The organism is Streptococcus sp. 4094 (assembly GCF_013277125.1).
In the GTDB taxonomy this organism is placed as follows: Bacteria; Bacillota; Bacilli; order Lactobacillales; family Streptococcaceae; genus Streptococcus.
In genome coordinates this window covers 1-82,102 of sequence record NZ_VMMI01000010.1, presented here as the reverse complement: position 1 = coordinate 82,102, position 82,102 = coordinate 1, and the positions used below count along the sequence as shown (strand labels likewise).

91 protein-coding genes, 1 pseudogene and 1 riboswitch are annotated in these 82,102 nt (G+C 40.4%); of the genes and pseudogenes, 16 read left to right on the top strand and 76 right to left on the bottom strand.

The annotated features are described in order from the left end of the window. Positions 1–170: 170 nt before the first annotated feature. Together HT721_RS03300 and ruvB are read right to left on the bottom strand one after the other, a co-directional pair. Positions 171–743 carry a nucleotidyltransferase family protein gene (locus HT721_RS03300; RefSeq protein WP_173213335.1) on the bottom strand — a complete coding sequence of 191 codons (573 nt, stop codon included), beginning with the start codon at positions 741–743 and terminating at the stop codon, positions 171–173. After that, positions 724–1,722: a Holliday junction branch migration DNA helicase RuvB gene (gene ruvB / locus HT721_RS03295; RefSeq protein WP_319946277.1), complete on the bottom strand. Its 999-nt coding sequence runs from the start codon at positions 1,720–1,722 to the stop codon at positions 724–726. The genes HT721_RS03300 and ruvB overlap by 20 nt, the downstream gene beginning before the upstream one ends. Positions 1,723–1,855: 133 nt before the next feature. Between ruvB and HT721_RS03290 the strand changes: the two genes are divergently transcribed. Both HT721_RS03290 and HT721_RS03285 read left to right on the top strand, forming a co-directional pair. Then, the gene (locus HT721_RS03290; RefSeq protein WP_000969509.1) at positions 1,856–1,948 is read left to right on the top strand and encodes a type I toxin-antitoxin system Fst family toxin; all 93 of its coding nucleotides are present in this window, start codon (positions 1,856–1,858) and stop codon (positions 1,946–1,948) included. A gap of 318 nt (positions 1,949–2,266) precedes the next feature. Then, positions 2,267–2,359, top strand: a complete 93-nt coding sequence (locus HT721_RS03285) for a type I toxin-antitoxin system Fst family toxin (protein ID WP_000970382.1) — start codon at positions 2,267–2,269, stop codon at positions 2,357–2,359. A gap of 825 nt (positions 2,360–3,184) precedes the next feature. Here the strand turns inward: HT721_RS03285 and HT721_RS03280 are convergent. The 11 genes from HT721_RS03280 to HT721_RS03230 all read right to left on the bottom strand — a co-directional run bounded on the left by HT721_RS03280 (position 3,185) and on the right by HT721_RS03230 (position 15,569). After that, complete coding sequence (locus tag HT721_RS03280) at positions 3,185–3,601, bottom strand: GNAT family N-acetyltransferase (RefSeq protein ID WP_173213333.1); 417 nt, start codon at positions 3,599–3,601, stop codon at positions 3,185–3,187. Between the two features lie 11 nt (positions 3,602–3,612). Further along, positions 3,613–4,308: a GNAT family protein gene (locus HT721_RS03275; RefSeq protein ID WP_173228906.1), complete on the bottom strand. Its 696-nt coding sequence runs from the start codon at positions 4,306–4,308 to the stop codon at positions 3,613–3,615. Positions 4,309–4,411: 103 nt separating this feature from the next. Next, the gene (gene leuS / locus HT721_RS03270; protein WP_173228904.1) at positions 4,412–6,913 is read right to left on the bottom strand and encodes a leucine--tRNA ligase; all 2,502 of its coding nucleotides are present in this window, start codon (positions 6,911–6,913) and stop codon (positions 4,412–4,414) included. A 350-nt stretch (positions 6,914–7,263) separates the two neighbouring features. Then, the gene (locus HT721_RS03265) at positions 7,264–8,352 is read right to left on the bottom strand and encodes a glycerol dehydrogenase (protein WP_164226681.1); all 1,089 of its coding nucleotides are present in this window, start codon (positions 8,350–8,352) and stop codon (positions 7,264–7,266) included. Positions 8,353–8,369: 17 nt separating this feature from the next. Next, the gene (locus tag HT721_RS03260; RefSeq protein ID WP_173228902.1) at positions 8,370–9,038 is read right to left on the bottom strand and encodes a fructose-6-phosphate aldolase; all 669 of its coding nucleotides are present in this window, start codon (positions 9,036–9,038) and stop codon (positions 8,370–8,372) included. Between the two features lie 18 nt (positions 9,039–9,056). Beyond that, the gene (locus tag HT721_RS03255; protein WP_173228900.1) at positions 9,057–11,495 is read right to left on the bottom strand and encodes a glycyl radical protein; all 2,439 of its coding nucleotides are present in this window, start codon (positions 11,493–11,495) and stop codon (positions 9,057–9,059) included. 150 nt (positions 11,496–11,645) lie between these two features. Further along, entirely contained in the window at positions 11,646–12,944 is a 1,299-nt protein-coding gene (locus tag HT721_RS03250; protein WP_173228897.1) for a PTS sugar transporter subunit IIC, read from the bottom strand. Positions 12,945–12,960: 16 nt separating this feature from the next. After that, on the bottom strand, positions 12,961–13,269 hold the full coding sequence (locus tag HT721_RS03245) for a PTS sugar transporter subunit IIB (protein WP_000238721.1): 309 nt from the start codon (positions 13,267–13,269) through the stop codon (positions 12,961–12,963). Between the two features lie 45 nt (positions 13,270–13,314). Then, entirely contained in the window at positions 13,315–13,635 is a 321-nt protein-coding gene (locus tag HT721_RS03240) for a PTS lactose/cellobiose transporter subunit IIA (RefSeq protein ID WP_000402908.1), read from the bottom strand. A 194-nt stretch (positions 13,636–13,829) separates the two neighbouring features. Then, entirely contained in the window at positions 13,830–14,810 is a 981-nt protein-coding gene (locus HT721_RS03235; protein ID WP_001070840.1) for a sugar-binding transcriptional regulator, read from the bottom strand. A 12-nt stretch (positions 14,811–14,822) separates the two neighbouring features. Next, positions 14,823–15,569, bottom strand: a complete 747-nt coding sequence (locus tag HT721_RS03230) for a DeoR/GlpR family DNA-binding transcription regulator (protein ID WP_000824966.1) — start codon at positions 15,567–15,569, stop codon at positions 14,823–14,825. A 121-nt stretch (positions 15,570–15,690) separates the two neighbouring features. Between HT721_RS03230 and HT721_RS03225 the strand changes: the two genes are divergently transcribed. The 6 genes from HT721_RS03225 to HT721_RS03200 all read left to right on the top strand — a co-directional run bounded on the left by HT721_RS03225 (position 15,691) and on the right by HT721_RS03200 (position 22,967). Then, entirely contained in the window at positions 15,691–16,467 is a 777-nt protein-coding gene (locus HT721_RS03225; protein WP_173228895.1) for a glycyl-radical enzyme activating protein, read from the top strand. Between the two features lie 174 nt (positions 16,468–16,641). Beyond that, positions 16,642–18,291: a histidine kinase gene (locus HT721_RS03220; protein WP_173228893.1), complete on the top strand. Its 1,650-nt coding sequence runs from the start codon at positions 16,642–16,644 to the stop codon at positions 18,289–18,291. Further along, entirely contained in the window at positions 18,284–19,057 is a 774-nt protein-coding gene (locus HT721_RS03215) for a response regulator (RefSeq protein ID WP_173213314.1), read from the top strand. The genes HT721_RS03220 and HT721_RS03215 overlap by 8 nt, the downstream gene beginning before the upstream one ends. 111 nt (positions 19,058–19,168) lie before the next feature. Beyond that, positions 19,169–20,215, top strand: a complete 1,047-nt coding sequence (locus HT721_RS03210) for an ABC transporter substrate-binding protein (RefSeq protein WP_173228891.1) — start codon at positions 19,169–19,171, stop codon at positions 20,213–20,215. Between the two features lie 12 nt (positions 20,216–20,227). Continuing rightward, positions 20,228–21,319, top strand: a complete 1,092-nt coding sequence (locus tag HT721_RS03205) for an ABC transporter ATP-binding protein (RefSeq protein WP_173228889.1) — start codon at positions 20,228–20,230, stop codon at positions 21,317–21,319. After that, positions 21,309–22,967 carry an iron ABC transporter permease gene (locus HT721_RS03200; RefSeq protein WP_173228887.1) on the top strand — a complete coding sequence of 553 codons (1,659 nt, stop codon included), beginning with the start codon at positions 21,309–21,311 and terminating at the stop codon, positions 22,965–22,967. The genes HT721_RS03205 and HT721_RS03200 overlap by 11 nt, the downstream gene beginning before the upstream one ends. A gap of 102 nt (positions 22,968–23,069) precedes the next feature. Here HT721_RS03200 and HT721_RS03195 read toward each other — a convergent pair whose 3' ends face one another. The 50 genes and pseudogenes from HT721_RS03195 to uvrA all read right to left on the bottom strand — a co-directional run bounded on the left by HT721_RS03195 (position 23,070) and on the right by uvrA (position 61,709). After that, complete coding sequence (locus tag HT721_RS03195) at positions 23,070–23,762, bottom strand: histidine phosphatase family protein (protein ID WP_000241548.1); 693 nt, start codon at positions 23,760–23,762, stop codon at positions 23,070–23,072. Positions 23,763–23,994: 232 nt separating this feature from the next. Further along, positions 23,995–25,518: an N-acetylmuramoyl-L-alanine amidase family protein gene (locus HT721_RS03190; protein ID WP_173228885.1), complete on the bottom strand. Its 1,524-nt coding sequence runs from the start codon at positions 25,516–25,518 to the stop codon at positions 23,995–23,997. A 17-nt stretch (positions 25,519–25,535) separates the two neighbouring features. Continuing rightward, the gene (locus tag HT721_RS03185; protein WP_173228883.1) at positions 25,536–26,873 is read right to left on the bottom strand and encodes a PFL family protein; all 1,338 of its coding nucleotides are present in this window, start codon (positions 26,871–26,873) and stop codon (positions 25,536–25,538) included. A gap of 9 nt (positions 26,874–26,882) precedes the next feature. Continuing rightward, a complete protein-coding gene (locus HT721_RS03180) occupies positions 26,883–27,149 on the bottom strand; it encodes an ACT domain-containing protein (RefSeq protein ID WP_000644123.1) in 267 nt (88 codons plus the stop codon). A 265-nt stretch (positions 27,150–27,414) separates the two neighbouring features. Continuing rightward, positions 27,415–27,801, bottom strand: coding sequence for a 50S ribosomal protein L17 (gene rplQ / locus HT721_RS03175; protein ID WP_000331493.1), 387 nt, complete (start codon positions 27,799–27,801; stop codon positions 27,415–27,417). 11 nt (positions 27,802–27,812) lie between these two features. Then, positions 27,813–28,748, bottom strand: a complete 936-nt coding sequence (locus HT721_RS03170) for a DNA-directed RNA polymerase subunit alpha (RefSeq protein WP_000568988.1) — start codon at positions 28,746–28,748, stop codon at positions 27,813–27,815. A 42-nt stretch (positions 28,749–28,790) separates the two neighbouring features. Continuing rightward, positions 28,791–29,174, bottom strand: coding sequence for a 30S ribosomal protein S11 (gene rpsK, locus HT721_RS03165; protein WP_001118385.1), 384 nt, complete (start codon positions 29,172–29,174; stop codon positions 28,791–28,793). Between the two features lie 17 nt (positions 29,175–29,191). After that, a complete protein-coding gene (gene rpsM / locus HT721_RS03160; RefSeq protein WP_000090781.1) occupies positions 29,192–29,557 on the bottom strand; it encodes a 30S ribosomal protein S13 in 366 nt (121 codons plus the stop codon). A gap of 17 nt (positions 29,558–29,574) precedes the next feature. Further along, positions 29,575–29,691, bottom strand: a complete 117-nt coding sequence (gene rpmJ / locus HT721_RS03155; protein ID WP_001808836.1) for a 50S ribosomal protein L36 — start codon at positions 29,689–29,691, stop codon at positions 29,575–29,577. A 24-nt stretch (positions 29,692–29,715) separates the two neighbouring features. Then, positions 29,716–29,934, bottom strand: a complete 219-nt coding sequence (infA, locus tag HT721_RS03150) for a translation initiation factor IF-1 (RefSeq protein WP_001029883.1) — start codon at positions 29,932–29,934, stop codon at positions 29,716–29,718. 116 nt (positions 29,935–30,050) lie between these two features. Then, on the bottom strand, positions 30,051–30,689 hold the full coding sequence (locus HT721_RS03145; protein WP_001050436.1) for an adenylate kinase: 639 nt from the start codon (positions 30,687–30,689) through the stop codon (positions 30,051–30,053). A gap of 264 nt (positions 30,690–30,953) precedes the next feature. Further along, complete coding sequence (secY, locus tag HT721_RS03140; RefSeq protein WP_049511466.1) at positions 30,954–32,264, bottom strand: preprotein translocase subunit SecY; 1,311 nt, start codon at positions 32,262–32,264, stop codon at positions 30,954–30,956. Between the two features lie 12 nt (positions 32,265–32,276). After that, on the bottom strand, positions 32,277–32,717 hold the full coding sequence (rplO, locus tag HT721_RS03135; protein ID WP_000766087.1) for a 50S ribosomal protein L15: 441 nt from the start codon (positions 32,715–32,717) through the stop codon (positions 32,277–32,279). A 144-nt stretch (positions 32,718–32,861) separates the two neighbouring features. Next, positions 32,862–33,044, bottom strand: a complete 183-nt coding sequence (gene rpmD / locus HT721_RS03130) for a 50S ribosomal protein L30 (protein ID WP_000057241.1) — start codon at positions 33,042–33,044, stop codon at positions 32,862–32,864. A 13-nt stretch (positions 33,045–33,057) separates the two neighbouring features. Next, positions 33,058–33,552, bottom strand: a complete 495-nt coding sequence (gene rpsE / locus HT721_RS03125; RefSeq protein WP_000874202.1) for a 30S ribosomal protein S5 — start codon at positions 33,550–33,552, stop codon at positions 33,058–33,060. A 17-nt stretch (positions 33,553–33,569) separates the two neighbouring features. After that, complete coding sequence (gene rplR / locus HT721_RS03120) at positions 33,570–33,926, bottom strand: 50S ribosomal protein L18 (protein ID WP_000624044.1); 357 nt, start codon at positions 33,924–33,926, stop codon at positions 33,570–33,572. 83 nt (positions 33,927–34,009) lie between these two features. Further along, positions 34,010–34,546 (bottom strand): 50S ribosomal protein L6, encoded by a 537-nt coding sequence (gene rplF, locus HT721_RS03115; protein ID WP_000086635.1) that lies wholly within the window; start codon positions 34,544–34,546, stop codon positions 34,010–34,012. 225 nt (positions 34,547–34,771) lie between these two features. Continuing rightward, entirely contained in the window at positions 34,772–35,170 is a 399-nt protein-coding gene (gene rpsH, locus HT721_RS03110) for a 30S ribosomal protein S8 (RefSeq protein ID WP_000245504.1), read from the bottom strand. 284 nt (positions 35,171–35,454) lie between these two features. Beyond that, complete coding sequence (locus tag HT721_RS03105) at positions 35,455–35,640, bottom strand: type Z 30S ribosomal protein S14 (RefSeq protein ID WP_001085697.1); 186 nt, start codon at positions 35,638–35,640, stop codon at positions 35,455–35,457. Positions 35,641–35,657: 17 nt separating this feature from the next. Beyond that, entirely contained in the window at positions 35,658–36,200 is a 543-nt protein-coding gene (gene rplE, locus HT721_RS03100) for a 50S ribosomal protein L5 (protein WP_000013542.1), read from the bottom strand. 23 nt (positions 36,201–36,223) lie between these two features. After that, positions 36,224–36,529, bottom strand: coding sequence for a 50S ribosomal protein L24 (rplX, locus tag HT721_RS03095; RefSeq protein ID WP_000497691.1), 306 nt, complete (start codon positions 36,527–36,529; stop codon positions 36,224–36,226). A gap of 78 nt (positions 36,530–36,607) precedes the next feature. Next, a complete protein-coding gene (rplN, locus tag HT721_RS03090) occupies positions 36,608–36,976 on the bottom strand; it encodes a 50S ribosomal protein L14 (protein WP_000616545.1) in 369 nt (122 codons plus the stop codon). A gap of 25 nt (positions 36,977–37,001) precedes the next feature. Further along, the gene (rpsQ, locus tag HT721_RS03085) at positions 37,002–37,262 is read right to left on the bottom strand and encodes a 30S ribosomal protein S17 (RefSeq protein ID WP_000440801.1); all 261 of its coding nucleotides are present in this window, start codon (positions 37,260–37,262) and stop codon (positions 37,002–37,004) included. Positions 37,263–37,286: 24 nt separating this feature from the next. Then, the gene (gene rpmC, locus HT721_RS03080) at positions 37,287–37,493 is read right to left on the bottom strand and encodes a 50S ribosomal protein L29 (RefSeq protein ID WP_000772918.1); all 207 of its coding nucleotides are present in this window, start codon (positions 37,491–37,493) and stop codon (positions 37,287–37,289) included. Between the two features lie 9 nt (positions 37,494–37,502). Beyond that, entirely contained in the window at positions 37,503–37,916 is a 414-nt protein-coding gene (gene rplP, locus HT721_RS03075; protein ID WP_000960946.1) for a 50S ribosomal protein L16, read from the bottom strand. A gap of 3 nt (positions 37,917–37,919) precedes the next feature. Continuing rightward, a complete protein-coding gene (rpsC, locus tag HT721_RS03070) occupies positions 37,920–38,573 on the bottom strand; it encodes a 30S ribosomal protein S3 (RefSeq protein WP_000529936.1) in 654 nt (217 codons plus the stop codon). Positions 38,574–38,585: 12 nt separating this feature from the next. After that, complete coding sequence (gene rplV, locus HT721_RS03065) at positions 38,586–38,930, bottom strand: 50S ribosomal protein L22 (protein WP_000818137.1); 345 nt, start codon at positions 38,928–38,930, stop codon at positions 38,586–38,588. Between the two features lie 11 nt (positions 38,931–38,941). Then, complete coding sequence (rpsS, locus tag HT721_RS03060; RefSeq protein WP_000533766.1) at positions 38,942–39,223, bottom strand: 30S ribosomal protein S19; 282 nt, start codon at positions 39,221–39,223, stop codon at positions 38,942–38,944. A 103-nt stretch (positions 39,224–39,326) separates the two neighbouring features. Continuing rightward, positions 39,327–40,160, bottom strand: a complete 834-nt coding sequence (gene rplB / locus HT721_RS03055; protein ID WP_000512911.1) for a 50S ribosomal protein L2 — start codon at positions 40,158–40,160, stop codon at positions 39,327–39,329. Positions 40,161–40,177: 17 nt separating this feature from the next. After that, positions 40,178–40,474 carry a 50S ribosomal protein L23 gene (locus HT721_RS03050; RefSeq protein WP_001055347.1) on the bottom strand — a complete coding sequence of 99 codons (297 nt, stop codon included), beginning with the start codon at positions 40,472–40,474 and terminating at the stop codon, positions 40,178–40,180. Continuing rightward, positions 40,474–41,097, bottom strand: coding sequence for a 50S ribosomal protein L4 (gene rplD / locus HT721_RS03045; RefSeq protein ID WP_000024549.1), 624 nt, complete (start codon positions 41,095–41,097; stop codon positions 40,474–40,476). Before rplD ends, HT721_RS03050 begins: the two co-directional genes overlap by 1 nt. 24 nt (positions 41,098–41,121) lie before the next feature. Further along, positions 41,122–41,748, bottom strand: a complete 627-nt coding sequence (rplC, locus tag HT721_RS03040) for a 50S ribosomal protein L3 (RefSeq protein ID WP_000160197.1) — start codon at positions 41,746–41,748, stop codon at positions 41,122–41,124. Between the two features lie 215 nt (positions 41,749–41,963). Continuing rightward, positions 41,964–42,272 carry a 30S ribosomal protein S10 gene (gene rpsJ / locus HT721_RS03035; RefSeq protein ID WP_001284513.1) on the bottom strand — a complete coding sequence of 103 codons (309 nt, stop codon included), beginning with the start codon at positions 42,270–42,272 and terminating at the stop codon, positions 41,964–41,966. A 244-nt stretch (positions 42,273–42,516) separates the two neighbouring features. Beyond that, positions 42,517–43,144 (bottom strand): annotated as a pseudogene (locus HT721_RS03030) (phosphoribulokinase). Continuing rightward, on the bottom strand, positions 43,141–43,731 hold the full coding sequence (nrdG, locus tag HT721_RS03025; protein ID WP_173228881.1) for an anaerobic ribonucleoside-triphosphate reductase activating protein: 591 nt from the start codon (positions 43,729–43,731) through the stop codon (positions 43,141–43,143). Before nrdG ends, HT721_RS03030 begins: the two are co-directional and overlap by 4 nt. Beyond that, entirely contained in the window at positions 43,724–44,230 is a 507-nt protein-coding gene (locus HT721_RS03020; RefSeq protein WP_173228879.1) for a GNAT family N-acetyltransferase, read from the bottom strand. The genes nrdG and HT721_RS03020 overlap by 8 nt, the downstream gene beginning before the upstream one ends. Positions 44,231–44,273: 43 nt before the next feature. Beyond that, the gene (locus tag HT721_RS03015) at positions 44,274–44,414 is read right to left on the bottom strand and encodes a hypothetical protein (protein ID WP_000521615.1); all 141 of its coding nucleotides are present in this window, start codon (positions 44,412–44,414) and stop codon (positions 44,274–44,276) included. Positions 44,415–44,425: 11 nt separating this feature from the next. Further along, positions 44,426–46,633, bottom strand: coding sequence for an anaerobic ribonucleoside-triphosphate reductase (gene nrdD, locus HT721_RS03010; protein ID WP_173228877.1), 2,208 nt, complete (start codon positions 46,631–46,633; stop codon positions 44,426–44,428). 119 nt (positions 46,634–46,752) lie between these two features. Continuing rightward, complete coding sequence (locus HT721_RS03005) at positions 46,753–48,291, bottom strand: damage-inducible protein CinA (RefSeq protein ID WP_173228875.1); 1,539 nt, start codon at positions 48,289–48,291, stop codon at positions 46,753–46,755. 254 nt (positions 48,292–48,545) lie between these two features. Further along, positions 48,546–50,078 carry a cardiolipin synthase gene (gene cls / locus HT721_RS03000; protein ID WP_173228873.1) on the bottom strand — a complete coding sequence of 511 codons (1,533 nt, stop codon included), beginning with the start codon at positions 50,076–50,078 and terminating at the stop codon, positions 48,546–48,548. 251 nt (positions 50,079–50,329) lie between these two features. Then, positions 50,330–50,800, bottom strand: a complete 471-nt coding sequence (locus HT721_RS02995) for an SP_0198 family lipoprotein (RefSeq protein ID WP_240149953.1) — start codon at positions 50,798–50,800, stop codon at positions 50,330–50,332. Between the two features lie 87 nt (positions 50,801–50,887). Next, positions 50,888–52,138: a folylpolyglutamate synthase/dihydrofolate synthase family protein gene (locus tag HT721_RS02990; protein WP_173228869.1), complete on the bottom strand. Its 1,251-nt coding sequence runs from the start codon at positions 52,136–52,138 to the stop codon at positions 50,888–50,890. A 356-nt stretch (positions 52,139–52,494) separates the two neighbouring features. Next, positions 52,495–52,800 (bottom strand): DUF1292 domain-containing protein, encoded by a 306-nt coding sequence (locus tag HT721_RS02985; protein WP_000017620.1) that lies wholly within the window; start codon positions 52,798–52,800, stop codon positions 52,495–52,497. Between the two features lie 15 nt (positions 52,801–52,815). Beyond that, positions 52,816–53,235: a Holliday junction resolvase RuvX gene (ruvX, locus tag HT721_RS02980; protein WP_004239076.1), complete on the bottom strand. Its 420-nt coding sequence runs from the start codon at positions 53,233–53,235 to the stop codon at positions 52,816–52,818. Between the two features lie 3 nt (positions 53,236–53,238). After that, positions 53,239–53,505, bottom strand: a complete 267-nt coding sequence (locus tag HT721_RS02975; protein ID WP_000507059.1) for an IreB family regulatory phosphoprotein — start codon at positions 53,503–53,505, stop codon at positions 53,239–53,241. An 86-nt stretch (positions 53,506–53,591) separates the two neighbouring features. Next, positions 53,592–54,161, bottom strand: a complete 570-nt coding sequence (locus HT721_RS02970; RefSeq protein ID WP_173228867.1) for an SP0191 family lipoprotein — start codon at positions 54,159–54,161, stop codon at positions 53,592–53,594. A 65-nt stretch (positions 54,162–54,226) separates the two neighbouring features. Continuing rightward, complete coding sequence (spx, locus tag HT721_RS02965) at positions 54,227–54,625, bottom strand: transcriptional regulator Spx (RefSeq protein WP_000591165.1); 399 nt, start codon at positions 54,623–54,625, stop codon at positions 54,227–54,229. 135 nt (positions 54,626–54,760) lie between these two features. Next, complete coding sequence (mgtA, locus tag HT721_RS02960) at positions 54,761–57,421, bottom strand: magnesium-translocating P-type ATPase (protein WP_173228864.1); 2,661 nt, start codon at positions 57,419–57,421, stop codon at positions 54,761–54,763. A 194-nt stretch (positions 57,422–57,615) separates the two neighbouring features. Further along, positions 57,616–57,766: riboswitch (M-box (ykoK) riboswitch) on the bottom strand. A gap of 57 nt (positions 57,767–57,823) precedes the next feature. Continuing rightward, positions 57,824–58,885: a Xaa-Pro peptidase family protein gene (locus HT721_RS02955; RefSeq protein ID WP_173213285.1), complete on the bottom strand. Its 1,062-nt coding sequence runs from the start codon at positions 58,883–58,885 to the stop codon at positions 57,824–57,826. Beyond that, positions 58,878–61,709 carry an excinuclease ABC subunit UvrA gene (gene uvrA, locus HT721_RS02950; RefSeq protein ID WP_173213283.1) on the bottom strand — a complete coding sequence of 944 codons (2,832 nt, stop codon included), beginning with the start codon at positions 61,707–61,709 and terminating at the stop codon, positions 58,878–58,880. The genes HT721_RS02955 and uvrA overlap by 8 nt, the downstream gene beginning before the upstream one ends. Before the next feature lie 131 nt (positions 61,710–61,840). Here uvrA and HT721_RS02945 point away from each other — a divergent pair, with 131 nt between their 5' ends. The 4 genes from HT721_RS02945 (at position 61,841) to HT721_RS02930 (ending at position 65,133) form a co-directional block, all read left to right on the top strand. Continuing rightward, entirely contained in the window at positions 61,841–62,785 is a 945-nt protein-coding gene (locus HT721_RS02945) for a magnesium transporter CorA family protein (protein ID WP_000815623.1), read from the top strand. Positions 62,786–62,796: 11 nt separating this feature from the next. Next, entirely contained in the window at positions 62,797–63,474 is a 678-nt protein-coding gene (locus HT721_RS02940; RefSeq protein ID WP_173213281.1) for a DUF1129 domain-containing protein, read from the top strand. A 255-nt stretch (positions 63,475–63,729) separates the two neighbouring features. Next, positions 63,730–64,764, top strand: a complete 1,035-nt coding sequence (locus HT721_RS02935) for a S66 peptidase family protein (RefSeq protein ID WP_173213279.1) — start codon at positions 63,730–63,732, stop codon at positions 64,762–64,764. A gap of 105 nt (positions 64,765–64,869) precedes the next feature. Beyond that, on the top strand, positions 64,870–65,133 hold the full coding sequence (locus tag HT721_RS02930; RefSeq protein WP_000166114.1) for a SemiSWEET family transporter: 264 nt from the start codon (positions 64,870–64,872) through the stop codon (positions 65,131–65,133). A 67-nt stretch (positions 65,134–65,200) separates the two neighbouring features. Here the strand turns inward: HT721_RS02930 and HT721_RS02925 are convergent, their stop codons facing one another. Genes HT721_RS02925 through mutL form a run of 3 tightly spaced genes read right to left on the bottom strand, consistent with a single transcriptional unit; the run spans position 65,201 to position 68,332 of the window. Further along, positions 65,201–65,764: a DNA-3-methyladenine glycosylase I gene (locus HT721_RS02925; protein WP_173213277.1), complete on the bottom strand. Its 564-nt coding sequence runs from the start codon at positions 65,762–65,764 to the stop codon at positions 65,201–65,203. A gap of 9 nt (positions 65,765–65,773) precedes the next feature. After that, complete coding sequence (ruvA, locus tag HT721_RS02920; protein ID WP_173213275.1) at positions 65,774–66,367, bottom strand: Holliday junction branch migration protein RuvA; 594 nt, start codon at positions 66,365–66,367, stop codon at positions 65,774–65,776. A 15-nt stretch (positions 66,368–66,382) separates the two neighbouring features. After that, complete coding sequence (gene mutL, locus HT721_RS02915) at positions 66,383–68,332, bottom strand: DNA mismatch repair endonuclease MutL (protein WP_173213273.1); 1,950 nt, start codon at positions 68,330–68,332, stop codon at positions 66,383–66,385. A 206-nt stretch (positions 68,333–68,538) separates the two neighbouring features. On the opposite strand from mutL, the gene HT721_RS02910 reads away from it, so the two are divergent. The 3 genes from HT721_RS02910 to HT721_RS02900 all read left to right on the top strand — a co-directional run bounded on the left by HT721_RS02910 (position 68,539) and on the right by HT721_RS02900 (position 71,055). After that, positions 68,539–68,979 (top strand): LytTR family DNA-binding domain-containing protein, encoded by a 441-nt coding sequence (locus tag HT721_RS02910; protein ID WP_173213271.1) that lies wholly within the window; start codon positions 68,539–68,541, stop codon positions 68,977–68,979. Continuing rightward, positions 68,976–69,434, top strand: a complete 459-nt coding sequence (locus HT721_RS02905) for a DUF3021 domain-containing protein (RefSeq protein ID WP_050221584.1) — start codon at positions 68,976–68,978, stop codon at positions 69,432–69,434. The genes HT721_RS02910 and HT721_RS02905 overlap by 4 nt, the downstream gene beginning before the upstream one ends. A 358-nt stretch (positions 69,435–69,792) precedes the next feature. Beyond that, positions 69,793–71,055 (top strand): NRAMP family divalent metal transporter, encoded by a 1,263-nt coding sequence (locus HT721_RS02900; RefSeq protein WP_138704591.1) that lies wholly within the window; start codon positions 69,793–69,795, stop codon positions 71,053–71,055. 227 nt (positions 71,056–71,282) lie between these two features. Here the strand turns inward: HT721_RS02900 and nrdI are convergent, their stop codons facing one another. The 5 genes from nrdI to HT721_RS02875 form a co-directional block, all read right to left on the bottom strand. Next, positions 71,283–71,753 carry a class Ib ribonucleoside-diphosphate reductase assembly flavoprotein NrdI gene (gene nrdI, locus HT721_RS02895; protein ID WP_054367909.1) on the bottom strand — a complete coding sequence of 157 codons (471 nt, stop codon included), beginning with the start codon at positions 71,751–71,753 and terminating at the stop codon, positions 71,283–71,285. A 77-nt stretch (positions 71,754–71,830) separates the two neighbouring features. After that, positions 71,831–72,364 (bottom strand): ABC transporter permease, encoded by a 534-nt coding sequence (locus HT721_RS02890; protein WP_171035921.1) that lies wholly within the window; start codon positions 72,362–72,364, stop codon positions 71,831–71,833. A 60-nt stretch (positions 72,365–72,424) separates the two neighbouring features. Continuing rightward, positions 72,425–73,711 carry a response regulator transcription factor gene (locus tag HT721_RS02885; protein WP_138704589.1) on the bottom strand — a complete coding sequence of 429 codons (1,287 nt, stop codon included), beginning with the start codon at positions 73,709–73,711 and terminating at the stop codon, positions 72,425–72,427. 11 nt (positions 73,712–73,722) lie between these two features. After that, the gene (locus HT721_RS02880; protein ID WP_138704588.1) at positions 73,723–75,393 is read right to left on the bottom strand and encodes a sensor histidine kinase; all 1,671 of its coding nucleotides are present in this window, start codon (positions 75,391–75,393) and stop codon (positions 73,723–73,725) included. Beyond that, a complete protein-coding gene (locus tag HT721_RS02875) occupies positions 75,371–75,985 on the bottom strand; it encodes a DUF624 domain-containing protein (RefSeq protein WP_112444529.1) in 615 nt (204 codons plus the stop codon). The genes HT721_RS02880 and HT721_RS02875 overlap by 23 nt, the downstream gene beginning before the upstream one ends. A gap of 134 nt (positions 75,986–76,119) precedes the next feature. On the opposite strand from HT721_RS02875, the gene HT721_RS02870 reads away from it, so the two are divergent. After that, positions 76,120–76,689 carry an MptD family putative ECF transporter S component gene (locus tag HT721_RS02870; protein ID WP_173213269.1) on the top strand — a complete coding sequence of 190 codons (570 nt, stop codon included), beginning with the start codon at positions 76,120–76,122 and terminating at the stop codon, positions 76,687–76,689. A gap of 89 nt (positions 76,690–76,778) precedes the next feature. On the opposite strand, the gene HT721_RS02865 is transcribed toward HT721_RS02870, so the two are convergent. The 5 genes from HT721_RS02865 to HT721_RS02845 form a co-directional block, all read right to left on the bottom strand. After that, entirely contained in the window at positions 76,779–77,471 is a 693-nt protein-coding gene (locus HT721_RS02865) for a methionine ABC transporter permease (RefSeq protein WP_000444652.1), read from the bottom strand. A gap of 1 nt (position 77,472) precedes the next feature. Next, complete coding sequence (locus HT721_RS02860; protein ID WP_173213267.1) at positions 77,473–78,534, bottom strand: methionine ABC transporter ATP-binding protein; 1,062 nt, start codon at positions 78,532–78,534, stop codon at positions 77,473–77,475. Continuing rightward, on the bottom strand, positions 78,527–79,900 hold the full coding sequence (locus HT721_RS02855) for a M20/M25/M40 family metallo-hydrolase (protein ID WP_173213265.1): 1,374 nt from the start codon (positions 79,898–79,900) through the stop codon (positions 78,527–78,529). The genes HT721_RS02860 and HT721_RS02855 overlap by 8 nt, the downstream gene beginning before the upstream one ends. Before the next feature lie 96 nt (positions 79,901–79,996). Beyond that, positions 79,997–80,851, bottom strand: a complete 855-nt coding sequence (locus HT721_RS02850) for a MetQ/NlpA family ABC transporter substrate-binding protein (protein ID WP_050235347.1) — start codon at positions 80,849–80,851, stop codon at positions 79,997–79,999. 153 nt (positions 80,852–81,004) lie between these two features. Beyond that, positions 81,005–81,835: an amino acid ABC transporter substrate-binding protein gene (locus HT721_RS02845; RefSeq protein ID WP_173228862.1), complete on the bottom strand. Its 831-nt coding sequence runs from the start codon at positions 81,833–81,835 to the stop codon at positions 81,005–81,007. Between the last annotated feature and the right edge of the window lie 267 nt (positions 81,836–82,102).

Genomic DNA, 82,102 nt, shown 5'->3' with positions numbered 1-82,102 from the left:
TTTTCATTGAGTATTATTCTCAGGCACAAAGCCCATTTCCAAAAAAATAAGCCGCCTGATTTGGCGACTTTATTTTTTATAGGGAGATTATTATGAAAAAGTTTTAGGAGTTTAAGTTAAGGTCTTCTTAACTTATGGACTTAGTATACACTTCCTAGCTTAAAGTTTCCTTAAGTATTTTTAAAAATCAAATTTTTCCATTTCTCCTGCCAATTTTTCTTGGATAATCGTGTTTGATAGAGCTTCATTCGGTCTTGATTCTCTAAAAAATGAGGAGTTGGACGAACTTGAAAATTCAAAATATCCTCCAAACTATAAGGTGCATAGAGTTCCAAAGCGGATTCTTCATTCAAGCGTAGTCCAACAGCCGTACATCGTTCTGGATACTTACTCATAGCATCACGAGAACTGGTATAGGGAGCAGTGTGAGGACTGTGCTGATGCATATAGACCTGATTTTTCAACTCCCATTGGTACTGAGGAGAATCCTCTCGTAGCTTTTTCTCCAGTAATAAGGTTTCCTCATAAGAAATATCTGGATTAAAGAAAATCACATCTACATCTGTTTCACAGTCAAAAGGGGATTTGTCTGACAAGAGATTCCAGATGAAATTTCTGACAGAACCCGCTGCCAACCAGGAATCTGTCAACTCCAGGTTTCGGATGATAGTCAGAATAGTCATCATATCTGGATTTTTTCTAAAAGCCTCTAGAATTTCTTGCTTATTTTTCACTGTACTCATACCCCAAATGCTCATATGCCTTAGCAGTCGCCACCCGTCCAGACCGCGTACGCATGATAAAACCTTTTTGAATCAAGTAGGGCTCATACATGTCCTCCACTGTCTCACGCTCTTCTGCTATGTTAACAGAAAGAGTTCCTAGACCAACAGGGCCACCACCGTACATCTCAATCATGGTCCGAAGGATTTTTTGGTCCACATAGTCCAAACCTTCATGGTCAACATCCAGCATGGTCAAAGCCTTATCGGTAATAAGATCATCGATCACCCCATTCCCCATTATCTGGGCAAAATCACGCACGCGCTTGAGGAGACGATTGGCAATACGAGGGGTTCCACGACTACGCAAGGCCAACTCGGATGCTGCCTCATGAGTGATTTTCATCTCAAAAATATCTGCCGTCCGCTCAACAATTTCCGTCAAATCAGCATGGGCATAATACTCCATATGACCTGTAATTCCAAAACGTGCCCGTAGCGGATTTGAGAGCATACCAGCCCGAGTCGTCGCACCAATCAAGGTAAAAGGTGGCAACTCCAAATGAACACTGCGACTACCTTCACCAGCACCAATCATGATGTCAATGTAAAAGTCCTCCATGGCACTATAAAGCACCTCTTCCACCGACATGGGCAAGCGATGAATCTCATCAATAAAGAGAACATCCCCAGGCTCTAAGTCATTCAAAATCGCTACTAGATCTCCGGCTTTTTCAATGACAGGCCCAGACGTCTGCTTGAGATTGACACCCAGTTCGTTGGCAATAACAAAGGCCATGGTCGTTTTCCCCAAACCTGGAGGTCCAAATAAAAGGACATGATCCAGCGCTTCATCCCGCATTTTGGCAGCTTCGATAAAGATTTGGAGCTGATCCTTGACCTTATCCTGCCCGATATATTCACGTAAATACTGAGGACGGAGCGTGCGTTCTACTAACTCTTCATCCCCCATTATCTCATTGTCTAAAATTCTACTCATGGCTCTATTATATCAAAAAACCAAGCCACAAACAAAAAAGCCACCCGATTGGGTGACTCCCGAGTTTAGCACGTATGTGGTATAATATTATACGGCACTGCTACACCGCCTGCGAAAGGAGGTGAGATAGCCCATGATGGATACAATACTTAAAACTATCATCGGACCAATTGTGGTCGGTGTCGTTCTTCGCTTAGTCGATAAATGGCTAAACAAGGATAAATAGTGTCAAAAAGACCCCAAGCTTATTTGGACGTGAGCTTGGGGTCTTTTCTAGCCTATGATATAGACACAATACTTAATTCCCTTTTATTATCCCATAGTTCACAAAATTTGTCAAAGGTTTATATTCTCTTAAACCTCTGTACAACAAGACTTTCAAGATTGCGAAAGTTATCGGAAAATGATGTTTAGAAAACTCCCGAAAAGCCTGAAATAGAGCCAAAAAACTCCACCTGATTGGGTGACTCCCGAGTTTAACATTTATGTGGTATAATATTATACGGCACTGCTACACCGCCTACGAAAGGAGGTGAGATAGCCCATGATGGAATTAGTACTCAAAACTATCATCGGACCAATTGTGGTCGGTGTCGTTCTTCGCTTAGTAGATAAATGGCTAAACAAGGACAAATAGTGTCAAAAAAGACCTCAAGCTTATTTGGTCGTGAGCTTGGGGTCTTTTCTAGCCTATGATATAGAACTAGTACTCAATTCCCTTTTATTATCCCATAGTTCACAAAATTTGTCAAAGGTTTATATTCTCAGCTTCTCAAGCTTTAACCGCTTTACAACAAGACTTTCAAGTTTAAGAGAAAGTTAGGGATTCTATCAATTTCATAGAAATTTTGATTTAGTAAACGAATAGAAAATCTTACATGTCACTCCTCATTTAATACGCCACTACTGGACAAGCAAAATCATTATTACAGCAGTTCCAGTCCTTCAATTAACAGTCACTTACAATCAAATTGAGTTTGAAGTAGCTGAAGTAACAGCAAACCTATTTCTTAGTCATATTTCCTAAAAAGTCCCCGCCAATTCCCCAACCAAAATCCGAAAAATACCGGAAAATATCGGAAAATGATGTTTAGAAAACTCCTCAAAAGCCTGAAATAGAGCCAAAAAACTCCACCTGATTGGGTGAAGTTAAGGGAGATTATGATGAAAAAGAAAAGTTTAGGATTTTATTAAATAAAGTTAGGAGGTCTTTATTTAATAACTATATGATACAAGACGAAGCTTAAAACTAGCTTAACTTTTTTCAAATTCTACCATTTTTCAAAAAATTTCTATTACCATCACCTCACCCCACAAAAAAGCCACCTGATTGGGTGGCTTCATTAGGAGATTATGATGAAAAAAGTTTTAGGATTTCATTAAATAAAGTTAGGAGGTCTTTATTTAATAACTATATAATACTAGATCATCCTTAAACTTTGCTTAAGAAAAACAGGTTTTATTATTTTTCTCGATTCATCCAAGTCATTCCTATACAATTATAGGTGGATAAGATTTCAAAGCCCATAGAACGATAAAATCCCACGTTTTTTTCTGTCTCTTCTGTCACCAGCTGGACTTGATAGGCATCTTTGTAATCCTCTAAAGCCTCTTTCATTAGGGCACTACCAATCCCTTGGCGCTGATAGATTGGTAAAACGATTAAATCCTGAACCAATACTGATGAGAATCCATCTCCAACCAAACGAATCAAGCCCACCACAGCATCACCATCAAGTGCCACATAAATCGCTAATGAATGAGACAAGGCCTGCTCCAGCATCTGAGGTTGATTTGTATAATTTGTCCAACCGACAGCCTGATAGAGATGCAAAACATCCTCTAGCTTGACAATTTCTTGCTTTTTAATAGTAATCATGTCACCACCTCTTAAAATTCTCTCAAGCTCTTGTACTGTCGTCCATTTTTATCAAAATTTTCAGGAGTCAGCCATGATTCCAATCGAGCTTTGACTTTTGGCCAGTCCTTATCAATCATAGACAACCAATCCGTATCCCTCGTCCGTCCCTTATAAACCACTGCCTGACGGAAGGTTCCTTCATAAATAAAGCCTAAACGTTCCGCTGCTCGTCTGGATGGCAGATTTAAGGCATCGCATTTCCACTCATAACGACGATAGTTCAGCTCCTCAAAGACATAGCGAGCCAGTAAATACTGGGCTTCGGTTCCAATCCGAGTCCCCTTGAGCTCTGGAGAAAAAGTGACAGCTCCCACTTCTATTACTCGGTTATTCTGGTCAATGCGCATGAGAGAAAAAGTTCCCAAAGCCTTACCAGTTGCCTTGTCTACAATCGCATAGTAAAAACGATCCTTACGAGCCAACATCTGGTTTAAAAGGCTAACCAACTCCTCCATATCTGCTACTGGCTCCTGAAAGAAGTAAGTCCACATCTCCCGAGGCGTATCAGGGCCATAAACAGCTAGCAAATCCTCCGCATGTTTTTCTACCGAGAGAGCCTCTATCCGAGCATAACGCCCTTCTAAGAAATCAATAGAAGGCAGTGCACCGGATGTATAACCTTCCATTGACTCCCCAATCATCTGACCATATTCATTTACTGGCATAGCTTTCTCCCTAATTTCAAACTTTATAGTTGCCCATAGTATACCATACTTTCATAAGAAGATTCAAAAAATCCCCCAGATTCTACTCTGAAGGATTCCTATCTTATTTCACAACAATGTTGACAAGCTTGTTCGGTACCGCAATCACTTTCACGATTTCCTTACCGTCAATTTCTGCCTTGACTTTTTCGTCAGCCAGAGCAATTTCTTGCAATTCTTCGCGTGATAGGTCTTTGGCTACCATGAGTTTAGCACGGACTTTTCCTTTGATTTGGACAACGATTTCAATTTCGTCTTCAACTAATTTGCTTTCATCCCAAGTTGGCCAAGCTACATAAGAGATAGATTCTCCTGTTGCTGCAACTCTTTGCCAGAGCTCTTCTGCCAAGTGAGGAGCAAATGGCGCAATCAACTGGATAAAGCCTTTGGCGTAGTCTACATAAAGCTTATCTTCCTTGTTAGCCGCATTGACAAAGACCATAAGTTGGGCAATGGCTGTGTTGAATTTCAATGATTCGATTTGTTCTGTGACAGCTTTGACTGTTTCGTTGTAAACCTTGTCAAGAGCGCCATTGTTTTCCGCAACAATTTCCTTGCTTGTAATCAAACGGTAAACACGGTCAAGGAATTTACGGCTTCCTTCCAGACCTTCTTCTGACCAAGCGATTGAAGCATCAAGTGGTCCCATGAACATTTCATAGACACGAAGGGTATCGGCACCGTATTGTTCCACTACATCGTCTGGGTTGACAACGTTCTTAAGCGATTTAGACATCTTAGCTGGTGCTTGCTCCAACTCCTCTCCTGTTTCCACATGGAAGAAAGAACCGTCACGTTTTTCAACCTTATCGGTTGCCACAAGAGCGCCACGGTGGTCACGGTAGCTTGTTCCCAAAATCATTCCTTGGTTAAAGAGTTTTTGGAATGGTTCCTTAGTCGGAACAACACCGAGGTCATAGAGGAATTTGTGCCAGAAACGAGCGTAAAGCAAGTGAAGAACAGCATGCTCTGCACCACCCACGTAGATATCTACTGGCAACCATTGTTTGAGAAGATCCTCATCGGCCAATTTCTCAGTGTTGTGTGGATCGATATAGCGGAGGTAGTACCAGCTTGAACCTGCCCATTGTGGCATGGTGTTGGTTTCACGACGACCTTTGACACCATCTTCACGAGTCACTTCAAGCCAGTCTGTCAAGTTAGCTAGTGGACTTTCACCAGTCCCTGAAGGACGGATGTCCTTGGTTACTGGCAAGACGAGTGGCAATTCATTTTCAGGAACAGCTGTTGAAGTTCCATCTTCCCAATGAATGATAGGAATTGGCTCTCCCCAGTAACGTTGGCGGCTAAAGAGCCAATCGCGGAGACGGTAGGTAACCTTCTCCTGACCACAGTCGTTTTCTTCCAACCAAGCCACAATCTTAGCAATTGCGTCTTCTTTGTTGAGTCCATCTAGGAAGTCTGAATTAACGTGAAGACCATCTTCTGTGTAAGCAGCTTCTTCAACGTTTCCACCTTCAAGTACTTCGACGATTGGAAGGTCAAATTGTTTGGCAAATTCCCAGTCACGTTGGTCGTGGGCTGGCACAGCCATTACTGCACCTGTACCATAGCTAGCAAGGACGTAGTCCGCAATCCAGATTGGAATTTCTTTGCCATTGACAGGGTTGATGGCATAAGCACCAGTCCAAACCCCTGTTTTTTCTTTAGCAAGGTCTGTACGAGCCAAGTCTGACTTGAGGCTGGCTTGATGTTTGTAGTCTGCTACTGCTTCTGCTTGCTCTGGACTTGTGATAGCGTCAACCAAATCATGTTCAGGAGCCAAAACGGTGAAAGTCGCACCGAAAAGGGTATCAGGACGAGTTGTAAAGACTGTAAATTCCTTGTCTGTTCCTTTTACTTTAAAAGTTACATTAGCACCAGTTGATTTCCCAATCCAGTTGCGTTGCATGTCTTTGATAGACTCTGGCCAGTCCAGGTCATCCAAGTCACTGAGCAAGCGCTCTGCGTAAGCCGTGATTTTGAGCATCCATTGACGCATTGGTTTGCGGACAACTGGATAGCCTCCACGCTCAGAAGTTCCATCAGGAAGGACCTCTTCGTTGGCAATGGCTGTTCCCAATTCCTCAACCCAGTTTACTGGCACTTCCGCTTCATAGGCCAAGCCTTTTTCATAAAGCTTGGTGAAAATCCATTGCGTCCACTTGTAGTAGTCTGGATCTGTTGTGTTGACTTCACGATCCCAGTCGTAAGAGAATCCAAGCGCATTGATTTGGCGTTTGAAGTTAGCAATGTTTTCAGCCGTAAATTCTGCTGGGTCATTACCAGTATCCATAGCGTATTGCTCTGCAGGCAAACCAAAAGCATCCCAACCCATTGGGTGAAGGACATTGTAGCCTTGCGCACGTTTGTAACGACTGAGGATATCGGTTGCAGTATAACCTTCTGGGTGTCCTACGTGCAGACCCGCTCCAGATGGATAAGGGAACATATCAAGAGCATAAAACTTCGGTTTTGATGCATCTGTTCCTGTCTTAAATGTATGATGTTCTGCCCAGTAGCCCTGCCACTTAGGCTCAATTTCTTTATGATTGTAAAAACTCATGGTCTCTCTCCAATTTTGTGATGTTACTATTATACCATTTTTGAGGGAATTTGAAATGTGTTAAAAGAAAAAACTGTATACTGTATCTCATTAATTTTGATGACTATGGATTGCTCTATCACTCACTTTTTTATCTTATTGTCATGCGGGAAATCAAAGAGCAAAACAAGAAGCTTATCTCTTATAACATAAAATACTGATTTTAGACCGAAGATAAAACTGGAATGCTAATTAATGTATTTACAATAAATAGCCGACAACCTGTGTCGCTTTTTAATTTATGAAGAGCATCGGATTCAATACGAGGATCAATAAAAGACTACCATTTGGAAAACAGTAGTCCTTATTGTTTATTTTGAATTTACATAGGCGTCTACAGCGATGATAGCTTGAGCAACATCTGAAGGCGAAATCTTAAACGGCATCTGATGGATTGTCTCACCCTCCATAGTTGCTTGTTTACCAACTTTTATTAAATCATCATATCCAACTTGATCTAAATGCATTTCTTTTAGAGTTGTTGGCATACCAATTTTTTTGTAAAACTCAATATACTTATCAAGTTCTTCTTTAGGTCTATTTTCCAATAAAAGTTGTACCAAAGTTCCATAAGCTACTTTTTCACCATGTGTTAAATGATGAATGTCACCTGTCAATGCAGTAAAACCATTATGAATTGCATGCGCCGCAGCTAATCCTCCACTTTCAAAACCTAGGCCACTCAATAAAGTATTAGCTTCAACAATATTTTCTAATGCTGGTGTCACCACTTTAGCTTCACAAGCTGCCATAGCCTGTAAACCATCTGCAAACAGCGTTTCTTCACATTTCTTCGCAATTGCAACTCCAGCCAACGTTTGCTGTTGTCCTAACATAGTTTTTCCATTTGCCTGCATAACCGCACGCGCCTCAACCCAAGTTGCTAAACCATCTGCAATACCAGACGCTAATAAACGCTTAGGGGCTTGTGAAATAACTTTTGTATCAACCAAAACTAAATCTGGATTTTTAGAATAAAATAGATAATGATCAAATGCACCTTCATCTGTATAAATAACAGATAAAGCAGATACAGGTGCGTCGGTCGATGCAATTGTTGGAGCAATAATAACAGGCTTTTCAATCAAATCTGCAATAGCTTTTGCGCTATCAATCGTCTTTCCCCCACCAAGACCGATAATACTATCACAATTTTCTTTCTCAGCCAAGGCAACAACTCGATTGATTTCATTGTCAGAAGCTTCACCATTAAACTTGGCTAGAACAATATGGAAACCATACCTATGTAGGTAATCTTCAAATCGTTTTCCAACAATATCATAAACCAACTGATCGCATAATAGAATAGGACGATTCCCCAAATCCAATATTGATTTGGCATTTTCGAACAAGGCATTTTCCCCTTGAATATATCTCGAAGGACTAGCAAAAATTCTCATGTTTGTTTCCTTTCTACCTAAATGGAACGACTATGTTGAGTAACAAACCAGTCGTCAGAAAAATCATCAACCGCCTTTTGGATAGATGGCATGGCGAAAGCTGATTCAAAAACATCTGCTCCTGCTGTAACAGCATGCGCACCTGCAGCTAAAGCATTATTTACTTGTGCTACATTTTTAAAGGATGCAGCTAAAATCTTACTAGGAGAGTTCTGTCTATCAATAGCAAGAGCTAATTGACGAATGACAGAATTTGAATCAATGTTCAGATTTTCCATTCTATTATAATATGGAGCTAGGTAATCCGCTCCTGCTTCGATAGCTAATAATCCCTGAATAACTGTATAAATAGCTGTTGCAGTGATATGGTAGCCCTCTTTTTTTAGCACCTTTATTGCATGTAATCCAGCCGGAGTAACAGGTACTTTGATAAATATATCATCTCCTGCTTGTCTACGAATTTCATGAGCATCCTTTAAGATGCCTTCAAAATCTTGAGAAATCACCTGAACATGAATAGAGGGTGCAGAGCCAATCAATTCTCTTACATCTTTGATTCGTTCAAAAAAATTAATAGAACCCTCTCTTTTTGCAATAGTGGGATTTGAAGTTACCCCAGCTAGCGGTAAAATTTCAGACCATTTTTTAATCTCATCTAAATTTAATGTGTCAAGCATAAATTCCATAAAAAGAACCTCTTTATTTTACAATGTATGCTCAGTACGTCCTATAATATCATCTTGGGTTGCCTTAGAAAGAACATTGAAGAATGCAGAGTATCCTGCAACACGAACAATTAAATCTCTGTGTTTTTCAGGATGTTTCTGAGCGTCAATCAACGTCTCTCTGGAAACAACATTGTATTGAATATGGTACCCATGTAAACGATTAAAGAAGGTTCGTAACAAAGCAATTAGTTTTAATTTATCTTCTTCTTTGGCTAACGTTTGAGGATTTACTTTCTGATTTAAGAGAACCCCACCTACGATTTCATCTGTTGGTAATTTTGAAACAGATTTTAAAACAGATGTAGGGCCGTGTTGATCCATATTATGTGATGGTGAACAACCCTCTGCTAACGGTGTACCCGCGTTGCGTCCATCTGGCGTTGCTAATGTTCCACGTCCCTGTCCTACGTTGGCTGAGATAGAAGATGTCCCTGAATAACGAATTCCTCCAATAGGACCTCTTCCATAACGTGTATTAGGATATTTAGCAATTTCATCAACATAAATGTCATAAGCAGCAGTAACCAATTTGTCAGCATAATCATCATCATTACCGTACTTAGGTGCATCATGAATCAACATTTCTTGAATGACCTTACCTTCTTCTCCGGCATAATCTGTTTCCAGTGCATACCAAAGCTGACTTGGGCTTATACGTTCTTCCTCAAATACCAATTTTTTAATTGCAGCTAATGAATCCGACAAATTTGCAATTCCAACTTGCAAACCTGATATATAATCATATACTGCTCCACCTTCTTTAAGGTGTTTTCCACGACCAATACAATCATCAGTCAATGCTGAACATAGAATATCAGGAACTTCTCGTTCCAATGATAAATCAATAGAATTTTCAACAATAACACTCATTCGTGTCAAATATCTTAGTGTTTTATCCCAAGCATTTTCTAATTCAGAAAAGTTCTTCATATCCTTAAAATGACCAAAGCTTGGTGCAAACCGTTTACCCGAAGCCGGATCAATTCCATCATTCATCGTGATAAGTAGAACCTTAGGGAAGTTCATATAACTCATACCTGTGCAACGATAGCCCCATTTCCCTGGAACTGCCGTTTCAACACATCCAATGGCACTGTAATCATAAGCATCATCTTCCAATACTCCTTTTGCAATAAAAGAAGGAATGATAATCTCATCATTATTAAATGCAGGCATACCAAAACCAAGTTTCATCACTTCAATACACTCATTCATGAAACGAGCATCTAAACCTGCATGGTAACGTACAGTTAGATTAGGTTGCGGTAGATGGGTTTGTGCAACTGATTTTAATACCAAATAAGATAATGGGTTAACAGCATCCTTCTTATCTCGAGTCTGTCCACCAATTGTAACATTTTGATATAAAGGACTTCCTGCTGAAGAAAATGTATGTGCTTGACTGCGGACCTTATTAATTGTAATGGTTTTAATCCAAAGATTTGTCAGACGTTCAACAATGCTATCTTCTGTTTCTTTACCACTTTCTAAATCAGCCTTCATATATGGATACATATATTGATCAAAACGGCCATATGAAAGAGAGTGGCCATTAGATTCAATTTGTAAAATACATTGAATAAACCAAACTGATTGAATAGCTTCTGCAAAAGTAGTTGCCGGTTCATATGGGACTCGAGAACAAATATCTGCAATCTCAAGTAATTCTTTCTTACGTTTAGGATTTGCATTTTCGGCTAAACTTTTAGCAAGATCAACAAAGCGATTTGCATATACTTTAATAGCATCGATTACGATAAATATAGAGTCGTAAAAATGATATTTATCAATACTTGCTGGATCTGTTAAATCTAGTGCTGCTTTCGCTTTACGAGCCCGCTCTTCAAAACCTCTTAAACCAAATTGCAACAGTTTCTGATAGTTAACTGCTAAGTGAGCATCTCCAGAGTTCATCTTACCTTCCATACCGAAGAATCCTGTTTCCATATAAACAGACACTTCTTCAGGTAACAAGGCACCAGCTCTCGCACGTAAATTATTATTTTCCCAAAACGGAGCAATACTTCTAAGTTGTTCTTTTGTTTCTTCAGTAATATAGAAAACATCTCCATCACGCTTTTCAAAAAGATCCAACTCATTGAGAACAAATTCTAGCGTATATTCTGGAAAAATAGGAGCATCTTTATTGGAAGAAGCCTGATTTCCCGCAATCATAGATTCTTCTTCGATATAGATAGTCATATTTTCCAAAATTTCTTTGAGCATATAGGCGCGTTTTAGGACATTAGGTTGTTCCTTATATCGATCATAAGCGCGTGTTGCTAGAACTGCTCTTTCAGCATCAATATAAGGTTTTTTATTTAAAACATCTTCTCGATATTTGTTCATCCTTTCAGTAAGGCTGCCAAAATATTCTGTCTTGATTGTTGTTCTTGCTACTTCTTTATTTACCATCGTAAGCACCTTTCTTTCGAAAATATTTTTGTTTCTTTCGAAAATATAATACCTAATTTTTTAGAGAATTTCAAGCTTTTAACTAGAAAAACTCTAACTCCCTAATTTTTAGCACAAATGTGTGAGTTTAACAGTAACACACAAATGCCTCTAAGATTGTTTGATTTCATTTTGGTAAGCTAAACGATCTTGTATCTTAAAGAATGGAAAATAAACCACTGTAGACATCGCCAATACTAATAACTGAGTCACAACACCTTGCCATCCACCAACCATAAATCCTGATATAATAGCTGGGGTGCTCCAAGGTAAGGTAACTCCTGAAAATGGCTGCATGAAACCTGTTGCAATAGCTCCATATACTATAACAGCTGCAAGTACAGGAACAAGAATGAAAGGTACAAACATAACTGGATTCATGACAATCGGAAATCCAAATACAACTGGCTCATTTACGTTAAATATTGCTGGAAAAGCTGCTACTTTCCCTAACGCTTGGTACTGTTTAGATTTTGCTGCAAAAAGCATGGCAACTACAAGACCAAACGTAATTCCTGAACCAGATAGAATTAAAAATGAATCTAAAAACTGTTGAGTAACAATATGTGCTCCATTTTCTAATGATAGATTACCAGAGGCTAACATAGCTTTATTAGCATCAAGATTAGATAAAAGCAGAGCTGTCACTACTCCATTTACTACCGATTGCCCATGAACACCAAACCACCACAAAAATGATATAAAGAATGCAATTCCAATAGCACCATACAAAGATCCAGTTAAACCTTGCAACGGAACTTGAATAGCAGAATAAATCATTTCTATGAATGTTCCGCCATTAGTCAGTGACTTCGCTAAAATATATACAATCATAGAAAATAAGAAAATTACAAATGCTGGAATCATTGCTTCAAACTGTTTGGCAATAGCTTGTGGAACTTGTTCTGGCATCTTAATAACAATTTTTCTCTTTATAAAGAAGGTATAAATACTTCCTACTACCAAACCTATAATGATAGCACCGATAATTCCTTGACCTCCAAACCAAACTTTACTAATAGCGTCCCCAATCGCCTCACCTTGTTTAGGGATATAAGACGATCTTAGCAAAATAAAGAATGCAGATACAGAAAGAACCCCAGCTGGCAATGCCTCTACTCCGCTATTCTTAGCATAAGAATAGGCAATTGAAAAACAAGAAATTAGACCCATAATAGCAAAAGTTCCTGAATAGACTTGCATAAAAGGCTCTGTCCAATCTGCTCCAAATACACTAGCAATGCCCTTATTTAATCCTTCAAATGGCAATTGTCCCATAATCAAGAATAAACTACCAACTACTGTCAATGGCAAAATTGCTAACATACCATCTTTTAGAGCTATAATACCACGCATATTCACAAACTTCATCATAGGTGCAATGATTTTTTGAACATCCATCTTTGCCATAATAAATCTCCTTTTCTTACCCACTAATCAAAGATAGGGCCAAATCTAATACTTTTTTCCCATCTAACATACCATAGTCCATCATCGGAATAACAGCTATCGGAACATCACACTTATCACAAATTTCTTTTGATTTATCTAATGTATAAGCAACTTGTGGACCCAATAGTGCAACATCTATATTTGGCGCATAATCCGCTAATTTAGACTGAGAAAACGCCTCTATTTCTGCCTCAACTCCACTAGATTGCGCTGCAATTTTCATATTATTTACAAGCATACCAGTAGAAAAACCTGCTGCACAAAACAAACCAATCTTCACCATTATGTTTTCCTCCTCTATGTTAATAACAATGATAATACTCTAGTATTATTTTTTATGAAGTTCTTTTCTCAAACTAATAATTTCTTTGATTAAATTAATCTCCGTCATACTAGTCATGAGATGATCTTGTGAATGAACAAAGAGAGCTGTAATTTCTGTCTTTGTACCAGACGCTTCCTGTGCCAAGAATTTTGTTTGTAGATTATGAGCTTCTAATAAGGCTGCATCAGCTAACTGGATTTCTTCTTCACACCGTTCACATGTACCATTTTTTATGTAATCTAACGCTTTATAAATATGTTGTTTCGCATCACCAGCATATAAAATTAAACCCATGATAATTTGATCTGGAACAATAATTTCCATAAATTCCTCCTCATTTCACTATGTAAAAAGCTTTTTTCATTTGAAATTTTAAAATTTTCTTTTGTAACTATAGAATACAACTACATAATAAACTTGTCAATCCAAAAACAACAGATAAACTATTTTTGTTTATATAAGCACAAATGTGCAATCAACTAAAAAGAAAAACGATAAACTGAATCAGTCTATCATTTTCACTCACCTAGAATCTCTCTAAAAGTCAAATCCCCATCTTCTTCCAAAACTTTTAAAATTGTATTTTTGTCTGTAATCAAATGATTTACTAAATTAGCACGCAAGACAGAAAGAATCGAAGATACTTTCGTATCACCGTAAGCAACAGCTAAACTTTGAGGAATATTTTTTAAATCTTCCAAAGAGATTGCTATCGTTCTTTCCTGTAAGTTTTCATAGACTTCTTTACCTTTTGAATCAAAAAATCGACAACAAATTTCTCCTACAGTTTTAACTTTGGTCAATTCTTTAAAGTCATCCTCTGTAAGCATGTCTAACCATTGATGCTTTCCTTTATTGCTAAAATCACCAATTCCGACTACAGCTATATCTAAATCTTTCCAACTATTTTTCAAATTTTCAAAATATCTTGATTGCAAAATACCATCTGCTAACAATTTATTTTCTTGCACAATCGTTGCATTCATAAATGTACACTCTCCATGAAATTTTCTAGACATTTCATAAATCAGTGTATTCACATGGTATTTAGCGTGTATGTGACTAGGACCACCTGCTAGAGGATAGAAGTGAACATTTCGGACACTTTTACTGTGAATTAAATCTACTAAATTACTTAAACTTTTCCCCCAAGAAAAGCCAATTTTCATATTATCATCAATTAGATTCCTAAGGACACCTGCTGCAACTTGAGAAATTCTTTCAGATAAAATTGTTGGATTATCATCAAATTCATTTGGAATAATTTCTAAACTTTCCAGACCATATTTTTCTTTTACATAATTTTCCAACTTAAACATATTGGTATCAAAATTCTCTATTTCAATTTTAACAATTCCTGCATTCCTTGCTTCTGTTAACATTCTACTAATAGAGGTTCTATAAATTCCTAATTTTGCTGCTATTTGTGACTGATTTAAGTTTTCAATATAATACAGATAAGCAATTTTAGAGAGCAGTTTATTCCTATCTTGATTCATACATTTAACCTCTTACGAAACTACCTTAACCATTATCCCAGCATTTTCTAATGTAGCTATATTTTGTTTAGAAAGTTTTTCGTCTGTTATTACTTCATAGACTTGACTTAAAGCAAATCTTCTTACTGTACCCCTTTTATCAAATTTACTTGAGTCAGTTAGTACAATGACTTTATCCGACGCTGCTGAAATATATTGAACTACCTCACTGCGCATTAAATCTTTTCCTGTAAAGCCCATCTCTTTATCGTAACCATCTGTCCCAACAAAAGCTTGATGCACATGAAAAGTCTGTATCATTTCTTTTAATAAAGGTCCCACAGTAACCTGTGAATCCTTCTGAAACTCTCCACCAAGAACAATAATACGACATGAATCATAAGCTCTCACAAAATTTGCTATAAAAAATGAATTTGTTACAATCGTAACATTTCTTTTTTGCTTGCAAATTTCCTCAGCAAGTAAAGCACAGGTCGATCCAGATTCTATCATTATTGTTTCATTATCTGACACCAATTTTACTGCTTCCTGAACAATTTTTCTCTTAATTTCATAGTTAATTGACAAACGTACATTTAAGTCATCTCCACTATTTAATACAGCATATCCATGCTCTCTGTGTAATAAACCTTTTGACTCTAATTTATCTAAATCTTTTCTAATCGTTACTTTCGATACATTTAATTTTTCCGATAATGTATTAACGTCGATCTTTTCATATTCTGATACTAATTTAATAATTTGTTCCAATCTTTTCATTTTACACCTCCGTTTTATTCTACCAAAATAAAAAGCAAAAAACAACAAATTAAACTTTCGTTCGTAATTGTTTTTCTTTCGTTTTTGTGATAGGATAGACTTATGAAGAGGAGGAACTCTTATGGAAATATCTAAAGGAATTATTTTTAATATTCAACACTTTTCAATTCATGACGGCCCGGGTATTCGTACAACTGTTTTTTTAAAAGGATGTCCTCTGCGCTGTCCATGGTGTTCTAATCCTGAATCTCAAAGAATGAAACCTGAAAAAATGAAAGATGCTCAACGAGAGAAATTCACCTTAGTCGGTGAAGAAAAGACTGTAGAAGAAATTATTACAGAGGTATTAAAAGACAAAGAATTTTACGAAGAATCCGGTGGAGGTTTAACTTTATCAGGAGGTGAAATATTTGCTCAGTTTGAATTTGCTAAAGCCATCTTAAAATCAGCTAAAGAACATCACATACACACTGCCATTGAAACTACTGCCTTTGTTGATCATGAAAAATTTATTGATTTAATTCAATATGTGGATTTTATCTACACAGACCTAAAACATTATAATTCTATAAAACATAAAAAAGTGACTGGGGTTTTTAATCAAATGATTATTAAAAACATTCATTATGCTTTTTCTCAAAATAAAATGATTGTTTTAAGAATCCCAGTTATCCCTGATTTTAACAATAGTTTAGAGGATGCCGAAGAATTCGCTACTTTATTTAACTCATTAAATATCGACCAAGTTCAACTACTCCCTTTTCATCAATTTGGTGAAAACAAATATCGTTTATTAAATCGGAAATATGAAATGGATGGAGTCAACGCACTTCATCCCGAAGATCTTATTGATTATCAAAAGGTATTTCTGAACCATCATATTAATTGTTATTTCTAGTTCATTTCCTTGAAATGCTCTAGCTATTTGCAGATAACAAGCATCTATAATACATACTTAACTTTTCAAAAGGTTTAGCTAAAAAATTTTAGCCAAACCTTTTCTATTTTACCTTGCTCTAAAATTTTTAAACTGCTATACTTATAACAGAAAACCCTTCCAAGGAGGTAGCAGATGTCTCATTCCTTTAAAAAATCGCTCCAAAAAGAAATTCTCCATAGAAGCTCTATCGCAGCCTTTGTGACCTCTCTTTTACTACTCATTTTACTTTTTGGTTTTTCCTATTTTTTACAAAAGCAGCAACTCTCCAAAGATACGAGACAGATTGTCAAACAGGTTCAAGAAATGAAAGAAGCAAATAATGAGCTCCTGACTACTATGAACCATAAAATGATTCCTGAATTTTTGGACGGCAAACACACAGAGAGAGAAGTCTTTAGCTTATTTTACGAGACAAAAGCTAGATTGAAGCTTAGTTCTGACCTCATTATTCTAAACGATACAGGTGAATTACTATTTAGTACCAATCGAAATCATCAAGAAGGTATTTTATCACCCTACTATCTAAAACTGCTCATTCAAAATCCTTCTCAAGAAAAAGTGACAGAAAAAATTGCACTTTCTTCAGACAAGCAACACTACACACTCTTTATCAAACCACTACTTCAAAACCAACGAGTTAAGGCCTATACTATTGCTTTCGTAAATGAGAATGATTTCATCTCAAGTTTCCCAATGATAAATTCTAAATACATCATTACCGATGGCTTTGGAAATATGTTTTCCAACAACACAAATCAGTTCACTCGTTCCACTCTTGAAAAATTGGATGAAAAACTCCTACACTCTCGCACCCACTGGTATGCGAATGAACCGCTTATTATTCAAAAAGAAAAAGTCGGTGCTATTTTTTCAATCTATACTTTTCAATCCTTCTTTCCCATTCCTAGCTTACTCGGCCTAGCTTCCGTCCTCACCTTATGTATATTCTTCCTCTACTTCTGGCAAGCGAGACGAATTGCTCATAAGATTGCCACACACAATGCTGTTCCTATTGAAAGTTTGGTTTATCAACTTCAAGAAATTCCCAAACAAGCAGAAAAAAGGCTTTCTCTACAAACAGGTGATGAGTTTGAGTTTATGGCAGAAAAAATCAACAATATGTTGTACGAATTAGATCAACTTCATCAAAAAATGTTGACCATAGAAAAAGAAAAGTGGATTTTTGAAAGAAAAATGCTGGAAGCTCAGTTCAATCCTCATTTTCTCTACAATACACTTGAGACGATTAAAATCACTTCTTTAATGGATGCCGCTCTCACACAAGACCTGATTCAAAATCTCACGCGCATTCTTCGCTACAGTATCACCGATTTAGAAAAAGAAACAACCATTTGCCAAGATTTAAAGATTATAGAGGATTACCTGATGATTCATAAGATTCGTTTCGAGCACTTTTCTTATGATATTGTCTGTCCAGAAACTGTTGATAATCAACCTATTCCTAAACTTTTCTTGCTTCCTCTAGTAGAAAATGCTATAAAATATGGGATGCAATACCGTATTGATCTTCATATAGATATCCAAATTACCTTGGAAGCAGATTCTCTGACTTTTTTAGTCAAGGATAACGCCGGAGGACTCACAAAACAAGAGCGACTCGCTATTTTAGACTCTTTAGAAAGCCCTCATACCCAGCATGGCATCGTTAACAGCTATAAACGATTGAGCAATTTCTTTTCTGATGTCCAGCTAGATTTAGGAGTCAATCGCCAAGGAGAAACTTGGGTCAAATTTATAACGAAAGGACTAACTCATGTTTAAGCTCATTATCGTAGAAGACGAACACCTCATTCGAAAATGGCTAGAGATTGCCGTAGACTACTCTGCCCTAGGTATCCAAGTCGTAGGAACTGCCAGTCACGGTCAAGAGGGAATGAAACTCATCCAAGAAAAAGAACCTCATATTGTCTTAACAGACATCACAATGCCAATTATGGATGCTTTTATGATGTTTGAAGCCACTCGTACTCTCTCCTATGAAAAAGTTATCTTATCAGGTTATAACGATTTTCAAAATGCTAAAAAAGCCATGCAATATGGAGCAGTTGATTTCTTATCCAAACCAATTGATACCAAGGAGTTGACAGAATGTCTTCAAAAAATTGTTTTGCGATTACAAGGTAGCACCTATCAAGAAACTCCTTTTTTAGAAGAATATCAAACTTTACTCACCTCTATCCAACAGGTTGATACACAAAACCAAATCATTCAACAAATTATTTCCTTTGTCCACAAGCATTATGCAGAGCATTTTACGATTGCGACTATTGCTGAAGCTTTAAACTATAGCGAAAGCTATCTATATAAAGTTATCAAAGAAGACTTCCCCATGACTCTAAATGAATATATCTTACAATATCGCCTGAAACAAGCTATAGATAAGATGGCTGAATCTCCCAACTCCCCTCTAAGCGACATCTCTGACCAAGTTGGATTTTCAGACTATAAATATTTTGCTAAAGTATTTAAAAAGTATCTCCATATTTCCCCAAAGGAATTGAAATCACTCGGAAGAATAGTAAAATAAGCTATTCTTCTTTTTGTAGAGAATTTTACTCTAATAGAATAGAATTGTCGGTTTTAAAAACGCTTACACTGTTTTAAAATAAACTTAAATAACACAACGGAGGTATCCATCATGAAAAAGAAATGGATGTATTATGCTGCTTGCGGACTAGCTCTTTTTGGTCTTACTGCTTGTTCTTCTAATGAATCTGCCGATGGCGGTTCATCTGATAAAGGAGACGACGGTTCGCTAGTCGTTTATTCACCAAACTCAGAGGGCTTAATTGGAGCAACTATTCCTGCCTTTGAAGAAAAATATGGTATCAAAGTAGAACTGATTCAAGCTGGTACTGGAGAACTTTTCAAAAAACTAGAGTCAGAAAAAGAAGCTCCTGTAGCTGATGTCATCTTTGGTGGTTCTTATACACAATATGCTACCCACGGAGAACTCTTTGAAAACTATACTTCAAAAGAAAATGATAATGTTATCAAAGAATATCAAAACACAACCGGCTACTCTACTCCTTATACACTAGATGGTAGTGTTTTAATCGTCAATCCTGATTTAACGAAAGGCATGAACATCGAAGGATATAGCGACCTTCTCAAACCTGAACTAAAAGGAAAAATCGCAACTGCTGACCCAGCAAACTCTTCTAGCGCCTTTGCTCAATTAACAAATATGCTCCAAGCTCAAGGTGGTTACAAAGACGATAAAGCCTGGGCTTATGTAAAAGATCTCTTCACACTTATTGATGGTAAAATCGGTTCAAGCTCATCTGGTGTCTATAAAGCAGTCGCTGACGGAGAAATGGCTGTCGGTCTCTCTTATGAAGATCCGGCTGTTAAACTCTTAAATGACGGAGCTAACATCAAGGTAGTCTATCCAAAAGAAGGAACCGTCTTCCTACCTGCTAGTGCTGCTATCGTTAAAAAAGCCAAAAACATGGAAAATGCCAAGAAATTTATCGATTTTATTATCTCTCAAGAAGTACAAGATACACTTGGTACAACCACTACTAACCGTCCTGTTCGTAAAAATGCTAAAACAAGTGAAAATATGAAACCAATTGACAAAATCAAAACACTCACTGAAGATTATGATTATGTCATCAAGAATAAATCAGATATTGTTAAGAAATACAACGAAGTCTTTACAGATATCCAATCTAAACAGTAAAAGAGGTTCACTATGAGTGAGATCAAAATTATTAACGCCAAAAAAATCTACCACGATGTCCCTGTTATTGAGAATTTGAACATTACAATTCCAAAAGGAAGTCTCTTTACCCTTCTTGGGCCTTCAGGATGTGGGAAAACGACCCTTCTTCGTATGATTGCAGGTTTCAACAGTATCGAAGGCGGAGAATTTTACTTCGATGATACAAAAATCAATAATATGGAACCCAGCAAACGCAATATCGGCATGGTTTTCCAAAACTACGCTATTTTCCCACATTTGACTGTCCGAGACAATGTTGCTTTTGGTCTTAAGCAAAAGAAGGTTCCAAAAGAAGAATTGATTCAACAGACCAACAAGTATCTTGAACTCATGCAAATTGCTCAATATGCGGATCGAAAGCCCGATAAACTCAGTGGTGGACAACAACAACGTGTCGCCTTGGCACGTGCCTTAGCGGTTAATCCCAGTGTTCTCCTCATGGACGAGCCACTTAGTAACCTGGATGCCAAACTTCGCTTGGATATGCGTCAAGCTATTCGAGAAATCCAACACGAAGTGGGAATTACAACTGTTTATGTGACCCATGACCAAGAAGAAGCCATGGCTATTTCAGACCAAATTGCTGTTATGAAAGATGGGGTGATCCAACAAATCGGCCGACCAAAAGAACTCTATCATAAACCAGCTAATGAGTTTGTAGCCACCTTTATCGGACGCACAAATATCATCCCTGCCAATCTTGAAAAACGGAGCGACGGCGCTTATATCGTCTTTTCAGATGGCTATGCCCTTCGAATGCCAGCTCTTGATCAGGCTGAAGCACAAGCTATTCATGTAAGTATTCGTCCTGAAGAATTCATTAAAGATGAATTTGGAGATATTGAAGGAATTATTAGCGATAGCGTCTATCTTGGACTGAATACTGAATACTTCATCGAAACAGGATTTGCCTCAAAAATTCAAGTTAGCGAAGAATCAACTTTTGAAGAAGATCTACAAAAAGGCGATCGTATTCGTCTACGAATCAATACTCAAAAATTAAACGTCTTTTCTGCAGATGGTTCCCAAAACCTGATAAAAGGAGTCAACCATGGAACGTAAAAAACTAAATATTTGGACAGCCTCCTCTTTCTTCATCTTTCTTACCTATCTTGTCTTTCTCGTTTATCCTATCGTTACCGTGCTCAAGCAAGCACTCATACATGAAGGACAATTCTCACTAGCTAATTTTGTCACTTTCTTTAGTAAAGCCTACTACTCTGAGACACTTGTCAACAGTTTCAAGGTTTCCATTACCGCTACTGTCACTTCCTTAGTTGTAGGAACCCTATTAGCTTATCTCTTCTCTATGTATGACTTCAAGGGGAAGAAATTTCTACAAATATTGATTATCATTGCTTCCATGTCAGCTCCTTTCGTGGGAGCCTACTCCTGGATTCTCTTGCTGGGACGAAATGGGGTCATTACTAAATTCCTGACAAATACCCTTCATCTTCCAGCTATCGATATTTATGGATTCAAAGGAATTGTACTTGTCTTTACACTACAATTATTCCCACTAGTATTTCTATACGTTGCTGGGACAATGAAGAGTATTGATAATTCTCTACTTGAAGCCGCTGAAAGTATGGGATCCTTCGGATTTAAGCGTATCGTAACGGTTGTTTTACCTCTCCTCGTTCCAACCTTACTAGCTGCTGCCCTGCTTGTATTTATGAGAGCATTCTCAGACTTTGGAACGCCTATGTTGATTGGCGAAGGATATCGGACTTTCCCTGTCCTGATTTATACCCAATTTATTAGCGAGGTTGGAGGAAATTCTGCTTTTGCATCTGCTTTAGCAATTATGGCGATTATCATTGCCTTGGCGATTTTCCTTATCCAAAAATACATTGCAAACCGCTACAGTTTCAGCATGAATTCGCTCCATCCAATTGAGCCTAAAAAAACTACAAAAGGAAAAATGGCTGCCATTTATACAACAGTCTACGGAATTATCTTTATCTCTGTTTTACCTCAAATCTACTTGATTTATACCTCTTTCCTAAAAACATCAGGTATGGTATTTGTTAAAGGCTATTCTCTAAACAGTTACAAGGTGGCTTTCAATCGTATGGGCTCTGCTATTTTCAATACCATTCGTATCCCTTTGATTGCCTTAGTTCTAGTTGTCCTATTCGCAACATTTATCTCCTACCTAGCCGTTAGAAAACGGAATTTGTTTACAAACTTAATTGACAGCCTCAGTATGGTTCCTTATATTGTACCGGGAACCGTTCTAGGGATTGCCTTCATTTCTTCCTTCAATACCGGTCTATTTGGAAGTGGATTTCTTATGATTACAGGAACTGCTTTCATCTTGATTATGTCCCTATCTGTCAGAAGATTGCCTTATACTATTCGCTCATCTGTTGCTAGCTTGCAACAAATAGCCCCAAGTATTGAAGAAGCCGCTGAAAGCTTAGGAAGTAGTCGTCTCAATACCTTTGCCAAGATTACAACTCCAATGATGCTATCTGGTATTATTTCTGGAGCCATCCTATCTTGGGTCACAATGATTTCAGAACTCTCTACTTCTATCCTCCTCTACAATGTCAAAACAAGAACAATGACTGTAGCCATTTATACAGAGGTTCTCAGAGGAAATTACGGTGTAGCCGCAGCCTTGTCAACTATCCTAACTGTTCTAACAGTAGCTTCCTTGCTCTTGTTTATGAAAATTTCTAAAAGCAATAGCATTACACTTTAGTTTTCCCCATCAAAAACAGCCGAAAGGATTACCCTCGGCTGTTTTTTCTTATCTTGATATTCTTATCAAATCCTCAGTTCATAACAAACAAGTCTAGACTGATTAAATAGAGGCTTCCTCCATCTTCTCCCGTCCTAGTTCTCGGTAACTACGGTCGCCGACAACTTCTACGCTAAACTGGCCGTCCTCATATTCAAGGATCGTCACGCTACCATTATCTAGACCATGCGGATGCATACCATTAATCAGATAAACAATGGTTCCAATGGTCATTCCGTGGCTCACGACAAGAGCGTTGCCACCACCTTGTTCTTCCATTTCTTTGGCAATCGCTTCAAAACCTTCCTTGATTCGGCCACTGAGTTTTTCCCAGCCCTCAGCCCAACCAGCTGTATCAACCTCTACCAAGCCCTCAGCCAGCTCAGCATAAGACAACTGGTGAACGTGATCCACATTAAAGATACGAGGAATAATGCCCATGAAAAGATCGCCATCGTAGGCTCCATCAAAACTACCGAAACACCATTCTCTGATACGCTTGTCCATGCGGTAAGGGATTTTCCCCTGCAAGCCAAGTTCATCAAGGATAATTCCCATTGTCTGAATGGTGCGCCCAGAATCACTCGAATAAGCGCGCTCAAACTGTAGACCAGATTCTCGCAAACCGATTCCTAATTCTTGAATCCCTCGCTCACCTTCAGCTGTTAAGGGAGTATCGCTCCAACCTTGCGCGCGACCAATCGTGTTAAACATAGTCTTGCCATGACGTACCAAATACAATCGTACTTTTACCATTTTCCGTCCTCCGTTTGCTTCTATTATATCATGGATGATAAAACAAAAGCCACCCATACAGGCGACTTTTGCAGGAGATTATTATGAAAAAGTTTAGGAGTTCTATTAAATAAAGATATTAGATGAAAATCAAATTCAAACTAAATCAGTATTATCTGTTTCAAATAATATTAGGAGGTCTTTATTTAATGATTATAGTATACACAGCTAACCTTAAATAGAACTTAAAAAATTAAACCCATTCACCTTTTTCATTTACTTTATAACCGTTAATGGTCATATTTTTTGCTAATTTCCCATCAGCTAGCAAGTAATACCACTTATCTCCATCCTTAATCCATTGGTTACGAGCGTACTTGCCGTCTTGGTTCAGATAATACCAACTATCATACTGAGAATCAAATACCCACTCACTCTTAGCCATGTAACCACCACGTTTTAGGTAATATTCTCCCTGCCAAGCTTTCTCCACATAACTACCAGTTGAATCTACATAAAACCAGCTCTTATAATCTTCATCATAAATCCATTCACTTGCAGCCATTGAAGCATCTGATTTTAGATAATAACGGCCTACCCAACGGTTTCTTACAAGATTGCCAGAAAGGTCATTATAGTACCATTTGCCAGACTCTTTAAACCACTTACTTGCTTGATGATTTTTCTTAGTCTCTCCATTAGGAGTAACAGTAGCTTGAGATGAAGTTGAAACTGAGGATGAAGTCCCAGTAGAAACTGCTTGAATAGCCTCTTCTTTTGTCACCTTAGGCTTAGCTTTTCCTTGGTAAATATCCTCAATACGCTTAGTAAAGACAGATAACTCTTCAGGGGATAACATGTGTACTAACTCAGGTTTCTCCTCATATAAAAGACCAGCTTCTTTCTTGACTTTGTGTATTCCTTCTTCAACTATATCATCAATCTTACTAAACATAGAAATCTTTTCTGCTTTCGAAAGTGTATCATCATTACTAATAGCTGTCTTCTCCATAAAGGCAACAGCATTAATTTCTCGGATATTCTTTTCTTTAGGTACTGTAGAAATCGGATAATGATTGTTAGATAAAAATAGAGAAACTTTCTTAAGATAGGTGTTTAAATTATCTTGATTATTAAATAAAGTTAAATACTTATCATTATCTTCATAAAAACCAGATTGAAGAGAACCAGGTGCGTAGTATCTCGAAACTCTATCTAACATTTCTTTTTTCTCTAATTCTGTATAGTGAGAATCATTATTTATTTGAGAAATTACAAGATTCATTTTCTTGTATATAGCAAGTTTAGCAACAATATACTTCATTCTATGACCAAAAAAATTATCTTTTTCTCTATAACGATCAATGTAGTTTTTTTTAGATTTGTTCTTAAACTCTGATAAAATATTTGGTAACTCTTCCAAAGGAATTTTTCCTTCTAAACTATACTTCCTTATATATTCTAACTCTCCCATGAAATCTTGTAACCTATAATTAAGTTCTTCTCTTAATTTATCTCTAATAGAGCTTACATCACTCTTGGAAAAAGAAACTGTATCCCAGTCTCCTTGATCAACCTGTTCAAAGATATTTTGTTTAATCAAATCAATTAAAAATTGCTTCGTTTCCTCAATTTTTTTATTAACCTCTTCTGTACTCACACTAGCAGTAGTTTCATGGCTTTCTTCCTGCGCATAAACTACTTGATTGGCAAAAGTTGGAACTAGTAAAGTAGACAGTCCTAAAGCTACTAAAGCATGTTTCATTTCTTTTTTCATCATTTTCTCCTATTTTCTTAATTTTTAAAACTATGAATTGGTGCTGGGATTTGTCCACCGCGAGAGATGAAATCAGCAGACGAAGCCCCATTGACCTTCATAACCGGCGCAGTTCCTAATAGCCCACCAAACTCAATCATGTCGCCTTCTTTTCCTTTTGGAATGATACGAACAGCTGTTGTTTTCATGTTAATGACACCAATTGCAGCCTCATCCGCAATCATAGCCGCAATGGTTTCAGCAGGTGTATCCTCCGGAATGGCAATCATATCCAAACCAACGGAACAGATAGCCGTCATAGCTTCTAGTTTTTCCAGATTAAGAGAGCCATTTTGCACTGCAGCAATCATCCCCTCATCCTCTGAAACAGGGATAAAGGCACCAGACAAACCACCGACTTGGTTGCAGGCCATCACTCCACCCTTCTTAACTTGGTCATTCAAGAGAGCCAAGGCAGCCGTCGTTCCATGCGTACCAACTGTCTCTAGCCCCATTTCCTCAAGGACACGTGCTACAGAATCTCCAACCGCAGGAGTTGGCGCCAAACTCAAGTCCACAATACCAAACTCCACACCCAGTCTTTCACTAGCCATCTGACCAACCAATTGACCGATACGAGTGATTTTAAAGGCAGTCTTCTTGACCGTTTCGGCTACTACATCAAAGCTCTGTCCACGAACTTTTTCCAAGGCACGTTTCACCACACCAGGACCAGAAACTCCGACATTGATGATAACATCTGCCTCCCCAACACCATGGAAGGCACCCGCCATAAATGGATTATCCTCAACAGCATTAGCGAATACAACCAGCTTAGCTGCCCCCATATCAGATAGAGTTGCCGTTTCCTTGATAACTCGTCCCATATCTGCGACAGCCGTCATATTGATACCAGACTTGGTTGAGCCGATATTGACTGACGAGCAGACCTTATCCGTTTCAGCCAAAGCGCGAGGAATAGAATTGATGAGAATCTCATCTCCCTTTTGGTACCCCTTTTGTACCAAGGCAGAGAAACCACCAATAAAATCCACACCGATTTCTTTCGCAGCCTTATCAAGCGCTTTTGCCAGAACCACATAGTCCGTCGCATCTGTCGCAGCCCCAATCAGAGAAATAGGAGTCACCGATACACGCTTATTAACGATAGGAATTCCCAACTCAGCTGCAATTTCATCGCCAACAGCCACTAAATTAGCTGCCTTGGTCGTAATCTTTTGATAAATTTTCTCCGCAGCACGATTGATATCTGGATCAATACAGTCCAAAAGGGAAATCCCCATGGTAATAGTTCTGATATCGAAGTTTTGCTCCTCAATCATGGCGATGGTTTCAGTAACTTGTCTAATATCCATGATAACCTCCTAGATATTATACATAGCTTCGAAAATCGCTGCACTCTGAATATTGATTTTCACATTCAAAATTTGCCCAAAAGCTTCAAATTCATTACGAAGATAAGTAAAATCCTGCTTTTCATCGCTAGAGACGACAGCCATCATCGTGAAATATTCATCCAAAACAGTTTGAGAAATATCGTCAATATTCAAACCTAATTCTGCAATTTTGCCAGAAACACCTGCAACAATTCCAGATTTATCTTTACCAACAACAGTTATAATCGCTTTCATAAGCAAACTCCAATTCTTCTTTTAATTAGGAAACCTGAACATTAAACAGGATTCTTTTCAAATAGTATAGCATAATTCTAACTAAAATACTCAAAAACGCCTGCTTACGAAGTTGTTCTTAAGCAAAAAACAATTTCGTAAACAAGCGTCTACTATCCCAACTTATGATGAGTGTTCCCGCTAGGACCGAAATCCTAGCGGTAGACCAGAGCTAGACTAAGAGCACAAGACTCCATCATCATAACACTCAACAAAATTGATGATTTTATACTAATTCGATGATCGCCATTGGCGCTGCATCACCACGACGTGGTTCAGTTTTAAGGATACGAGTGTATCCACCGTTACGTTCAGCATAACGAGGTGCGATTTCTGAGAACAATTTTTGAAGTGCTGTAGTAGAAGTGTACTTATCAGTTGCTTCATCATAGTTTTCAGATGCGATTTCATTACGTACGAAAGCAGCTGCTTGACGACGTGCATGCAAATCACCACGTTTACCTAGAGTAATCATTTTTTCAACAGTTTTACGGATTTCTTTAGCACGAGCTTCAGTTGTCACGATTGATTCGTTGATCAAAAGGTCAGTTGTCAAATCGCGAAGCATTGCTTTACGTTGTGAGCTAGTGCGTCCTAGTTTACGGTAAGCCATGTATTCCTCCTTTATTTATCTTTTAATCCAAGACCCAAATCAATGAGTTTGAGTTTCACTTCTTCCAAACTCTTGCGTCCAAGATTTCGTACTTTCATCATCTCTGCTTCAGATTTTTCTGTCAAATCATGCACAGTATTGATACCGGCACGTTTCAAACAGTTGTATGAACGCACAGACAAGTCCAGTTCCTCAATCGTACGATCCAAAATACGGTCGTCAGATTCAGTATCAGCTTCTTTCATCACTTCAGTTGACTTAGCAATCTCAGTAAGATTTGTAAACAAATCAAGATGTTCTGTCAAAATACGTGCTGAAAGCCCTAAAGCATCTTCTGGAATAATTGTTCCATTTGTCAAGATTTCAAGGGTTAATTTGTCAAATCCATCATTGCTACCTACACGAGCAGGTTCCACTTGATAGTTGACTTTTGTAACTGGTGTATAAATAGAATCTACAGCAAGTGTTCCAACTGGTGCATTATCTTTTTTATTTTCATCAGCAGGTACATATCCACGACCACTGTTAACAGTCATAGTCGCTTTTAGAGAAGAACCTTCACCGATTGTAAAGAGATAATGATCTGGATTTACAATTTCAATATCGCTATCTGTCAAAATGTCACCAGCTGTTACTTCAGCAGGACCTTCAACATCCAGTTCGATGATTTTTTCGTCTTCAACGTACGATTTCACTGCAATTCCTTTAATGTTCAGAATGATTTGCATCACGTCTTCACGAACACCTGGAACTGTGTCAAACTCATGTAACACACCATCAATATTGATAGATGTCACAGCTGCTCCTGGTAGAGAAGCTAGAAGTACACGACGAAGAGAGTTACCAAGAGTTGTACCGTAGCCACGTTCAAGTGGTTCGATTACAAACTTGCCATAATCTTTATTTTCATCAATTTTTGTTATATTTGGTTTTTCAAACTCGATCATTTAGTTACTCCCTCTTAAACGAAAAGCAGTGTAATGCGATGATTATACACGGCGACGTTTTGGAGGACGAGCACCATTGTGTGGCACTGGAGTCACATCACGAATTGCTGTTACTTCAAGACCAGCGGCAGCAAGCGCACGAATAGCTGACTCACGACCAGAACCTGGACCTTTTACAGTAACTTCAACTGATTTAAGACCGTGTTCTTGTGCAGATTTAGCAGCAGCTTCAGAAGCCATTTGAGCAGCGAATGGTGTAGATTTACGAGAACCTTTGAAACCAAGAGCACCAGCTGATGACCAAGCAATTGCATTACCATGCACATCAGTAATCATAACAATAGTGTTATTAAATGTAGCGTGAATATGAGCAATACCAGATTCGATATTCTTTTTCACACGACGTTTACGTGTTGGTTTAGCCAAGACTTTTACCTCCTATATTATTTTTTCTTACCAGCAATCGCAACAGCTTTACCTTTACGAGTGCGAGCGTTGTTTTTAGTATTTTGTCCACGGACAGGAAGTCCACGACGGTGACGGATACCACGGTATGAACCGATTTCCATCAAACGTTTGATGTTCAAGTTTACTTCACGACGAAGGTCACCTTCAACTTTGATTGCATCCACTTCACGACGGATAGCATCTTCTTGATCTGATGTAAGATCACGTACACGAACATCTTCTGAGATTCCAGCAGCAGCCAAAATTTTCTTAGATGTTGCAAGTCCGATACCATAAACATAAGTCAATGAGATTACTACGCGTTTGTCATTTGGAATGTCAACTCCAGCAATACGAGCCATGTTTTCTCCTTTCTATCTTATCCTTGACGTTGTTTGTGTTTTGGATTTGCTGGGCAAATTACCATAACACGACCATTACGACGAATAACTTTACAGTATTCGCAAATTGGTTTGACCGATGGTCTTACTTTCATTTCTTATCCCTCCAAGTTTTTCGATTATTTAAAGCGGTAAGTGATACGTCCACGTGTCAAGTCATATGGACTCATTTCGACAGTAACACGATCTCCCGCTAAAATACGAATATAGTTTTTACGAATTTTACCAGAAACTGTTGCTAAAATCTGATGTCCATTTTCAAGTTCAACCGTAAACATTGCATTCGGCATTGTATCAACTACTTTGCCTTCAACTTCAATCACATCGTCTTTTGCCACGCAAAAGCACCTCCATAAATTTCGATTCGATGCCTCTAGACACAGAGACAACAATTATAAGTCAGACTATCTCAGTATAACATTTGTAGCGGATTTTTGCAAGTGTGAAAAACGCTTTATTTCAAATTTGTCAATACTTTTTCAATATCTGAGAAGACATCATTGATATCTTGATTACCTTCGATGTCATGAACCAAACCTTTGGCACGGTAGTGAGCAATGATTGGTTCTCCTTGAGCAATATTAACGTCCAATCGACGTTTTACTGTCTCAGGTTTATCATCTTCACGTTGGTAGTAATCTTCTTCTTTATAGTCAACTGGTGGGTTAAAGACCTTGTGGAAAGTTTCTCCAGTTACGCGGTGGATGATACGGCCACTCAAACGTTCCAAGAGGCTGTCTGGATTCACTTCGATGTTGATAACACCTTCTAGTTCGATGCCAAGTTCAGCCAATGTTTTGTCTAAGGCATGAGCTTGTTCGATCGTACGTGGGTAACCATCCAACAAGAATCCTGTTTCTTTAATATCATCTTGTGAAAGACGTTCTTTTACGATCCCATTTGTAACTTCGTCAGGAACCAATTCACCCTTGTCAATATATGACTTAGCAAGAACACCCATTTCAGTTTGATTTGCCATTGCAGCGCGGAACATATCACCTGTTGAGATATGTGCAACATGGAATTGTTCTACGATTTTTGCTGCTTGAGTTCCCTTACCTGCACCAGGTAAGCCCATAATCAAAAGATTCATGATCTGATCTCCTTATTTTATTTTTAAATAGAAGCAAAAAGTCTTTTCACCCCTATTTAAAAACAAAATAGAAGAGGGGAGACCAAACTCTCACAAATGTCAGAGTTTAAACCTCCACTCCCTCAGCATTTACTGCTTCATACTCAATGAAAATCAAAGAGCAAACTAGGAAGCTAGCCGCAGGTTGCTCAAAGCACTGCTTTGAGGTTGCAGATAAAGCTGACGTGGTTTGAAGAGATTTTCGAAGAGTATCAGTAAATACTTTTATTCTGTTCTATCCATGAAACCAACATACTTACGTTTCAATAGGTAACCTTCCAATTGCTTGATTCCTTCGATACCAGTAGAGATAATGATCAAGAGACTTGTTCCCCCAAAGGCAACAACATCAGAAAGACCAAATACATCTTTAGCTGCAATCGGCAAAATGGAAATCACACCAAGGAAGAGGGAACCAACAGTTGCAAGACGACGAAGAAGTTTAGACATATATTCTTCTGTACCTTTACCAGGACGAACTCCATGGATATAGGCACCGCTCTTTTGTAGGTTCTCTGCCGCTTTTTCAGGATTAATCTGTACAAACGTATAGAAGAATGTAAAGAGAATAATCAACAAAGCATACATGGCAATACCAGTTGGAGAAGTGGTTGCCAGCATTTCTTGTGCTACCCTTACCCAAGCCCAATCATGACCTGTAGCGCTCAAAAACTGAAGAATAGCCGCAGGCGCTGCAGTAATGGAACTTGCAAAGATAACAGGGATAACTCCAGCAGGGTTTACCTTCAATGGAAGGTAAGAGCTAGATGGAGCACCTTGTGCAACCTTAGTATATTGGATTGGAATTTTGTATTCTGCTTGTTGAACATAAGTTGTAAAGTAAATGATCAACAATACAGTAATAATCAAAATGATTACGAAAATGATAGATGAAGTGATACGGCTACTTGGGACGTTCACAAAGTAGTCCACATAGATGCCCTGAATCATCTCTGGAATTGAGGCAACAATCCCGGCAAAGATAATCATAGAGACACCATTTCCGTATCCCTTATCTGTAATTTGCTCACCCAACCAAGTGACAATCATACTACCAGCTGTTAAGATGATACCAATCGTCAGAAAAACTTGTGGAGTTAAAGCAGTTTTAATCAATTGAGCTCCAGCCAAGGTATTAAAACCAGCTGTAATCCCGATAGATTGCACAAAAGCGAGAACTAGAGCAATATAACGAGTAGCTTGATTCAATTTTCTTCGGCCTACTTCCCCTTGTTTCCCCCACTCTACAAACTTGGGTAAAATATCCATTTGCAAGAGTTGGACAACGATAGAAGCGGTGATATAGGGACTAACTCCTAGTGCAAAAATCGAAAAGTTTTTTAGAGCATTCCCCGACACCAAGCTCAACATGTTTAAGAAGGATAATCCACTTAAAGCATTCAAGCTATTGGCATTCACACCAGGAACTGTAATGCTAGTTCCGATACGAAAGACCAAAACGATAAAAATTGTAAATAAAATTTTTGATCGAACCTGCTTGACTTTAAGAGCTTCTCTTAATAATTTAAAAAACATAGGTCACCTCTCTTAGATGACTTCTACTGAACCACCTTTAGCAGTGATAGCTTCTTCAGCTGATTTAGAGAATTTAGCTGCTTTCACAGTCAATTTCTTAGTCAACTCACCGTTACCAAGAATTTTAATACCTGATTTTTCAGCTTTAACAATTCCTGCTTCGATAAGAACAACTGGAGTAACCTCAGCACCATCTTCAAAGACGTTCAATTGGTCAAGGTTCACAATTGCGTATTCTTTAGCGTTGATGTTAGTGAATCCACGTTTTGGAAGACGACGGAACAATGGAGTTTGTCCACCTTCAAAACCAAGGCGAACTCCGCCACCGCTACGAGCTTTTTGACCTTTTTGACCACGACCAGATGTTTTACCGTTACCTGATGAAGTACCACGACCAACGCGGTTACGTACTTTACGAGAACCTTCTGCAGGTTTCAATTCATGAAGTTTCATTTTTATTTTCTCCTCTTTTGTAAAATGCTAGCGCCGATAAGGGAGAAAAGGTTGTCTCCCCCATCAACTCGCCTATACGACGTCATCATAGATGACTATATCTAGTTTTAGGGGATGGTATAGTGCACATCCCCTAAAAATTCATTAGTTTACTTCTTCAACTGTTACCAAGTGAGATACTGCTGTGATCATACCACGGATAGCAGCGTTGTCTTCTTTAATAACAGAGCTGTTCAATTTGCCAAGTCCAAGTGCTACAACAGTTTTACGTTGTGATGGAATGCGTCCGATTGGAGACTTAGTCAAAGTAATTTTAATTTGAGCCATTTTATCCCCTTTCTTATGCCAAATCAGAAACTGAAATACCACGAAGGGCAGCAACTTCTTCAGCGCGTTTCAATTGTTTCAAACCTTCAACAGTTGCACGAACAATGTTGATTGGAGTGTTAGAACCAAGTGATTTAGATGTAATATCTGCCACACCTGCCAATTCCACAACGGCACGAACTGCACCACCAGCGGCAACTCCAGAACCTTCTACAGCAGGTTTCAACAATACTTTAGCTCCACCGAATTCTGAAAGAACTTCGTGTGGGATTGTTGTTCCAACCATAGGAACTTCGATCAAGTTTTTCTTAGCATCATCTACTGCTTTACGGATTGCTTCTGGAACTTCTTGAGCTTTACCAGTACCAAATCCTACGCGACCGTTGTGGTCACCAACAACAACAAGAGCTGCGAAACGAAGACGACGTCCACCTTTAACAACTTTTGTAACACGGTTGACAGCAACTACGCGTTCTTCTAATTCAACTGCATTGTCTTTAAATGCCATTTTCTAGTGTCCTCCTATTAGAATTTCAATCCGTTTTCACGAGCTGCATCAGCCAAAGCTTTCACACGTCCGTGATATAGATATCCACCGCGGTCGAACACCACTTCTGAAATACCTTTAGCGTTTGCACGTTCTGCAACGAGTTTACCGACAGCAACGGCTTGTTCAGTTTTAGTTCCTTTTGAAACTTCTTTATCAAGAGTTGAAGCACTTGCGAGCGTTACACCCGCTACGTCATCAATCACTTGAGCGTAGATGCCTGTATTAGAACGGAATACGTTCAAACGTGGGCGATCAGCAGTTCCAGAGAGTTTTCCGCGAACGCGACGGTGGCGTTTTTGGCGGAGTTTGTTTTTATCTGGTTTTGAAATCACAGTTTTCACCTCTTTAGTTTTAAATCGTGTGCTATGCACAAAGTTGGAAAATAGGTTGGTGGTTGGGAATCAACCACTCAACATTATTTACCTGTTTTACCTTCTTTACGGCGAACGAATTCACCAACGTAACGGATACCTTTACCTTTATATGGTTCTGGTGAACGAAGGCTACGTACGTAAGCAGCTGTTTGTCCAACTACTTCTTTTGAAATTCCGCTAACAACGATTGTTGTTGGGTTTGGAAGTTCAAAAGTAATTCCTTCTGGAGCTTCAACTTCGTCTGGATGAGATTTACCAACAGCCAAAACAAGTTTAGATCCTTGAAGTTGTGCACGGTAACCAACCCCGCGCATTTCAAGTTCTTTCTTGAATCCTTCTGATACACCAACAACCATGTTGTTCAAAAGGGCACGAGTAGTTCCGTGGATAGTTTTCATTTCTTTTGAATCGTTTGGACGGTGAAGAGTTACTTCAGTACCTTCCACACGGATTTCAATATCTTTTGAGAACTCACGAGTAAGTTCTCCTTTAGGTCCTTTTACAGTTACAAGGTTGTCATTGTTAGTGAGTTCAACACCAGCAGGCAACACGATAACTTTATTACCAATACGTGACATGTTTATTTTCTCCTGTTAAATTGTCAGGCCAGAACGGCCAGTTTTCACGGGGTTCAGATACTTATTTAGTTCAAGAGCTGAACTGAACACACTCTAACGAGCTTTGTATCTTGATTTGAGTTCGAGCTAAGAATTTGGTGAAAAAGATAAGTTTGTCTTGGAGCATCGCTCCTGCTACAAACTTCCTATTTTCACTGCATTCTTTTAACGCTCTCACATCATCAATTACCAAACGTAAGCGATAACTTCTCCACCAACATTCTTTTGGCGTGCTTCTTTATCAGTAAGCAAACCTTCAGAAGTTGAAAGGATAGCAATTCCAAGTCCGTTAAGAACTTTTGGAAGGTCTTCACGTTTTTTGTAGACACGAAGTCCTGGTTTAGAAACACGTTTCAAGTTAGTGATAACTTTTTCACCGTTTGGTCCGTATTTAAGGAATACACGGATGATGCCTTGTTTGTCATCTTCGATGATTTCAACGTTTTTTACAAAACCTTCGCGTTTAAGGATTTCAGCAATCCCTTTTTTGATGTTTGATGCAGGTACTTCAAGTACTTCGTGTTTCGCTTGGTTAGCGTTACGAATACGAGTTAGGAAGTCTGCGATTGGGTCAGTCATAACCATTTTGTTTTTCTCCTCTTACTAGTAGTTTGCAAGTTGCACTTGCTAGTTAATACATGATACAAAGAGCGTAACAGCAAGAGCAAAAATAGGCAATTTGATGCAGGAGCGATGCTCCAAAGAAAATTGATCTTTTTTGCCAAAGCTGTAGCGCGTGTTCAAATTGGCAAGTCCAACTGAACCCGGGCTAAACTCTGTGTGAAAAAGATAAACTTTCCTAGAAACTTCAGTTTCTTCGTCAAGTTTCCTATTTTCACTTGGAGTTTTGACGCCCTTGAGATCTTAAATTACCAAGATGCTTTTGTTACACCAGGAATTTGTCCTTTGTAAGCTAATTCACGGAAGCAAACACGGCAAAGTTTAAATTTGCGGTAAACTGAATGTGGACGACCACATTTTTCACAACGAGTATAAGCTTGAGTAGAGAACTTCGCTGGACGTTTGTTCTTAGCAATCATTGATTTTTTAGCCATTAGATTTACCTCCTATATTATTTTGCAAAAGGCATTCCAAGGCCTGTAAGCAATGCACGTGACTCTTCGTCAGTGTTAGCAGTTGTTACGATAACGATGTCAAGACCACGAGTTTTGTCAACGTCATCGAAGTTGATTTCTGGGAAGATCAATTGTTCTTTCACACCAAGTGTGTAGTTTCCGCGTCCATCAAATGATTTTGTTGGAACACCGTGGAAGTCACGTACACGTGGAAGTGAAACTGAAACCAATTTATCCAAGAATTCGTACATACGTTCACCACGAAGGGTAACTTTTGCACCGATCGCAACACCTTCACGAAGACGGAAGCCGGCGATTGATTTTTTAGCTTTAGTGATAAGTGGTTTTTGACCTGAGATAAGTGCCAATTCTTCAGCAGCTTTTTCAAGGCTTTTAGCGTTTGATACAGCTTCACCAACACCCATGTTCAAAACGATCTTATCTACTTTAGGCACAGCCATCACTGATGAGTAGTTGAATTGTTCTGTCAAAGCAGGAACTACTTCATTAAGATATTTTTCTTTTAAACGATTTGCCATTATACTTCTCCTTTCCTTCGTGATTAATCAAGCACTTCGCCTGATTTTTTGTTGTAGCGAACTTTTTTACCGTCTACAAATTTGTAACCAACACGGCCAGCCACACCATTTTTGTCTAAAACTTGAACGTTTGATACGTGGATAGCTGCTTCTTTCTCGATGATACCACCTTGAGGAAGCTCGTTAGTTGGACGTTGGTGTTTCTTAACGATGTTAACACCTTCAACGATAACTTTGTTTACTTTTGGAAGGGCAGTAAGGACAACAGCTTCTGTTCCCTTATCTTTACCAGCGATTACGCGAACTTTGTCGCCTTTTTTTACAAACATTAGGTTTCTCCTTGATTTTTCTTACGCCCATAAGGGCACCCTGGAGGTAAATCCAGGGGACTAGTTTGTTTCTAAAAATTAAAGTACTTCTGGAGCAAGTGACACGATCTTCATGAAGCCACCTTCACGCAATTCACGTGCAACTGGGCCAAAGATACGTGTTCCGCGAGGAGTTTTGTCTTCACGGATGATAACTGCTGCGTTTTCGTCAAATTTGATGTATGAACCATCAGCACGACGAGCACCTGATTTAGTACGAACGATAACTGCTTTAACAACGTCACCTTTTTTAACCGCACCACCAGGAGTAGCTTGTTTTACAGATGCCACGATAACATCACCGATGTTTGCAAATTTACGTCCTGAACCACCAAGAACTTTGATAGTCAAGATTTCGCGAGCACCGCTGTTGTCTGCGACTTTCAAACGAGTTTCTGTTTGAATCATTTCAGTTTTCTCCTTTCAGGTTTGATTAGATGATGACCGCTTCTTCAACAACTTCTACAAGACGGAAACGTTTTGTAGCTGAAAGCGGACGAGTTTCCATGATACGTACGATATCGCCTTCTTTGGCAACATTGTTTTCATCATGAGCTTTGTATTTTTTAGAGTAGTTAATACGTTTACCATAGACTGGGTGGTTACGTTTTGTTTCAACTACAACTGTGATTGTCTTGTCCATTTTGTCAGATACAACACGTCCAACAAGAACTTTACGATTATTGCGTTCCATTGAAATTTCTCCTTCCCTAGTCTATTATTTCGCTTCAGATTGAACTGTTTTGATACGAGCGATTTGTTTTTTAACTTCTTTCAAGCGAGCTGTTTGTTCCAATTGACCAGTAGCAGCTTGGAAACGAAGTTCAAACAATTCTTTTTTCAATTCGTTTTCGCGCTTCGCGAGTTCTTCTTGAGAAAGACCACGAAGTTCTTTAACAAATTCTTTTACTTCATTAAGTTTCATGCCTTCTCCTTATTCTGCTTCACGTTTTACGAATTTACATTTAACTGGCAATTTGTGGCTAGCAAGACGAAGCGCTTCACGAGCGATCTCTTCAGATACACCAGCGATTTCGAACATCACTTTACCACGTTTAACTGGTGCTACCCAACCTTCAGGCGCCCCTTTACCAGATCCCATACGCACACCAATAGCTTTAGCAGTGTATGATTTGTGTGGGAAGATTTTAATCCAAACTTTACCACCACGTTTCATGTAACGAGTCATGGCGATACGAGCAGCTTCGATTTGGCGGTTAGTGATCCAGTGGCTAGTTGTAGCTTGAAGACCGTATTCACCGAATGCTACTTCTTTTCCACCTTTTGCTTCACCGCGCATTTTTCCACGGAATTCACGACGGTGTTTAACACGTTTAGGTACTAACATTGGTTATTTACCTCCTTTAGTGTTTTTGCGAGCTGGAAGAACTTCACCACGGTAGATCCATACTTTAACACCAAGTTTACCGTATGTAGTATCTGCTTCTTCCCAAGCGTAATCGATATCTGCACGAAGTGTGTGAAGCGGAACAGTTCCTTCAGAGTATCCTTCAGCACGGGCGATATCTGCACCGTTCAAACGACCTGATACTTGAGTTTTGATTCCTTTAGCTCCAGCACGCATTGCACGTTGGATTGCTTGTTTTTGTGCACGACGGAAAGCAACACGTTGCTCCAATTGACGAGCAATACCTTCACCTACAAGGTGAGCATCCAAATCAGGTTGTTTGATTTCGATGATGTTGATGTGTACTTGTTTTCCAGTCAATTTGTTAAGTTTTGCACGGAGTGCATCAACGTTAGCACCACCTTTACCGATAACCATACCTGGTTTAGCAGTGTGAAGTGAAACGTTAACTTTGTTTACTGCGCGTTCGATTTCAATAGTTGAAACTGCTGCGTCAGCAAGTTCTTTTTGAACGAATTTACGGATTGCAAGATCTTCATGAAGGTAATCCGCGTATTCTTTTTCAGCATACCATTTGGCATCCCAATCACGGATGATGCCGACACGCATACCAATTGGATGTACTTTTTGACCCACGATTTTACCTCCTTATTTTTCTGCAACAGCCACAGTGATGTGAGCTGTACGTTTGTTGATTGGTGAAGCTGAACCTTTCGCACGTGGACGGAAACGTTTCATAGTTGGTCCTTCGTTTGCGAATGCTTCAGATACTACCAAGTTAGCTTTATCCAAACCAAAGTTGTTTTCAGCGTTAGCTACAGCTGAGTTCAAAACTTTCAAGATGATTTCAGCAGCTTTGTTTGGAGTGAATGTCAAGATTGCGATTGCATCGGCTACGCTTTTACCACGGATGTTATCAAGAACAAGACGTGATTTACGAGGTGAAACACGTACTGTACGAGCCATTGCTTTAGCTGAAGTAATTTCTGCCATTTATGTTCTCCTTATTTTCTACGTGTTTTCTTGTCGTCTGCAGCGTGACCTTTGTAAGTACGAGTTGGTGCAAATTCACCAAGTTTGTGACCTACCATGTCTTCTTGGATGTAAACAGGTACGTGTTTACGTCCGTCATAAACTGCGATAGTGTAACCAATGAAACTTGGGAAGATCGTTGAACGACGTGACCAAGTTTTAATAACTTTTTTCTTTTCGTCGTTAGCTTGAGCTTCAACTTTTTTCATCAAATGCTCATCGACGAAAGGTCCTTTTTTAAGACTGCGTCCCATTTTTATATTTTCTCCTTTAAATGTTGTACCACAGCGGCTTGCGCTCCTATGGAGCGCTACCGAGCTGGCGGATTTACTAGTTGCTTAAGCGACTAGTTTAATATTATTTCTCGTTGCGACGACGAACGATAAGTTTGTCAGATTTCGCTTTCTTGTTACGAGTTTTAAGACCAAGAGCAGGTTTGCCCCATGGAGTAGATGGTGCTTTACGACCAACTGGTGCTTTACCTTCACCACCACCGTGTGGGTGATCGTTAGGGTTCATTACAGAACCACGAACTGTTGGGCGGATACCTTTCCAACGGCTACGTCCTGCTTTACCAAGGTTTACAAGTCCATGTTGTTCGTTTCCGACAACACCAACTGTAGCACGGCAAGTTCCAAGAATCATACGAACTTCACCTGATTGAAGACGAACAAGAACGTATTTACCTTCAGAACCCAATACTTGAGCAGATGCACCAGCAGCACGTACCAATTCACCACCACGACCTGGTTTCAACTCGATGTTGTGGATCAAAGTACCAACTGGGATGTTAGCAAGTGGAAGAGCGTTTCCGACTTTGATATCTGCTTCTGGACCTGAAACGATACGTTGACCTACTTCAAGACCTTTTGGAGCGATGATGTATGCTTTCACACCGTCAGTGTAGTGTACAAGAGCGATGTTTGCAGAACGGTTTGGATCGTACTCGATTGTTTTAACAACTGCTTCAACGTTGTCTTTGTTACGTTTGAAGTCAACCAAACGGTAGAAACGTTTGTGTCCACCACCTTGGTGACGAACTGTGATACGACCGTTGTTGTTACGACCAGCCTTGCTCTTCAATGCAACAAGCAATGATTTTTCAGGAGTGCTTGTTGTGATTTCAGCGAAATCCAAAGAAGTCATATTACGGCGACCGTTTGTTGTTGGTTTATAAACACGAATTCCCACGATATTTCCTCCTTAGATTATTCAGCTTCAGCAGCAAACAACTCGATTGCTTTAGAATCAGCTGTAAGTGTGATGATAGCTTTTTTAGTTTTGTTAGTAAAACCAGTGTAACGTCCAACACGTTTAGCTTTTGGTTTTACGTTGATTGTGTTAACATTAGCAACTTTAACACCTTCGAAAGCAGCTTCAACAGCTTGCTTGATCAAAAGTTTGTGTGCACGAGTGTCAACTTCAAATACATATTTTCCTGCTTCAAGTTGAGCCATTGAGCTTTCAGTGATGACAGGTTTTTTGATAACATCATACAAATTCATTATGCAAGAACCTCCTCGATTTTAGAGATAGCTGCTTGAGTAACAAGAAGTTTGTCACTATTTGCGATGTCAAGAACACTTGCAGTTGTAGCAGTCGCAACTTTCACGTTTGGAAGGTTACGAGCTGAAAGAGCTGCGAATTCGTTTCCTTCTTCAAGAATAACAAGGACTTTAGAATCGATGCTCAAAGCTGCAAGAACTTTTGCAAATTCAGCAGTTTTTGGAGCTGTAAATTCAAGAGAATCAACGGCTACAAATTTGTTTTCAGCAACTTTTTCTGAGTAAACAGATTTAAGCGCAAGGCGACGAACTTTTTGAGGAAGTTTGTACGCATAGCTACGTGGAGTTGGTCCGAAGACGATTCCACCACCACGCCATTGTGGAGAGCGGATAGAACCTTGACGAGCACGTCCAGTTCCTTTTTGACGCCATGGTTTGCGTCCGCCACCTGAAACAGCTGAGCGGTTTTTAACTGCGTGAGTTCCTTGACGAAGGCTAGCACGTTGGCTGATAATCACATCAAACACAACAGATTGGTTTGGTTCGATACCAAAGATTGCATCGTTAAGAACAACTTCGCCCGCTTGTTTACCAGTTTGGTCGAATAATGTTACATTTGCCATTTTGACTGTATTCCCCTTTCCTTATTATTTACCAGCTTTAACTGCTGACTTGATAGTGATAAGAGATTTCTTAGCACCTGGTACGTTACCTTTAATAAGGATAACGTTCTTTTCTGGAACAACTTGTACAACTTCAAGGTTTTGAATTGTTACGCGGTCGCCACCCATACGTCCTGCAAGGTTTTTACCTTTGAATACGCGGTTAGGTGCAACAGGTCCCATAGAACCTGGACGACGGTGGTAACGAGAACCGTGAGCCATTGGTCCACGTGATTGTCCGTGGCGTTTGATAACACCTTGGAAACCTTTACCTTTAGAAGTACCAGTTACGTCAACAACGTCTCCAGCTGCGAATGTTTCAACTGTGATTTCAGCGCCAACTTCCAAGCCTTCAACGTTTTTGAATTCACGAATGAAGCGCTTAGGAGCCGTGTTAGCTTTCGCTACATGTCCTTTAGCAGGTTTGTTGCTCAATACTTCGCGTTTGTCATCGAAACCAACTTGGATAGCGTTGTATCCGTCTGTTTCAACAGTTTTAACTTGAAGGACAACGTTTGGAGTTGCTTCAATAACTGTTACAGGGATCAATTCGCCAGCTTCAGTGAAGATTTGAGTCATTCCCACTTTTTTCCCTAAGATTCCTTTTGTCATGAGAAAATAGTTCCTTTTCTATATTTTTTATTCAAAAAGTTTTTAACGAGCGTTTTTTATGCTCAAGTCTAAGATACAAAGGGCGTCAAACTCAAAGTGAAAATAGGAAACTGACGCAGTGTCTAGCAGACACGAGGAAGTTTATCTTTTTCACACCGAGTTAGCCCGTGTTCAATTAGATTGAAACACCAGCCTCTGCTCTTTTATATTTTAGATTAAAGTTTGATTTCTACGTTTACACCACTTGGAAGATCCAATTTCATCAAAGCATCAACTGTTTTTTGAGTTGGGTTAACGATATCGATCAAACGTTTGTGTGTACGCATTTCAAATTGTTCGCGAGAGTCTTTGTATTTGTGAGTCGCACGAATGATTGTGTAGAGGCTACGTTCAGTTGGAAGTGGGATTGGACCCGCAACTTGTGCACCTGTACGAGTAGCTGATTCTACGATTTTTGCAGCCGCTGTGTCAAGCGTACGGTGTTCGTAAGCTTTCAAACGGATACGGATTTTTTTGTTTGCCATCTTTTTCTCCTTTTCGTCTATTTAAGATAATAGGCTAGCTCCACAAGAAAACCGACGCGGTGTTGCGTGGCAATGCAACCGAGCGTGTCGCAACCTCTTGCATCAAAGCTAAAGCTGTAATTTACAGCACCATAATAGAATAACACAAAGCCCCTGCGATTGCAAGGGATTTGTTGCTGTTTTTTCGTTTTTTTGCGATGAAACTGTTTTCCTATTTTTTCTTTCTAAAATTGCATATTTTCTTCTATATAAATTGACTCCTCTTGACCTCAAATTTATCTTCTGATTGGTCCACTAGAATGTCCGCCCTTGACTCGGTTTCTTTATAGTAGTGTAGATATTGCTCCCGTCTCATCTGATGGCTAGCAAATATAAAGGATGCATCGCGATTTCTCACTGTCGTATCTCGAGCTAGACGCCGCTTTAATTCGGTCTCCTCATCCGTGTAGAAACAGATGGTTTGGTCAAAGAGTTCCTTGGGTAAAAAGCCTACAGACATCCCTTCGACAATCAAAATCGGTTTTGCTCCAGACAAGACCTCACTAGCTTTCCAAGGTTCTTCAATTGTTAAGATATCCATACCTGCCTGCAAGGCTAAGATATCTCTCCGCAAACTTGCCAATTCATGTGCCACCGGCAGACAGGCTGTCACCTTTTGATTTGGCTCGTCCTTGGGTACTACCAGATGGCGTTCTGAGGTGATATAGGGATCTGTTTCTAGCAAATTTACTGTAGTAGAATCTAAAGCTTGGTACAATTCCTGTGCAAAGGTTGATTTACCTGAAGCTCCATGACCGTATATTCCCAGTGTCCTGATTTTTTCCAGCTTCTATCTCTGAAACCAGTCCTTCTATTAAGTCGTTTTTCTTCACTCTCTCTTTACCTGTTCATAACTTTCTTTTCCGTCATTGAGCTTGTCCCAAATCACCACTTGCACACTTTTGAGCGATTTTTGCACATCGATGATTCTTTGGTTGGACGAGCCTCGAAACTGAAGCATAAGATTTCTCTTAGTTCGATCGTATCGTCCATCTACAAGGATGTCAATTAGCGATAAGAGTTCCAGTTTGTCTGGAGTCTCCAGCATCATTTCTTCCCAAGTGTAGCCCGTCCAGGACCAGATGTCCTTGTCTGGCAATTCCTTCCGAATGCGCTTAACGAGTGGCAAGAGAATCCCAGTATTGAGAAAGGGCTCCCCTCCCAGCAAGGTCAATCCTTGAACATAGGGCTGGGCAAGATCTGCCATGATTTGCTCTTCTAATTCTGCTGTGTAGGGAATTCCTGCATTGAAAGACCAAGTCGCAACATTATAACATCCCTCGCAGTGAAACATGCAACCTGATACATAGAGAGAGTTACGCACACCTTCTCCATCTACAAAGTTAAAGGCCTTGTAGTCGATGATACGCCCTTGACTGAGTTCCTCGCTTTTCCATTCTTGTGGTTTTGGATTATTCATTCGCTACCTCTATCCAATAACGCTCCACACCATTGCGAACATCCTCAATGAGACCTCCATTTGATAGAATAACTACTCTGCTAGCAGGATTATTCACGCTACAGGTCACTAGAGCTTTCTTAATGTTCTTTTCCTTAGCAACTTGCAAGCCCTGACGGAGAGTCTCTTTTGCATAACCCTTGCCTCTTTCAGATGGACGAATGGAGTAGCCAATGTGGCCAGCATAATTCAGTAAACCCTCATCCAGTCTCAATCGCAGATTCAAAAATCCTAGAGCACGACCTACATCATCAAATGATACAAATTGAATAGAAGGAACACGATTTTCAGGCAAGTTCATTCCCATCTCTTTTTGCATATTTGTTTCCAACCACTCTTCGTACACAAAGTTCTCTGTATCCCAAAATCCTCCATCATGGGCTGATTGGCTCTTTTCAAACTCTGCCATCATCTCTAAAACTGTTTCTTTATCTGCTAATCTTGGTCTGCGTAGTTCCATCCTTACCTCCCACTATGAGAAAAGCGAGAGCTGACTCTCACTTTTATTTTTTCTTGTTCTTGTTTAAAAATTGTTCTTTGAGGTTGAGCAAGCGTTCTTTCTTACCAGCTCCACCTTTAGAGTGTTTCTCGTGATAACGGGTCACTTGTGCGCGACCCTTATCGTCTAATTGATATTTTCCCATTTCATTTCTTTCTAATTTGTTACTTGATGCCCAGCTATTTTAATCGTTGAGCCATTCATATGTTTGACACGCGCTGCGATTTCCTTGTGACGGCCGTTGACCATGGGTCTCGCTTGAGGATTACCTAAATAGCCACAAGTCCGTTTAACAACGTCTACTGTTTTAGGGTCGCTATTGCCACAGTTTGGACAAGCAAATCCTCTCTCAGTTGGTTCAAAATCCCCTTCAAAGTCACACTTGTAGCAACGGTCTATTGGAGTATTGGTTCCAAGATAACCCACACGGTCATAAGCATAATCCCAGACAGCTTCCAAGGCTTTAGGATTTTGCTGGAGGACTGGATACTCACAATAATGGATGAAACCACCTGACGCACCCGCTTCTGGATAGACTTTCTCAAAGTCCAATTTTTCAAACGGTGTTGGATTTTTACGAACATCGTAGTGGAAAGAGTTGGTGTAGTATTCCTTGTCTGTGATATCAGGAATAGAGCCAAACTTCTCTGTATCTAATCGACAGAAACGGTCTGTCAAGCTTTCGGACGGTGTTGAGTAGATAGAGAAATGATAACCATATTGGTCTGACCACTCTTCTACACGGCGTTTCATATCTCGAATGATGTCTAGCGTGAATTCCTTGGCTTCTGGATTGTGTTCCCAGCTATTTCCAAAGAAAACTGTCGCTACTTCATACAAGCCGATATAGCCCAGCGAAACTGTCGCACGACGATTCTTAAAGAGCTGGTCAACACTCTCTTCTTTACCTAGACGATGGCCAAAAGCACCGTACTGATAAAGAATAGGAGCATTTGCCGGTGTCGCTTCCTTGGTTCGTTCGACACGGTAAACCAGAGCATCCTCAGCAATATTCATCCGCTCGTTGAAGATTTCCCAGAACTTATTCATGTCGCCCTCAGACTCAAGAGCAATACGAGGCAGGTTAACTGTCACAACGCCTAGATTCATCCGACCCGAATTGACTTCTACACCATTCTCATCTTTCCATCCTTGAAGGAAAGAACGGCAGCCCATAGGAACTTTGAAAGAACCTGTCAAGTCAACAATCTTATCATAGGATAAGACATCCGGATACATCCGTTTAGTTGCACACTCGAGGGCCAACTGTTTGATGTCGTAGTTAGGCGAACCTTCCTCTAAATTGAGGCCTCTTTTAAGCGTAAAGATGAGTTTAGGGAAGATAGCTGTGCGGTGTTCCGAACCAAGTCCCTTGATACGAATGTTTAAAATTGCCGTTTGAATTTCACGCTCAAAACGATTGGTTCCTAGACCAAAACCTAGCGAGGTAAAAGGTGTTTGTCCATTTGAAGTGAAGAGGGTGTTGATTTCATACTCGAGAGATTGCATGGCATCATAGATGTCCTTTTGCGTTTTCTTCCAGGCATAATCTTCTCGTTTTTCAGGCAATACCCACTCTTCTGCATCTTTGAGATGTTTTTGATAGTTCTTCTCTGCATAAGGCGCCAAAACTTCATCGATACGGTCAGCTGAACAGCCACCATACTGGCTAGAAGCAACGTTGGCGATGATTTGCGAAATCTGTGCTGTCGCAGTCTGGATAGACTTGGGACTTTCTACCTCTGCATTTCCAATCTTAAAACCATTATCCAACATCCCCTTGAAATCAATCAAACAGCAGTTGGTCATAGGTGTATAGGGACTGTAGTCCAAATCGTGATAGTGGATATCCCCTTTTTGGTGGGCATTGGCTACATGCTTAGGAAGCATTTGCAATCCGATTGACTTTCCAACAATCCCTGCTGTCAAATCACGTTGGGTGTTGAAGACATCGCTGTCTTTATTGGCATTTTCATTGACAACTGCCTGGTCTTTGTTGAGTAGTTTATGGATACTAAAGTTGATATCTGTCGCTTTTGAGCGCTCAAAATCCCTCTGCGTCCGATAAGTAATATACTCCTCAGCTAGCGCATATTCTTTGGCTTCAAGGAGTTCATGTTCTACGATATTTTGAATTTCATAAATCTTAACTCCCTTTGGAAAGCGACTATGAATTTCTGTGACAATTCGCTCGGTCAGAGCATTGAGGCGCTTTTCAACCAAGGGTGTCACATCCATAACCTTGTCTGCCGCCTTGTGGAGAGCCTTGTCAATCTTATCCACATCAAATACAACACGTCTCCCATCTCGTTTCTCGACGAAGAGAGTTGGCAAAATTGTAATTTTTTCTTCTAGTGCAATCATATGCATGCTCTTTTCTAAATTGTTCTTTCTAAAAAGTATTATACCACTCTAAAAAGAAAAATCAATATCTTGTGGTAAAAATTCTAAAATTTTTAAAAATACACAAGATATTGATTTAGTTATTTGATTTTATAGACTTTGAATTCTGAGTAATCTGTCTTTACTGGTTGGTAATTTTCTTTCAAGATTGTTTCCACTTCAGACCAGACTGCTACCTTATCGTTCACCACAATCACCTTGGGTTGTTTTTCTTTCAAGTCATTGAGTAGCTTATTCCGATTTTCCTCAGTTGCTGTATAGTGCATCGGGGACAAAATAGCCGATGGCGACAAGCGCTCACTCTTACGATAAAGAGTTGCAGTATCATCCCATGCATAGATAGCATCTTCCGTACTTGTCTCCTCTTTCACCAAATCAGCAAGACGCTCACGTTCTTGATAAGGTACTGGATAAAGGACAAACCTCATCAAAAAGGGAACAGTCAAGAGATAGACAAGCCCTAAAACTGGCAGATATAGATTTCCTTTGAAGAAACGACTCCATAGACTAACTGGCGTTTCTCTCCGTCTTCTTCTAACACTACGCCCCCTCTGTTGACTCTTAATATTGGTTACCAATAAAAGTAGGAAAACAGGGAAGACGACCATCAAATAAGAAGCGTGCACAGGCTCTTGTGAAAAGAAAAGTAAAATCAAACCTAAAATTGTCACAAGACTTGCAGGGACCGAAATGACGTATAGTTTAGAGGGTTTGGATTGAAAGAGACCTAAAAAGATACAAAGCACAAATCCCAAACCAAGGGACAACAAGCCATAAAAAGCCATATTCTCTAAAATTTTAGAAGTGAAATCAAAGCGAATACTGTCAATGGGATAGCGAATACCACTAATGGCATCCCCAAAACTTCCTGTTGCAACACTATAGTAGGCAGTTGGATAAAAGACAAGTGAAAAACCTAAAGCCACTGCAAGAAACTGATAAAACCCATGCACAAAGCGTCTATGCCCAAGGTTAAAGACCAACAAGCCTAAACTCACTACAGCAATAAACAGGAACGATGACAAGGGAGCAAAGAAAAATCCGCCTGCCAAAGCCAGCCCAATCCGTACAAATCCCTTATCATGGCTTGGATTGCTTAGATAAGCCGCAACTAAACTAAAGGCCGCGAATAAGAAAGGAAGCGCTAAAAGAGTCGCATAGCCTCCACCAAACGCAAGACCTGTAACTAGCATGTAAAAAATAGTCACCACTTGTCCAGCCTGGTCTCCTTGCTCTGTCAAGGTGTCTGCCGATTGAAAGAGGAAAAATCCTCCTGCTACCAAGGCTAACCACTCAAAAATGGCAAAGAAAAATCCGCCCTGGGTCACATAAGTCAGCAAATAATAAAGCAAACCTTGACTTCCATAATAGTCGCTGTAAATTTTCCCTGTCTGATGAAGCGCCCAACCTGTATAAAAATCCTGCACTTCTTGTGCACTCATTAAATCGAGTAATAGCGGTACTCCTAGAGTTATCCCCGTTACAAGCGTACTCCATAGTAAAATTTTCACCAAAGGAAGACGACTTGATTCACGATGATGCGATTCTTGTTCGATTTGGTATTCTAGAAGTTCACGATTCTCCTGATGAACTTCTTCTACTCTACCATACACACTCATATCGTTTCTCCTATTCAATTTATCTGTCTTAGTATATCAAAAAGTCCTAGGATTGTCAGCTTGCGATGGCTGTTTGAGTGATTTTTTGCATAGTTTCACAAAGGTTTCAATTTCCCGAAAGCGGTGTAAATATGTCTGTTTAAATGTTATGATATAATCCAATTCTTTCTGAGTCAGCATCATCCCTCCTATATCTTTCTATTCGTAAAAAGCAAGAAAAATAGGACTGGTTTGTATCCTCAGTCCTAGATTTCTTATAAGATAGGGGCGAATAACTGGGCAATTTCTTTTACAAGTTTTTGATACCAGCTCGTTTTGATAGAATGAGGATAGACTTCCTGAGAATCTGCAAATATATTTCGAAAATCTCGGGCGATTTCCATTATAGAAGGAGTTTTATAGAGTAAGACTGCATTTTCATAATGGTGTACCAAGCTTCGGTAGTCGAGATTGATTGTCCCCACCACCGCAAAATCTTCGTCTACCAACATCTGCTTACTATGAATAAAACCTGGGCTATACTCATAAATTCGAACACCAGCAGAAAGAAGGTCTGGATAAGCCCCTCTTGTGACTAACTGAATGAACTTCTTATCTGGTATGTAAGGGGTAACAATCCGAACATCGACCCCTCTCATAGCAGCATTTTTGATTGTCTCCGTTAAATCATAATCTATGATCAAATAAGGTGTCGTAATATAGACCGATTCAGTTGCTTGATTGATCAAACTCTGATAAACCTTTTTCCCTACCTGCGTTCGAAAAATTGGCTTGGGTCCACTTCCGTATGGAATGGTTAAACCGTCACTTGGGATAGAATGATTTTCTAAATGATATTGATCAAAATCACTAATCTCTCCTCGATTGATGTACCAAGTGGTTAAAAACAAGCGTGTCAGGGCTTTTACTGCTAGTCCGTCCAAGCGAATTCCACTATCCTTCCAATAACCAAATCTCTCGACGTGGTTAATGTACTCATCTGCCAGATTGACCCCACCAGTATAGGCTATCTGACCATCAACAATCAATATTTTTCTATGATCTCTGTTATTATAGGCTACTGTCAAACGAGGAATAACTTTATTGAATTTATGGGCCTCGATGCCCAGCTGACGAAGTCGATGTGCATAATCCCCTGTTAAAGTAGCCATACAGCCAATATCATCATAGAGCAGTTTAACTTCAATGCCTTGAGCAACTTTTTGCTCCAAGATTTCTAAAATACGATTCCACATCAAACCTTCTTCTATAATGTAATATTCCAAGAAGATAAATTTCTCAGCCTTTTTGAGATCTTCTACCATCTTTTTCCACATAGCTTCTCCGTTAGGAAAAAATGTAGAGGCAGTTTGATCATAGATGTCAGCATTGGTATCCATACTCAATAAGGACTTGATGACGCCATATGCCGCCTTATCACTTTCTTTTAATTCCTCTTTTAGTAACTGGCTATTTGCTTCTTGGAAATGCATGGAGCCTAGCTTCTTCAGTTGTTTGATTTCTTTTTTGGACAATCGCCTCTCACCAAACATCAGATAGAGCAAAGGCCCAAATACTGGTACAAAGGCTACTAACAACCAGGTTACCTTATTCTCAGGAGTCGTATTACGGTTGACTATCGAAATGATTGTGATGATACTCAATAGAATGAGGACAGTAATCCATAAAATGGGAGCCATGCGTCCTAAATAAAGAAAGAGACCAAAAACCAGACAAAGTTCAAGTAGCATAATCGAAAGACTAAAGCCATACTTGGACATCAATAATTGAAATTTTCTATATTTCATATCCCCTCCTTGATATTTTGATACTCAATGAAAATCAAAGAGCAAACTAGGAAACTAGCCGCAGGCTGTACTTGAGTACGGCAAGGCGACGTTGACGCGGTTTGAATTTGATTTTCGAAGAGTATGAATGCTAAAAACAAGTAATTGATACTAGTATAACTCAGGTATTCGACAGAAGGCAAGTATTTATGATTATTTTCTAGGTAAAAGTAAAAAGGCTGAAAAATCCAGCCCTTCCTACTTGCATAGTCTTATTTAGTTAAAATGATTTGGTCCGATGGGTCTCTATCCATATCATCTACGATGATTTGATTACCATTTACAGTGTAAATTTTGACATCATCACCAATAATCATGCGTTGATTTGCTGCATCAAATGTGACCTGTTTGACTTTCTGATCCCCGTCAGATTCGAGCTCAGTCCATGTACCAGTCGTTCCAGTGACCACTAAAGTGATACGGTCTCCGTCATCCTGACCAGTATAAGTCCCATCAATATCGGTCGGTTGAGCAACAGGTTGGTTTTGTACTGGAGCCGCTTGATTTTGGTTACCTCCTGCATTTGCAGTATTGGTATTCTGTTGAGCAGGTTGTTGAGCAGGCTGTTGGACCTGCTGCTGAGCCACAGGCTGTTGAACTGGTTGTGTTCTTTGGGAACAAGCAACTAGCAAAGATACACTCGCTAAAGAAACAATAGAAAGTGCTGCTGTTTTGAATGTCATAATAAATGTCCTTTCTCTTGCCATGCTAGAAAAATAGATTTTCCTTAGCCAGCAATTTATCTAGTATAACAAAGGCAAAAGAAGAGGTCAATTTATCTGCTCATGGTCCAGCAGGTAGCCCCGTACTTCTGAGATAAAATAGAGAGACCCTGTAATGAATAACAAGTCCTGAGCATCGGCTTTTTCTTCGAAACTGCTGATAAATTCTCGGTAAGAAGAAACTATATCGTAACCTGTCACATCCCTTTCGTCCAAAGCCCCATGATAGTCAAAACCAGTTACCTTGAGTTCCACCTGAGGTAAATTTTCAGTCAGATAATCCAACATCCCTTGATAATTCTTCCGTTTCAAGGCTCCAAAGAGGATTTGAGGTCGATAGCTTTCCTGCTCTTTTTCTTTGATAAACTCAATCAAGCGAGTCAAGGCAGGGAGGTTATGAGCACCATCCAAGTATATCTGCGGACGAATACGCTCCAAACGCCCAGCCCAATGGGTCTTCTCCAAAGCCTGTCTTACAACCTGCTCATCAACAGCTTCCTTTCTTTTTCCCATAAAAAGAAGAAACGTTTGCAACGCCAAGGCCGCATTTTCATGCTGATAGACTCCTTCTAAGCCTATGTTCAACTGCGAAAAAGTTCCCAAAGAACTTGAAAAATCGCCATTCAGCATTGAAAATTCCTGGCCTGCCTGATAAAGGTCAACAGCTAAAGATTCGGCTTTTTTCTGACAGACAAGTCTAGCTTCTGGAGGCAATTTCGCAATCACTGCCTTTTTACCAGCCTTGAAAATACCAGCTTTCTGCTCTGCAATTTCTTCTAGACTATCACCCAGAGTCTCCTGATGGTCAAGTCCGATGGAGGTGATGACGGCAATCTCTCCAGTTACCACATTGGTCGTGTCAAGCAAGCCACCAATTCCCACTTCTAGTAAAACCAAGTCCACTTCTTGCTCTCTAAAATAAAGAAAAGCAATCAAGGTCAGCAATTCAAAAAAGGACAACTGATCATGGGTTTGCAGAAGCGTTTTCTCCATCTCCTTGACCTGCTCGGCCAAACGGATGAAGTCTGTGTCTGCTATAGGTTGCCCATTAATGCAGATTCGATCATTGATAGAGACGATATGAGGGGAGGTAAAGGTCGCAACTTTTTTGCCATGCCCCATAAATAACTCCCTCATAAAAGCAATGGTAGATCCTTTCCCATTAGTCCCTGTTACGTGGATAATAGGGTAAGACTGCTCAGGATTTCCTAACAAATCCACTGCTTGCTGCATTCGGCCCAAACCTGATCGAAAATTCAAACCAATCCGACTATGAAGCCATTCTTCTACTTCAAACATACATATCTCCTTGACAAAAGTCTAATCAATTATCTAGTGAAATTCCGTAGATAACAAAAAAATGAGGTCAGGATTTTCGTCCCAACCTCTTACCTGGTTAGCTAATAACTAGCTCCTATGAATATTAATCTGGGGTAAAAATTCTCCCCAGATGTTTCAACTCTTCTAATTTATAGGAGTTGGGGTGATACAGTCTCCCAGACTACCTGCGTTTCTAATTTCTAGCGCAGGGCTAAAAACGTCCCCCGGACTTACCAGTTCTTTTTTATTTCAAAGAGCTGGGCTAAAAACGTCCACTGGACGTTCCAACTCTTCCAATTTCTAGGAGTTGGGGTAAAAATATCCCCCGGATATTTTTACTCCTCCATAAAACTATTGAAGACTTCTTCAATCATGTTCCATTCGTCTTCTGAGTCTTCTGGGATTGGTTGCAATTCGCCTTCTGTTCCATCTTCGTTTTCGATGAATGAGTAAGCTTGGATTTCAACTTGTCCGTCTTCGTCTTCTTCTGCGTTAACTGGTACTAGAAGAACATAGTTTTTACCAAATTCTTCTTTTCCATCAATCGTCAAAAGGATTTCAAACAAGGTTTCATTTCCTTGCTCATCTACTAGTGTGATTAGTTCACGTTCTTCGTGGTCGTGGTTATGATCGTGTGACATAGCCTCTCCTTTATATTAAAATTTTCTATCTAAATAATTTTGTAAAATCAGCTGAGCTGCTAACTTATCAATGACTTTCTTGCGCTTATTGCGACTGATATCTGCTTGTTCAATCAACATGCGCTCAGCAGCCACTGTTGTCAAGCGCTCATCTTGATAGTCTACTGGTAAACCAAAAAGCTCTTCTAGCTTTGCTCCGTATGCTTGACTAGCTTCCACGCGCGGTCCGCTTGTATTGTTCATGTTTTTAGGCAAGCCCACTACAAATCGTTCCACCTTGTAAGTATCAACCAATTCCTTAACACGGTCAAAACCAAATTGACCTTGTTCCTCATTGATTTGGATGATTTCAAGTCCTTGTGCTGTAAAACCGAGCGGATCGCTAATGGCTACCCCTACCGTTTTTGAACCGACATCCAATCCCATAATTCTCATAGATTATAGATCGACTCCTTGTCCTTTTAGGTAGTAGCGAACCAATTCCTCAACGATTTCATCACGCTCATACTTACGGATTTGATTTCGTGCATTATTATAACGAGGAACGTAGGCAGGGTCTCCACTCAATACGTAACCTACGATTTGGTTAATTGGGTTGTAGCCCTTATCGTTCAACGAAGCATAGACATCAGTCAAAGTTTCGCTAATTTCTTTTTTATTGGAATCGTCCAATTTAAAACGTACTGTTTCTTCAGTAAATCCCATTCTAACACCCTCTTTCCTTAGAATAGTACCATTATAGCATAATTCCTTACGTTCTACAATTCAGGCAGTCTATTTATTTGGATTTTCTATTGTTCTGTCGCACCATTTGCCAATCTGTCTGAAATATATTTGCTTGGTTCATTCTTCAAAAGATTTTCCAAGCCAATGTTCTTCAAATATTCTAACTGAGAAGCCTTCTTGACATCCAGAACTTGAAAATCAAAACTAGTCGTTGTTTGAAGTTCTGTTGCGCTCAATAGTTTAGTTTCAAGCTTAAAGCCTGCTAATTTACGAGCTTCTATGATGGCCTCATCCTTCTCCTCTGCCTCGAGAAGAGCTTTTTGAGTTTCTTCCACTCCATGTTGATCAATATAGGTCTTCAACTCATCTGAGACTGGACGCTTTTGTTGGATGGTTAGGCTCAAAAAAGTCTTGTCTTTATAAGTAATAGTTTGGGTTTGCTGGCTGCCATCATCTGACTTGGGCAAGACCAAAGTCTTGGTTACAACTGTGTTCTTCTCAGCATTTTCAATAACTGGCAATGCTGATTGAAGCGTATCCTTTTCTGTTTTTGTAGCTGGTCCAGCTTCTTTTTTCTGTCCACAACCAACTAGAACAAAAAGGAAAGCTAGACTAACAAGAACAATTTTTTTCATTTCTTTCTTCTTTCTTTCTGAGATTAAAATAGAATAAGACTGGGAATTGCTCCCAGCCTTGATGTTTATAGAGCTGCACGCAAACGTGCTTCTGCATTTTCTACATTACGGACAGAGCGTGGTAGGAAGGCACGAATATCGTCTTCCTTGTAGCCAACTTGCAGGCGTTTTTCATCCACAAGGATTGGGCTCTTTAAAATTCTCGGTGTTTCCATAATCAGATTGAGGACTTCATTGACACTCAAATCTTCAATATCCACTCCAAGGGCTTTGGCATAGCGATTTTTAGATGAAACGATGCTGGCTATTCCATTATCTGTTTTGGTTAGAATATCCAGTAATTCTTCTCTCGTAATTCCTTCTTTACCAAGGTTTTGTTCTTTATAACTTAACTGGTGGGCATTGAGCCAGGTTTTTGCTTTTTTACAGCTAGTACAACTTGAGACTGTATAAATTTTAATCATGTACCTACCCCTTTCGCTACATGTTACTATCAGTTTAGTCTATTATACCATAAAAAACATCCGACTTGCGACCTATTTTTAAATTTTTTTGACTTTTTTCGTCATTTTCGTACTTTTTTCTTGACAAAATGAAATTTACAGCCATTCTTTATATTTCTTGATATAGATTTTTTTCACAATTGTCACGCTAATCATATACAAAATAATGATGAAAAGTAAAAAGATGAAATAAATCGGTTTTAAAGGAGTTAAATGAAGAAGGCTTGCGAGAGGACTGTAGGGAAGGAAGGTCACAAAGGCTGCAGCCAATAAGGTTGTCACAAGGACTAGCCAAGCTGGACGACTTTGTAAAAAGGGAATTTTGGCTGAACGCAACATATGAATAACCATGGTCTGAGACCACATGGACTCGATAAACCAACCTGTCTGAAACAAGACAATAAAGCCTACGGCCGACTCTGCTCCATGAACATAGGCATGACCTGTCGTCATGGGTACAATGATAAAATAAAGCAAAATGAAGGTCAAAATATCAAAGGCAGAAGAAATCGGACCCATCCAAACCATGAAACGTGTGATGGACTTGGCTTCCCAGGTATGTGGATTTCTCAAAAAATCTTTATCCACCTTGTCAAAAGGCAAAGCAATACAAGACAAATCATAAACTAGATTTAGGATAATCAAATGGACTGGTGCCATTGGTAAAAAGGGTAAAAAGATTCCAGAGACCAATAGGGATAAGATATTTCCAAAATTAGAACTCACTGTCATCTTGATATATTTGGTCATATTGGCATAGACCTTACGACCTTCAACAAGTCCTTTTTCAAGCACCATGAGATCCTTATCAAGTAAGATAACATCAGCTGTTTCTTTAGCAATATCTACTGCTGTATCAACAGAAATTCCCACATCTGCTACTTTCATAGAAGGGGCATCATTGATTCCATCTCCCATATAGCCGACCGCATGACCATTAGCCTTAAATTGTAAAATAATCCTTGCTTTTTGGTCAGGAGAAAGTTTGGCAAAAACTGTTACCTCCTCTACGGCTTGAGACAATTCTTGATCACTCATCTGATCAATTTCAGACCCCAACAGCATCTGATTGATATCCAAACCAACCTTTTCACAGACTGCTTGGGTAACTTTTTCATTGTCTCCCGTTAAAATCTTTGTTTGAACCCCATGTTCTAACAAAGCCTTAATTGCTGGTGCTGCAGATGGTTTAGGAGGATCTAGAAAGGCTAAATAACCAGTTAGAATCATATCCCCTTCGTCATCAACTGTATAGGCATGATCTTCCCTCAAACCTGACTTATAAGCCACTCCCAAGACACGCAAACCTTGTTGATTGAGTTGTCGGACTTCCGCTAAAATTTCTTCTCTAATAGCATCTGTCAAGGGAGTAATCACTCCTTGGTATTCCGCATGACTGGAAATCGTCAACATTTCCTCTAGGGCACCCTTGGTTACCAAACTAACCACTTCGTGTTCATCCTTAACGATGACACTCATCCGTCTGCGTTCAAAATCAAAGGGCAATTCATCTATTTTTTGAAAAGTTTGAGCCAGATTTTGCAAGAGGGCGTGTTCTTTTGCTTCCTTTTCAGTCCGTTTGATGATGGCTCTGTCCATCAAATTTTTCAAGCCCGTTTGAAAATAAGAATTGAGATAAGCTCGTCTCAAGACGGTCAAATCCAAGCGTCCGTGGATGTCCAAGGGATATTCAAGGACAATTTCGTCTTGGGTTAGAGTTCCTGTCTTATCTGTACACAAAATATCAATCGCCCCTAAGTCCTGTATAGCATTGAGTTTCTTGATAACCACTTTTTCCTTGGCCATAATGATGGAGCCTTTTGCTAGACTGGCCGTGATAATCATAGGAAGCATCTCAGGTGTCAATCCAACACCAACACTCAAAGCAAATACGCCAGCTTCCAGCCAGTCACCATCTGTTAAACCATTGGACAAGAAAACGATGGGAACCATAACCAACATCAAGCGAATCAAGAGCCAAGAAATACTATTCATCTCCCGTTCAAACGAAGTGGGCTCATCATAGGTGTTTAGAGTCTGCTCAATGGCCCCCATCATGGTATCATCACCAACTGCTAAAACCACGGCCTTGGCACTACCAGACAAGACATTGGTTCCCATAAAGGCGAGCGCTTCTGCTTCTAGCAGACTATCAGATTGTTGAACTGTTGCCTTGGTCAAGGCCAATTTTTCAACCGATTCACTTTCACCAGTCAAGCCCGACTGTTGTACAAAGAAATCGCGCGACTCAAATAAAAGAAGATCTGCTGGAATCATGTCTCCAGCGCTTAATTTAACCACGTCACCCACTACCAAATCATCGATAGGTACTTCTTGGATTTCTCCTTGACGAATGACAGTCGCTGTGTTGACAATCATTTTTGATAGATTGGTCGCAGCCTTATCACTACGGAGTTCTTGGACAAAGCGTATGCCACCAGAAATGAGGACTAGGACAACGATGATAATAGAAGTTGTCGGATCTTCTTGACCTGGTTTTGCCAACCAGACATTGGTCACCAAGGAAATCACGGCGATGACCAGCAAGATGATCGTAAAAGGATTGATAATGGATTCGTAAATCTTTTTGAGGATACTGTCTTCTTGACCCTTTGTGATGGTATTTTCGCCATATAGGTCACGATTTTTCTCCACCTGCTCCTCAGTCAAGCCTGTTAGACTTGTCTTATAAAAAGATAGAGTTTCGTTTAAAGATGTATGAATAGCTGTTGCTAATCTTTCTTTTGTAGTTTTCATTGGTTTCTCCTATCTGTATGAATGATGTGTTTCATACACAGAGACCAATCACTTTATAAGGGCAGAACGACACAAATCAGCGATTGGCTGTGTATGTGCGGTTCCGGATGATCGTCAATTTGCATCGTCTATCTCCTTTCTTTGATTTAAACAGTAGAAAATCCCACCATAAAATGGCAGGATTAAAAAACTAATTATCTGTTTTTCGTTCAAGCTTTAACTCCATAGGGCAATGTAATGAGCTTAGTCTTGGCCTTCGCGACCAGGACTGTTGACCAACGAGTAGTGTCTCCACTGCTTTGCGGTAGTCATCCGTATCCCTATGGTAGCCTCACCTACCGTTTTCGTCTTTCAGTATAAACCTTTAAAATTTAAAAGTCAATCATTTGAGTTGTTTAACTCTTAAATAACTATCAACTCTTTTGGAGCTAGGGTCAACAATTCACAACCTGTCTCTGTAATCAGAATATCATCCTCGATACGAACACCATATTTGCCTTCGATATAGATACCAGGTTCATCTGTCAAGGCCATACCCGCCTTAATAGTTTCTGTGGAAATCTGGCTAAAGTAGGGTTCCTCATGGATATCCAGTCCAATACCGTGTCCGATACCGTGAGTAAAGTAGTCGCCATAACCTTCCTCAATGATAATATCACGAGGGATTTTGTCAAAGTCACGGAAACCTAAGCCTGCCTTAGCCTGATCAATCAAGGCTTGGTTGGCTTTGAGAACCGTATTGTAAATCTCTGCTTGCTCGTCGCTGACATGCCCCAGATAGATAGTCCGTGTCATATCACTGACATAGTGGTCGTAGAGGCAACCGAAGTCCATAGTAATAGCTTCTCCTAGCTCCACTGGTTTGTGCATAGGATGGGCATGGGGTTTAGAAGAATTGATACCGCTAGCTAGAATGGTGTCAAAAGACAAGCCAGATGCTCCCAACTCACGCATGCGGAAGTCAAGGAAGTTAGCAATCTCAATTTCAGTCTTTCCTGGCTTAATAAAGTCAAGCGCATCGCGGAAAGCTTGGTCTGAGATAGAACAAGCCTTGCGAATCGCTGCAATCTCCGCCTCATCCTTAATCATTCGAAGACCTTCAACAAACTGAGTCTGTGGAAGCAAGTCAATTCCTTCAAAGGTTGACTGCATACGGTGGTAATAAGAGACTGAAATCTCATCTTCAAAACCAATTCGAGACAAGCCCATATCTTTAACAATTCCTGCAATGACAGCTAATTCATCGCGGTCAGCTACAATCTCAAAGCCACTGGTTTCTTGCTTGGCTGCAATGATATAGCGAGAGTCTGTCACCAAGACCTGACGGTCACGGCTGATAAAGACTGTTCCGTTTGAGCCCCAAAAACCAGTCAAATAATAGACGTTTTTAAGGTTATTGATGATGATACCATCTAGTTCTTTTTCTTGCATTTTATCTAGAAATGCTTGTACGCGTTTATTCATGATGTAATTTTCCTTTCAAATACTGTCCTGTGTAGCTGGCTTGATTAGCAGCTACTTCTTCTGGAGTTCCTGTTGCGATGATGGTTCCACCACCGACACCACCTTCAGGTCCCAAGTCAATAATATGGTCTGCTGTCTTGATAACGTCTAAATTGTGCTCAATGACGAGGACTGTATTGCCATCGTCTACAAAGCGAGCTAAAACCTTGAGCAAGCGAGCGATATCCTCGGTATGAAGACCTGTCGTCGGCTCATCCAGAATGTAGAAAGATTTTCCTGTCGATCGTTTGTGGAGTTCACTAGCCAGCTTCATACGCTGGGCTTCTCCTCCAGAAAGTGTGGTAGCTGGTTGCCCGAGCGTCACATAGCCTAGCCCTACATCCTTGATGGTCTGAAGTTTGCGTTGAATCTTTGGAATGTGTTGGAAGAATTCTACCGCATCGTTGACGGTCATATCCAAGACCTGCGAGATATTCTTTTCCTTGTAGTGGACTTCTAGGGTTTCACTGTTGTAGCGGGTTCCGTGGCAGACTTCACAAGCTACATAAACATCTGGCAAGAAGTGCATCTCAATCTTGATAATCCCGTCACCTGAGCAGGCTTCACAGCGACCACCCTTGACGTTGAAACTGAAACGACCCTTCTTGTAGCCTCGAATCTTAGCTTCATTTGTCTGGGCAAAGAGGTCACGTATATCGTCAAAAACTCCTGTATAGGTAGCCGGGTTGGACCTCGGCGTCCGTCCAATTGGACTCTGGTCAATGTCAATCAAGCGGTCTACATGCTCAATCCCTGTGATGGTCTTGAATTTACCAGGCTTGTCTGAATTACGGTTGAGCTTCTGGGCAATAGCTTTTTTGAGGATGCTGTTGATTAAGGTCGATTTCCCTGAACCCGATACCCCTGTCACTGCGATGAATTTTCCTAGTGGGAAGCGAGCTGTGACATTTTGCAGGTTGTTCTCACGCGCTCCTGTCACTTCGATAAAACGACCATTTCCGGTACGGCGCTCGTCTGGCACTGGAATGGCACGTTTGCCTGACAAGTACTGACCTGTGATAGACTTGCTGTTGCGAGCCACTTGCTTGGGAGTACCTGCAGCAACAATCTCCCCACCAAAAACACCGGCACCGGGACCAACGTCAATCAGATAATCCGCCTCACGCATGGTATCTTCGTCGTGTTCCACCACAATGAGTGTATTACCCAAGTCGCGCATCTTTTTGAGACTAGCAATCAGACGGTCATTGTCCCTCTGGTGGAGACCGATTGACGGCTCATCCAGGATATAAAGGACACCTGATAAGTTGGAACCAATCTGGGTCGCCAAGCGAATGCGCTGACTTTCCCCACCTGAAAGGGTTCCTGCTGAACGAGATAGGGTCAGATAGTTGAGACCCACGTTATTCAGGAAGGTCAAGCGGTCCTTGATTTCCTTGAGAATGGGACGGGCGATGATGGCTTCATTTTCAGATAAGGTCAGCTGGCTCACCAAGTCCAAGTGGTCTGCGATAGACAAGTCTGAGATTTCTCCGATATGTGGCCCTTGCTGGCCACCAACACGGACAGACAAGGCCTGATCATTAAGACGGTAACCACGACAAGTTCCGCAGGTCAGCTCATTCATGTAAAGGCGCATCTGGGTGCGCGTGTAATCGCTGTTTGTCTCGTGATAGCGACGTTTGATATTATTGACAACTCCCTCAAAAGGAATGTCAATATCGCGCACTCCACCAAATTCATTCTCATAGTGGAAATGGAATTCCTTGCCATCTGACCCATAGAGAATCAAGTTCTTATCCTCTTCTGACAAGTTCTCAAAAGGCTTATCCATATCCACTCCAAAAGCTGTCATAGCCTGCTCTAGCATATTTGGATAGTAGTTGGATGAGATAGGATTCCAAGGTGCTAGCGCCCCCTCACGTAGCGTTTTGCTGGCATCTGGCACTACTAGGTCGATATCCACCTCCAGCTTAATACCCAAACCATCACACTCACTACAAGAACCAAAAGGAGCATTGAAGGAGAAGAGACGTGGCTCTAACTCTGGAACAGTAAAGCCACAAACTGGACAGGCATAATGCTCAGAGAAGAGCAACTCAGAGTCGTCCATAGTGTCGATAATGACATATCCTTCTGCGATACGAAGGGCAGCCTCAACGGAATCAAAGAGACGACTACGAATGCCCTCCTTGATAACGATACGGTCAACCACGACATCAATATTGTGTTGCTTGCTCTTAGACAAGTCTGGCACTTCGGTCACATCATAGACTTCCCCATCCACGCGGACACGGACATAACCATCTTTCTGAATCTTTTCAACAACGCTCTTGTGCTGTCCTTTTTTCTTACGGATGACTGGGGCTAAGATTTGCAGGCGCTGGCGTTCTGGCAATTCTAAAACCTTATCCACGATTTGCTCCACAGAAGAAGCCTTGATAGCTCCATGCCCGTTGATACAGTAAGGCGTCCCCACACGCGCGTAGAGGAGACGCAGATAGTCATTGATTTCAGTCGTGGTTCCCACCGTCGAGCGAGGGTTTTTGCTAGTCGTTTTCTGGTCGATGGAAATAGCTGGGCTGAGACCATCAATGGCATCTACATCTGGTTTTTCCATATTTCCTAAGAACTGACGAGCGTAGGCTGACAAACTCTCCACATAGCGGCGTTGTCCCTCTGCATAGAGGGTATCAAAAGCCAGACTGGATTTCCCTGAACCTGACAAGCCGGTCACGACAACCAACTTGTCTCGCGGAATCTCCACATCAATATTTTTTAAATTATGGGCACGCGCCCCATGAATGACAATTTTATCTTGCATCTTTGTTCTTTCTAGTCCATTATTGCTTACCATTATACCAAAAAAAGTGAGATTCTATTACCCAAAAGGCTGAATTTGTAGTATAATAGTACGGTGTGAAAAAATCTGAAAAATGAGAAAGGATAAGGGATATGAAACAAGTTTTTCTCTCTACAACAACTGAATTTAAAGAGATCGATACGCTTGAACCGGGTACTTGGATCAATCTCGTCAATCCGACTCAAAATGAATCACTCGAAATCGCTAACGCCTTCGATATTGATATTGCGGACCTTCGAGCACCGCTCGATGCGGAAGAAATGTCTCGTATTACCATTGAAGACGAGTACACCCTGATTATCGTAGACGTGCCGGTCACAGAAGAAAGAAATAACCGCACCTACTACGTCACCATCCCGCTTGGTATTATCATCACTGAGGAAACCATTATCACTACGTGTTTGGAACCATTACCAGTCCTTGATGTCTTTATCAACCGTCGTTTGCGTAATTTCTATACCTTCATGCGTTCGCGTTTTATCTTTCAGATTCTTTATCGCAATGCAGAGCTTTACCTAACAGCCCTTCGTTCGATTGACCGTAAGAGTGAACAAATCGAAAGTCAACTGCATCAATCAACTCGCAATGAAGAATTGATTGAGCTCATGGAATTGGAAAAAACCATCGTCTATTTCAAGGCCTCCCTCAAAACAAATGAGCGCGTGATTAAGAAATTGACCAGCTCAACCAGCAATATCAAGAAATACCTTGAGGACGAAGACCTGCTTGAAGACACCCTGATTGAAACCCAACAGGCCATCGAGATGGCAGATATTTATGGAAACGTCTTGCACTCTATGACAGAGACCTTCGCCTCTATCATTTCCAACAACCAGAACAACATCATGAAAACCCTGGCCCTTGTGACCATCGTCATGTCCATCCCAACCATGGTCTTTTCTGCCTACGGGATGAACTTTAAGGATAATGAAATCCCCCTAAACGGCGAGCCAAATGCCTTCTGGCTAATCGTCTTTATCGCCTTTGCTATGAGTGTCTCGCTCACTCTCTATCTCATCCATAAAAAATGGTTCTAAGAGGAGTTCCTATGTCTCAGATTGATCTACAAAAATTAACTAAGAAAAACCAAGAGTTTGTCCACATCGCTACCCAACAATTCATCAAAGATGGGAAAACAGACGCTGAAATCAAGACTATTTTTGAGGAAGTTATTCCCCAAATCCTTGAAGAGCAAGCCAAAGGCACTACTGCTCGTTCCCTCTATGGTGCACCAACTCACTGGGCTCATAGCTTCACTGTTAAGGAGCAATATGAAAAAGAGCATCCAAAAGAAAATGATGATCCAAAACTGATGATTATGGACTCAGCTCTTTTCATCACTAGCCTCTTTGCCCTCGTCAGCGCCCTCACAACCTTCTTCTCAGCAGATCAGGCTATCGGTTACGGTTTGATTACCCTCCTATTAGTTGGACTGGTTGGTGGATTTGCCTTCTACTTGATGTACTACTTTGTTTACCAATACTATGGACCAGATATGGACCGCAGTCAACGTCCACCTTTCTGGAAATCTGTACTAGTTATCCTAGCATCTATGTTCCTTTGGTTGCTTGTCTTCTTTGCAACAAGCTTCCTACCAGTTAGCCTTAACCCAGTACTTGCTCCATTGCCCCTGGCTATTATCGGAGCAGTCCTCCTAGCCCTTCGCTTCTATCTCAAGAAACGCTTGAATATCCGTAGCGCAAGTGCAGGACCAACACGCTATTAAGAAGAATGATAAAAGCAACTGCAGGTGCGGTTGCTTTTTCACTTACTTTTTTGAATTATACTCAATGAAAATCAAAGAGCAAACTAGGAAGCTAGCTGCAGGTTGCTCAAAGCACAGCTTTAAGGTTAAAGATAAAACTGACGTGGTTTGAAGAGATTTTCGAAGAGTATTAAAAGTATTCTTCTGAAATCCCACATAGCTCTATCTAATCTTTTGTGATAAAATAGGCTCAATCTATTTCTAGGAGGATAAAATATGATTTCTACTATTGGTATTGTTAGTTTGTCTAGTGGCATTATCGGAGAGGACTTTGTCAAACACGAAGTAGACTTAGGTGTCCAACGTCTCAAGGATCTGGGACTCAATCCTATCTTTTTGCCCCATTCGTTAAAAGGCTTAGACTTTATCAAGGATCATCCTGAAGCGCGTGCAGAGGATTTGATGCAGGCCTTTTCTGATGATAGCATCGACATAATCCTATGCGCCATCGGTGGGGACGATACCTATCGCTTGCTACCTTATCTTTTTAAAAATGACCAACTCCAAAAGGTTATCAAACAAAAAATATTTCTTGGCTTCTCGGATACAACCATGAACCACCTCATGTTGCATAAACTAGGAATCAAAACTTTTTATGGTCAATCCTTTTTAGCAGACATTTGTGAACTAGACAAAGAAATGCTAGCCTATAGCCTTCACTACTTCAAAGAATTGATTGAGACGGGAAGAATCTCAGAAATCCGCCCTAGCAATGTTTGGTATGAGGAACGAACTGATTTTAGTCCTCAGGCTCTGGGGACACATCGTGTCAGTCATGCAAACACTGGTTTTGACTTGTTGCAAGGAAATGCCCAATTCGAAGGGGAAATCCTCGGTGGTTGCCTCGAATCTCTCTACGATATCTTTGACAACTCTCGATACGCAGACAGCACGGAGCTCTGCCAAAAATACAAACTTTTCCCTGACTTGTCAGACTGGGAAGGAAAAATCCTCTTGCTCGAAACAAGCGAAGAAAAGCCTGAGCCAGAAGACTTCAAAAAGATGTTACGGACTTTAAAGGACAATGGTATATTCGAGGTAATCAGTGGACTCTTGGTCGGAAAACCTATGGATGAAACTTTCTATGACGACTATAAAGAGGCACTATTGGATATTATTGACAGCAATATCCCGATTCTCTATAATCTGAATGTCGGCCACGCAACTCCAAGAGCAATTGTCCCCTTTGGGATCCATGCCCATGTAGATGCACAGGAGCAAGTCATTCGCTTTGACTATAACAAAAAATAAATAGTTTCTCTATTTTTGTGCTTTTGTATTCGTTTTCGTTACAATTTGTATCTGAATTTATTGCATTTCGCTAATTTCTATGTTATCCTTTTGAAGGAGGTGTATATGACAAAACAAAAAATTAATCGAATCGTAGGTTCTATTGGTGCCTTTATTGGAATTATAGTATTTATTGCCTACATACCTCAAATTATCGCTAATTTACAGGGAAATAAAGCTCAACCATTTCAACCTTTATCAGCTGCTATATCTTGCTTAATCTGGGTTATTTATGGATGGACAAAGGAACCTAAGAAGGATTGGATACTAATCATTCCAAATTCAGCTGGTGTTATTTTAGGTGGAATCACTTTTTTGACTTCACTCTAACAAATCTAATAGTATATATAAAAAGCTGGGAAAAATTTCTCAGCTTTTTTCTATATTCTCAGATATGCTAGTGACCGCTTTTCCACGCACAATCATTCTCGTGGTCATCAACTAACCCTGCAGCCTGTAGAAAAGACAAGACGGCGACTGGGCCTGTGAACTTGAAGCCTCGTTTTTTGAGATTTTTGGCTAATTTCTCAGACAAGGGTGTTTTAGCAGGGGCTTGGCGGTAATCGGGAACATCGTTAACAATCGTTTTCCCCTCAACAAAAGACCAAAGATAGGCATCAAAAGAGCCATATTCTTCCTGTAGTCGTAGAAAGGCTTGGGCGTTAGCGCGTGTAGCAAAAATCTTGGCTCTATTTCGGATGATGGCTGGATTCTCCAGCAAGTCTTCCAATTCGGTATCGGTCATCTCTGCGACTGCTTGAATTTGATAGCCATGAAAGGCTTCTCGGAAAGCTTGGCGTTTGTTGAGTACCGTTTCCCAAGACAGGCCTGCCTGATAAGTTTCCATGCACAACAACTCAAACAATGCTTGGTCATCATGGAGGGGTTGCCCCCACTCCTCATCATGATAGTCGATGTAGAGCGGATTGGTCATCTTGACCCACGAACAACGTTTTGTCATGCTCTACTCCTATTTGACCAACATTTTAAGGGCCGACTTGATATAGTTCTCTGCTGTATCTGTCGTTCCTTCAAAGAATTTCTTGATTTTCTTGAGCTCTGTTGCCTTGTAGCCCAGAGCCAACATGGCCTCCATAGCTTCTTCCAATTCTTGGTTTTCAGCGCTAGCTTGCACTGCCACCTTGACAGGAAGGTCATCTCCTGCAACTACTACCTTGCCTTCCAAGTCTAGCACCATCTGCTGGGCTGTTTTCTTACCAATTTTAGGAAACTTGGTCAAGTAGGTGATGTTCTTGGTTTCGATGGCTTGAACCAAGCCAGCATTGTCATCAGCAGCGATAATAGCAAGAGCTGATACAGGACCAATCCCAGATACCGAAATCAGACTAAGAAAGAGCTTTTTCTCATCCTCTGAGCGAAATCCATAAAGCAAATGGGCGTCCTCACGCACAACCTGATGCACATAAATCTGATCCTCCTGATTAACCTGACCTGAATAGGCATAAGGATTGGCCACATGCAGGATATAACCAATACCATTGGTTTCAAGAACAATGTATTTGGCAGTAATTTTGGTAATGATTCCTTTTAAATATTCGTACATAGTTTTCCTTTTAGTTTAATATTTCCCCAACTCACGGAGACTGGTGTGATTTTCCTGAATACGTCGGAACATCTTTTCCATATCTGACTTGGTAAAATGCACCAAAACAGGACGTCCGTGGGGACAGTTGTAGGGATTGTCACACTTAGAAAGTTGATAGAGGAGCTGTCTAGCTGAATGATCATCAATACGATGGTTGGCCTTGATAGACCGCTTGCAGGACATCATAATAGCCAGCTCTGCCCGGTATTTCTTGATAGAAACTTCCTTGGTCAAAAGGAGCATATCGCACATTTCATAGATACCAGATTCAATCTCTTCTTCTGCCATCCAAATAGGATGTTCACGTAGAATAAATTGATTTTCCCCGTACTCTGCTAGAAAGACGCCCACTTCCTCTAAAAGTGCCATTCTTTCCTTGAGACGCAGGGCATCATCCGCTGGAAATTCAAAGATATAGGGCACTAGGAGTTGCTGCTGGCTCTGGTCAACATCACCAATGCTTTCACGGTACTCCTCGTACTTGACCCGTTCCTGAGCCGCGTGTTGGTCTATGATGTAGAGCCCATCTCGTCCCTGTGCAAAGAGATAGGTTCCATGCATTTGTCCGAAAAATTCCAATTCTGGGAAGCTTGATGATTCTTCTCGCTCCAGCTTGTCATAGGCCTTATCAAGACTTGCTAAGTCTAGCTCTGGATGGTCTAATTGGTCGTAGTTAGCAGGTTTTCTCTCTGCAAAATGCAGTTTTGCTGGCTTGGTCAATCGGTCCAAGGTTTCCTTGGCAAACAGGGTTAAGTCCTGTTTCTCTTCATTCAGATTCACCTGATAATCAGCCACCTCAGCTTGACTGGATCTTATCGGCTCTGTTTTCTCATAGTAGAGCGTATTTTCTTTGAGTGGGAGAATAGTTTGCTCCACCTTCTCACGATTGCGCACGGTCGATTTGGCAAGATTTTCCAAGGCATCTGGAATCAAGGTTTGTTCCTTGAGACTATTTGCAATAGCTTCTGAAACCAGAGTCATCAGTTCTTTTTCCTTGGAAATCCGCACCTCTTGCTTAGTTGGATGCACATTGACATCCGCTAGATAAGGGTCGATATGGATGTGAATGACAGCCAGTGGAAAACGTCCAACCATAAGCTTGCTTCCGAAACCATCCAAAATAGCACGATTGAGCAGGAAGTTCTTGATATAACGGCCATTGATGAAGAGGCTGATATAATTGCGGTTAGCCCGAGTCAACTCAGGTAAGGACACAAAACCTGAAATTTCGAAATCTAGGTCAGAGTTCTCAATTTCAATCATCTTCTTGGCACTCGCCAAACCGTAAATCCCTGCGATTGCTTGGCGCAGTTGACCAGTCCCTGCTGTCCGCGTCATTTCCTTGCCATCACTAATCAAGCTAAAAGAAATCTCAGGATGGGCCAAGCCCAGACGGTTGACAATATCAATGATATGAGACAACTCCGCTTGCTGGCTCTTCATATACTTGAGACGGGCAGGAGTGTTGAAAAAGAGATCCTCCACACAAACCTTGGTTCCCACAGGACTAGTCGCTGGGATGACTTCTTCTACTTCTCCCCCACGTGCGACTAGCTTAGTCCCATGACTCGCACCATCCACCGCCGTCGACAGAGTCAGTACACTGACAGATGCGATAGAAGGCAGAGCTTCACCACGAAAACCAAGCGTCCGAATCCGAAAGAGATCTGCTTGATTTTTTATCTTACTGGTCGCATGACGACGCAGGGCCAATTCCACCTCATCGTGGGCAATTCCATGACCATTATCTGTGATTTGAATCTTCTTGAGACCAGCTTCCTCAATCTCAATGATAATCTGACTAGAGCCCGCGTCAATGGCGTTTTCTACCAGCTCCTTAACAACGCTAGCTGGACGCTCGATAACCTCTCCAGCTGCGATCTGGTTTGCCAGCACCTCTGGCAATTCAATAATATGAGACATTTTTCAGCCCCTTTCTGTATCTGTTTTCCTAGAAATTGATTAGTGCTATTATACCATATTTCAGATAGGACAGAAAAGCAAGCACCACATAGGATCCAAATCCCTCCACATAGACAAAGTCCCTTGCCAGGTGTCGTAAAATAGTGTTTAATAAAGGTGTACAAGAAGTGATCACAATTTTGTATGAAAGACAAGGAGAGAAATTTATGAAAGTAGAACTACAGATTAGCGAGTCTTACGAGGAGGAAAAACTGATTGTCCAAGCACCTCAAGAAACCGAGAAAGTCCAAAAAGTTATCAAATTTGCAGAAAATCTGGGCCAAAGAGAAAAAATCAAAGGGAAAATCGAAGATCAGGTCTATCTAATTGAGATTGGCAAGATTCAGCGCTTCTATATCGAAAATCGGAAGGTTCTGGCAGAAACGGCGAGTCAGACCTACAGCATTGATTTTCGACTCTATCAAGTTCTTGAACTCTTACCAACCAATTTTATCCAAATTTCCCAATCAGAAATCATCAATATCGACTCTATCTCTCATCTCAAGCTCACGCCCAACGGTCTGGTGGAAATCTTTCTAAAAAACGAAAGCTTCACCTACTCTTCACGCCGTTACCTAAAAACCATCAAGGAGAAATTAGAACTATGAAAAAACAAATCTTCCACGACGCATCTATTGGTGTCCTCATCGGCCTCATCCTCTCTATCATCTTTTCACTCATTTATGCACCAAATACCTACGCCCCGTTAAGTCCCTACTCTCTCATCGGCCAAGTGATGGCTCAGCATCAGGTTCACGGTGCCCTGGTCTTGCTCTACTGTACTCTTATCTGGGCAGCCATCGGTATTCTCTTCAACTTTGGTAAACGATTATTCAGCCGTGACTGGAGCATGCTTCGTGCCACTCTGACTCATTTCTTCCTCATGCTGGCTGGCTTTGTCCCACTGGCAACTCTGGCAGGTTGGTTCCCTTTCCACTGGTTCTTCTATCTCCAGCTCATTATCGAGTTTGCGATTGTCTACCTCATCATTTGGGCTATTCTTTATAAAAAAGAAGCTAAAAAAGTGGACCATATCAATCAACTCTTGGAGCATAGAAAGTAAGAAACCCATAATAAGCAAATCCGAGAAAGAAACTTCTCGGTTTTTCTTTATCCTACTGCACCTTATACTCAATGAAAATCAAAGAGCAAACTAGGAAGCTAGCCGCAGGTTGCTCAAAACATTGTTTTGAGGTTGCAGATANNGTCAGTAACCATACCTACGGTAAGGCGACGCTGACGTGGTTTGAAGAGATTTTCGAAGAGTATTACTATCATAGCAGTTATTTTCAGATCTTCTTTGTAAATTTTCTGTAATTTTCTATCTTTTTTCAAAACATTCTTGCATTTTTCCAAAATTTTTTGTAGAATATAGGTTACATATCCAGATTATTCTGAAAATTCAAAAAGGAGTATTTATCATGTCGCAAGCTATTTCCTTAAATCAATCAACCTGGGCAAGCAAGCTAAAAGCAATGGGACCTGGAATCCTAATGGCAACTGCCGCTGTTGGAGGTTCCCACATTGTATCTTCCACTCAAGCTGGCGGTTCTTACGGTTGGTCTCTACTTCTCTTGGTCATCTTAGCCAATGTCTTTAAATATCCATTTTTCCGTTTTGGTGCTGAATACACAGCTGATACTGGAAAGACTTTGGTTGAAGGTTATGCCGAAAAAGGAAAACTCTATCTCTGGATTTTCTTTATCCTAAATGTCTTTTCGGCTATGGTCAACACGGCTGGTGTTGCCATTCTGTGCTCAGCTATCATCGCCAGTGCCTTCCCAATGATTGGACTTAGCATTACTCAGTGGTCCCTCATTCTCGTTGCAATCATTTGGGCTATGCTACTCTTTGGAGGCTACAAACTTTTAGACGGCATGGTCAAATGGATTATGTCTGCTTTGACCATTGCGACTGTTCTTGCAGTTATCATTGCGGCGGTCAAGCATCCCGAATACAGTTCTGATTTTGTCGAGAAGACACCTTGGCAAATGGCAGCTCTGCCCTTCATCGTCTCCCTCCTAGGATGGATGCCGGCTCCTATTGAAATTTCAGCTATCAATTCACTTTGGTCTGCTGAAAAGAAAAAGACCGTCAACTTTAACACAGAGGACGCTCTATTTGACTTTAACGTTGGTTACATTGGAACAGCCATCCTAGCTGTGTTCTTTGTAGCACTGGGAGCATTGATTCAATATCCTACAGGGCAAGCAGTTGAAGCTGCTTCAGCCAAATACATCTCTCAATTCGTGGGCATGTATGCCTCTGTTCTTGGCGAATGGTCCCGTTACTTGATTACCTTTATTGCCTTCCTGTGTATCTTTGGAACAGTTATCACTGTTATCGATGGCTATTCTCGCGTCAATCAGGAATCTCTCCGACTGCTAATCAGTCAAAAAGAAGACAATCGTAAATCTTTGAACATCTGGATGACCATCACTGCTATCATCGGTATCGTCATTATCAAGTTCTTCGCTGGTCAGGTTTCAACCATGCTCCGCTTTGCCATGATTGGTTCTTTCCTGACAACACCATTCTTCGCTCTTTTAAACTACGCCTTGGTAACGCGTGAAAACAAACATCTTCCTTCTTGGCTCAAACACCTTGCTATTGCAGGATTGATTTTCCTCTTTGGCTTCGCCATCTTCTTTATCTATGCACTCGCAATCGGAAAAGCAGGGTAAGGGACAAGCGCGAGATGAAGATAATACTCTTCGCAAATCAAATTCAAACCACGTNNATTTTCATTGAGTATAAGGTTTCATTTCAAGAGAAAATGCAGCAAATATTTCTATGATAAAAAGCATAAGAACAAGGTTTTGAATACCTGAGCTTATGCTTTTTTACATTCTCAAAGACTGTTTATACTCAAAAAACAGTTGAAAAATCCCAAGTGCCTCTTATATTGACTTTAATTCTCCTTTTCCAACTCATACAAATCTGCGATAATAGCTGCGACATGTTTGATATCTTCCAGCATGCCTCGCATTTCAAAGTCAGCCAAGACAGGGAAACCAAAACGTTGACTGTATTGCTTAGCTGTCAGGCAGTATTGGTTATTAAAGTTACGATTTCCTGAACCAACTACGCCAAAACACTTACTAGCATTGTCACCATAGGCGATAAAATCCCCAACGGGTGTCGTCAAGATCTCGACATCTCCGTTATCAACGCCATTCCCACCTTCGAGGTAGGTCGGCAAAAAAGCGACATAGGGATGGTCCATTTCATAGAAATCGTGACCTTCCTTGACCAAATCCTTGATATGAATCTTTTGAACCTCAATCCCTTTGTACTGGGACAAGAGATAGTCTTTCAAGCGCGTCACAAAACTTTCAGTGTTGCCACTCAAACTAATATAAACTAAAGAAATTGTCTTCATATTTTCCTCCATGATTTTATTTTTAATCGAAAAAGAACTACCAAGATTGTATCTTGATAGTTCTTTTTTGTCAATACTTAGGCAAGATTTTCTGCTTCCTCTTCTTCTGCCAAGGCTTTCTGTTGTCGCCACATCTTATAGAAGACAAGGGCTAGGAAGAGAACATTGATGACGATATAGAAAATGCTAACAGCTTTTGAACCAATACTCATTGTCAAACGCATGCTTTCATCTTGAACCAACTGCACAGCGTCCTGTAAACCAACATAGCCATAAATCGAACCGATAATAGCTAACAAAACATAGCCAACGTAAGTATAGTTTGCATATTGTAAATTCTTACGAATAAGGAAGACAATCGCTACGACCACTAAAATAACAGATAGCACAATCAGGGCCATATTAAAAATAGAATGATACGCTTCTGCTACTCCATAGTTGTAATTAAGCTGGTCTTCTAATTGCTGAGCACTGACCCCTGCAACTTGTTTCTGAGCAGCACGAAGGGCTTCTTTGCTAGGTAAGGGACTCAACATTCCAAACAGAGACATAGCTGAAATAAGGGCAGACAAGATTAGCAAGACCCATAGATAAATCGGTTTCTTTTTCATGATAGAACCTCCTAATAATATTATTTTTATTATAGCACATTTTGTAAAGGAATACAAATCTTACAGTATCGTTTCTACCTGTTTTCGGTAGGCTTTTGGCGATTTTCCGCACAATTTTCGGAACACTTTATAGAAATATCCAAGGTTACTGTAACCAACAGCATAACAAATATCTTCGATACTGTCACTGGTTGAAAGCAAGAGCTGCTGGGCAGCCTTAATACGTTGTTTGTTTAGTAACTCTGTAAAGGTCGAATCGGTTTCTCGCTTAATCAACTGCCCTAGATAGACAGGATTGATAAAGAGGGCCTTACTGATATCCTTGAGGGAAAGCTCTTTTTGGTAATCACGACCAATGACTTCCAACACACTGACCACATTTTCATTCATACGGTATTGACCGAAAAAGCTGGTCAGAGTTTCCTTGATATAAGAAACCAATTCATCGAAGGATTGAATAGCATGAATGGTTTTGACAATATCCGTCATATCATCAGCTTTTAGATGTTCAAACAAGTGGAAAACATCCATGACAAACTGGATAAAAAGCTGTTTGGTAATCGGAACACGCGGTGTATTTTCAAGAACTACCTTCTCCAAGAGATTTAACTCTTCTACGATTTGATTGAGATTTCCCTGAATGATAACCCTATAAATTGGTTCGTAATAGGCAAAGAGACTCTCAGACTGCTGCAAATTTACAGAACCGTAAAAGAGGGTTTTCTCAGCATTCAGCTTCCAGCGTTCAAAGTGTTCTTGATAAGGAGCTTCAAAAGGTGTAACGACTAAACCATCTAGGGGTTGGTCAGAAATGAAAATCTGCCAGTCTTGACCCAAGACATAGTAGGGAATGGTGAAGGAACCTTGTTTTTCCTTGGATAGACCTATCCACCAATTCTCCTTATCCCCTAAATAACTAACAAATCCAGCCTCGTCTAATTCTTGACTAAGAGTCTGACTTTTCTTCCCTCTCTCGCCGAGCTGACCTGCAATCTTCTCCAGCAGATTTCCCAGTTCTACCTTATCAACAGGCTTGACCAAATAGTCCACCACACTAAGGTTCATTGCTCTTTTTACATAATCAAACTCCTGGTAACCTGAGAGCAGGATATAGGCAGCATCTGGTAAGATCTCTTTCATCTCCCGAATCATATCAAGCCCTGTTTTGTCTGGCATATTGACATCGGAAATGATGACATCGACAGGATTTTCCTGAACATATTCTAGAGCTTCATCGGCATGACTGGCTGTTGCGACGACCTCCATATCCCACTTATCAAAGGGAATCAAACGCTTCAGACCTTCTGTCACCATGTACTCATCATCTACTAATAATACTTTATACATTTTCTCCCTTTCTACTCATCTTGAATTGTAATACGATACTGAACACCGGCTTGCTCTGCAGACTCTATAGTAATGGCATAGCGGTCTCCAAAATAGAGCACAAAACGCTCGTGTACATTGACAATCCCGATAGACTGCCTTTGATCACTGTAGCTGGCTTGGTGTTCAAAATATTTCTGACTTAATTTTTCTCGGATATTTGCCAACTTTGCAGCCGACATTCCTCTACCATTATCGACCACCAAAATTTCCACAAACCCATCCTGTTTAAGAGCCTTGATGCTAATCACATTATCTGTCCGCCTGTGGTCAACACCATGCGCGAAATAGTTTTCTACCAGCGGTTGCAAGGTAAACTTGGGAATCTTCATATTCTCTAACTCTGGATCTATCTTGAAACCATAGGCAATGGACTTGGGATAGCGAACCATGCAGAGATAGCTGTATTTACGGCAAAATTCTAATTCCTGTTTGAGAAGAGTTTCTCTTTCGTCGGAAATATTGTTCCGCAAGAGACTACTGAATTCATAAATGATATCCGCCAACTCATCTTGACTCTGCATAACTGCATACATGCGCAAGAACTCCAGAGTATTGTACATAAAGTGAGGGTTTATTTGCGCCTGCAAGGCCCGCATATTGGCATCTTTTTGACTAAGCTCTAACTGATAAATATCATGGATATTCTTTTCCAAACGATCCAACATATCATTAGTAGTCTCTGCGATTAGGAGCAATTCCTGATCCTTTTCAAGTGTGTCAATGCGAAGACCTTCTTCCCCTTGGGCAATAGCTTGGATGGAATCCACCAAATCCACTACCTGCTTTTGGTAATTAGCAAAGGTCTGCCTCAACGTCAGATAGAGAATGACAATAAAGAGAAGGCTCAAGCCCACAATCAAAGCAGAGCTGGTCACCGTTCCTTGTAAAACAAAGTTTTTGGGAACTGCCACCTGAACCTGATAACCATGAGAAGTTAAGCCAACTAGCCAATTTTCACTCTCCTTATCAACTGTTTCACCAATATGAAAAATCTCCGTATCAAAAGGTGAGGTCACTGTTACTGCCATCGGAGTATGACCTCTAGTATTATCAATGGCATGGTATAAAACAGCAGGATCCAAGGAGATGTAAATCACTCCTAAGTCTTGATCTGACACTGGATCTGACACCGGAATGGCAAAACTATTTCCTGCTGGTTTGAAATCCTCAGCCCTGATTTTTTCTCCACTACGTTTGTCTTTAGTAGAAACATAGACTTCCTTGTAATCTTGAAAAGCAATGGCCACCCCAGTTACAAAATCATTTCGAACATAGAGGTCATCAACATTTTCATGCAGAGAGACCGATACATAAGGCGAAGCTTTCCGCTCTAATTGCCAGTAAAAATAGTCTGGCATGCTAAGGCTAAAGTATTTATAGATTCCCTCAATACGAGCTTGATTTTCAACTAAAGCCTGAGCTATTTGGGTTGACTCTCTATGGTAATATTCAATTTCACTCACTGTTCTAGCAGTTACACGCTGGGCTACTCTCTGGGCTTCCTTTTCCCGTGAATCCCAGTCAGCATAGGAGAGTAAGATTGCAAAACTCGCAATAATAATGATCATAACTGAACTGTAGGTTCGCAGAAGCGTATGTAGCCAAAACTGTTTCATCCTACTTTGTCGCCAATTTTTCATGAATACTTTCATAGACCGGTTCCAACATATCACTGATAAAGAAATGCCACATCCCAATTCCTACAAAAAATAGCAGGGCAGGCATATAGTAACCAATTGCCACAAGTAGCACGGTTCCAAGGAGAACCTTGGCCACAGCTGCTAGACTCATAAAGATGCCAATCAAGGATAGTTTGAGACTATTTCGATAAGACAAGTCAAAATAAACTTGTAATTTCAAAGATACTGTATAAGCCAAAAAGATCAGGGCAACTACTAGAACATTAAAAAAGGTCGCAATCAAATGAACGATGGTCTGATGAGGCAATTGAACCAAGAGATACAAGCCATAGACCAAAACTAAATCCACTCCTAAAAAGCTATAGAAAATCAGGTTGCTTGAGACAAAATTTTGCTTATAAAGAGGCCAAGCCTCCTTCAAACTGTATTCCCGAAAGCTATAACCATGTTCTGCATACAAGCTCATCAAGGTGGCACTAGCCGGCGCTAGACCAAGGATAATCCCTCCTGCTAAAGTTAATAGCCAAAAGAAGGCTGTCGCAATCATCCCTAAAAAGAAACGATTAAAGACAAAGTCTAAAAATCTCCCCATGATACCCTCCTAAAAATAACTATGAAACCATTATATCATATTTCAAGCGTTTTCAAAAACTTCTACTATCCATTTACAATCCCACCAAACCATGGTAAAATGAGAATTGTGAAAAAATGATCAGGAGACAATTCATGAAGAAATCTATCTTAACTACACTGCTTTTTGCAGTTCTTTACTTCCTCTGCATGGGGATTGGTGTCCTTTTGGGCAATCTCTTTGACCAAACTGGAAACATGTTTTATGCGCCTGCCTTTACTGCCCTTGTCGGCGGTAACGTCTATATGATCCTAGTCGCAAAAGTTCCGCGCTTTGGAGCCATTACCACTATCGGCCTTGTTATTGCTCTCTTTTTCTTGGGAACTAAACACGGTGCTGGTGCCTTCCTTCCTGGAATTATCTGTGGCCTCCTAGCAGATGGAGTAGCTAACCTCGGAAAATACAAGGACCAAACAAAGAACTTCCTTTCTTTCCTTATTTTTGCCTTTAGTACAACAGGACCAATCTTGCTTATGTGGATTGCGCCCCAAGCCTATATGGCTACCCTTCTAGCAAGAGGAAAATCACAAGAATATATCGACCGTATCATGGTCGCGCTAAATCCTGGAACCGTCCTTCTATTTATCGCAAGTATTGTCATCGGAGCCCTAGTTGGTACCTTGATTGGGCAAGCCTTGAGTAAAAAATTTGCACAGAAAATCTGATTACTAAAAAAGAGCCACGCGGCTCTTTTTTATTTGGCTCTATAATATTTGTAGTGGGTAAATCCCCTATAGATCTTATGGAGCCTTTTTTATTTATGACTTAATTTCTTGGTCAGGAAATCTCCCAAGAATTGGATTGCAAAGATAATCAAAATGATAATGATAGTTGCCAAGATGGTCACATCGTGATTGTAGCGGTTAAATCCATAAGCGATAGCTACGTTACCGATACCACCAGCTCCAACCGCACCGGCCATAGCTGTTTCACCGACTAGTGAAATCAAGGTTACAGTCGTCACACGGATCAAATCTGGAAGACCTTCTGATAGGTAGACACCCACGATGTCCCAGAATGTCGCTCCGCTCGCTTGAGCCGCCTCAATAACACCACCATCTAGCTCAGCCAAGACAACCTGCACCTGACGGGCAAAGAAGGCAAAGACTGCAAAAGATAGCGGTACGATAGCCGCATTTGGACCAATGCTTGTTCCTACGATTAGATGAGAGAAGGGTGACAAGACTGCCAAGAGAATGATAAATGGAACCGCACGGAAAATAGAGGTGATTTTATCCAAAATCCAGAAAACAACTTTATTTTCCAAGACCCCACCTGGAGCTGTCAAGACAAGGAAAAGCCCTGCAACCAGTCCCAAGAGCCCTCCGATGATGAAGGAAAGAACTGTCATATAGAGGGTTAGGTAAATAGCTGTTCCCCAGCCTGCTTGACCAGCCCAGCCCATTTTATAGACATTTGGCAAATAGGTTTGAATCAATGATTCCATCTTACTGTCCTCCCTTCAATACTTTTAGCTGTACGCCTGCTTGACGAATGGCTTCTTGGGCACCTGCCAACGCTGCTTTTTCACCTGACAAGACCACAACTAATTCTCCAACAGGAGTACCATCGAGAATTTCGATATTTCCATAGAGGATATTAGCCGTTACTTGGTAATGCTTATACAATTCATTCAAAAGTGGCTCGTCTGTTGAAGCACCTGCATACTTGAGCTGTACCAAAATGCTATTTTCAGACAAGTATTCCACGATTTCTTGCTTCTCGATTTTGACCATGGCTTCGTCAATACCTGTGGCTGTTGAGATAAAGTCTTGAGTCAAAGGTTGTTTAGGGTCTGAGAAGATTTCAAGGACACTACCCTCTTCAATCAAATGTCCGTCCTGCATAACTGCTACACGGTTGGCAATGTCTTTGACAATCTGCATTTCATGCGTAATCAAGATAACTGTCAAGCCTAATTTTTGGTTCAAATCTTGCAACAAGGCCAAAATCTGCTTGGTTGTCTTAGGGTCAAGGGCAGAAGTTGACTCGTCTGAAATCAAGATTTTTGGATCATTTGCCAAGGCACGCGCAATGGCCACACGCTGTTTTTGCCCTCCAGATAGTTGTGAAGGGTAGTTTTCAGCACGGTCTGTCAAGCCGACCAAGTCCAGCAACTTAGCAACTTTAGCCTTCTTTTCTTCCTTGCTGAGTCCAGAGTGTTTGAGGGCAAAGGCTACATTCTCCTCTGCTGTCTTTTGGCTCATGAGGTTAAAATGCTGGAAAATCATTCCGATATCCTGACGTTTACGACGCAACTGCTCTGCCGTCAAGGTGACCTTGCCATCAAAAATCACATCGTCATCAATGGTAATTTTCCCTGCAGATGGCTTTTGCAAGAGGTTAATCACCCGTACGAGGGTTGATTTCCCTGCTCCAGAATATCCAACGATTCCGTAGATATCCCCTTCTTGGATGTGAATGGTCACATCCTTGACCGCTGTGATGGTTCTCTTCTTTTGATGAAAAGTCACATCGATCTGATCTAACTTGATAATATCTCTACTCATAGCTTCTAATCAGCTCCTCTACTAATTCAATATGGGTGTAATAATCGGCGATTCGCACATTTTCATCTCCACCGTGGTCTCGGCTGTTGGCATTTCCTAGACCGAAGGCCACCATTGGCACCTCTAGGGCATCAAAGACCGTATGCATAGGCCCTGTCCCAGCTGTCGTCGGCAAGACTGAAACGCCCTGTGGATAGAATTTCTTGGCCAACTCGATTACATTGAGAATGGCTGGTGCGCTCATATCGCTTCGATAACTCGTCTCTCCCAAGGTATAGTATAATTCTACCTTATCAAAGCCATTTTTGTCTAGCTGTTTCCGAATTTTTTCCAGAACATCATGCGGTTCTAGGCCCGGAACCAGACGAACCTCTAGCTTAGCGCTGGCTTCTGCAGGCAAAATCGTTTTGACTCCTTGTCCTTGATAACCTGACTGGATCCCTTCGATATTAAGAGCTGGCTCGAAAAAGAATCGTTTTAGAAAGGCTGCTCGATCCTCTTGTAAGAGAGGCAATTCCAAACCATAAATCTGGCTGATTTCCCCTGGATTTCGTTGAGCGTAAGTGTCCACCAAGGCCAATTCTCGTTCATTTGGCTCTTGTACTTCTTCGTACAAACCTTCAACCAAGATACGGCCATCCGCAGCACGAAGAGACTGTAAGGCTTGGAGGAGATACCAAGGAGCTGATTCCACAACCCCACCATAACTAGAATGGATATCGACATCCGCACTTTTTACCTTGGCATCAAAGGTCACAATCCCCTTATTTCCACCAGAAATTTCCAGCTGTTCCAAGGCATTTTTGGTTCCTTGTTCCCAGACCAACAAATCCGCCCCACGAAGTTTGTCCGCATGCTTTTCCAAATACTTATCTAGGTCTGTTGAAGCCGATTCCTCCGCTCCCTCCATGATAAAACTGATATTGACAGGCAGGTCATCATGGTTCTGCATATATTTTCTCAAAGCACTCAAACGAGCTGTGATATGACCCTTATCATCGTCAACCCCACGCCCATACATGAAACCATTGCGCACCGAAAGCGTAAAGGGATCCTCTGTCCACACTTGATCTCCGTCCGCTGGCACAGTGTCATAGTGGTTATAGAAAATCAAGGTCTTGGCATCTGGACGCGAACTCTTGAAATGTGCCATGACAAAAGGCGCCGTATAAGTCTCATCAATCTCCACTTCAGCCCCCACACGCTTGAAAATCTCACCCAGGTAGTTTGCGACTTCCTTGAGCCCAACCTGCTGGGCAAAGACTGATTTCTTAGAAATCAAGGTACGCAAAACCTCAAAATAATGCTGGGCTACATGATCCTTTTCAAATTTTTCTATCTGTTCTTGTTCGCTAGGAAAAACCATATTCTCTCTACCTTTCTATGAACTACTCTTCCTGACAATCCATGCTCTATACAAAAGCAAGAGGTGGAATTTTCTCTCCCACCTCCCTGTTTCTTATTACCAAACTGGTTGATCCAAACCGTCTGATGTTTCTTCGATAACTTTTTTCACGTCATCTGTGTGGTAAGCTGCGATCACTTTCTTGATAGCATCAGCCTTAGGTGATGTTTCCCAATCTTTTTTCGCAACGATGATGTTGTACCATTGTTTTGAGTTTTCATCAGCTTGTTCTTTGAAAAGTGCTTTCTTGTAGTCCAATTTTGCTTCTGTAACAAAGGTATTGTTTACAACAGCAGCATCAACTGATGACAATGAACGTGCTGTTTGGCTAGCGTCCAATTCAGTGATTTTCAAGTTCTTTGGATTTTCTTTGATGTTGGCAACTGTTGCAAGAGCAGTTCCAGAAACATCCAATTTAATCAAGCCAGCTGATTGAAGCAAGTAAAGCGCACGGCTTTCGTTTGTAGCATCGTTTGGTACAGCGATTTCTCCGTTTGCTGGGATGTCTTCTACTTTAGTGTACTTGTTGTCACTTCCATTCAAACCTGAGTAAAGGCGAATTGGAGAGATGTAAGTATCTGCAATCGCTACAAGGTCTTTTCCGTTTTCTTTGTTCCAGTTGTTCAAGAAGTTATAGTGTTGGAAAGCGTTCAAGTCTACTTCGCCATCAGCAGTTGCCTTGTTTGGTTGTGAGTAATCTGTGAACTCTGTAAATTCCAAGGTAATTCCGTCTTTTTTAACCAATTCTTGGACCTTATCCCAACGCGCCTCTTCAGAACCGCTACGGTTAACAGTTGCGATTTTGATAGTTGTTGCATTGTCTGCTTTCTTTTCTGAGTTTCCACAAGCGACAAGAGCCAAACCTGCGACTGTAGCAAGGGCTGCTAGGCCAAGCCATTTTTTAATTTTCATGATTCTTTCTCCTTAAAAATAATACCGTACTAGTATCTCATACTTTGTTCAATTGCACAAATTGTTATTAGATAATCAGATATATAGTTTAAAACTATATCCCTAAGAACTGAGAAATCACCCATCTTACTCAGAATGGATGATTTCAAGAAATTATTTAATATCAGCTTCTGCCGGTAGGTAAGTGTCTCCGAAGAATTGTTTAGACAATTTTTCAAGCGTGCCATCTTTGTAGAGTTCTTTAATGCGTTTGTCCACAAATGATTTCAACTCGTCTTGACCTTTGGCAAGAAGTGGGTAAACGTACGGTTGTTGGTCGCTTGGAAGTTCGATAACTTTCAAGTTGTCCAAACCTTGGTTCTTGATAACTGTTTCAACACCGATTTTATCAAAAATCTTATAGTCAAATTGTCCATCGCTCAAACGTACCATGATTTGTTGGAAGTCTGCCTTAGTATAGTTAAGGATAGTTGGGTTGTCCGGATGTTCAGCGTTGTATGCTTCTAACTGCTTAGCTGATGTAGTGGCTTGAACGACTTCCGTCGATTTTCCACCGATATCAGCGAGAGACTTGATGCTAGAGTCGTCTTTCTTCACGACAAGGACATTAGGGTTTTGGGCAATTGGTGCAGCATAGAGGTATTTCTCCGCACGTTCTTTAGTGTAGCTAAGATTGTTGACAGCCATATTGTAACGGTCAGCGTCAAGACCAGCAAAGACTCCTGACCACTCTGTCTTCTCAAACTTGACATCATATTTGTCAGAATCTTTAAAGATAGCGCGAACCACTTCAATCTCGTAACCAGTCAATTCGCCATTTTCTTCATAGATAAATGGTTTTGGCGAGCCATTGGTTGCAACGATGATTTCTTTCTTGCTAGCTGCTTCTCCTTCTTTCTTAGCACCACCTGAGCAAGCTGCTAACACACCTGCAGCAACAAGCCCTAGGGCAGCAAGAGATGAGTATTTAACGATTTTTTTCATATCATTTCCTCCAAAATAGAATACCTTATAATTTTAACAGAAAAAGAGAATTTACGCCATTATATGATATCTATCTCTGTGATAGGTTTTCTTTATGGCTAATTTATACTCAATGAAAATCAAAGAGCAAACTAGGAAGCTAGCCGCAGGTTGCTCAAAGCACTGCTTTGAGGTTGTAGATAGAACTGACGAAGTCAGCTCAAAACACTGTTTTGAGGTTGCAGATGGAAGCTGACGTGGTTTGAAGAGATTTTCGAAGAGTATAAA

Bases quoted from the DNA above. Each gene is read 5' to 3' on its own strand.
- HT721_RS03300 (WP_173213335.1), bottom strand. From the start codon at position 743: ATGAGTACAGTGAAAAATAAGCAAGAAATTCTAGAGGCTTTTAGAAAA.
- ruvB (WP_319946277.1), bottom strand. From the start codon at position 1,722: ATGAGTAGAATTTTAGACAATGAGATAATGGGGGATGAAGAGTTAGTA.
- HT721_RS03290 (WP_000969509.1), top strand. From the start codon at position 1,856: ATGATGGATACAATACTTAAAACTATCATCGGACCAATTGTGGTCGGT.
- HT721_RS03285 (WP_000970382.1), top strand. From the start codon at position 2,267: ATGATGGAATTAGTACTCAAAACTATCATCGGACCAATTGTGGTCGGT.
- HT721_RS03280 (WP_173213333.1), bottom strand. From the start codon at position 3,601: ATGATTACTATTAAAAAGCAAGAAATTGTCAAGCTAGAGGATGTTTTG.
- HT721_RS03275 (WP_173228906.1), bottom strand. From the start codon at position 4,308: ATGCCAGTAAATGAATATGGTCAGATGATTGGGGAGTCAATGGAAGGT.
- leuS (WP_173228904.1), bottom strand. From the start codon at position 6,913: ATGAGTTTTTACAATCATAAAGAAATTGAGCCTAAGTGGCAGGGCTAC.
- HT721_RS03265 (WP_164226681.1), bottom strand. From the start codon at position 8,352: ATGAGAATTTTTGCTAGTCCTTCGAGATATATTCAAGGGGAAAATGCC.
- HT721_RS03260 (WP_173228902.1), bottom strand. From the start codon at position 9,038: ATGGAATTTATGCTTGACACATTAAATTTAGATGAGATTAAAAAATGG.
- HT721_RS03255 (WP_173228900.1), bottom strand. From the start codon at position 11,495: ATGGTAAATAAAGAAGTAGCAAGAACAACAATCAAGACAGAATATTTT.
- HT721_RS03250 (WP_173228897.1), bottom strand. From the start codon at position 12,944: ATGGCAAAGATGGATGTTCAAAAAATCATTGCACCTATGATGAAGTTT.
- HT721_RS03245 (WP_000238721.1), bottom strand. From the start codon at position 13,269: ATGGTGAAGATTGGTTTGTTTTGTGCAGCAGGTTTTTCTACTGGTATG.
- HT721_RS03240 (WP_000402908.1), bottom strand. From the start codon at position 13,635: ATGGAAATTATTGTTCCAGATCAAATTATCATGGGTTTAATTTTATAT.
- HT721_RS03235 (WP_001070840.1), bottom strand. From the start codon at position 14,810: ATGAATCAAGATAGGAATAAACTGCTCTCTAAAATTGCTTATCTGTAT.
- HT721_RS03230 (WP_000824966.1), bottom strand. From the start codon at position 15,569: ATGAAAAGATTGGAACAAATTATTAAATTAGTATCAGAATATGAAAAG.
- HT721_RS03225 (WP_173228895.1), top strand. From the start codon at position 15,691: ATGGAAATATCTAAAGGAATTATTTTTAATATTCAACACTTTTCAATT.
- HT721_RS03220 (WP_173228893.1), top strand. From the start codon at position 16,642: ATGTCTCATTCCTTTAAAAAATCGCTCCAAAAAGAAATTCTCCATAGA.
- HT721_RS03215 (WP_173213314.1), top strand. From the start codon at position 18,284: ATGTTTAAGCTCATTATCGTAGAAGACGAACACCTCATTCGAAAATGG.
- HT721_RS03210 (WP_173228891.1), top strand. From the start codon at position 19,169: ATGAAAAAGAAATGGATGTATTATGCTGCTTGCGGACTAGCTCTTTTT.
- HT721_RS03205 (WP_173228889.1), top strand. From the start codon at position 20,228: ATGAGTGAGATCAAAATTATTAACGCCAAAAAAATCTACCACGATGTC.
- HT721_RS03200 (WP_173228887.1), top strand. From the start codon at position 21,309: ATGGAACGTAAAAAACTAAATATTTGGACAGCCTCCTCTTTCTTCATC.
- HT721_RS03195 (WP_000241548.1), bottom strand. From the start codon at position 23,762: ATGGTAAAAGTACGATTGTATTTGGTACGTCATGGCAAGACTATGTTT.
- HT721_RS03190 (WP_173228885.1), bottom strand. From the start codon at position 25,518: ATGAAAAAAGAAATGAAACATGCTTTAGTAGCTTTAGGACTGTCTACT.
- HT721_RS03185 (WP_173228883.1), bottom strand. From the start codon at position 26,873: ATGGATATTAGACAAGTTACTGAAACCATCGCCATGATTGAGGAGCAA.
- HT721_RS03180 (WP_000644123.1), bottom strand. From the start codon at position 27,149: ATGAAAGCGATTATAACTGTTGTTGGTAAAGATAAATCTGGAATTGTT.
- rplQ (WP_000331493.1), bottom strand. From the start codon at position 27,801: ATGGCTTACCGTAAACTAGGACGCACTAGCTCACAACGTAAAGCAATG.
- HT721_RS03170 (WP_000568988.1), bottom strand. From the start codon at position 28,748: ATGATCGAGTTTGAAAAACCAAATATAACAAAAATTGATGAAAATAAA.
- rpsM (WP_000090781.1), bottom strand. From the start codon at position 29,557: ATGGCTCGTATTGCTGGAGTTGACATTCCAAATGACAAACGCGTAGTA.
- rpmJ (WP_001808836.1), bottom strand. From the start codon at position 29,691: ATGAAAGTAAGACCATCGGTCAAACCAATTTGCGAATACTGTAAAGTT.
- HT721_RS03145 (WP_001050436.1), bottom strand. From the start codon at position 30,689: ATGAATCTTTTGATTATGGGCTTACCTGGTGCAGGTAAGGGAACTCAA.
- secY (WP_049511466.1), bottom strand. From the start codon at position 32,264: ATGTTTTTTAAATTATTAAGAGAAGCTCTTAAAGTCAAGCAGGTTCGA.
- rplO (WP_000766087.1), bottom strand. From the start codon at position 32,717: ATGAAACTTCATGAATTGAAACCTGCAGAAGGTTCTCGTAAAGTACGT.
- rpmD (WP_000057241.1), bottom strand. From the start codon at position 33,044: ATGGCTCAAATTAAAATTACTTTGACTAAGTCTCCAATCGGACGCATT.
- rpsE (WP_000874202.1), bottom strand. From the start codon at position 33,552: ATGGCATTTAAAGACAATGCAGTTGAATTAGAAGAACGCGTAGTTGCT.
- rplF (WP_000086635.1), bottom strand. From the start codon at position 34,546: ATGTCACGTATTGGTAATAAAGTTATCGTGTTGCCTGCTGGTGTTGAA.
- rpsH (WP_000245504.1), bottom strand. From the start codon at position 35,170: ATGGTTATGACTGACCCAATCGCAGACTTCCTAACTCGTATTCGTAAC.
- HT721_RS03105 (WP_001085697.1), bottom strand. From the start codon at position 35,640: ATGGCTAAAAAATCAATGATTGCTAAGAACAAACGTCCAGCGAAGTTC.
- rplE (WP_000013542.1), bottom strand. From the start codon at position 36,200: ATGGCAAATCGTTTAAAAGAAAAATATCTTAATGAAGTAGTTCCTGCT.
- rplX (WP_000497691.1), bottom strand. From the start codon at position 36,529: ATGTTTGTAAAAAAAGGCGACAAAGTTCGCGTAATCGCTGGTAAAGAT.
- rplN (WP_000616545.1), bottom strand. From the start codon at position 36,976: ATGATTCAAACAGAAACTCGTTTGAAAGTCGCAGACAACAGCGGTGCT.
- rpsQ (WP_000440801.1), bottom strand. From the start codon at position 37,262: ATGGAACGCAATAATCGTAAAGTTCTTGTTGGACGTGTTGTATCTGAC.
- rpmC (WP_000772918.1), bottom strand. From the start codon at position 37,493: ATGAAACTTAATGAAGTAAAAGAATTTGTTAAAGAACTTCGTGGTCTT.
- rplP (WP_000960946.1), bottom strand. From the start codon at position 37,916: ATGTTAGTACCTAAACGTGTTAAACACCGTCGTGAATTCCGTGGAAAA.
- rplV (WP_000818137.1), bottom strand. From the start codon at position 38,930: ATGGCAGAAATTACTTCAGCTAAAGCAATGGCTCGTACAGTACGTGTT.
- rpsS (WP_000533766.1), bottom strand. From the start codon at position 39,223: ATGGGACGCAGTCTTAAAAAAGGACCTTTCGTCGATGAGCATTTGATG.
- HT721_RS03050 (WP_001055347.1), bottom strand. From the start codon at position 40,474: ATGAATTTGTATGATGTTATCAAAAAACCTGTCATCACTGAAAGCTCA.
- rplD (WP_000024549.1), bottom strand. From the start codon at position 41,097: ATGGCAAATGTAACATTATTCGACCAAACTGGTAAACAAGCGGGCGAA.
- rplC (WP_000160197.1), bottom strand. From the start codon at position 41,748: ATGACAAAAGGAATCTTAGGGAAAAAAGTGGGAATGACTCAAATCTTC.
- rpsJ (WP_001284513.1), bottom strand. From the start codon at position 42,272: ATGGCAAACAAAAAAATCCGTATCCGTTTGAAAGCTTACGAACACCGT.
- nrdG (WP_173228881.1), bottom strand. From the start codon at position 43,731: ATGAATAATCCAAAACCACAAGAATGGAAAAGCGAGGAACTCAGTCAA.
- HT721_RS03020 (WP_173228879.1), bottom strand. From the start codon at position 44,230: ATGGAACTACGCAGACCAAGATTAGCAGATAAAGAAACAGTTTTAGAG.
- HT721_RS03015 (WP_000521615.1), bottom strand. From the start codon at position 44,414: ATGGGAAAATATCAATTAGACGATAAGGGTCGCGCACAAGTGACCCGT.
- nrdD (WP_173228877.1), bottom strand. From the start codon at position 46,633: ATGATTGCACTAGAAGAAAAAATTACAATTTTGCCAACTCTCTTCGTC.
- HT721_RS03005 (WP_173228875.1), bottom strand. From the start codon at position 48,291: ATGAGTGTGTATGGTAGAGTAGAAGAAGTTCATCAGGAGAATCGTGAA.
- cls (WP_173228873.1), bottom strand. From the start codon at position 50,078: ATGAAATATAGAAAATTTCAATTATTGATGTCCAAGTATGGCTTTAGT.
- HT721_RS02995 (WP_240149953.1), bottom strand. From the start codon at position 50,800: ATGACATTCAAAACAGCAGCACTTTCTATTGTTTCTTTAGCGAGTGTA.
- HT721_RS02990 (WP_173228869.1), bottom strand. From the start codon at position 52,138: ATGTTTGAAGTAGAAGAATGGCTTCATAGTCGGATTGGTTTGAATTTT.
- HT721_RS02985 (WP_000017620.1), bottom strand. From the start codon at position 52,800: ATGTCACACGATCATAACCACGACCACGAAGAACGTGAACTAATCACA.
- ruvX (WP_004239076.1), bottom strand. From the start codon at position 53,235: ATGAGAATTATGGGATTGGATGTCGGTTCAAAAACGGTAGGGGTAGCC.
- HT721_RS02975 (WP_000507059.1), bottom strand. From the start codon at position 53,505: ATGGGATTTACTGAAGAAACAGTACGTTTTAAATTGGACGATTCCAAT.
- HT721_RS02970 (WP_173228867.1), bottom strand. From the start codon at position 54,161: ATGAAAAAAATTGTTCTTGTTAGTCTAGCTTTCCTTTTTGTTCTAGTT.
- spx (WP_000591165.1), bottom strand. From the start codon at position 54,625: ATGATTAAAATTTATACAGTCTCAAGTTGTACTAGCTGTAAAAAAGCA.
- mgtA (WP_173228864.1), bottom strand. From the start codon at position 57,421: ATGAAAACTACAAAAGAAAGATTAGCAACAGCTATTCATACATCTTTA.
- HT721_RS02955 (WP_173213285.1), bottom strand. From the start codon at position 58,885: ATGAATAAACGCGTACAAGCATTTCTAGATAAAATGCAAGAAAAAGAA.
- uvrA (WP_173213283.1), bottom strand. From the start codon at position 61,709: ATGCAAGATAAAATTGTCATTCATGGGGCGCGTGCCCATAATTTAAAA.
- HT721_RS02945 (WP_000815623.1), top strand. From the start codon at position 61,841: ATGAAACAAGTTTTTCTCTCTACAACAACTGAATTTAAAGAGATCGAT.
- HT721_RS02940 (WP_173213281.1), top strand. From the start codon at position 62,797: ATGTCTCAGATTGATCTACAAAAATTAACTAAGAAAAACCAAGAGTTT.
- HT721_RS02935 (WP_173213279.1), top strand. From the start codon at position 63,730: ATGATTTCTACTATTGGTATTGTTAGTTTGTCTAGTGGCATTATCGGA.
- HT721_RS02930 (WP_000166114.1), top strand. From the start codon at position 64,870: ATGACAAAACAAAAAATTAATCGAATCGTAGGTTCTATTGGTGCCTTT.
- HT721_RS02925 (WP_173213277.1), bottom strand. From the start codon at position 65,764: ATGACAAAACGTTGTTCGTGGGTCAAGATGACCAATCCGCTCTACATC.
- ruvA (WP_173213275.1), bottom strand. From the start codon at position 66,367: ATGTACGAATATTTAAAAGGAATCATTACCAAAATTACTGCCAAATAC.
- mutL (WP_173213273.1), bottom strand. From the start codon at position 68,332: ATGTCTCATATTATTGAATTGCCAGAGGTGCTGGCAAACCAGATCGCA.
- HT721_RS02910 (WP_173213271.1), top strand. From the start codon at position 68,539: ATGAAAGTAGAACTACAGATTAGCGAGTCTTACGAGGAGGAAAAACTG.
- HT721_RS02905 (WP_050221584.1), top strand. From the start codon at position 68,976: ATGAAAAAACAAATCTTCCACGACGCATCTATTGGTGTCCTCATCGGC.
- HT721_RS02900 (WP_138704591.1), top strand. From the start codon at position 69,793: ATGTCGCAAGCTATTTCCTTAAATCAATCAACCTGGGCAAGCAAGCTA.
- nrdI (WP_054367909.1), bottom strand. From the start codon at position 71,753: ATGAAGACAATTTCTTTAGTTTATATTAGTTTGAGTGGCAACACTGAA.
- HT721_RS02890 (WP_171035921.1), bottom strand. From the start codon at position 72,364: ATGAAAAAGAAACCGATTTATCTATGGGTCTTGCTAATCTTGTCTGCC.
- HT721_RS02885 (WP_138704589.1), bottom strand. From the start codon at position 73,711: ATGTATAAAGTATTATTAGTAGATGATGAGTACATGGTGACAGAAGGT.
- HT721_RS02880 (WP_138704588.1), bottom strand. From the start codon at position 75,393: ATGAAAAATTGGCGACAAAGTAGGATGAAACAGTTTTGGCTACATACG.
- HT721_RS02875 (WP_112444529.1), bottom strand. From the start codon at position 75,985: ATGGGGAGATTTTTAGACTTTGTCTTTAATCGTTTCTTTTTAGGGATG.
- HT721_RS02870 (WP_173213269.1), top strand. From the start codon at position 76,120: ATGAAGAAATCTATCTTAACTACACTGCTTTTTGCAGTTCTTTACTTC.
- HT721_RS02865 (WP_000444652.1), bottom strand. From the start codon at position 77,471: ATGGAATCATTGATTCAAACCTATTTGCCAAATGTCTATAAAATGGGC.
- HT721_RS02860 (WP_173213267.1), bottom strand. From the start codon at position 78,534: ATGAGTAGAGATATTATCAAGTTAGATCAGATCGATGTGACTTTTCAT.
- HT721_RS02855 (WP_173213265.1), bottom strand. From the start codon at position 79,900: ATGGTTTTTCCTAGCGAACAAGAACAGATAGAAAAATTTGAAAAGGAT.
- HT721_RS02850 (WP_050235347.1), bottom strand. From the start codon at position 80,851: ATGAAAATTAAAAAATGGCTTGGCCTAGCAGCCCTTGCTACAGTCGCA.
- HT721_RS02845 (WP_173228862.1), bottom strand. From the start codon at position 81,835: ATGAAAAAAATCGTTAAATACTCATCTCTTGCTGCCCTAGGGCTTGTT.